The sequence below is a fragment of the Burkholderia sp. MBR-1 genome, assembly GCF_013822785.1.
GTDB lineage: Bacteria > Pseudomonadota > Gammaproteobacteria > Burkholderiales > Burkholderiaceae > Burkholderia > Burkholderia vietnamiensis.
Map to the genome: position 1 here is coordinate 511,312 of NZ_CP053609.1, position 112,108 is coordinate 623,419.

A 112,108-nucleotide genomic window follows, 5' to 3' on the forward strand; every position below is an offset into this window, starting at 1 on the left:
AACCTGCTCGATCTTCCCCGATGAAGGCGAGCTGCAGGCGCGCTGGTTTGAAGCCGCCTGTGAAGATGCGGTACGATTGGACGCGCCCGGCCAACTGCTGCCGGGCGGCGTGCGCGGCGCGACGGCCGGCGCACTCGACCCGACCACCGATCACGACGGATTCTTCTACGCGCGGTTTCAGAAACGGTGACGATCAAACACCCTTTTCCACTTCGGCTCGCGGCCGTCCTGTTGGTGGCGCTGGCGCTGTGCCTGACCGTCGTGCGGCCGGCGCGCGCCGAGTCGATCGCCGTGCAGCGTGCGTCGCTGCAGGCTGACGGAAGCGGCTGGAGCCTCGATGCCCGCTTCGACTTCGAGCTGAATCCGAACCTCGAGGATGCGGTGAACAAAGGCATCCCGCTTTACTTCACGACCGACTTCGAACTGAGCCGCGCCCGCTGGTACTGGTTCGACGAGCAACCGGTGTCGGTGGCGCAGACGATCCGCCTGTCGTTCCAGCCGCTCACGCGCGAGTACCGCGTGTCGACCGGCGGCCTGCAGCTCGGCTTCCCGTCGTTGAAGGACGCGCTCGCGGTCGTGCGCCACATCACGTCGTGGCACGTGATCGAGCGCAACCAGGTGCGCGCCGGCGAAACCTACACGGCCTCGGTGCGCATGCAGCTCGACACGGCGCTGATGCCGAAGCCGTTCCAGGTCGACGCGGTGAACAACCGCGACTGGACGCTCGTGTCCGACTGGAAGCGCTTCAACTTCACGGTGACCGAACGTGCTAAATAAAGTGCGCCGCGCGGCCAGCGGGAAGAGCCTGCTCATTCGCGTGATCGTGTCGACCGTCGCGCTCACCGCGCTGCTGCTGCTCGTGCTGCTCGCCGCGGCGAGCGCGAACACCGAGTTCTTCGACCGCTACTACTCGTGGCTGTACGCGATGAACATCATCGTCGCGATCGTGTTCCTGCTGGTCGTGCTCGGGCTGATCGGGATGATCGTCGTGCGGCTGAGGAAGGGCAAGTTCGGCACGCGGCTGCTCGCGAAGCTCGCGGTGTTCTTCGCGCTCGTCGGCGTGGTGCCGGGCGGCATCATCTACATCGTGTCGTACCAGTTCGTGTCGCGCAGCATCGAGTCGTGGTTCGACGTGAACGTCGAAACCGCGCTCACCGCCGGCCTGAATCTCGGCCGCGGGATGCTCGACGCGTCGCTGTCCGATCTGCAGACGAAGGCGCGCCTGATGTCCGATCAGCTCGCGAGCGTCGATGCGAACACGAACGGCACGACGCTCACGCTGCTGCGCCTGCGCGACCAGTTCGGCGTGCAGGACGCGACGATCGTCGAGCCGAGCCGCGCCGGCTCGGGCGCGGCGCCCGACCTGCACATCGTCGCGCAGGCGTCGGGCAATTTCGCCGCGCTGATTCCCGACGACCTGCCGACGCCGCTGATGCTGAGTCAGGCGCGCGAGCACGGCGCGTACGCGGCGATCGAAGGCGAAGTCGACGGCGACCCGCGCGCGCACGGCGCGAAGGGCGCGCTGCGGCTGCGCGTCGTGCGGCCTATCCCCGACGCGTCGACGTCGCTGCTGCAACCGGCGGAGCGCTTCCTGCAGCTGACGCAGCCGGTGCCGCCGACGCTCGCGCACAACGCCGACGCGGTGCAGCGCGCCTATCGCGAATATCAGGAAAAGTCGCTGGGCCGCACCGGCCTGCGCAAGATGTACATCGGCACGCTGACGCTCGCGCTGTTCCTCGCGACCTTCATCGCGATGATGCTCGCGCTCGCGCTCGGCCAGCAGCTCGCGCGGCCGCTGTTCCTGCTCGCGCAGGGCACGAAGGAGATCACGGAAGGCGACTACACGCCGAAGCGCGAGATCAAGTCGCGCGACGAGCTCGGCTTCCTCACGCAGTCGTTCAACGCGATGACGCGCCAGCTGTCCGAGGCGCGGCTGGCGGTCGAGAAGAACCGCATCGCGCTCGAGCATTCGAAGACGTATCTCGAAAGCATTCTCGCGAACCTGACGGCCGGCGTGTTCGTGCTCGATCGCCAGTTCCGGCTGACGACCGCGAACCGCGGCGCGGAGCGGATCTTCCGGCAGCCGTTCGGCTCGATGATCGGCACCGCGCTCGACCGGATCGGCGTCGTCGCGGAATTCGGCGCGATGGTGCGCAAGGCGTTCGCCGATCGCGAGGCGGCGTCCGACGGCGCGAGCGGCGATCGCGGCCATTGGCAGCAACAGTTCGCGGTCGTCGTGCCGGGCGAAGCCGATCCGCTCACGCTGCTCGTGCGCGGCACGCGCCTCGTCTCGACGGTCGAGGGCGAGGCGGACGATCCGCAGACCTCCGGCTACGTGGTCGTGTTCGACGACATCTCCGACGTGATTTCCGCGCAGCGCTCGGTTGCATGGGGCGAAGTCGCGCGACGGCTCGCGCACGAGATCAAGAACCCGCTCACGCCGATCCAGCTGTCGGCCGAACGGCTGCAGATGAAGCTGTCCGACAAGCTCGAGCCGCACGATGCCGACGTGCTCAAGCGCGGCGCGACGATGATCGTCAATCAGGTGGCGGCGATGAAGCGGATGGTCGACGACTTCCGCGAATACGCCCGCACGCCGCCCGCGGTGCTCGCGAGCCTGCAGCTGAACGAGCTGGCGAGCGAGGTGCTCGGGCTGTATGGCGTCGGCGAAGGCAAGAGTGCGATCGTCGCGGAGCTGGCGCCGTCGCTGCCGGTGATCCGCGGCGACGCGACGCAATTGCGTCAGGTGATTCACAACCTGCTGCAGAACGCGCAGGATTCGGTCGCGGAGGTCGCGCATCCGCGTGTGTTGATCGAAACCAAGACAGTAGAATATGGCGATCCCGACGCCGAGGGCAAAACGCGCGTCGCGGTACGTCTGACCGTGTCCGACAACGGGCCCGGTTTTCCGGCACGCATCCTGACCCGTGCGTTCGAGCCTTACGTTACGACGAAGGCGAAGGGCACGGGGCTCGGACTGGCCATGGTCAAGAAAATCGTGGACGAGCACGGCGCACGGATCGATCTGCGCAATCGCATGCACGGTGAGATCGTCGAGGGTGCGCAGGTGTCGATCCTGTTCCTGCAGATGGCGAGCGATGCGCCAGGCGCCGAACCCGGCGCGCAGGGCGGGACGGCACCCGCCAACACAAAAGCAAGTGTGCAGACAAAGGCAGCGTAAATGGCAACCATCCTGGTGGTAGATGATGAAATGGGCATCCGGGAATTGCTCTCGGAGATCCTCAGCGACGAAGGACATGTCGTCGAGGCGGCGGAGAACGCGCAGGCTGCGCGGGAATACCGGCTGAATCAGGCGCCCGATCTCGTGCTGCTCGATATCTGGATGCCCGATACCGACGGCGTCACGCTGCTCAAGGAATGGGCGGCGCAAGGGCTGTTGACGATGCCGGTGATCATGATGTCCGGGCACGCGACGATCGACACCGCCGTGGAGGCGACGAAGATCGGCGCACTCGATTTCCTCGAGAAGCCGATCGCGTTGCAGAAGCTGCTGAAGTCGGTCGAGCACGGGCTCGCGCGCGGCGCGGCGCCGGTGTCCGTGAATGCGGCGGTGAAGGCGGGCGCTGGCCAGGCCGCGGGCCCTGCGGCGATCGCATCGGCGGCCGCGCTGCCGACGCTCGGCGACGAGATGGCGTCGGCGCTCGGTCTCGCGGGCCAGATGGCCGCGATCCCGTTCGACATCCCGTTGCGCGAAGCGCGCGACGCGTTCGAGCGCGCGTACTTCGAATATCATCTGGCGCGCGAGAACGGCAGCATGACGCGCGTCGCCGAGAAGACGGGCCTCGAGCGCACGCACCTGTATCGCAAGCTCAAGCAGCTCGGCGTCGAGCTCGGCAAGAAGCAGTCGGAAGGCGCGGCATAAAAATATTTCACGAAAACCCTTGTGCAAGTATCGGGGGCTCGATATACTTTCATTCTTCGTTGGCCCGGTAGCTCAGTTGGTAGAGCAGCGGATTGAAAATCCGCGTGTCGATGGTTCGATTCCGTCCCAGGCCACCAGCAGTTCCAACCCCAAGAATCGGAAGATTCTTGGGGTTTTTCGTTTGTGGTGGGGTTTCGCAGGCACCGCGGCCGGCCCGGCAGTGTTCGTCGGCACGTGATAAAATCCGTGCCCGCTCAATGACTTAGCGCATCGCTAACCGATGCGCGTCCGGGCTGTCGCAACGTGCGGCCGTGGCGCGCGGCAACGCTGCCGCGCGATGGGCGGTATAAGCGCACGGCCGCGTTTGCGGCCGACCGCGCTGCCTATACTGGTCGAGCCGGCAAGGGCCGGCACGCGTCGGGCCGCCCGGCGGCAGCCGGCCCCGCGGCGCAGCGCGACGCGAGCCTACACATTCACGGAGTATCACGGTGATTCGGACAGACGCTAAAGACGGCGCGCTCGTGTTGTTTTCCGGCGGCCAGGATTCGGCCACGTGCGTGGCCTGGGCCCTCGAACGCTACCAGACGGTCGAGACGCTCGGCTTCGATTACGGCCAGCGCCACCGCGTCGAGCTCGAATGCCGGGAAGGCGTGCGCGACGCACTGAAGCACCGCTTCCCCGCGTGGGCGGGCCGCCTCGGCGACGATCACATGATCGACCTGTCGGTGCTCGGCGCGATCAGCGACACCGCGATGACGCGCACGATCGAGATCGAGACCGCGGCGAACGGCCTGCCGAACACGTTCGTGCCCGGCCGCAACCTGTTGTTCATGACGATCGCGGCCGCGATTGCGTATCGCCGCGGCTTGCGCGTGCTGGTCGGCGGGATGTGCGAGACCGATTTCTCGGGCTACCCCGACTGCCGCGACGACACGATGAAGGCGCTGCAGGTCGCGCTGAACCTCGGCATGGACACGCGCGTCGTGCTGGAGACGCCGCTGATGTGGCTCGACAAGGCGCAGACGTGGCAACTCGCCGAACAGCTCGGCGGCGCCGCGCTGGTCGAGCTGATTCGCGTCGAGACGCACACGTGCTACGTGGGCGAGCGCGCCGAACTGCACGACTGGGGCTTCGGCTGCGGCGAATGCCCGGCCTGCAAGCTGCGCAAGCGCGGCTACGAGGCCTACCTGAAGGGCGAGCGGGTGACCGAAGCGCCGCTGTGAGGCGGCAGCGCCGGCAGCGCTTGATGGACAACCGATTCTGATCGACAACGAGCGGCGCGAGCCGGACGAAGCACGATGACTTACGCGGTCAAGGAAATTTTCTACACGTTGCAGGGCGAGGGCGCGAACGCGGGCCGTCCGGCCGTGTTCTGCCGGTTCGCCGGCTGCAATCTGTGGTCCGGCCGCGAAGAGGATCGTGCGGACGCCGTGTGCCGCTTCTGCGATACGGATTTCGTCGGCACCGACGGCGAGAACGGCGGCAAGTTCAAGGACGCCGCCGCGCTCGTCGCGACGATCGCCGGCCTGTGGCCGCACGGCGAAGCGCACCGCTTCGTCGTCTGCACCGGCGGCGAGCCGATGCTGCAGATCGATCAGCCGCTCGTCGACGCGCTGCACGCGGCCGGCTTCGAGATCGCGATCGAGACCAACGGCTCGCTGCCGGTGCTCGACACGATCGACTGGATCTGCGTGAGCCCGAAGGCCGACGCGCCGCTCGTCGTCACGAAGGGCAACGAGCTGAAGGTCGTGATTCCGCAGGACAACCAGCGGCTCGCCGACTACGCGAAGCTCGATTTCGAGTACTTTCTCGTGCAGCCGATGGACGGTCCGTCGCGCGACATCAACACGAAGCTCGCGATCGACTGGTGCAAGCGGCATCCGCAGTGGCGGCTGTCGATGCAGACCCACAAATATCTGAACATTCCCTGAGCGACGGCTTTTGACATCGTGCTGATTACCCGAAAACTCGAATTCGACGCGGGCCACCGCATTCCCGATCACCGCAGCCAGTGCAGGAACCTGCACGGTCATCGCTACGTGCTCGAAGTCACGCTGCGCGGCGATCTCGTCGATACCGAGGGCGCGCCCGACCGCGGCATGGTGATGGATTTCGCCGACGTGAAGGCGCTCGCGGTCGAGCATCTCGTCGACAAGTGGGATCACGCGTTCCTGGTCTACGCGCGCGACGAGGTCGTGCGCTCGTTCCTCGAGCAGATGGCCGACCACAAGACCGTCGTGCTCGACCGGATTCCGACCGTCGAGAACCTCGCCGCGATCGCGTTCGACATCCTCGCGCACGTGTACGACGCGCACTACGGCGTGAACCTGCGCCTCGAGCGCGTGCGCCTGTACGAAACGCCGAACTGCTGGGCCGACGTCGAGCGGGAGCCGTCGCGCTGACGGTGGGTCGGCGGCGCGGGTGGGTCGCTGGCTCGTTTGATTTTATTGATTGGTCGATTCGCAGGCGCGCCGAACTGCTAGCCTGCTGATTCTCTAGCTCGATGACTCGCTGACCCGCCAACGTGGTCGACCCGCTGACCCACCGCCCCCTCGCACCTCCCTCCGCACCCGCATCACCACGCTTCGCCGCACATCCCACATTTCGCCCGACGGCGCGCTATGATCGACGCGTGGCGCCGCCTGCGCGTCCGCTCGGGCGCTGCCGTCCGGCCGTTCCCCAGTGCTGTTCCGTTCGACTGCCTGTCCGCCGGGAGGCCGTATCGATGAGCACGCTCACCAACACCATCAAGCAACGTCTACACGACGGCGACGAGCCGTTGTACGGCCTGTGGCTGTCGCTCGGCTGCGACTCGGTCGCGGAAGCGCTCGCACACGCCGGCTACGACTGGCTCTGCATCGACATGGAGCATGCGCCGAACGACAGCCGCGACGTCGCATCGCAGTTGCGGGCGCTCGCTGCCGCGCATCTGCCGACCGAGCCGGTCGTGCGCGTGCCGGGGCGCGAGCCGTGGCTCGTGAAGCGCGCGCTCGACGCCGGCGCGCGCACGCTGATGTTTCCCTGTATCGAAACGCCCGAAGAAGCCGCGCACGCCGTGCGGCTCACGCGCTTTCCGTCGCCGGAATCTCCCGATGGCCTGCGCGGCGTGGCCGGCATGGTGCGCGCGGCGGCGTTCGGCATGCGCCGCGATTATCTGCAGACGGCGAACGCGCAAGTCGCGGTGATCGTGCAGATCGAATCGGCGCGCGGCATCGACGAGGTCGAGCGGATCGCCGCGACGCCCGGCGTCGACTGCCTGTTCGTCGGCCCGGCCGATCTGGCGGCGAGCATCGGGCATCTGGGCGACAGCCGCCACCCGGACGTCGCCGCCGCGATGGCGCGCGTGCTGGCGGCGGGCAAGCAGGCCGGCGTCGCGGTCGGCATCTTCGCGAACGATGTGGCGGGCGCGCGCCAGTACCGCGACGCCGGCTACCGGATGATCGCGCTGTCGGCCGACGTGAGCTGGCTGCTGCGCGCAACACGCCAGGCGCTGCAGGAGGTGCGGTCATGAACGACGTCGATCGAAACGGAGCAGGAGCCGGCGCCCCGACTGACGCAGGACCAGGCACGACCCCAGAACCAAGCACCGATGCCCGCGCCCGATCCGCATGCCACGCGGTCGGTCCGCGCGAGCGGCTCGGCGCGATGCTCGGCCTGTGCGTACTCTGCGCGGCAACCGCCGCCGCAGCCACCGCCCAAACCACCCCGCACCCGAAACCCGATCCCGCGCACGAGACGCAATCCGCGGTAGCCGACTACAACGCCGGCGACTATCGCGCCGCGCTCGTGCAGTTCCACGACGCGGCCGAGCGCGGCGACCGGCTCGCGCAGTTCAATTACGCGATGATGCTGCTCACCGGCGTCGGCGTGAGCGCGAACGTCGACGAGGGGCTGCGCTGGCTCAAGCGGGCGGCCGACGCCAACATGTCGCACGCGCAGTACGTGTACGGGCGCATGTTCGACGACGGCGAGTTCGTCGCGCGCAACCCGGCCGAAGCGCACCGCTGGTTCCTGCGCGCGGCGAAGCAGGGGCACGTGCAGGCCGAGCTGTCGCTCGCGAACCAGTTTCTCGACGGGCGCGGCACGCCGCGCGACAACCGGCAGGCGTTCGTCTGGTACAAGCAGGCGGCCGATTCGGGCGAGCCGACGGCGCAGTACGTGACCGCATCGTTCTACGAGCGCGGCGGCGACGGCGTCGTGCAGAACCTGAACATCGCGCGTGCCTACTACGCGGCGGCCGCCGCGCAGGGCGACGAGACGGCCGGGCTGAAATTCAAGGAGCTGAGTGCGCGGCTGAAGGCGCAGGAACCCGCGGCGGGCGGCGGCGCGGACCATGCGAGCCCGCGCGCGGCGCCGCAGTGAGCGCGCGACCGGCCGCGACCGCTCGTCGATACGAAAAACGGCGCCGAGGCGCCGTTTTCGCTTGCCGCGGCCGCATGCGGCCACCCGTCGTGCGGGCGCTCAGCTCTTCATCAGCCGCCGCTGCCGCGCGACGCTCATGATCATCCCGATCGCGATGCCGAGCGTCGTGAGCGCGGTGCCGCCGTAGCTCATGAACGGCAGCGGCACGCCGACGACCGGCAGCACGCCGCTCACCATGCCGATGTTCACGAACGCATAGACGAAGAACGCGAGCGTGAGCGAGCCGGCGAGCAGCCGGCCGAACAGCGTCGCGCCCTGCGCGGCGATGTAGAGTCCGCGCGCGATCAGCGCCATGTACAGCGTCAGCAGCACGAGCCCGCCCGCGAGCCCCCATTCTTCGGAGAACACCGCGAAGATGAAGTCGGTGTGCTTCTCCGGAATGAATTCGAGGTGCGCCTGCGTACCCTTCAGATAACCCTTGCCGAGCACCCCGCCCGAACCGATCGCGATCACCGCCTGGATGGTGTGGAAGCCCTTGCCGAGCGGGTCGGAGGTCGGGTCGAGCAGCGTGCACACGCGGTGCTTCTGATAATCGTGCATCAGCGGCCATTGCACTTCCGGCTGGCAGATGCGCTCCTCGAACACCGCGATCGAGCCGATTGCGATCACGCCCGCGACCAGCACCGGCACGATCAGCTTGAACGACAGGCCGGCCAGATAGATCACGAAGAAGCCGGCCGCGAACACCAGCAGGCCGGTGCCGAGGTCGGGCTGCTTCGCGATCAGCCCGACGGGCACCAGCAGAATGCCGAACGCGGCGAGGAAGTCGTACCAGCGCAGCCCGCCTTCGCGGCGCTGGTAGTACCACGCGAGCATCAGCGGCGTCGCGATCTTGAGGATCTCGGACGGCTGGATCACGACGCCGACGTTCAGCCAGCGCTTCGCGCCCTTCTTGGTCATGCCGAACAGCGCGACCGCGACCAGCAGCGCGACCCCGACCGTATAGAGCGGGACCGCGAAGCGCATCAGCGTCGTCGGCGGGATATTGGCGATCACCCACATCAGCACGAACGTCAGCAGGATGTTGCGCAGTTGATCCTCGACGCGGCCCGGCATGTCGATGCTCGCGCTGTACAGCGTGACGATGCCGACGCACATCAGCAGGAACACGATGAGGGCGAGCGGGCGGTCGAAGCCCGCGAACATCTGCTTGATCTTGTCGAGCCAGGCGCGCTTGTCGAATTGCATGCCTTTCTCCGTTAATGAGCGGTGCCGGCGTTCGCCGCCTTCGCGGCGGCTGCGGCTCGGGAATTGTCGTCGCGCGGCGCGGCCGCGAGCGGCTGCGCATCGCTGGCCGGCCGGCGCGGCCGGTGCGGGCGCCGGATCGGCGGCAGGCTCGCGGGCCGCGGCGCCGCAGCGCTCGCCTCGGTTGCCTCGGTCGCCGGCGCCGCGCTGGCGGCCGCCGCAGCACCCGGTGCCGACGCGGCCTGCGCCGCGCTCGCCGCGCTCGGCACCACCGGTGGCGGCAGCGCCGTGAAGCCGGCCGCCACGGTGACGGGCTTCGTCGCGTCGCCGATCACGGGCGCGCTCACCGGCTCGGTCGCCGATGCGGCGGCGGCCACGGCCGCGGCCTCGTTCTTCGGGTTCTGGCGCTCGACCAGGTAGTAGTCGAGCACGCGGCGTGCGATCGGGCCGGCGGACTGCGCGCCCCAGCCGCCGTTCTCGACGACCAGCGCGAGCGCGATCTGCGGATGGTCGACCGGCGCGTACGCGATGAACAGCGCGTGGTCGCGCAGATGCTCGGCGAGCAGGTGGCCCTTGTAGTTCGAGCCCTGCAGCGAGAACACCTGCGCGGTGCCGGTCTTGCCCGCCGCGACGTACTGCGCGCCGCGGAACACCTTGTACGCGGTGCCCGACGGGTTGTCGATGACGTTCTCCATCCCGCGCTTCACGACGTCGAGGTCGGCGGCCTTGAGCGGGATGACCTCGCTTTCCTTCGGCACCGTCAGGTGGCGCGCGCGCGTGATCGGATCCTCGACTTCCTTCACCAGGTGCGGCTTCATCACGACGCCGTTGTTCGCGAGCGTCGCGGTCGCATGCGCGAGCTGCAGGATCGTGAACGAGTTGTAGCCCTGGCCGATCCCGAGGCTGATCGTCTCGCCGTCGTACCACTTCTGCTGCGCAGGCTTCTTGAACGCCTTCTTCTTCCATTCGGTCGACGGCAGGATCCCGCGCGCCTCGCCCTGGATGTCGATGCCGGTGATCTGGCCGAACCCGAACGGCTTCATGAAGTTCGCGATCGCATTGACGCCGAGGTCGCGCGCGAGCATGTAGAAGTAGGTGTCGTTCGACACCATGATCGCCTTGTTCATGTCGACCCAGCCCTGGCCCGAGCGCACGTCGTTGCGGAACGTGTGGCCGCCGAACGTGAAGTAGCCGGGATCCTGGAAGCCCCAGCCCGGCGTGCGCTTGCCGAGCGTCAGGCCGGCCAGCGCCATGAACGGCTTGTACGTCGAGCCGGGCGGGTAGGTGCCGTGCAGCGGGCGGTTCAGGAGCGGCTTGTCGGGCGAGTTGTTCAGCTCGTCCCAGGTCTGCTGGTCGATGCCGTCGACGAACGAGTTCGGGTCGAAGCTCGGCGACGACACGAACGCGAGCACGTCGCCCGTCTTCGGTTCGATCGCGACGAGCGCGCCGCGCTTGCCGGCGAACGCCTGCTCGGCAACCTGCTGCAGCGCGATGTCGAGCGACAGCACGAGGTTGTCGCCGGGCGTCGCCTGCGTGCGCGACAGCGTGCGCACGGGCCGGCCGCCGGCCGTCACCTCGACTTCCTCGAAGCCCGTCAGGCCGTGCAGCTCGGTCTCGTAGCTCTGCTCGACGCCGATCTTGCCGATGTAGTCGGTGCCCTTGTAGTTGTTCGCGTCGCGGCGCGGATCGTAGTGTTCCGGATCGCTGTCGTTGTCGTCGCTCATCGCGTCGATGCGATCCTGGTCGCGCTTCGAGATCCGGCCGATATAGCCGATCACGTGCGCGGCCGTCATGCCGAGCGGGTACTGGCGGAACAGCCGCGCGCGCACGTCGACGCCGGGGAAGCGGAAGCGCTGCGCGGTGAAGCGGGCGACTTCGGCGTCGGTCAGGCGCGTGCGGATCGGCAGGCTCTCGAAATTCTTCGAGTCTTCCTGCAGCTTCTTGAAGCGGCGGCGGTCGCGCGCGTCGATCGGAACGATCTCGGACAGCTTGTCGATCGTGTTGTCGAGCGTGTCGTCGAGCTTCGACGGCGTGATCTCGAGCGTGTACGCCGAGTAGTTCTTCGCGAGCACCACGCCGTTGCGGTCGGTGATGATGCCGCGGTTCGGCACGATCGGCGCGACCGAGATGCGGTTTTCCTCGGCCTGCAGCGCGTATTTGCCGTGCTGCAGCAGCTGCAGGTAGAAGAAGCGGCTCGCGAGCAGCCCGAAGCAGACGAACACGAACACGCCCGCCGCCGCGACGCGCAGGCGGAACTTCGAGAGCTGCTGTTGGGTGTCGTTGAATTCGGTCATGCGCTTACAGTCGATCCGGCCCGCGCACGTCGAGCGCGCGGGCGAGGGGCCGCCTCGGGGCGCTTGGGGCGTGGGGGCGGCAGGTCATCAAGGGGCGGTTCCGGTGCGGCTCAGATCGGGCGCGTGTCGTCCGGGTCGACCGGGCGGCGTTGCGGCATCAGCAGCAGATGGCTCGCGATCGGCCACAGCGCGGCCTCGACGAAGCCGTCCACCAGATAGCGCCAGCCGGGGAACGCGGCGCCCATCATCAGCCGGATCACGAACGGCACCAGTTGCGCGCCGACCAGCAGCGGCGTCACGTACAGCACCTGCACGCCGATCGGCATCCACAGCACGCGCCGGTGGATCGTGATCGCACCGTACGACAGCAGCGTATAGGCGAGCGCATGCTCGCCGAGCAGCCCCGCGTCGTGCACGTCCATCAGGATGCCGAGCGCGAACGCGACGCCCATCCCGACCTTGCGCGGCTGATGGATGTTCCAGAACAGCAGCACGAGCGCGACGAAGTCGGGCACGCCGGGCAGGCGGCCCCACGGCATCAGGTTCAGCAGGAACGCGGCGGCGAGGCTGAAGACGATGAAGTACGGGTTGACCGGCTGCAGGATGTATTGCGGGCGATTCATCGCTGGGCTCCTGGTTGCCCGGCCGCGGGCTGCGCGGGCGCCGCCGGAGCCGCTGCCGCGGGCGTCGCGCCCGGTGCGGCGGCCGGCTTCGCGTTCGCGTCGGCCTTCTCCTTGTCGACCTTCGCCGCGCCCTTCGCGCCTTTCTTGCCCTTCGCGTTCTTGTCGGTCGGCTCGGGCTCGGCCGGGCGCGGCGGGACGTCGCTGCGGTAATGCAGCACCAGCATCTCGCGCGCGCCGCGCACCGCGGCGATCGGCGCGCAGGTCACGCGCGCGAACGCAGTATCGGCGAGCTTGTCGACGCGCACGACCTTCGCGACCGGCAGGCCGGGCGGATAGACGCCGTCGAGGCCGCTCGTGACGAGCTCGTCGCCCGCGACGAGGTCCGAGCTGGTCGGCACGAAGCGCAGATCCAGCGCATCGCCCTTCGGCGTGCCGTAGATCACGCTGCGCAGGCCGGTGCGCAGCACCTGCACCGGAATCGCGAGATCGCGGTCGGTGATCAGCGTGACTTCCGCCTGCAGCGGGAACACGCGCGTGACCTGGCCGACCACGCCGTCCTCGCTGACGACCGGCGCGCCGTGCTGGATGCCCTGTTGCGAGCCTTGCCCGATGACGATCTTCTGCGTGAACGGGTCGCTCGTGTCGTACTGGATCTCGACCGGCGTCGATTGCGTCGCGATGTGCTGGCGCAGCTCGAGCACCGCGCGCAGATGGATGTTTTCCTGCGCCAGCACCGCGGCCTGGTTGGCCTGGGTGGACAGCTGCAGGTTGCGCTTGCGCAGCGCGTCGTTCTCGTGGCGCAGCGACGCGCCGGTGACCGCGATGTCGGCCGCGCCCATGAACAGGTCGCGCGGCACGAGCGCCGCGCGCTGCAACGGGTACAGCACGGTGCCGAGCACGCCGCGGACGATTTCGAGCGTGCTGAAGCGCGCGTCCGACACGAGGAGCGCGATGGCGAGGGCGACGAAGAAGATGAGCCGCGCGAGCGCAGGCGGACCTTGCTTGAAGAGAGGCGGCGGACTGTATTCCATGGTCGGCGCCGGGCGCGTGGTGATCGGTTAAATAATGCTCAGACGCGCAAACGGCGTGGCGGTTCGTTCTGAGCGAGCGATCCGGCCACGCCGCGCGTGCGTCATGTCAAACGGGACTGCCTAGGCGATCACGCGGCGATCACTCGTACGAGAAGATGCTGCCCAGCTTGTCCATGCGCTCGAGCGCCATGCCCGAGCCGCGCACGACGCAGGTGAGCGGATCTTCGGCGACGAGCACCGGCAGGCCGGTTTCTTCCGCGAGCAGGCGGTCGAGGTCGCGCAGCAGCGCGCCGCCGCCCGTCAGCATCATCCCGCGCTCGGCGATGTCGGCGCCGAGTTCCGGCGGCGTCTGCTCGAGCGCGATCTTCACCGACGACACGATCTGGTTCAGCGGGTCGGTCAGCGCTTCGAGGATTTCGTTGCTGGAGATCGTGAAGCTGCGCGGAATGCCTTCCGACAGGTTGCGGCCCTTCACTTCCATTTCCTTGACTTCGGAGCCCGGGAACGCGGAGCCGATTTCCTTCTTGATCGCCTCGGCCGTCTGCTCGCCGATCAACATCCCGTAGTTGCGGCGGATGTAGTTGACGATCGCTTCGTCGAATTTGTCGCCGCCGACGCGCACCGAGCCCTTGTAGACGATGCCGCCGAGCGAGATCACGCCGACTTCGGTCGTGCCGCCGCCGATGTCGACGACCATCGAGCCGGTGGCTTCCGACACCGGCAGGCCCGCGCCGATCGCGGCCGCCATCGGCTCCTCGATCAGGTAGACCTGCGACGCGCCCGCGCCGTGCGCGGCTTCCTTGATCGCGCGGCGCTCGACCTGGGTCGAGCCGCACGGCACGCAGATGATGATGCGCGGCGACGGCGAGAACATGCGAGACTCGTGCGCCGTCTTGATGAACTGCTTGATCATCTGCTCGGTGACGGTGAAGTCGGCGATCACGCCGTCCTTCATCGGGCGGATCGCCTCGATGTTGCCCGGCACCTTGCCGAGCATCTGCTTGGCTTCCTTGCCGACTGCCTGGATCGTCTTCTTGCCGTTGGGGCCGCCTTCCTGGCGGATCGACACCACCGACGGCTCATCGAGCACGATGCCCTTGCCGCGCATGTAGATCAGGGTGTTTGCGGTGCCGAGGTCGATCGCGAGATCGTTGGAGAAATAGCTGCGCAAAAAACCGAACATTCAGAATCCTGTTTCGCTCTGAGCCGGCCCTGGATAGCGAGCGCTGAGGGCGGCAGCGGAAAAAATAACAGCCTCGGGAAGCGTGGCGGAAGCGGCCGCCGCGGCGCACGAAGCTGCGAGTGATGTCTACCGGGAACCGCACGAAGCACGCACGGCTTGCCGAAGCGGCGAAACGGTGCGGGAAAAGGCTGGCCGGGTTTGGGTCGAACGCGTAATGATACCTTATAATTTCGCGGTATTTGAACCGAAACGGACGGTATTTTTGCCGCTTCGGTCCCGATTTTTGAGGGTGGGATCGCACCCTCCAACCCCCCGCCGCAGCGCGGTTTCAGATTGCGCTGCGCAGTCTTGTTTTTCCGGTGATCGCATGGCCCTGACCCTGACCGATGTGAAACGCATCGCGCACCTGGCGCGACTCGAAATGGCCGACGCCGACGCCGAGCACACGCTCGGCCAGCTCAATGAGTTCTTCGGCCTCGTCGAGCAGATGCAGGCGGTCGACACCGCCGGCATCGCGCCGCTCGCCCACCCGATCGAACAGATCCAGGAAGTCGCGCAGCGCCTGCGCGACGACGCCGTGACGGAAGTCGTCAATCGCGACGACAACCAGCGTCCGGCGCCGGCCGTCCAGGACGGCCTCTATCTCGTGCCGAAGGTGATCGAGTAAGCCTTCGACGACACGCGCGCCGGCGCCACGCCGCGCGCGCGACCCAGAATTCCCAGGAAAACCATTCAATGCACGCAAAAAGCCTGACCGAACTGCGCGCCGCGCTCGCCGCCAAGGAATGCTCGGCCGTCGAGCTCGCGCAGCTGTACCTGAAACGGATCGACGCGGCACGCGACCTGAACGCGTTCGTCCACGTCGACGCCGACCTCACCCTCGCGCAGGCGAAGGCCGCCGACGCCGAGCTCGCGCGCGGCGCGGGCGGCCCGCTGACCGGCGTGCCGATCGCGCACAAGGACGTGTTCGTCACGCGCGGCTGGCGCTCGACCGCCGGCTCGAAGATGCTCGAAAACTACCAGAGCCCGTTCGATGCGACCGTCGTCGCCCGCCTGCAGGCGGCCGGCATGGTCACGCTCGGCAAGACCAACATGGACGAGTTCGCGATGGGCTCGTCGAACGAAAACTCCGCGTTCGGCGCGGTGAAGAACCCGTGGGACACCCACGCGGTGCCGGGCGGCAGCTCGGGCGGCAGCTCGGCCGCCGTCGCCGCGCGCCTCGCGCCGGCCGCCACCGGCACCGACACCGGCGGCTCGATTCGCCAGCCCGCGTCGTTCGCGGGCGTGACGGGCATCAAGCCGACCTACGGCCGCGTGTCGCGTTACGGGATGATCGCGTTCGCGTCGTCGCTCGACCAGGGCGGCCCGATGGCGCAGAGCGCGTCCGACTGCGCGCTGCTGCTGAACGCGATGGCCGGCTTCGACGAGCGCGACTCGACGAGCCTCGAGCGCGACGACGAAGACTTCACGCGCCACCTCGGCCAGCCGTGGACGGCCGGCAGCGATGCGGCCAGGCCGCTCGCCGGGCTGCGCATCGGCCTGCCGAACGAGTATTTCGGCGCGGGCCTCGCCGACGACGTGCGCGCGACGATCGACGCGGCGCTCAAGCAATATGAAGCGCTCGGCGCGACGCTCGTGCCGGTGTCGCTGCCGAAGACGGAGCTGTCGATTCCCGTCTACTACGTGATCGCGCCGGCGGAAGCGTCGTCGAACCTGTCGCGGTTCGACGGCGTGCGCTTCGGCCACCGCGCCGCGCAGTACGGCGATCTGCTCGACATGTACAAGAAGTCGCGCGCCGAAGGCTTCGGCCCCGAGGTGAAGCGCCGGATCCTGGTCGGCACCTACGTGCTGTCGCACGGCTACTACGACGCCTACTACCTGCAGGCGCAGAAGATCCGCCGCATCATCGCGCAGGATTTCCAGGAAGCGTTCAAGTCCTGCGACGTGATCATGGGCCCGGCGTCGCCGACGGTCGCATGGGATCTCGGCGCGAAGGGCGACGATCCGGTGCAGATGTATCTCGCCGACATCTACACGCTGTCCGTGAGCCTCGCCGGCCTGCCCGGCATGAGCGTGCCGTGCGGCTTCGGCGCCGGCGCGAACGCGAAGCGCCCGGTCGGTCTGCAGATCATCGGCAACTATTTCAACGAAGCCCGGATGCTGCAGGTCGCCGATGCGTTCCAGCGCGCGACCGACTGGCACAAGCAAGTACCGGCAGGGGTGTAAGCATATGACTCAATGGGAAGTCGTCATCGGTCTCGAGACGCACGCGCAACTGTCGACCGTCTCGAAGATTTTCTCCGGCGCGCCGACGCAGTTCGGCGCCGAGCCGAACACGCAGGCCTGCCCGGTCGATCTGGCGCTGCCGGGCGTGCTGCCGGTGCTGAACCGCGGCGCGGTCGAGCGGGCGATCCGCTTCGGCCTCGCGATCGGCTCGACCATCGCGCCGCGCAGCATCTTCGCGCGCAAGAATTATTTCTACCCCGATCTGCCGAAGGGCTATCAGATCAGCCAGTACGAGATCCCGGTCGTCCAGGGCGGCCAGATCACGATCCAGGTGCCGGCCAATGAAAAGGCCGGCAAGCCGGCATACGAGAAGACGGTCAACCTGACCCGCGCGCATCTCGAGGAAGATGCGGGCAAGTCGCTGCATGAAGACTTCGCCGGGATGACCGGGATCGACCTGAACCGCGCGGGCACGCCGCTGCTCGAGATCGTCACCGAGCCGGAAATGCGCAGCGCGGCCGAGGCCGTCGCCTATGCGAAGGCGCTGCACGCGCTCGTCGTGTGGCTCGGCATCTGCGACGGCAACATGCAGGAAGGCTCGTTCCGCTGCGACGCGAACGTGTCGGTGCGCCCGGTCGGCCAGGAGAAGTTCGGCACGCGCGCCGAGATCAAGAACCTGAACTCGTTCCGCTTCCTCGAGGAGGCGATCAACTACGAAGTGCGACGCCAGATCGAGCTGATCGAGGACGGCGGCGAAGTCGTGCAGGAAACGCGCCTGTACGATCCGGACAAGCGCGAGACGCGCTCGATGCGCAGCAAGGAAGACGCGCACGACTACCGCTACTTCCCCGATCCCGACCTGATGCCGCTCGTGATCGGCCAGGACTGGATCGAGCGCGTGCAGGCCGGGATGCCCGAGCTGCCGGCCGCGATCCAGCAGCGCTTCGTCGACCAGTACGGCGTGTCCGCGTACGACGCCGGCGTGCTGACGTCGAGCAAGGCGATGGCCGCGTACTTCGAGGCGGTGGTCGCGAAGGCCGGCGCGGCGAACGCGAAGATCGCCGCGAACTGGCTGATGGGCGACGTATCGTCGCAGCTGAACCGCGACGGCATCGAGATCGACGCGATTCCGGTGTCGGCCGCGCAGCTCGCGCTGGTGCTGCAGCGCATCGCCGACGGCACGATCTCGAACAAGATCGCGAAGGAAATCTTCGCGACGATCTGGGACGAGAAGGCAACCGATGAAGGTGCGGCCGACCGCATCATCGACGCGAAGGGCCTCAAGCAGATCTCCGACACCGGCGCGCTGGAGGCGATCATCGACGAGGTGCTCGCGGCGAACGCGAAATCGGTCGAGGAATTCCGCGCGGGCAAGGAGAAGGCGTTCAACGCGCTGATCGGCCAGGCGATGAAGGCGACCAAGGGCAAGGCCAATCCGCAGCAGGTCAACGAGCTGTTGAAGAAGAAGCTCGGCTGAACGTGGCCGCGCACCTGAGCCGCGTGTGACGACGGGCCGCCGCCGAACCTGTTCGGGGCGGCCCGTCGCTTTGGCGGATGCGCTATCGTGTGCGACTGACCGCGCACCGTCCAACGGAGGAACGAATGGCGAAACAACCGTCGCTCGACGATTTCCGCGTGCCGTACGGCACGCGCGACAAGGCAGCTGCCGCATTCACGCTCGACGCGTTCGATCCGGCGGCGAAGCCGTTCTCGTCGGGCTCGAAGGACACCGACCGCGAACGGCTGTCGGCCGTGTCGACCGAACTCGACACGCATCAGGAACGCCTGCACGCGCAGCACAAGAAGCGCGTGCTGCTGGTGTTGCAGGGCATGGACACCAGCGGCAAGGACGGCACCGTGCGCGCGGTGTTCCGCGAAGTCGATCCGCTCGGCCTGCGCGTCGTGCCGTTCAAGGCGCCGACGCCGATCGAGGCCGCGCACGACTTCCTGTGGCGCGTGCATGCGCAGGTGCCGGCCGCGGGCGAGCTCGCGATCTTCAATCGCAGCCACTATGAAGACGTGCTGGTGCCGCGCGTGCTCGGCATGATCGACGCGAAGGAATGCGAGCGCCGCTACCGGCAGATCCGCGATTTCGAGACGATGCTGGTCGAGAGCGGCACGACGATCGTCAAGTGCTTCCTGCACATCTCGAAGGACGAGCAGCGCGCGCGGCTGCAGGCGCGCATCGACGATCCGACCAAGCACTGGAAGTTCGACATCGCCGATCTCGACGCGCGCAAGCACTGGGATGCGTATCAGTCGGCATACCGCGATGCGCTCGCCGCGACGTCGGTCGAGCATGCGCCGTGGTACGTGATTCCGGCGAACTCGAAGACGCACCGCAACGTGATGATCGCCGAGCTGCTGCTGCGCACGCTGACCGACATGAAGCTCGAATTCCCGCCGCCGAAGCCGGAGCTCGAAGGCGTGAAGATCAGCTAGCGATCCCGTCAAACCCATCGAAACGAACAGAACCACGGAACCCGACATGATGCGAGTGATTACCGCCAACCTGAACGGCATCCGCTCCGCCGCGAAGAAGGGCTTCTTCGACTGGCTCGGCGAACAGAACGCCGACTGCGTGTGCGTGCAGGAAATCAAGGTGTCGGCCGACGACCTGCCGGCCGAATTCGTCGAGCCGCACGGCTTCAAGAGCTATTTCCATCACGCGGCGAAGAAGGGCTACAGCGGTGCGGGCGTGTACAGCCGCCGTGAGCCCGACGACGTGATCATCGGCTTCGGCAGCAGCGAATTCGATCCCGAGGGGCGCTACGTCGAGGCGCGTTACGGCAAGCTGTCGGTCGTGTCGGTGTACGTGCCGTCCGGCTCGAGCGGCGAAGAGCGCCAGCAGGCGAAGTACCGCTTCATGGACGAATTCATGCCGCATCTCGCCGAGCTGAAGCAGCAGCGTGAGGTGATCCTGTGCGGCGACGTGAACATCGTCCACAAGGAAATCGACATCAAGAACTGGAAGAGCAACCAGAAGAACTCGGGCTGCCTGCCCGAGGAGCGCGCGTGGCTCACGCAGCTGTTCGACGAGGTCGGCTACGTCGACGTGTTCCGCACGCTGGACCCGCGCCCCGAGCAGTACACGTGGTGGAGCAACCGCGGCCAGGCGTACGCGAAGAACGTCGGGTGGCGCATCGACTACCAGATCGCGACGCCGGGCGTCGCGGGCACCGCGAAAAGCACGTCGATCTTCAAGGACATCAAGTTCAGCGATCACGCGCCGCTGACGGTCGATTACGACTACAAGAAGTGAGCGGCGGCATCGCCGCGATGCGTGTAGCGCGATGCGCATGGCGCATGGCGCGGCCGTCGGGCCGTTCCGACGGTCGATGAAAAACGGGCCGCATGTCGTTCGACATGCGGCCCGTTTCCGTTGCGACGCCGGTTACTGCGCGAGCGACGCCATGTCGACCACGAACCGGTACTTCACGTCGCTCTTGAGCATCCGTTCGTACGCGGCATTGATCTGCTGCATCGGGATGACCTCGATGTCCGACGTGATCCCATGCTGCGCGCAGAAATCGAGCATCTCCTGCGTTTCGGCGATCCCGCCGATCAGCGAGCCCGCGAGACGGCGGCGCTTGAAGATCAGGTTGAACACCTGCGGCGACGGATGGTCGTGCTCGGGCGCGCCGACGAGCGTCATCGTGCCGTCGCGCTTCAGCAGGTTCAGGAACGGGTTCAGGTCGTGCTGCGCGGCGACCGTGTTGAGGATGAAGTCGAAGCTGTTCAGGTGCGCGTTCATCTGCGCTTCGTCCTTCGAGACCACCACTTCGTGCGCGCCGAGCCGCTTGCCGTCTTCGATCTTCGACGGCGACGTCGTGAACAGCACGACGTGCGCGCCCATCGCGCGGGCGAGCTTCACGCCCATGTGGCCGAGGCCGCCCAGGCCGACGATCCCGACCTTCTTGCCGGGGCCGGCGTTCCACTGGCGCAGCGGCGAATAGGTCGTGATCCCCGCGCACAGCAGCGGCGCGGCGCCGGCCGGATCGAGCGACTCGGGCACGCGCAGCACGAACGCCTCGTCGACGACGATCCGCGTCGAATAGCCGCCGTACGTGACCTCGCCCGTCACGCGGTCCTGGCCGTTGTAGGTGCCGACGAAGCCGTTCTCGCAATACTGCTCGAGGCCTTCCGCGCAACTCGGGCAGGTGCGGCACGAATCGACGAGACAGCCGACGCCGACCAGCTCGCCGACCTTGAAGCGCGAGACCTGCGGGCCGGTCGCGCTGACGCGGCCGACGATTTCATGGCCCGGCACGACCGGGTAGATCGTGTTGCGCCACTCGTTGCGGGCCTGATGAAGGTCCGAGTGGCAGACGCCGCAGTACAGCACCTCGATCTGCACGTCGAGGTCGCGCAGCGCGCGGCGCTGGAGTTCGAAAGGGGCGAGCGGCGAGCGCGCGTCGGTCGCCGCGTAAGCGTAGGTTGTGCTCATGCAATGGGCTCCTGATCCGGAAATCCGGCAAAACGGGCTGCCGCCGCGTCATGTGGCGGCGCGGCGAGACAGGCTCCCATCCTAAGGAGCGCGCCGCGCCGGCGAAATACACGAAGGTCTGGAAGATTTGCCTATTCCTCTCGAATTTGGCGCGGGCGGCCGCCGGGACGCTTTCCCGGTGCTACATTGCGAGCCTGATTCTCTTGCCGGACAGGACGACGCCGATGAGCTTCCAGCCCCTTTTCGACGACTCGGGCGAGCGCGTTCGGCGCCGCATGATCGAGCTGCATGCGCGCCTCGCGCCGCACGAAGGCGACACGCTCGCGGCGCTCGACGGCGTGCGCTTCATTCGCGTGAGCCGGCCCGTGCCGCGCATGCCGGTGTTGTACGAGCCGAGCATCGTGGTCGTGTGCCAGGGCCGCAAGCTCGGCTATCTCGGCGACCGCTCGTTCGTCTACGACGCGCAGCAGTATCTGGTGCTGTCGGTGCCACTGCCGTTCGAATGCGAGACTTTCGCGAGCCCGGACGAGCCGTTTCTCGCGATCTCGATCCGCATCGATCTGGCCGTGATCGCCGAACTGGCGATCCTGCTCGACGAGACGCTCGGCGCGGCGGCGAGCGAGCCGCATGGCGTGTATTCGACCTCGCTCGACGCGCCGCTCGCCGACGCGGTGCTGCGGCTGCTCGAAGCGCTCGCGTCGCCGCACGACACGCGCGTGCTCGGGCCGGCCATCATGCGCGAGATCGCGTATCGCGTGCTGACCGGCGCGCAGGGCGACGCGATTCGCGCGGCGCTGGTCCAGCAGCATCATTTCGGACGCGTCGCGAAGGCGCTGCGGCGCATTCACGCAGACCTGAAAGCCGATCTCAACGTCGACACGCTCGCGCGCGAGGCCGGCATGAGCGTCGCGGTGTTCCACGCGCAGTTCAAGCACGTGACGGCGACTTCCCCGATGCAGTACGTGAAGGCCGCGCGCCTGCACCAGGCGCGGCTGATGATGATCCAGGACGGTTTGGGGGCAGGCGCCGCCGCCGCGCGGGTCGGCTATGCGAGCGCGTCGCAGTTCAGCCGCGAGTTCAAGCGGCTGTTCGGCCGCAGCCCCGGCGACGAGGTGCGCTCGATGCGCGACAGCGGCAGCCGGCCGGTCGAGTCGGAACTCGACGCGTAGCGCGCGGCCGGCCCGACGGATCAGCCGCCGCCGCCGCCGCTGGCGCTCAGCGCCGCGCGACCTTGCGCCGCTGCGCGCTGATGCCCGCGTAGTCGGGCAGCGCGTCGACGCGTGTGCCGATCGCCTTCGCATACAGCGGCATCAGGTCGGGCAAGCGGTTCAGCAGGTCCTGCCGGCGCGCGGCGCTGTACGGGTGCAGGTAGATGAAGCCCGACGTGCGGTTCGCGCGGGTCGCCGCGGCGAGCTTGTCCCACAGCGTGATCGCCGCGCGCGGATCGAAGCCCGCGCGGGCGGCGATGTCGCCGCCGATCACGTCGGCTTCGGTTTCGTCGGTCGGGTCGTAGCGCAGCGTCTGCAGACGCGCGCCCAGGTTCAGCGCCTGCGGCAGCGGATCGCCGACGCCGAACAGCGGCGGCAGCGTGGCCGCGCGCAGCGACGTCTGCGTCGTCGCGCCGAAATTGCTGCGCGCATGTTCGCGCAGCGCATGCGCGATGCCGTGCGCGAGCAGCACGCCGAGCTCGTCGTCGTTCAGCCGGATGCGATCGAGCAGCCCGCCGTACACCAGCACCTTGCCGCCCGGCAGGCACATGACGCGAATCTCGCGCGAGCGGATCGCGTTGACGTCCCATTGCCAGCTCTTCACGCGATCGTTCCACTTCACCGAATACGGCGCGAGCTTGTCGACGATCGCGCGCAGGCGCTTCACGCCCGGCTGCGTCGCGGGCAGCAGGCGGTTGCCGTCGGCGGCGGTCTGGACGATCTGCGCGTATTCGCTCGCGGTGAGTTGCTCGAGCAGCGGCGACGGAATCAGCGTGCGGAACGCGATCGCGTTGCCGTAGCGCACCTGCTGCGCCGCCGGTGTGTAGGCTTTCGCATGTGCGGCCGCGCCGCTCGGCTGTGCGGCTTCCGCGCCGGACGGTGCGACCGGCGGCGCGGCGGCGGACACGGCCGCGGGCGTCGTGGCGGGTGGGGGGCTGGCCGATGGCGCGCTGGCGTCGGCAGCATGGGCGCTGCCAGCGCCGCCCAACAGCACGAGGCCGGCGCTCAGTGCGGCGGCGACCCGATGCCGACGCTCACTGCGCACGGCTCGCCTCGCCGTTGCGCGCGACGCCGTTCCACGGCGCGATCTTGAACAGCAGCAGCATGCCGGGAATCGCGAGCGCGGTGCAGACGAGGAAGTAGTCGAACCAGCCGATCTTCGCGACGATGAAGCCGCTCGCGGCCGACGCGAGCGTGCGCGGCACCGATGCGAGGCTCGTGAACAGCGCGAACTGCGTGGCCGTGTAGCGCGGATCGGTCGTGCTGGCGATGTAGGCGACGAACGCGGCCATCGTCAGGCCGGTCGCGAAGGTCTCGACGCCGTAGACGATCGCGAGCGCGACCGTCATCGGGCTGAATTGCGGCGTGGCCGCGATGCCGAACGTCGACAGCGCCGCGGCGATCGCGTGGCTCGTGGACAGCGTGACGTCGTACAGCGCCGCGAGCACCGGCGAGCCGGGGCCGAGCTGCGCGAGCCATGCGAAGCCGAGCGTCGACACCATCTGCAGCGCGCCGAAGATCCACAGCCCGCGGCCGATGCCGATCTTCACGAGCCAGACGCCGCCGACGATGCCGCCGGCGACGCTCGCGACCAGCGCGGTGGTTTTCGCGACGATGCCGATCTCGGTGCGCGTGAAGCCGATGTCGAGGAAGAACGACGTCGACAGCGTGGTGGCCATCGTGTCGCCGATCTTGAACAGGAAGATGAACGCGATGACGAGCAGCGCGCCGGACCAGCCGTCGCGCTGGATGAATTCGCGAAACGGCAGCACGATCGCGTCGCGCAGATTGCGCGGCGGCGTGCCGGCCACTTCGGGCTCGCGCACGACCAGCGTCATCAGGATGCCCGGCAGCATGAACGCGCCGGTGATCGCGAACACCGCATCCCACGGCAGGTGGTCGGACAGGATCAGTGCAAGCGAGCCGGGGATCAGCGCGGCGAGCTTGTATGCGTTCACGTGCACCGCGTTGCCGAGGCCCTGTTCGGTGTCGCGCAGCAGCTCGCGGCGATACGCGTCGATCACGATGTCGGCGCTCGCGCCGAAGAATGCGACGAGTGTCGTGAGCGCCGCGACCGTCCAGATCGAGTCGCGCGGCGACACCAAGCCGAGCGTGGCGATCGCGCCGGCGACCAGCAGCTGCGTGAGCAGCAGCCAGCCGCGCCGGCGGCCCGGCCGCCAGCCGGGCAGGCGCGGCACGTAGCGATCCATCAGCGGCGCCCACAGGAACTTCCACGTATAGGGGAACTGGATCAGCGCGAACAGGCCGATCTCCTTCAGGTTCACGCCCTCGGAGCGCAGCCATGCCTGCACGAGGTAGACGAGCGTGAAGAGCGGCAGCCCGGACGTGAAGCCGAGGAACACGCAGATCAGCATGTGCGTGTTCAGATAGGCGCGCCAGCCGGGATGATCCTCGTGAGCGGTAAGGGCGGGCGCCTCGTGTGGCGTTTTCGACATGGACTGGGACTGGGTAGCGTTGACTGATTGCGGCCGCGGCGCAGGCGGCGCGGGCGGTGCAGAACGGACGGCCGCTCGCGCGGGCGGGCCGGAGCGTCCGTCGACGGCCCGCCGCTCAGCTGCGCTTCACGCGGTAGACAGCAAGACTACCACGCCAGTTCGCTCCCCACCGAATCAGCTGGCCTTCGTGCAGCACGATGCGATCGAGGATCGTCACGCCGACTTCCGGCGCGAGCGCCTCGAAGTCCTTGATCGTCAGCACCCGCACGTTCGGCGTGTTGTGCCATTGGTAAGGCAGCGATTTCGACACCGGCATCCGGCCGCGCAGCACCGACAGCCGATGCGCCCAGTAGCCGAAGTTCGGGAACGACACGATGCATTCGCGCCCGACGCGCGCGGTCTCGCGCAGGATTGCGGCCGTCTGGTGAATCGTCTGCAGCGTCTGCGACAGGATCGCGATGTCGAAGCTGTGATCCTCGAACAGGCGCAGGCCGTCTTCCAGATTCTGCTGGATCACGTTGATGCCGTTCTTCGTGCTCGCGAGCACGCCGGCGTCGTTCAGCTCGATCCCGTAGCCGGTGACGTCCAGTTCTTCCATCAGCAGCGACAGCAGCGAGCCGTCGCCGCAGCCGAGATCGAGCACCGTCGCGCGCGGCTCGACCCAGCGCGCGATCGCACGGAAGTCCGCGCGTGCGGACAGGGAATTCAGCGCTTGCTGGTTCATGCTCCCACCTCGTTGGCGATGCGTTCGTAATACGCGCGGATCAGGTTGTGATAGCGCGCGTCGTCGAGCAGGAACGCGTCGTGGCCGTGCGGCGCGTCGATTTCCGCGTAGCTGACGGTGCGCTTGTTGTCGAGCAGCGCCTTCACGATCTCGCGCGAACGCGCGGGCGCGAAACGCCAGTCGGTCGAGAAGCTCGCGATCAGGTATTTCGCCTGCGTGTGCGCGAGCGCGGCGGTCAGGTTGCCGTCGAACGCCTTGGCCGGATCGAAGTAGTCGAGCGCGCGCGTGATCAGCAGGTAGGTGTTCGCGTCGAAATAATCGGCGAACTTGTCGCCCTGGTAGCGCAGATACGACTCGACCTCGAACTCGACGTCGAAGCTGAAGTTGTAGGCATCGAGCGCGCCGTCCGCGCGGCGCAGCGCACGGCCGAATTTCTCGGCCATGTCGTCGTCGGACAGATAGGTAATGTGGCCGATCATCCGCGCGACGCGCAGCCCGCGCTTCGGTTTCACGCCGTGCGCGTAGTAGTTGCCGCCGTGGAAGTCGGGATCGGACAGGATCGCCGAGCGCGCCACTTCGTTGAACGCGATGTTCTGCGCGGACAGCTTCGGCGTCGATGCGATGTCGATGCAATGCGCGACGCGATCGGGATACATCAGGCTCCACGCGAGCGCCTGCATCCCGCCGAGGCTGCCGCCCATCACGGCGGCGAAGCGGTCGATGCCGAACGCGTCGGCGACGCGCGCCTGCGCATGCACCCAGTCCTCGACGGTCACCACCGGGAAGCGCGCGCCGTAGGGCTGGCCGGTCGACGGATCGTCGCTCATCGGGCCGGTCGAGCCGAAGCACGAGCCGAGGTTGTTCACGCCGATCACGAAGAAGCGGTTGGTGTCGAGCGGCTTGCCCGGGCCGACCATGTTGTCCCACCAGCCGGTGCTGCGCGGATCGTCCGCGTAGATGCCGGCGACGTGGTGCGACGCGTTGAGCGCGTGACAGACGAGCACCGCGTTCGAACGCGCGGCGTTGAGCTCGCCGTAGGTCTCGACGACGAGCTGATAGTTGCCGATCACGCTGCCGCTTTGCAAGCGCAGCGGTTCGGCGAAGTGCATGGTCTGTGGAGCGACGATGCCGATCGATTCCATTCGTTCCGCCTTATGACTGGGGCGGCTAAACGGTGTCGGCGATGCGCGGAGGCGAAATTGCGCGGCTGACGACCTCTTTAGCCGCATTTGTAGTGAACCGCCGGGTCGCTCGTACTTCGCGCCCCGGCCGGTTCGCGCGCCCGCAATCGAGTCAGCAAATCGGCGCGCTTCCGACCTGCCGCCAGTGGCGGCAGTCGGCAGAGTATAGCGGAATTCGCCGGCCCACGGATTTCGTGGGCCGCTGGGCGCCGGCTCGGCTCACCAGCGATATTTTGCCGACAGTTGCCCGCGAACCAGCGCGTAGTCGGACAGATTGCCTTCGACGCCGACACTCGCCGAGACCGAGAAGCGCCGGCTCAACTGGCCGGTCGCGCCGATCCGGAGCGCCGCCCGATCGCGCGGGACGTTGAATGAGAACGCATTGCCGTCGAGCGTCAACGCACGCGAGCCGGGGCCGTGCCACCAGTTCGCCTCGAAGAACGGCCGCAGCTCGCGTCCTGCGGCGATCGCGGTGACGCCGTGCACGCGCACGCCGACGCGGGTCAGCAGGTCGGTCGAGCGTTGGCCGTCGATGCGGCCGCCGGGCGTCGCATGTGCGTCCGCGCCGTAGTCCGAGACGACGAACTGCACTTCGGGCTCGACGAAGAAGCGCGAGTCGCCGCGCTCGTAGAACGGCAGCGAATAGCCGGCTTCGAGCGAGCCCGTGACGGTGCGCGACCGGTACGAATCGGCGGCGAGGCTGCCGCCGACGCTGTTCGCATAGGCGCCGTACATGAACCACGCATCGGCGTACGGGCCGGACAGGATGTCGCGGCTGCCGTACCACGTGCCGTACACGCCGACGTTGTAGCCGGACACGCTGCCGCGCGCGGTCGCGTCCATCGTCCGGCGCTCGAGGGCGTTCCACAGCGGGCGCGTCGACCAGTTCGTCTGGCTGCCGTACATGCCCATCGCGCCGATGCGGACGCTGCCGCCGCGACCGTCGTCGAAGCGCAGCAGGTCGGCGCCCGCGTGCAGCAGGCGGCCGTTGCCCGACACGCTGCGGCCGCCGCCCGACATCGAGGTCATCTGGCCTTCGGCGCGCAGCCACACTGCGCCGTCGAGCGGGCCGGCGGCTGCGGTGCGCAGCGAGCGATCGTCGCGCTGATGCAGCGTGTGGACCGCCATCCACGACGCCGCATCCGCATTCGCGAGATAGGCGTCGGGCTCCGGAGCGGTCGAGTGCGCAGGTGGTACGGCTTCGGGTTCGATCGGCGCGGCGGGGGGCACCGGGGCCGGCGGTTGCGATGGTGGCGGCGGTTGCTGCGGCTCGGGTTCCGGCTGCGCTTGGGGCTGCGCCGCGGATACGAGATACCAGTCGTCGGTCCGGCCACCGCGGCCGCCGCGCTCGAGCATGTAGTCGTAGCCGCCAGCGGACAACGTGCCGAAGCCTGCGCGGTAGCCGTCCGATCCTGCATCGAGCGTGAATGCCGACACGTCGGTGGTGCCGCCGTTGCGCGTTTCGACGATCGGGATGCCGACGGTCGTTTGCGCACCGGTGCCGCCCGCGCGCTTGACGACGATGCCGGTGTCGCCCGCTGCATGGCCGCCGTCGATCACGAGGCGGTCGGTCGGAGATGCGTCGTCCTGCAGCGTCGTATGGATCACCAGCTTGCCGTTGTGCGCCGCGTAGTCGCCCGTCACGACGAGCGTACGCGGTGTCGCCAATGCGCGGGCGGTCGGCTCTGCGAACGCGATCGTCGAGTCGTTCAGCGCGACGGAGCCGACCGACGAATCCGCGGTGACGGTCCAGCGGCTGTCCGAGTCGAGCGACAGCGTGCGCACCGCATCGGTCGCGCCGGTCCACGTGGACGCGTTCGACAGCGCGACGTCCGTCAATGCCGGCGTCGGGCTGCCGTCGTCGGCCGGATGGTTCACGATGTCGCCGTACGCATGCGAGCCGGTGTCGAGCGTCAGCCGCACGGGCGCATCGTATTGCGCATGGACGGCCAGCAGCGTGCCGTCGCCGCCGGTCGCGCGCGCGCCGTTGCGCAGCGCGATGCTGCCGCCGGCCGCGTCGAGCGCGCCGTATCGGTCGCTGACGAGCGAGCCGCCATCGACGTTCAGCGCGCCGCCGTAGACGCTGGCCGCATAAGCGCCGTCGCCGCGCGTGCGTGCGTCGCTGCGCAACAGGTCGATTCGGCCGCCGGTGCTGGCGTGGAGCGCGACGGCGCCGTCGCCGTACGTGTCGACGCTCATGTCGGTGGCGGTGACGACGGAGCCGCTGTCGGACGACATCGCACCGGGCGAGCCTGCGCCGCGCGTGTCGATGCCGCCGCGCGTCATCGCGATCTTGCCGCCGCGCCGCGCAATCGCGCCGGCCGCGCGCGCGCCGGTGGTCGTCACGCGCGTATCGGTCGCGTCGATGACGGGCGTGTCGGCGTATTCCTTCGATGCGTACAGCCCGTGCGCGCTGGTGCCTTCCGTGATCACGCGCGTGCGTGCGAGTGCGACGTCGCCCGCGCGCATATCGACGCCGAGCGAGCCTACGCCGCTGGCGTGCAGATACGAGTCGCTGAACGCGACCGTGGACGTGCTCGGCAGGAACAGCACCGGCGCGTAGTTGCCGTCCGTCCGGATCTCGGTGCGATCGAGCGTCGCGTGTGCGCCGTCGTAGCTGATCGACAGGCCGGAGGCGTACAGGCCGCTGGTCCGGATCGACGTAGTGGCGACATCGATCGTGCCGCCCGGCGTCCCGATCACGTTGATGCCGGCGCTTTCCTTGCCGCGCGTGACGATTGCGCTGTCCGCGATGCGGAACTCGCCGTTCGCGCCGTAGAGGTATGCACCGTGCGCGTAGTCGCCGTCGGTATCGATCGACACGCGTTCCGCCGACGCGCTCGCGCCGCCGCGCACGTCGATGCCGACGCTGTTGCCGCCGCGCGTGCGGATTTCCGTATCGCGCAGTTCCACGCGCGAGCCCGCTCCCGATGCGGCGGCGCCGGCGGCGACGGGGCCCGTCGAAAACGCGCGGGTTTTGGCCGTCGTCGTCAGATGTCCGCCGTTGATCGCGGACAGCACCGCGCGGCCGACCTGGGTCGTCGAATAGTCGCCCGGCGCGACCTCGAGCGCGACGCCGTTGGCCTGCTGCGGGCCGCCGGCGATTTGCGCACTGGACGCCCACGGCATCACGGCACCGGCGATCAGCGCCGAATGGGCGAGACGGCGGCCGGTGCGGGTTCGAGAAAGTGGAAAGCTGCGATGGTTCACCCGTTCACCTCTGTTTGGTAACGGGCTAAAAGTAGTTAGTATGGGAGAGATTGGAAATTGGACGAGTTCGAATTTTGCCGCGCTGACGGGCAAAAGGGGCGAGGTTGGCCATTCGGTGGGTGGAGCGACCGGGGCGTTCGACGTGCTGCGTGCGTCGAACCGTCGATAGCCGTCGATGGCCGGCGACGATGCCGGTGAGCGGCTCCGCATCGCGCAGGTTCGAGCGGATGCGCCGCACGAGATGCGGCGCATCGATCCGTCTATCGCCGGCGCGCGCCGGCATTGCCTACTGCAGAATCAGCCGCAGTTGCGCATCCGCATATTCGGTCGGCGATTTGCCGAAGCCGCTTTTCGCGTAGCGATGCCAGCGGCCGAGCACGTAGCTGACGATCAGGCTCGCGCGCATCGTCGGGTCGTAATCGCCCGGCAGCGGCGTCGTCACGGCCGATCCGCCGTCCGCGCCCGCGCCCGCGCCCGCGTCGGCGCGTGCCAGCCGCAGCGATTGCCTGAGCGACGCTTCGACTCGTTCGAGCATCTGCTCGACGCGCTCGGCCAGCCGCCCGTCTTCGCCGACCAGCGCTTCGCCGGTCAGCACGCGCGTCATTCCGGGGTTCTTCACCGCGAAATTGAGCAGCATCATCGCGATCGCGCGCGCCTGCAGCACGCCGTCGGGCTCTTTAGCGGAGATCTGATTGACGAGGCCGAAGAAGGTCGTCTCGATGAACTCGATCAGTCCTTCGTACATCTTCGCCTTGCTGGAGAAATGCCGGTACAGCGCGGCTTCCGACACGTCGAGGCGGGCGGCCAGCGCGGCCGTCGTGATTTTCTCCGGCTTCGGCGCCTCGAGCATCGCGGCGAGCGTCTGCAGGATCATCACGCGCCGCTCGCCCGGCTTCGGGCGCGGGCGGGACGGCGTGGCCTGGTGTTCCGTTACGGCAGGGTCCTGCGGATAAGTCGGCTGCATTTCTGTCGCCCCGATCGTGTGCCCAGTCGCAGCGATTTTAACGAACGAATGCGCTGGTCGACATAATGCGGACGGCCGGTGCTCGGCAGATGGCCGGGCAGGTGGCCGGTGATCCATACGGTACCGACGCCGAGGCGCTTGTAGCGCTTCAGATGGCTGCGCGTGTCTTCGACGAGGATCGCGTCGGCCAGCCGCGCATGCGCGGCCCGCATGGTCCGGCGCAGCATCGTGTGGTCGGGCTTCGCGCGCCACGCGCGGCGGTCGCGCATGTGCTCGATCGCGATCACGCGCTCGAACAGCCGCTCGATGCGCAGCGCGCGCAGCACCGCGCGCGCGTAGTTTTCCGGCGCGTTGGTCAGCACGAACTTGCGGCCCGGCAGCGCGGCGACGAGGCGTGCGAGGCCGCGCTCGGCGCGCAGCATCGCCGGCAGATCGGCAAACGTGTGGACGACCTTCAGGAAGTCGTGCGGGTCGATCGGATGATGGCGCGTGAGGCCGAGCAGCGCGGCGCCGTAGCGCTGCGTGTAGCCGGTGCGCAGGCGGTCGGCCTCGGCGCGCTCGACGTTCAGCGTGTCGATGATGTACTGCGTCATCGCGCGGTTGATCTCCGGGAAGATCGCATGCGATGCGTGGTGCAGCGTGTTGTCGAGGTCGAACAGCCAGACGGGCGCGCCGGCTTGCGGCCGGCTACGGGAGACGCGCCGGCGTCGCAGCGACGCCGGCAGTTCGACAGCGGGGGGCGGGCGGCGCGCGCTCAATGCGAGCGGATCATCGTGCCGAACGGCTGGTCGGTCAGGATTTCGAGCAGCACCGAGTGCTCGATGCGGCCGTCGACGATGTGCACCGACTTCACGCCGCTCTTCGCCGCGTCGAGCGCCGACGAAATCTTCGGCAGCATGCCGCCCGAGATCGTGCCGTCTTCGAACAGCGCGTCGATCTCGCGCGCCGACAGGTCGGTCAGCAGGTTGCCGTCCTTGTCCATCACGCCGGGAATGTTGGTCATCATCAGCAGCTTCTCGGCGTTCAGCACCGTGGCCAGCTTGCCGGCGACGAGGTCGGCGTTGATGTTGTACGACAGGCCGTCTTCGCCGAAGCCGATCGGCGAGATCACCGGAATGAACGCGTCGTCCTGCAGCGCCTTCACGACCGCCGGGTTGATCGCCTCGACTTCGCCGACCTGGCCGATGTCGATGTACTGGCCCGGATTGTCGCGGTCCGGCATCAGCAGCTTGCGCGCGTGGATCAGGCCGCCGTCCTTGCCCGTCAGGCCCACCGCATGGCCGCCGAAGTGGTTGATCAGCATCACGATGTCCTGCTGCACTTCGCCGCCCAGCACCCATTCGACGACTTCCATCGTCTCTTCGTCGGTCACGCGCATGCCCTGGATGAAGGTGCCGGCCTTGCCGATCTTCTTCAGCGCATGATCGATCTGCGGGCCGCCGCCGTGGACGATCACCGGATTGATGCCGACCAGTTTCAGCAGGATCACGTCGCGCGCGAAGCCTTGCTTGAGCCGCTCTTCCGTCATCGCGTTGCCGCCGTATTTGATCACCACGGTCTTGCCGTGGTAGCGGCGGATGTACGGCAGCGCTTCGGCAAGGATTTCTGCCTTCAGCGTGGGGGCGATCTGCGAGAGGTCGATGGGCTCGGACATGGCGGCAGCTCTGGCTGGGAACGGTTGAAACAGGCCGAATTGTACAGGAGTGGCGCAGCGCAGCATCGGGTTTTTGGGCCGGCCGGACGGCCGATGAAACGCGCCGGGCGGCCCGCCGGCCATGGCGCCGCGCATGGCCGGGGCGATCCGCGCGCGGTGTCGCGCGACGCATCCGGCACGATGCGCCGCGCACGTTGGCCGGGTGGCCGACGTGCAAAATCCGGGCGCCGCGCTATGCTTGTCCGGTAGGGCGACGTTCGTGCCCGCTTCTGCGCTCCGCCGATGACCGATACTGCCGCCGACGCCCGTTCGACCCCGCACCGCGCGCGCTGCCCGCAGTGCGGGCGCAGCTTCGACTGCGGCGCCGGCACGCAGCCGTTCGAGTGCTGGTGCACGGCGATGCCGGCCGTGCCGGGCGCCGCGCCACCGGCGGCCGGTGCGCAGTGCCGCTGCCCCGAGTGCCTCGCCGACGAGATCGCGAAGCGCGTCGCCGGTGCGGCCGGATGAGCGGGGGAGCGCGGTCGCGGCCCGTCGGGCAGCGCGGGCGCCGGCGCCGATCCGGCCCCTGGTGGAGCCGCCGCCCGCTAAACGGGTAAACTGCTCGGATGCAAAGAATCACCACCACCGGGCGCGTCAACCTCAGTCACCTGTTCTGGCTGCGCAATCTGGCGATCATCGGCCAGCTCGTGACGATCGGCGTCGTTCAGACCTATTTCGGCGTGCATCTGCCGTTGCCGGCGATGCTGATGGTCATCGCGCTCGAGATCGTCTTCAATGCGCTGACGTGGCTGCGCGTGCTGCGCGCGCGGCCCGAGACCAATTTCGAGCTGCTCGGCCAGCTATGGGTCGATCTCGGCGCGCTGTCGGCGCTGCTGTTCCTGTCTGGCGGCACGACCAATCCGTTCGTGTCGCTGTATCTGCCATCGCTGGCGATCGCGGCGGCCGTGCTGCCGTGGACGCTGATGGTCTGGCTCGCGGCGTTCGCGGTCGCGTGCTACGCGGCGCTCGGCTTCGACTCGGTGCCGCTGAACATGGACAACCCGGCGAACCTGTTCGACTACTACCGCACCGGGATGTGGGTGAACTTCATGGTGAGCGTCGGGCTGATCGCGTGGTTCGTCGCCCGGATGTCGAACGCGCTGCGCCAGCGCGACGCGGCGCTCGGCGAAGCGCAGACGCACCTGCTGCGCGACGAGCGCGCGGTCGCGCTCGGCGTGCAGGCCGCCACCGTCGCGCACGAGATGGGCACGCCGCTGTCGACCATCGCGATGCTGACCGAGGAGCTGCGCGACGCGGCGCGTGCCGACCCGGGGCTCGCGCGCTACGAGGCCGACCTGAAGGTGCTGGAAGAACAGATGACGCTCTGCACGTCGGCGCTCGCGCGGCTGCGCAGTCGGGCGAGCGCGCCGGCGAGCCGTCAGCCGGTCGACGACTGGCTCGACACGTTCGTCGAGCACTGGCGCCTGCGGCATCCGCACGTGCAGTTCGAGCTGCTCGGCGCGCGCCCGTCGGGCGTCGCGCTCGACGACACGGTCGCGGCCGGCCAGATCCTGACGATCCTGCTCGACAACGCGGCGCGGGCGAGCCCGCAGCGCGTGACGCTGGCCGCGAAGCTCACGCATCACGACCGCGTGGCCGACCAGATCGAATTCGAAGTATGCGACGATGGCCCCGGCATTCCGGCCGCGTTGCGCGAATCGCTCGGCTCGATGCCGGTCGACAGCACGCAAGGCGGCCACGGCGTCGGCCTGTATCTCGCGTTCAGCGCGGCGGCGCGTCTGGGCGGCGACATCGAGCTGTCCGACGTCACGCCGCGCGCCGCGGGCAACGGTCGCGCGGGCGGCGCCCATCCGCAGGCCGCTGCCGCGGCGGGCCAGCGCCCCGACGAGCGCGCGCTCGAACGCATGGCGGCGGCCGGCCGCGGCACGCGTGCCGTGCTGCGGCTGCCGGTCGCGCGCATCACGGCGCCGGCCGCCTCAAACCAACACGTAGACGGAGAAACGACATGAGCGAGAACAATTTCCTGGTGATCGACGACAACGAGGTGTTCGCGGGCACGCTCGCGCGCGGTCTCGAACGACGCGGCTATGCGGTCCAGCAGGCGCACGACAAGGACACGGCGCTGCGGCTCGCGGCCGGCGGCAAGTTCCAGTTCATCACCGTCGATCTGCATCTGGGCGAAGATTCGGGCCTGAGCCTGATCGCGCCGCTGTGCGACCTGCAACCCGACGCGCGAATCCTCGTGCTGACCGGCTACGCGAGCATCGCGACCGCCGTGCAGGCCGTGAAGGAGGGCGCCGACAACTATCTGGCGAAACCCGCGAACGTCGAGTCGATCCTCGCCGCGCTGCAGACCAACGCGAGCGAAGTGCAGGCCGACGAGGCGCTGGAGAATCCGGTCGTGCTGTCGGTCGACCGGCTCGAATGGGAGCACATCCAGCGCGTGCTCGCGGAGAACAACAACAACATCTCGGCCACCGCGCGCGCGCTGAACATGCATCGCCGCACGCTGCAGCGCAAGCTCGCGAAGAAGCCGGTGCGGCAGTAAGCCGCGGGGCACAGGTCGCGAGGCATCGGCCGCCAAGCACCTGCCGCTAGGCACCGGCCCCCCGGCCCCAAACGAAAACGGGCGGCCCATCGGGCCGCCCGTTTTCAAGTCGCTGCCGCCCCGCGCGTTACAGCACGTAGCGCGACAGGTCCTCGTCCTGCGACACTTCGCCGAGCGCGCGGTCGACATACTGCGCGTCGATCGTCACGCGCTCGCCGGCGTGGTTGCCGGCCGAGAACGACACTTCCTCGAGCAGCTTCTCGATCACCGTGTACAGCCGGCGCGCGCCGATGTTCTCGGTCTTCTCGTTGACCGCGTACGCGATCTCGGCGAGGCGGCGAATGCCGTCCGCGGCGAAGTCGAGCTGCACGTCCTCGGTGGCGAGCAGCGCCTGGTATTGCTTGACTAGGCTCGCGTCGGTCGCGACGAGGATCGATTCGAAATCCTCGACCGACAGCGAATCGAGCTCGACGCGGATCGGGAAGCGGCCCTGCAGCTCCGGAATCAGGTCGCTCGGCTTCGCGAGGTGGAACGCGCCGCTCGCGATGAACAGGATGTGATCGGTCTTCACCATCCCGTACTTCGTGTTGACGGTCGTGCCTTCGACGAGCGGCAGCAGGTCGCGCTGCACGCCCTGGCGCGACACTTCGCCGCCGCTGCCTTCGTTGTTGCGCGACGTGATCTTGTCGATCTCGTCGAGGAACACGATGCCGTTCTGCTCGACGTTCTGCACGGCCTTCGTCTTCACTTCCTCGTCGTTGAGCATCTTCGCCGCTTCCTCGTCGGTCAGCAGCTTCAGCGCTTCCTGGATCTTCACCTTGCGGCGCTGCTTCTTGCCGCTGCCGAGGTTCGAGAACATCGAGCGGATCTGCTCGGTCATCTCTTCCATGCCCGGCGGCGCCATGATGTCCATGCCGGCCGACGGCTGCTCCAGGTCGAGCTCGATTTCCTTGTCGTCGAGCTGGCCTTCGCGCAGACGCTTGCGAAACGTCTGGCGCGTCGCGTTGTTGTCGTCGTTCGCGTGGTCGGCGTTGCCGCCGAAGCCCACCGCACGCGGTTGCGGCAGCAGGATGTCGAGGATGCGGTCTTCCGCCTGGTCGGTCGCTTTGCTGCGCACCTTGCGCATCTCGGATTCGCGCGTCTGCTTGACCGAGATCTCGATCAGGTCGCGCACGATGCTGTCGACGTCGCGGCCGACGTAGCCCACTTCGGTGAACTTGGTCGCTTCGATCTTGATGAACGGCGCATCGGCGAGCTTCGCGAGGCGGCGCGCGATTTCGGTCTTGCCGACGCCCGTCGGCCCGATCATCAGGATGTTCTTCGGCGTGATTTCCTGGCGCAGCGGCTCGGTGACCTGCTGACGGCGCCAGCGGTTGCGCAGCGCGACCGCGACGGCCTTCTTCGCCTTCGACTGGCCGATGATGTGCTTGTCGAGTTCCGAGACGATCTCGGCAGGGGTCATGGTGCTCATGGGGCGGTCCTTACTCGATCGTTTCGATGATGCGGTTGTGGTTCGTGTAGATGCACATGTCGCCGGCGATCTCGAGCGACTTCTCGACGATCTCGCGCGGCGACATGTCGGTATTCTCGGCCAGCGCGCGGGCCGCGGCCTGCGCGTAGGCGCCGCCCGAGCCGATCGCGCAGATGCCGCCTTCCGGGTCGAGCACGTCGCCGTTGCCGGTGATGACGAGCGTGGTGGTCGCATCGGCGGTGATCAGCATCGCCTCGAGACGGCGCAGCATCCGGTCGGTGCGCCAGTCCTTCGCGAGCTCGACGGCCGCGCGGGTCAGGTTGCCCTGGTGCTTCTCGAGCTTCGCCTCGAAGCGATCGAGCAGCGAGAACGCATCGGCGGTGCCGCCTGCGAATCCGACCAGAACCTGGTTGTTGTAGATCCGCCGCACTTTCCGCGCGCCACCCTTCATGACGATGTTGCCGAGGGTTACCTGGCCGTCGCCGCCGAGCGCGACCTTGTCGCCGCGCCGGACCGAAACGATGGTCGTGCCGTGAAATTGCTCCATCTGCGTTCCTTGAGAAAAACGGGGAAGAGTCGGGCGGCGCGGGACGCGCCGCCGCATGAATCGCAGTGCGCCGGGAGCGGCCCGGCGCGCGTCCGATTCATTTTAGGGCGCGCGCCGGGATATCAAGAGGGGACGCAAATCGCCGGCAGCCGGGAACCGGTGCCGGAAAACAAAAAGCGCGCGGCAGGCCGCGCGCTTTCGGGAAGCAGCGTGTGGGGGCGGAACGCCGCCGATCAGTCGCCGAACAGCTTCTGGCGCAGCTCGCGGCGCTCTTGCGCCTCGAGCGACAGCGTCGCGGTCGGGCGCGCGAGCAGGCGCGGGATGCCGATCGGTTCGCCGGTTTCCTCGCACCAGCCGTAATCGCCGGAATCGATGCGGGCGAGCGACTGCTGAACCTTCTTGAGGAGCTTGCGTTCGCGATCGCGCGTGCGCAGCTCGAGCGCGTGCTCTTCCTCGATCGTCGCGCGATCGGCGGGATCGGGCACGATCACCGTCTCGCGCAGGTTCTCGGTCGTCTGGCCAGCGTTCTTGAGGATGTCCGCCTGCAACTGTTCGAGCCGATTTTTGAAGAAGGCGAGCTGATCCTCATTCATGTAATCCTTGTCGCTCATCTTCAGGATTTCGGCTTCGGTCAAGAGTTTCTTCGTCATCTGCTTGCTTCTTCAATGTGCGGCAAATCCGGAGATATTGCCTGCACTTTGGGATTACCCGCAACTGCGCTAGCAATCATTTGCGATTAGCCGCCGCGGGGCCGAAAGCCTCTGGAAAACCGGTTCTCAAATACCAGGACGGGCCTGGCGCGGATCTGCGCGCGGCGAACCGGTGTGCTGCGCGGCAGATCGCATCGGCCGCAGCCGGTGGCGGATGGGCGATCCGGCGCGGTTGCGATGCCCGGGTAATGGTTCTGCAAGAACCGGGCCTGTTATTGCCGTACTCCAGCGGGCACGTATTGTAACTGAATCGCAAGCGGCCGCCGTATCGGGTCGATCCCCGTCGGCCGCGCCAATATCTAGAAAATATAACGCGCAAATCGCGAAAAAGCGATGACGGCGAAACCCTGCCCGGCAAAGGCGCGCCGCCAGCGTCACGGCCGCCCGCCGGGCGGCCTGCGAGTTCACGCGAGACAGGCGTCGAGGCCGTCGGTGATCAGGTCCTGCGGCAAGTCGACGCCGATGAACACCATCTTGTTGGTCTTCTTCTCGGCCGGCAGCCACTTCGCCGCCAGGTCGCTGCCCATCATCTGGTGCACGCCCTGGAACACGACCTTGCGATCGACGCCCTTCATGTACAGCACGCCCTTGTAGCGCAGCATCCGCTCGCCGTAGATCTGCAGGATGCCGCCGAGGAAATCCTCGAGCTTGTTCGGATCGAACGGGCGGTCGTTGCGGTACACGAACGACTTGATCTTGTCGTCGTGGTGCGCGTGGTGGTGGTGACCGTGGCCGTGATCGTGCGTGCATTCGCCATGATCGTGGTCGCAATGCGCGTGATCGTGATCATGGTCATGATCGTGGTGATGGTGCGCGTGGTCGTCTTCCGCGAGGAAATCCGGATCGATCTCGAGCTTCGCGTTCAGGTTGAAGCCGCGCAGGTCGAAGATTTCCTTGATGTCGGCTTCGCCGAAGTTCACGACCTTGACGGTCGCCTTCGGGTTCATGTGCAGCAGGCGGTGCTTGAGCGCCGCGACGGTTTCGTCGTCGACCAGATCCGACTTCGTGATGAACAGGCGATCGGCGAAGCCGACCTGGCGCTGCACCACCTCGTGTTCGTCCAGCTGCGCGTTCGCATGCTTCGCGTCGACCAGCGTGATGATCGCGTCGAGCAGGAAGTCGTCGGCGATCTCGCTGTCGATGAAGAACGTCTGCGCGACCGGGCCCGGGTTCGCGAGGCCGGTCGTCTCGATCACGATGCGATCGAAGTCGAGCTTGCCGTCGCGCTTCTTCGCGGCCAGATCGCCGAGCGCGCGCGCGAGGTCGCCGCGGATCGTGCAGCAGATGCAGCCGTTGCTCATCTGGATGATCTGCTCGTTGGTGTCCTGAACGAGGATCTCGTTGTCGATGTTCTCTTCGCCGAATTCGTTCTCGATCACGGCGATCTTCATGCCGTGTTGTTCGTTCAGGATGCGCTTGAGCAGCGTCGTCTTGCCGCTGCCGAGGAAGCCGGTGAGGATGGTGACGGGAGTGGCCATGTCGATCGCCTGTGGTTCGTGAATCGGGGTCAAAACCAGGATGGGTACGTCGCGCCGCGAGCCGGCTGGGCCGGGCGCACAACCATCCATTGAAACATACCTGTCAAGCCTTCGCCCGTCGTCCGGACGACGGGTTGCAGCGCGCGTCGGCCGGCGCCCGACGAGCGGGCCGGCGACGAGTGGGCCGATAGATCGGGGCGATCAGACGATTTGCAACAGCAGCCCCTTGAGATATTCGCCTTCCGGGAACGCGGCGAGCAGCGGATGATCGACGCCCGCGCCGAGGCGCTTCAGGATCCGCGCGTCGACCTTCGCGTCGGCCGCGGCGCCCGCGACGATCTTCTGGAACAGCTCCGCGTCGATCGCGCCCGAGCACGAATACGTGAACAGCAGGCCGCCCGGACGCAGCAGCTTGAAGCCGCTCAGGTTGATGTCCTTGTACGCGCGTGCGGCGCGCTCGACGCTGTCGCGGTTCGGCGCGAACTTCGGCGGATCGAGCACGATCAGGTCGAACCGCTCGCCTTCGTCGACGAGCCGGCGCAGCGTCTTGAATGCGTCCGCGTCGAGCCAGCTCGCGCGCGCGGCGTCGAAGCCGTTCGCCGCGACGTTCTGCTGCGCGAGCGCGAGCGCATCGCCCGACGAATCGATCGACACGACCCGTTGCGCGCCGCCCTTGAGCGCCGCCAGCGAGAAGCCGCCGGTGTAGCAGAAGCAGTTGAGCACGTCGCGGCCGGCCGCGTATTGCGCGACGAGCGCGCGGTTGTCGCGCTGGTCGACGTAGAAGCCCGTCTTGTGGCCGTGCGGCACGTCGACGTGATAGCGCACGCCGTTCTCGTCGACGATCAGCGTCGCGGGCGGCGCGTCGCCCGCGAGCACGCCGGTGGTCTGCGCGAGCCCTTCCTTGTCGCGGATCGACACGTCGGAGCGCTCGTACACGTTCGGGCAGCCGGTCGCGCCGATCAGCGCCTTCACGATCGCGTCCTTCCACGCTTCGACGCCCGCGGCCATGAACTGGCACACGAGCTGGCCGCGCGGCGCGGCGTCAGGTTCGGCGTCAGGTTCGGCGGTATCGGCGACGTAGTAGTCGACGATCAGCCCCGGCAAGCCGTCGGCTTCGCCGAACACGAGGCGCACCGCGCCCGTGCCCGACACCATCGCGTTGCGGTGCGCGACCGCGCGCTGCACGCGGCGCTTGAAGAACGCGTGGTCGATCGGCTCGGTCTCGTCGAAGCTCCACACGCGCACGCGGATCTGCGACTGCGGGCTGTACGCGCCGCGCGCGAGGAAGCGGCCGTCGTGTGCGCGCACGACCACGGTGGCGCCCGGCGCGGGCTGGCCGTCGACGCGGTCGATCGCATTCGCGTAGATCCACGGATGCCGGCGTTGCAGCGATTTGTCCTTGGACGGTTTGAGGGTGACGGTGTGCATGATGGAGTCTGAATGAGTCGTGCGGCGGCGGCCGTTGGCGGCCGCGCGCGGGGCGCATCGAACGGTACGCGCGTCAGTCGCGCTTCTTCGCGCGCGGATGCGCGCTGTCGTAAATCTTCGCGAGATGCTGGAAGTCGAGCGACGTGTAGATCTGCGTGGCCGCGACGCTCGCGTGGCCCAGCAGCTCCTGCACCGCGCGCAGGTCGCCGCTCGATTGCAGCACGTGCGTCGCGAACGAGTGGCGCAGCACGTGCGGATGCACGTTGGCCGGGATGCCGGCGGAGAGCGCCGCGCGCTTCACGCGCTCGCGCACGACGCCCGGCGCCATCCGGTTGCCGCGCACCGACAGGAACAGCGGATGCGGATCGTGCTTCACGAATTCGCCGCGCACCGCGAGCCATGCGTTGAGCGCGGCGATCGCCTTGCGGCCGACCGGCACCTTGCGCTCCTTGTTGCCCTTGCCGCGCACCGTGACTTCCGCTTCGGCGAGATCGAGCCAGCCGGCCGAGCGGTAGCCGTCCGCCTGCGTGTACATGGCGTCGAGCCCGACCAGTTCGGCGAGGCGCAGCCCCGACGAATAGAACAGCTCGAGGATCGCGTGATCGCGGATGCCTTCGGTCGTGTCGGGCAGCGGCGCGTCCATCAGCGCCGATGCGTCGTCGACCGACAGCGCCTTCGGCAGCGTCTTCGGGCGCTTCGGCGCGCGCACCGCGGCCACCGGGTTGGCGGGCATCTCGATGCGCAGCGCGAGCCATCGGTAGAACGCGCGCCACGCGGAAAGCCGGTGCGAGATCGAGCGCGCCGACAGCCCGCCCGCGTGTGCGCGCGCGACCGCGCCGCGCACGTCGGTGGCCGTCAGCGTTTCCAGCGGGCGGCCGGCCGCGAGCTTCTTCAGTTCGTCGAGCTCGTGCGTGTATCCGCGCAGCGTGTGCTCCGACAGCTGCCTGACGTGTTTCAGGTTCGACAGGTAGGCGGCGATCGGATCGTCGAGCATGGGCGCGGTGTCAGTGCGGCAGCAGGCGCGTGAGCGCGGCGCTCGCGAGCGTCGCGATCTGCGCGAGGAAGTCGGTGGCCATGCCGTCGTGGAAGCGGCGCGGATCGGGCGAGCCGAGCACGAGCAGCCCGAACGCGGGCGCATCGACGCCGGCGAGCGGCGCACGCAGCGCGAGCAGCGCGACCGACTTGGGCGAACCGTCGCCGGCCGGCGCGGTTTCGGCGGTGTCGGCCGAGGCCGCGGCGTTGGCGGCCGGCGCCGCGACGGCCGGTGCGAGCCACTGGGCCGCTTCGAAACCGGTGTTCGCGCCGCAGTACGGCGTCGCCAGCCCGTTCGTGAACAGGCGCACTTCCTCGCCGACCTGGCGCGCGAAATCGGCTTGCGCGTAGGTGTCGGCGACGTCCCAGACGCGCAGCGCCGTTTGCGGCACGTCGAACACGTCGGCGATGCCGTCGGCGATCGTGCGCGGCAGCGCGTACGGGTCACGTTCGGCGATGACGCGGGCGGTCCAGCGGCTGAACTTCGCGGACAGGCTGTCGTTCTCGTGGCCGTAGCGCACCAGCTCGGCGAGCCGGCGCTCGAGATGCTTGTTCTTGTCGCGCAGCATTTCCATCTGCCGCTCCTGCAGCGAGATCGCGGCCTTGCCGTGCGGGTTGGCGAGACGGATCGTCGCGAGCAGTTCCGCGTGTTGCGCGAAGAATTCGGGATTGGCGAGCAGGTAGTCGGCGACGTCGCGTTCGTTCATGTGGCAGGAGCGTTCAGTGGTTCAGGACGTTGAAGGGTCAGACGTTCAGCTCGATCTCGCCTTCGAACACGGTCGTGGCCGGGCCGGCCATCGTCAGCGCGGCGCGTTCGTCGTGCGCGCCGTCCCAGCTGATCGTCAGCGTGCCGCCGTGCGTGTGGACGGTGACCGGCGTGTCGAGCAGGCCGCGCCGGATGCCGGCCGCGACCGCCGCGCACGCGCCGGTGCCGCAGGCGAGCGTCTCGCCCGCGCCGCGCTCGTAGACGCGCAGCTTCACCTCGTGGCGCGACACGATCTGCATGAAGCCGGCATTCACGCGCTTCGGGAAGCGCGCGTGGCGCTCGATCAGCGGGCCTTCGGCGAGCACCGGATACGCTTCGGCGTCGTCGACGACCTGCACCGCATGCGGATTGCCCATCGAGACCGTCGACACCCAGCGCGTCGCGCCGCCGACGTCGAGCGGCCACAGCGTGTCGTTGCCGTCCGTGCGGCCGTCGAGGCCGCTGGCGTCGAACGGCACCTGGGCCGGCTCGAACACGGGCGCGCCCATGTCGACGACCACTTCGCCGTTGTCCTGCATCGTCAGCGTAATCAGGCCCTTCATCACCTGCACGCGCACGCTGCGCTTGTCGGTCAGGCCGCGATCGGTGACGAACTTCACGAAGCAGCGCGCGCCGTTGCCGCAGTGCTCGACCTCGCCGCCGTCGCAATTGAAGATCCGGTATTTGAAATCGGCGCCGTCGACGGTCGGTTTCTCGACGACCAGCAGCTGGTCGGCGCCGATGCCGAAGTGGCGGTCGGCGAGCGCGCGCACCTGCACGTCGGTGAGCGGGGGCAGCGTGTGCGAATAGCCGTCGAGCACGACGAAGTCGTTGCCCGCGCCGTGCATCTTGGTGAACGAGAGTTTCACTGGGTCCGGAATTCCATGGCGAACGAGGCGGCCGGCACGATCGATGTGGCGACGGTCGCCCGCGCGGGCAGCGTCGTTCGTCGTGCCGATCTCAGCCGTAAATGATACATGCAGCGGGCAGGGGCGTCCCGCGCTGGCCGGCGGCGCAGCGCCCGCGGCGCATGCGCAGCGGATGTTGGACGGCGCGCGTTCGGCGGCGCGCCGGCGGATGGCGTTCAGTAGAGGCTCGGCTCGCCGGGCGGGCGCGTCTTGAAGCGCTTGTGAACCCAGTAGTACTGCTCGGGCATCAGCGGGATCTGCTCTTCGAGGAATTCGTTCATGCGCCGCGCGTCGAGGTCGTCGTCGCCGGTCGGGTAGTGATCCCACGGCTTGAACACCTTCAGCCGGTAACCCTTGTAGTTCGGCAGCACTTCGCCGATGAACGGCACGACCTGCGCGCGGCCCGTCTTCGCGAGCCGGCCGACGGCCGTCAGCGTGCAGGCGGGCACGCCGAAGAACGGCACGAACGTCGAATTGCGCAGCCCGTAGTCCATGTCGGCGCCGAGCATCACCGGCTTGCGGTCGCGCAGCCAGCGCAGCACGACGCGCGCGCTGTCCGCGCGGCCGACCATCTCGGCGTCGAAACGCCCGCGCGCCTTCTTCGCTTCCGCTTCGAGCACTTCGTTCGAGAACGGCTGGTACAGCGACCCGCAGCGGCGGTGCAGCGACCGGTTCAGCCAGATCGAGCCGGCCTCGATGCCGACGAAATGCAGGCCGAGGAACAGCGTCGGGGGCAGATCGGGATCGGTGAGGTCGACCGCGCTGTCGACCTGGATCAGCTTCGCGAGCTTGCGCTCGGAGCCGAACCACTGGACGCTGCGCTCGACGTAGCTGCGGATCGCATGGCGGAAATGCAGGCCGGCCACTTCCTCGCGCCGCGCGTCGCTCCAGTCGGGAAAGCAGAGTTTCAGATTGATATGTACGATGCGCTTGCGCCGGCTGGGGATCTGGTACAGCAGCCAGCCGAGGCCGTCGCCGAACCGCGCGGTCAGGCCGTACGGCAGCAGGGCGAGCAGCTTCAGGAAGCCGATGGCGAGGTGCGTGCCGAGGCGGCCTAGCATGCGGAATCTCCGTTGGGCCGGCTGGCCGGCGCGTGGCAGACAGGGGGGGAGGACAGCGGACGATACGGCACGGGCGGCGCTCTGTGACAATTCACGAAAGCCGCTATAATACGGGCTTCGCCGAGTTAACTGACAACTTGCGGGGCGAAGCCGGCTGGCGCGAAGCGCGCTGCCCGGTCCTGGTAATCCGCTAAAGCGTCGCCGCTTCAGGCCCAACGAAGCTGGCTACGTGAAACCGACCGTAACCACACAGGAGCCTGAAAAAGTGGCAAACGATTATTTCTTCACGTCCGAATCCGTCTCCGAAGGCCATCCGGACAAAGTCGCGGACCAAATCTCGGACGCGATTCTCGACGCCATCCTCGAGCAGGACAAATATTCCCGCGTTGCCGCAGAAACGCTGTGCAACACGGGTCTCGTCGTCCTGGCCGGTGAAATCACCACGACGGCCAACATCGATTACATCCAGATCGCGCGCGACACGATCAAGCGCATCGGTTACGACAACACCGACTACGGCATCGACTACAAAGGTTGCGCGGTGCTGGTCGCGTACGACAAGCAGTCGCCGGACATCGCGCAGGGCGTCGACCGCGCGCATGACGACAACCTCGATCAGGGCGCGGGCGACCAGGGCCTGATGTTCGGCTACGCATGCGACGAAACGCCGGAACTGATGCCGCTGCCGATCTACCTGTCGCACCGTCTGGTCGAGCGCCAGGCGAGCCTGCGCCGCGACGGCCGCCTGCCGTGGCTGCGTCCGGACGCGAAGTCGCAGGTCACGATCCGCTACGTCGACGGCAAGCCCGATTCGATCGACACCGTCGTGCTGTCGACGCAGCACGCACCGGACATCGAGCTGCCGGCGCTGCGCGAAGCCGTGATCGAGGAAATCATCAAGCCGACGTTGCCGGCCGACCTGATCAAGGGCGACATCAAGTTCCTCGTGAACCCGACCGGCCGGTTCGTGATCGGCGGCCCGCAGGGCGACTGCGGCCTGACCGGCCGCAAGATCATCGTCGACACCTACGGCGGTGCCGCACCGCACGGCGGCGGCGCGTTCTCGGGCAAGGATCCGTCGAAGGTCGACCGCTCGGCCGCCTATGCGGGCCGCTATGTCGCGAAGAACATCGTCGCCGCGGGCCTCGCTTCGCGCGCGCTGATCCAGGTGTCGTATGCGATCGGCGTGGCCGAGCCGACCTCGGTGATGGTCAACACGTTCGGCACGGGCCGCGTGTCGGATGCGGTGATCACGAAGCTCGTGCGCGAGCACTTCGACCTGCGCCCGAAGGGCATCATCAAGATGCTCGACCTGCTGCGCCCGATCTACGAGAAGACGGCCGCTTACGGTCACTTCGGCCGCGAAGAGCCGGAATTCTCGTGGGAAGCGACCGACAAGGCGCTGGCGCTGGCCGAAGCAGCCGGCGTCGAGCCGACCGCACGCGTCGCATAAGCGCTCCGCTGCAAACGAAAAACCCCGGCATGCCGGGGTTTTTTTATGCGCGTCGTTCGCAGTCGAACCGACGCCGCATCGTGGCGATGCCGGCCGGCGCGGCGGCGTCAGCGTGCGCCGAAGCCGAACCAGCCGTGGCTCGCCGCCAGCCGCCGCGGACGATTGACGCGGCGCTGCGGGCCGAGCGTGCGGCGCAGCGCGAGCGCGCGCAGCGACGACGGCTTTTGCAGCAGCGAGCGCAGCCCGGCGCGGCGTGCGAACGCTTGCGCGTTCATCATCGAGAAGAACGCGTGGAACCACGCGCGGATGCCGTCCAGCCGGCTGTGCGCGTGCGTGTGCCCGGCGAGCGCGCGAGCCCGCGCGCGATGATGGCGCAGCGAGCGGGCGGGAGCGGACGGCACGACGCGCTTGGCAGCGCGGTTGAAACGGGAAGTCAGACGGAATGGCATGTGAACGATGCTTCGCTTGTATGGGTGGCGCCTTGCAGAGCGCACTGGTATCGACGGCCTCGGATGGCGCAACGGATCTTACCCAAACCCGCTGCGCGTCGCGCCCGCCAGAATTGACAGGCCGCGACAGGCTACCGGGCTTTCGTGACGCGCAAAAGTCGCGATAAACCCTCGTGCCGCAAGCGAATTGCCGCGTGCAGCCTGTCGCTGAGGCTCGCGCCGCGCCACACAGTTCCCTTGATCCGAATCAAATCAGCGATTGGCATGCCCATGCGCACGGCAATGGCGCTGTTCGCGGTCTTCGGCGCCGATTTACAATCGTCACATTCACACAATAAACGTCTGGCATCCCATGTCGTCACCATTGCAGTCGGAATCGATCCGCGCGCAGGTCGCGGAATTGCGCGAACACGGCTTCGTCGTTGCGCGCGGCCTCGTCGGCGAAGCGCAGTGCGCGACGCTCAAGCGGATCGCGCAGCGGCAGTTGCAGGAAGCGGCCGAGCCGATCGAATTCGAGGCCGATCTGCGCTATCCGGGCGCGCCGGACTCCCGGCACGCGCCGGGCGGCCATACGGTGCGGCGGTTGCTGGATGCGTACTCGCGCGACCCGGCGTTCGCCCAGCGCGCGATCGCGCCCGAGATCGGCGCATGGATGCGCGAGTACTTCGGCGAGCAGCCGGTGCTGTCGCGCGCGCATCACAACTGCATGATGACGAAGCATCCAGCGTACGGCAGCCTCACCGGCTGGCATCGCGACTTCCGCTACTGGTCGTTCGAACGCGCGGACATGGTGTCGGTGTGGCTCGCGCTCGGCACGGAAACGAACGAGAACGGCGCGCTGTGGCTGGTGCCGGGTTCGCACACGGCCGAATTCGGGCCGGAAGCATTCGACGACGCGAAGTTCTTCCGCAGCGACCTGCCCGCCAACCGCGTGATGATCGACGCGGCGATTTGTCCGCCGCTGCAGACCGGCGACGTCGTGTTCTTTCACTGCAACACGCTGCATTCGGCCGGCCAGAACCGCTCCGACGACGTGAAGTTCTCGCTGGTTTACACCTATCACGGGATCAGCAACCGGCCGCTGCCGGGCACGCGCTCGGCGGCGAAGCCGGAAGTGCAGTTCTAGCGGTGCGTCGGTCCGGCGCGCCCGTCGTGGTGCCGGGCCGTCGGGCTACCGGCCCCGGCGCGGCGCTTCGGCCGCGCGGGCACAATGACGAACGGGCGGCCTGGCCGCCCGTTTCGTTTGGTCGACCCGCTCGAGCGAATCGCGCCGGCGTGCTCAGCGCTTGTTGCCCGGCATCGCGAGGCCGATCAGACCGATCAGCATCGCGACGGCGCCGCCGGCGATCAGCAGGATCGTCTTCGTCGCGGGCGAGCCGGTGAAGAAGCGCGACACGTTGTCGTTGATCGAATGGAACGACTGGCCGCCGAAATAGAGCAGCACGACGCCGCCGACCAGCAGCGCAACCGAGATGACGCGGGACATACCAACCTCGCTGTAACGGTGATTCGAGACGCCGCAGTGTAGGCGACGCGCGCGGGCGCGTCCATGGCCGTGCGCGCTTCGGCCACGTTCGCTACCATGAACGCCGTACGTGTCCTTCGCCGCCGTCGCGCGATGTCTGCGCGCGGCGCGCGTCCCTTCCCCGACGTCCAGACGGAACCGACTCATGGCCTACGAAGCAGCTACCGAACGTTATGCCGACATGCAATACCGCACCTGCGGCAAATCCGGGCTCAAATTGCCCGCCCTGTCGCTCGGCCTGTGGCACAACTTCGGCGACACGACGCCGATCGCGACGCAGCGCGAGATTCTGCGCACCGCGTTCGACCTCGGCATCAATCACTTCGATCTCGCAAACAACTACGGGCCGCCGTACGGCAGCGCCGAAATCAACTTCGGCCGGCTGCTGAAGGAGGATTTCCGGCCCTACCGCGACGAACTGCTGATCTCGACCAAGGCCGGCTGGGACATGTGGCCGGGGCCGTACGGCAGCGGCGGCGGCTCGCGCAAGTACGTGCTCGCGAGCCTCGACCAGAGCCTGCAGCGCATGGGCCTCGACTACGTCGACATCTTCTATTCGCACCGCTTCGACGCGCATACGCCGCTCGAGGAAACCGCCGGCGCGCTCGCATCGGCGGTTCAGCAGGGCAAGGCGCTGTATATCGGCATCTCGTCGTACTCGGCCGCGAAGACGCGCGAGATGGCCGAACTGCTCGCCCAGTACAAGGTGCCGCTGCTGATCCATCAGCCGTCGTACAACCTGCTCAACCGCTGGGTCGAGCACGAACTGCTCGGCACGCTCGATGCGCTCGGCACGGGCAGCATCGCGTTCACGCCGCTCGCGCAGGGGCTGCTGACGTCGAAATACCTGAACGGCGTGCCGGCCGATGCGCGCGTGAACAAGCCGGGCGGCGGTTCGCTGAAGCAGGATCACCTGAGCGCGGCGAACCTCGAGCACGTGCGCAAGCTCGATGCGATCGCGCAGCGGCGCGGCCAGAGCCTCGCGCAGATGGCGCTTGCATGGGTGCTGCGCGGCGAGCGCGTGACGTCGGCGTTGATCGGTGCGAGCCGTGCGGAGCAGGTGCGTGAAAACGTCGGCGCGCTAAAGAACCTCGAATTTTCGGCCGACGAACTCGCTGAAATCGATCGCTACGCGACCGAAGGCGGGATCAATCTGTGGGAAAAGCCGTCCACCGATCAGGCGATCTGACCGGTTGCATCGGCACGCGATACGGGCTCCGAAACATCGGGCGCCGTATCGCGATAACTGCGCGGCAACTGCGCGCGAGCCGCTGCGTCGCTGCGATGCAGCGACGTGAACCACGCATGGGCGTGTCGCTACAGCAGCGCAGGCAGCCCTTCGACCAGCAATACCGCGACGCCGACGCCGAGGATCACGCCCAGCACGCGCAGCAGGTTGTGGCGGAACTGCGTGGCGCACGGCACCGCGCCGAGAAACAGCGCGCCGGCCAGCGCCATCGGAATCAACAGGATGAAGTCGCCGATCGTGAAATAGGTGGTCATGCGTGTCTCCGTAGTCGGCCGGCGTAGGCACGCGCCTGCACCGGCCCCATGCCCGGTATTTCTAATGTGGGGCCGACCCGCTCGCAAGCGGGCCGGACAATTCGAGTATAGGCAACCGCGCCGCGTTTTTCGCTATCCGAACCATTAAAAGCAGCGGGAAAACGCCTGAATGTCGCCCGTTTCGCCGCGAATCGGACGAATGCCTTGCGCCAGTCTTTCCCGTTGCTTTCGGTTTGCGCGAAAGCGCAGTCCGGGACCGGCGATGTCGACCCGGTAAGCGGCCCGTGTCGGCTATGCGCGGCCGCGGCGCGGCCGACGTGCCGACGGGCGAAACACGAGCACGAGCCCCGCGACGATGGAGCCCATGCCGGCGAGCGCGAGCGGCGCGGGGCGGTGGCCGAGCCACAACGCGTCCATCAGCGTGGTGACGACGGGCACGAGATAGAACAGGCTCGTCACGTCGACGAGATCGCCGCGCTGCATCAACCGATAGAACAGCAGCTGCGCGATCACCGAGATCACGATGCCCAGCCACAGCAACGGTACGACGAATGCCCAACCCGGCTCGAGCGACACGCGCTGGAACGGCAGGATCGCGACGCACAGCGCGAGGCCGATCGCGTTCTGCAACGGCAGCACGTCGGCGGGCGCCGCGCGCGTGCGTTTTTGCAGCAATGCGCCGACGGTCAGCGCGACGAGCGCGGCGAGTGCGCACGCGACGCCCGTCAGCGGCATGCCCGCGTCGCCGACGCCGCGGCATACGACCAGCGCGAGCCCGGCCAGCGACAGCCCGAGCCCCGCGACGCGCATCGGCTGCCAGCGCCGCTCGACGATCGCGAGCGTGACGATCGGCTGCACGCCGAGGATCGTCGCGAGCACGCCGGGCGCGATCCCGCGCTCGAGCGCGAGCAGATAGAAGATCGAATAGCCGCCCATCATCAGCAAGCCGGTGAGCGCGGCCATGCGCCGCTCGCCGCGCGGCGGCAGCCAGCGTCCGCGCACGCAGGCCAGCACGACGAGCACGAGCGATGCGAGCGCGAAGCGCGCGGCGAGGAAAACGAACGCGGACGCGTGACGCAGCCCCAGTTCGGCGAAGATCGCGCCGCTGCTCCACAGCAGGACGAACAGCGACGTTGCGCCATGCGCGGCGAGCGCGCGTTTGAACGAAATCATGTGAATTCACCTGTCGAACGGATCGAGACGTTCCATGCCGCGCGCAGACGTGCGATACGCGAGCGTGTACCGCATGCGTCATGCGGGCGGATGGAAAACGGAATACCGGTGTCAGCCGGCGCGCGTCGCCGGTGGCGGCGGCGCGGCGCCGACGAGCGGCGTTGCGACAGGCGGAGGGGGAGCCGACGAATGCGCGCACGCTTGCGGCCGCGAGTCGAGCTGCGGCCAGGATTCTGCAGGTGTGGACGTGAGCGAATGCATCGTGTCGAAATGCGTTCGAATGCGAATGAACGTGAAAGGTACCGCGAGGCGGCCGTCCAGCGCAACGGGGTATGAGAACACCCCGCACACCCGCGAGCCAGCCGTACGCGATCCGACGACGGTCGCGATCGTCGTGCACGCGGCCGCGCAACCATCGCAGGCACGTCGCGCATCGCACGGTTCCCCGGCGCGACACGCGTGACGCACGCGCCGGGCGCTTTCCGCGGACGGTCACGTGCGACAGGGTATGATGGGGTTGATCGGGCGTGCAAGCGCGCGCACGACGCAGTGGTTGATTGGAGACATTCGACGAATTCGCGGCACTTCACCCGCTTCTTCTTCTTTTCGCGCTTCGATAAACCGTGAACAATGGGATCACGCGCAACATCCCCGGCGAGGGCGGCGCGGATCGTGCATTTGCCGGCTCGTCCGCGAGCCGGGTTTCAAGTTTCAAGAGTGGGGAACCATCATGCATGTCGGGTCGATTGTCTGCACTACCCATATCGCAGTGCCGAAGGGCGCGCGCGGCATCGTTCAGCGCGTTCTGGGCGACATGGCCATGGTGACCTGGTACGCGGGCGTACCGGGCGAGTCGAAGGAACTCAACACCGAGCCGTTCTTTCTCGAGGACCTGATCGACACCGGCGAATCCGTGCTGCCGGCCGGCGCCGCGATCCACTGAGTCCACGCATCGCAGCCAACGCTCGTGTTTCGGCGCGGCTGACGGCACAATGCGGGGCATGACAGACGTTACTTCCGCCTCCGCTGCTCCCGCCGGCCCGCCGTTCGCCGGCCTCACGCCCGAGTGCGTGCTCGACGCGCTCGACAGCGTGCTGATGCCGGCCGGGCTGCGCACCGACGGGCGCCTGCTCGCGCTCAACAGCTACGAGAACCGCGTCTACCAGGTCGGCATCGAGGACGGCCCGCCCGTCGTCGCGAAGTTCTACCGGCCCGCGCGCTGGTCGGACGACGCAATCCTCGAAGAACACGCGTTCGTCGCCGAACTCGCCGCGCGCGAGATTCCGGCGGTGCCTGCCCGCGTCTTCGACGGTCGCACGCTGCACGCGTTCGGCGGCTTTCGCTTCTCGATCTTCGAACGTCGCGGCGGCCGCGCGCCGGACCTCGACCGCAGCGACACGCTCGAATGGCTCGGCCGCTTCATCGGCCGCATTCATGCGGTCGGGGCGACGCAGCCGTACGTCGCGCGTCCGGCGCTCGACATCGGCACGTTCGGCTACGAGCCGCGCGACTACCTCCTCGCGCACGATTTCATTCCCCACGATGTGCGGCCGGCGTACGAGACGGCGGTCGCGCTCGCACTCGAAGGCGTCGAGGCCGCGTTCGACCGCGCGGGCGACGTGCGCATGCTGCGCACGCACGGCGACTGCCATCCGAGCAACGTGCTGTGGACCGATGCCGGCCCGCATTTCGTCGACTTCGACGACAGCCGGATGGCGCCGGCCGTACAGGATCTCTGGCTGCTGCTGCCGGGCGATCGCGAAGGCGCGTCGCGCGCGCTCGCGGACCTGCTCGCCGGCTATGAGGATTTCTGCGAATTCGAGCCGCGCGAGCTGCATCTGATCGAGGCGCTGCGCACGCTGCGCCTGATCCATTACGCGGCGTGGCTCGCGCGTCGCTGGGACGATCCGGCGTTTCCCGCGGCGTTTCCGTGGTTCAACACGCATCGCTACTGGGAAGCGCGCGTACTCGAGCTGCGCGAGCAGATCGGCGCGATGCAGGAAGGGCCGCTCTGGCCCGTGTGACCGCGCGGGTGGCCAACCGCGCCGCGCTCCGGCGCGAGCGCCGCGCCGCCCCCGCCGCTCAGAACTTCAGCATCATCCGGATCACCGCGGCGAAGCGCTTGCCGTACGGCGGCGCGATCAGCCCGCGCGTGTTCAGCCGCGACTGCGTGAGCACGGGCTTCATCTTCGAGAACGTCACGAAGCCGTCGTAGCCGTGATATGCGCCCATCCCGCTCGCACCGACACCGCCGAACGGCAGGCTGCCGCACGCGATGTGCATCAGCGTTTCATTGACGGTCACGCCGCCTGAAATCGTTTCGCGCAGCACGCGGTCGATCGTGCCGCGATCCTCGTCGAACAGGTACAGCGCGAGCGGCCGCGGCCGCGCGTTCACGTAGCCGATCGCCTCGTCGAGCCGTTCGTACGGCACGAGCGGCAGCAGCGGCCCGAAGATTTCCTCCTGCATCACTTGCGACGCGTCCGGCACGTGCGTGAGTGCGCACGGCACGAAGCGGCGCGACGCGGGATCGGATGGCGCATCCGACAGCGGGTGCAGTTGCGCGCCGGCCGCCTGCGCGTCGCTCGCGAGCTGCTGCAGCCGCGCGTAGTGGCGCGGCGACACGATCGTCGTGTAGTCGCCGTTGTTCGACAGGTCCGGATACAGCTTCGCGAAGCGCGCCCGCGCGCGCTCGATGAACGCGCCTTCCATCCCGCGCGGCAGCAGCACGTAGTCGGGGGCGATGCAGGTCTGCCCCGCGTTCAGCGTCTTGCCGCCGATGATCGCGTCGACCGCCGCATCGAAGCGCGCATTCGGGCCGATGATCGCCGGCGACTTGCCGCCGAGTTCCAGCGTCACGGGCGTCAGGTTGTCGGCGGCGGCGCGCATCACGTGGCGGCCGACGTGCGTCGAGCCGGTGAACAGCAGATGGTCGAACGGCAGCGCGCTGAAGGCGGCGCCGAGCTCCGCATCGCCGTTCACGACCGCAACGTGGTCGCGCGAGAAGGTCTTCGCGATCAGCTGCTCGAACAGCGCCGACGTGCGCGGGGTCAGCTCGGACATCTTGACGATTGCGCGGTTGCCGGCGGCCAGCGCGCAGATCAGCGGGCCGGCGGCGAGCAGCACCGGATAGTTCCACGGCACGACGATGCCGACCACGCCGAGCGGCTGCGGCACGACCTTGGCGCGCGCCGGCCGCAGCCACTTGTTCATCCGCTTCGCCATCGGCTTCATCCAGCGCTTGCCGTGCTTCAGCGCATCGTCGATCTCTTCCTTCGCCATCCAGATTTCCGACAGCAGCACCTCCTGTTTCGCGCGATGCCCGAAGTCGGCGCTGATCGCATCGGCGAGCGCATCGGCGTGCTCGATCAGCATCGTGCGCAGCGCGCGCAGGTGCTGCGCGCGCGTGTCCCATTCCGGGTACGGGGCGCGCAGGTAAGCCGCGCGCTGATCGCGCAGCAGCGACGTGAGCGCATCGAGCGACGGCAGCGCTTGCGGGGCCAGTTCGGGCAGGTCGTTCTTCATCGCATGTTCTCCAGGTGAGCGTGGCGCGTCGGCCAGCAGTCAGGCCGCACGTGTGCGCTCGGCGAGCGTGGCGGGTCGGGTCGGGGCCGCATGCGCGACGCGGCGTGGGGCCGGATGCGTCGGGTGAGCGAAAACGGCATGAAGCGGCAGGCAAGCGTCGCGTCCGCGCGACGGTATCCGGATGCGGAACCGGGGCGACGCGGTGCGCGCAGGCGGCGCGAGCCGATCGTCGTCGCACGTGTGCACGGCCGCGTCGGGCGCTCGCCGGTGCGGCGAAGCGCAGTCGCGCAGCATGGGCAGATGCGTGTGTGCACGCGCGACCCGCCGCTCGCTCGACGGGCCGTCCAAACGGTCGGCCGTGTGCGACGTCGTTCGATTTCGGCTGCTGCTGCATCGGCTGCAGCACGTCGCCGTGGTGGCGTCCGTTTGAATTGAAATGCGGGCGGCGCGCGGCGCGATCGGATCATCCGGTCGGCACGCGGCTCGCAGAGCTTCGCGCTGCATCGTCGTCTCCCCAGTTTTGCGACGGCGCGGCGTCTGGCGGCCGTTGCATCGCGTCGCATCGATCGACACATCTTAAATTTAGTTCACGCGTGCGTTTAGAGGAATCGCTCTTTAACGGACCTGCCGCGCGCGCGATGGCCGTTCCTACAATGCCCGAACATTACAAGCGGGAGCCGGCCGAACCGGGCGCCGTTCATGACACGAAGGAGACGTGACGTGCAATACGACTACATCATCGTCGGCGCGGGCTCGGGCGGCTCGAGCCTCGCCGGTCGCCTCGCCGACGCCTGCCCCGATGCGACGATCGCGCTGATCGAAGCCGGTTCGCACACGGAGCGCAATCTGCTCGTCAACATGCCGGTCGGCATCGCGGCGCTCGTGCCGTTCAAGCTCGGCACCAACTACGGTTACGAGACGGTGCCGCAGCCGGGCCTCGGCGGCCGCCGAGGCTATCAGCCGCGCGGCCGCGGGATGGGCGGCTCGAGCGCGATCAACGCGATGATCTACACGCGCGGCCATCCGGGCGACTACGACGAGTGGGCGGCGCTCGGCGCGACGGGCTGGGGCTGGCAGGAGGTGCTGCCGTATTTCCGCCGCGCGGAAGGCAACCAGCGCGGCGCCGACGCATGGCACGGCGCGGACGGTCCGCTCACGGTTTCGGATCTGCGCTTCCGCAATCCGTTCTCCGAACGATTCGTGCAGGCCGCGCATGCGGCCGGCTATCCGCTGAACGACGACTTCAACGGCGCGACGCAGGAAGGCGTCGGCTTCTACCAGGTCACGCATCGCGACGGCTCGCGCTGCAGCGTCGCGCGCGCGTACATCTACGGCCGCAACCGGCCGAACCTGCACGTGATCACCGATGCGACGGTGCTGCGCGTCGGCTTCGACGGCAAGCGCGCGGTCGGCGTCGTGGTGTCGCGCGACGGGCGCGTCGAGACGCTCGGCGCGCGGGCTGAGGTGATCCTGTCGGCCGGCGCGTTCAATTCGCCGCAACTGTTGATGTGCTCGGGGATCGGTCCGGTCGAACAGCTGCGCCGGCACGGCATCGCGGTCGTGCACGATGCGCCGGAGGTCGGCACGAACCTGAGCGACCACATCGACTTCATCGTCAATACGCGCGTGAATTCGTCCGAACTGGTCGGCATCTGTCTGCGCGGCATCGCGAAGATGACGCCCGCGCTCGCGCGCTACCTGTCGAGCCGCACGGGGATCATGACGAGCAACGTCGCGGAGGCCGGCGGCTTCATCAAGAGCGATCCGTCGCTCGATCGTCCCGACCTGCAGCTGCATTTCTGCGCGGCGCTGGTCGACGATCACAACCGCAAGATGCACTGGGGGTTCGGTTATTCGCTGCACGTGTGCGCGCTGCGTCCGTTCAGCCGCGGCACGGTCGCGCTCGCGAGCGGCGATGCGCGCGACGCGCCGCTGATCGATCCGCGCTTCTTCAGCGATACGCGCGATCTCGACCTGCTGGTGCGCGGCGCGCACGCGATGCGGCGGATCCTGTCGCAGGCGCCGCTCGCGTCGCAAGGCGGCCGCGAGCTGTACACGCGGCCAGACCAGAGCGACGCCGAGCTGCGCGCGACGATCGTCGCGCACGCCGACACGATCTACCATCCGGTCGGCACCTGCCGGATGGGCTCCGATGCGCGGGCGGTCGTCGATCCGCAACTGCGCGTGCGCGGCGTCGACGGGTTGCGGGTCGTGGATGCGTCGGTGATGCCGACGCTGATCGGCGGCAACACGAATGCGCCGTCGGTGATGATCGGCGAGCGCGCGGCGGACTTCATCGTCGCGGCGCGCAACGGCAGCGCGTCGCGCAGCGCGGCGGCCGCGGCCGTGCACGGCCGCTGAGCGCCGGTCAGCGCACGCGATGCTCAGGCAAACGTATCGACGAGGCCGGCGCGGCTCACGGTTGCGGCGGCCGCTGCGGATGGCGCGGCGTCGAGCGGTGCGTCGGCGCCTGACGATCCGGCGCGTGCGCGCGACGACGGTCGTCCGCCGGCGAAGGCCTGTTGCTGCGCGTTCTGCTGCGAGCCGAAGCCGCCGTCGCTGACCGTCGCGCTGCCCAGCCCGAGACCGCCCGCTTCCATCGCTTCGCGCAGCTTCGGCAGCGCCGCCTCGACGGCATCGCGCACCTGCGGGTGCTGCGACACGAACAGCGCGTGCGCATGATTGTCTGCCACGCGCAGCACGACCTGCAGCGGCCCGAGATCCGGCGGGTTCAGCGTGAGCTCGGCGCTCTGCTGATGCGCATTCGACAGGAACACGACCTTCTGGCTCAGCGCATCGGTCCAGTCCGCGGTGCCGACGTGCGGCGCGAGCACGTGCGCATTGGCCGCGGCGATCGAGCCGGCGACCGGAGACGCCTGCACGTTCGCCTGTGCCGCAGCCGCGGCCGTGGCCGCTGCGGTGGCGGCGGCCGCCGTCGCATCGGCTGCCGGGCTGGCGGCCTGTTCGCCGGACCCGAATCCATGCTGCGCGGCCGACTGGCCGCCCGCGCCGGCCTGCAGCGCCGAGGCGGCCGCTTGCGCGGGCGTCTGTTGGGTTGCGAGCGCACCCTTCGCGTCCGCGAGCGTGCGATCGAAGGTCGGGACGGTCGGCGTGGACTGCGCGCCTGCGGCCGTCGGCGCAGCCGCCGACGACGTGCCCGCGGCGCCGGCGGGCAGCGCGATCGCGCCCGCGTCGCCGCTCAGCTTCGCGAGCGCGGCCTGCAGCGCATCGCGGGCCGCGGCGGGCGCGACCGGCGTGGCGGCGGCATCGGTGCCGGCCTGATGTGCGAGCGCGGCCGTCGCGTCGGGCTGGCCCGCTGCGACCGCCGTGCCGGCGAGCGCGGCGGCGCCGGCAGCCGTCGCCGCGGCATCCGCGGCGGCCGGCGCCGGATTGTCCACGCGCGCCTGCAACTGCGCCTGCATGGCGACGGCCGCGGCCAGCGCGGCCGCATCCGGGTTCGGCGTCGCGTTCGCGTCGTCGGTGGACTTGTCGTCGTGGTTGCCGGACGGCTTCGACGGGTTCGTGCCGGCGGCCGAGGTCGACGAATTCGGCGCCGACGTCGACGCGGCCGATGAAGTCGCGCCATCCGACGTGTCGCCGCTGGCGGCGTCGTGGCGGCTGGCGACGCTTTGCTTGAGCGTCTGCGCGAACGGCACGGCGGCCGGGCCGCTGGCGGAATCGTTGCCGGCCGACGCGGCCGGCGTGGCGGATGCGGCCGACGAGCCCGAGTTGCGAACGGCCTTGATGGCGGCGCCGGCGGTGTCGATCAGGGCGCCGAGCAGGGGAAGAGGGAGCATGACGATTCTCTGGTTCGAAAGCGTTGAGCGGTTAGGCCGAACGGGCCGCGTCGGCCCGCATGCGCAGAATCTTCGCGGCGTGTTCGTCGGCGTCGCGCTGTTCGCGCTTCGCGGCGCGCTGCGCGTCCTGCGCGACGCCGCGCGCCTGCAGGATCTCGTACGAGCCGACGGTGCGCTTCTTCTGCTGCCAGTTCGGGCGTGCCTCGTCGATGCGCACTTCGGCCGCGGCCAGCACGCCGCGCTGCTGCGCGATCGCCGCGTCGAGCGTATCGATGAACGCCTGGAAATTGCGCCAGTTGCCGGCCGGCATGCCGTGCTGCGCCGACTGCGAGAAGCGCGCGTGGTATTCGTCCCGATAGCGCAGCAGCGCGTCGAGCTGTTCGGCGGCCGCGCTGCGATCGCGCTGCGCGGTGCCGAGCTGCTTGGCCGCGGCGTCGAGGTCTTCCTGCGCGCGGTCGAGCAGCAGTTGCAACGGAAATCCATGTGCCATCGGCGTCAGCCTCCGTATTCGTCGAACAGCGCATCGAGCGCGGCGAGGCTCGATGCGAACGGCGCGCATTCGCGAAAGCCCTGCTGCAGGAACGCTTCGATGCGCGGGTAGAGCGCGATCGCGCGGTCGAGCTGCGCGTCGCGGCCCGGTGCATAGGCGCCCACCGCGATCAGGTCGCGATTGCGCTGGTAGCGCGACAGCATCTGCTTGAACTGCCGCACGCGGTCGAGATGCCCTTCGTCGATCAGCGCGGTCATCGCGCGGCTGATCGACGCCTCGATGTCGATCGCCGGATAGTGGCCGGCCTCGGCGAGCGAGCGCGACAGCACGATATGGCCGTCGAGGATCGCGCGCGCGGAGTCGGCGATCGGGTCCTGCTGGTCGTCGCCTTCGGTCAGCACCGTGTAGAACGCGGTGATCGAGCCGCCGCCTTCCGGCCCGTTGCCGGTGCGCTCGACGAGCGCGGGCAGCTTCGCGAACACCGACGGCGGATAGCCCTTGGTCGCGGGCGGCTCGCCGATCGCCAGCGCGATCTCGCGCTGCGCCATCGCGTAGCGCGTCAGCGAATCCATCAGCAGCAGCACGTGCTTGCCCTGGTCGCGGAAATATTCGGCGAGCGAGGTCGCATAGGCGGCGCCCTGCATCCGCAGCAGCGGCGACACGTCGGCCGGCGCCGCGACGACGACCGAGCGCGCGAGGCCGTCCTCGCCGAGGATCTGCTCGATGAATTCCTTCACTTCGCGGCCGCGTTCGCCGATCAGCCCGATCACGATCACTTCCGCGCTCGTGTAGCGCGCCATCGTGCCGAGCAGCACCGACTTGCCGACGCCGGAACCCGCGAACAGGCCCATGCGCTGCCCGCGGCCGACGGTGAGCAGGCCGTTGATCGCGCGTACGCCGACGTCGAGCACGTGATGAATCGGTTCGCGATCGAGCGGGTTGATCGACGGCGCGGACAGCGGCGCGTCGACCTTCGCCGCGAGCGGGCCGAGGCCGTCGAGCGGGCGGCCCGACGCGTCGACGACGCGCCCGAGCATTTCCCAGCCGACCGGCAGCCGTTTCGCGCCCGCGAGCGGATCGGCAACGGGGGCGGCTTCGAGCGGCCACACGCGCGCGCCGGGCAACACGCCGGCCACGTCGGTGGTCGGCATCAGGAACAGGCGCTCGCCGGAGAAGCCGACGACTTCCGCTTGCGCGTACGGCAGCGTGCTGCCGGGGGGCAGCTCGATCGTGCATTCGGCGCCGACCGACAGCCGCAGGCCGATCGCTTCGAGCACGAGCCCCGCCGCGCGCGTGAGGCGCCCGCAGGGCCGCAGCGGCAGCGCGCGCTGGCTGCGCGTCGCGAGCGTGTGCAGATGCGTGCGCCAATGTTCGAGGTGCGGATTGTGCGGCGCGTGCCGCGTGTCGGCCGGCGCGCTCGCGGCGGCGGGCTCTGCGCCCGGCGCGCCCTCGGGCCCGAACGACGCGAGCGCGAGTTCGCGCTCGAGCGGCGTCAAGCCGTCGTGCGCGAGCTGCTCGGGCGAGCGCGTCACCACGTGCTCACCTTGCCGATCGCGGCGGCGACGCGCTGCCAGCGGGTGGGCAGCGTCGCGTCGACCTCGCCGGTGGCGGCGTGCGCGCGGCAGCCGCCGCGTTCGATCGATGCGTCGGTGCGCACGCTCCAGCCGAGCGTGTCGAGATCGTCCTGCAGATAGGCTTCGACGACGGGCAGGTCGGCCGGATTCACGACGAGATGCGGGGCGCCGGACAGCGCCGGTTCGGCGGCGAGCACGTCGCGCACGGCCGCGACCAGCGCGGCGGGATCGTGCTTCACGTGCTGACGCACGACCTGCTGCGCGATGTCGAGCGCGAGCTGCGCGAGATCGGACGCGAGATCGTGCTCGGCCTGCGACACGGCCTCGCGAAACGATACGGCCAGCGCGGCAAGCTGCGCGGCCTGCTCGCGGGCTTCGGCCTGGCCGGCCGCATAGCCCTGCTCGCGGCCCTGCTCGAAGCCGGCCTGGTAGCCGCGCGCCTGGCCGTCGACGTGGCCGGCCGCGTGGCCTTCCGCATGGGCGGCGTCGCGCACGCGCTGCAGTTCCTCGGCGAGCGCGGCGGCCGCGGCGGCCGCGTCGTCGGGCGGCGGAGGCGGCGGGGGCGGGTCGAACGACGCCATCTCCCACCGCTGGTACGCGGTGAGCGTGGCGCGATCGCGCGCGGCATCAGACATATGCGTCTTCCGCCTTGCCGCCTAGCACGATCTGGCCGCTCTCGGCGAGATTGCGCACGATCTGCAGGATGCGGCGCTGCTGCGTCTCGACTTCGGACACGCGCACCGGGCCGCGCGCGTCGAGATCCTCGGCGAGCAGCTCGGCTGCGCGCTGCGACATGTTCGCGAGGAACTTCTGGCGCAGCGCGGGCGGCGCGCCCTTCAGCGCGATGATCAGCGTCTCGGATTCGACTTCCTTCAGCACCATCTGGATCGCGCGATCCTCGAGGTCGAGCAGGTTCTCGAACACGAACATCTGGTCGACGATCTTCTGCGCGAGATCGGCGTCGTACTGGCGCACGTTTTCGAGCACGCCTTCCTCATGATGGCTCGTCATGAAGTTCAGGATCTCGGCCGCGGTGCGGATGCCGCCCATCGGGCTGCGCTTCAGGTTGTCGCTGCCGGACAGCAGGCCGGTCAGCACGTCGTCGAGCTCGCGCAGCGCGGCCGGCTGGATGCCGTCGAGCGTCGCGATCCGCAGCAGCACGTCGTTGCGCAGCCGTTCGGTGAAGCACGACGCGATTTCCGACGCCTGGTCGCGATCGAGGTGCACGAGGATCGTCGCGATGATCTGCGGATGCTCGTTCTTGATCAGCTCGGCGACGGCGGCCGAATCCATCCACTTCAGGCCTTCGATGCCGCTCGTGTCGCTGCCCTGCAGGATCCGGTCGATCAGCACGCCGGCCTTGTCCTCGCCGAGCGCCTTGGTCAGCACCGAGCGGATGTAGTCGCCGGAATCGAGCGACAGCGCGGTGTGCTGCTCCGCTTCGCGCGCGAACTCCTGCAGCACTTCCTCGACCTGCTCGCGCGTGACGTTCTTCAGCGCGGCCATCGCGGCGCCGATCTTCTGCACCTCGCGCGGCGCGAGGAACTTGAATACTTCAGCGGCCTCTTCCTCGCCGATCGACATCAGCAGGAGCGCGCTCTTGTTCAGGCCTTCAGCGTTCATCGGACACCCAGTTCTTCACGACGGTGGCGACGATCTTCGGATCCTGGCGGGCGATCGTGCGCGCGTAGTCGAGGTTGCGTTCGTAGCGGTTCTTCTCGTTCTCGAAGCCGAGCAGCATCGGATCGGGCTCGGCGGCCGCCTCCGGCGCGGGCAGGCCGTCGAGCACGACCGTGTCCTCCGGCGCCGCGAGCGCCGGCGCGGGCGGCTCGGGCGGCGGGAACGCGCGGCGCATCGCCGGGCGCACGAACATGAAGTAGAGCGCCGCCGCGGCCGCCGCGATGCCGAGCCACTTCGCGGCTTCCTTCGCCATCTCGATCATGTCCGGCTGGCGCCACCACGGCAGGTCGGCGTACGGGTCGTTCGCGGTCGAGAACGCGCTGTTCACGACGTTCACCGAGTCGCCGCGCTTCTCGTCGTAGCCCATCGCGTCCTTCACGAGCTGCTCGATCTGCGCGAGCTTCGCGGGCGGCAGCGGCTGCATCGTCACGTGGCCCTTCGCGTCGGCCACCGGCTGATAGTTGACCACCACCGCGACCGACAGCCGCTTCACGTTGCCCATCGGCTGCTCGACGTGGCGGATCGTCTTGTCGAGCTCGTAGTTGGTCGTCTGGTCCTTGCGGTCGCTCACCGGCGTCGACTGCGGCCCGCTCTGGCCGTTGCCCGCGACGATCGGCGCGGACGCCGGCTGCGGCGGCGTGTTCGACAGCGCGCCCGGCACGCCCGACGCGCCGCCCTGCGCGAGTTCGGTCGCGCTGCTGGTCTGCTGGCTGCGGATCGCGGCCTGCTGCGGCGTGCCGTTCGGGCCGTAGCTTTCCGAGGTCTGTTCGAGCTTCGAGAAATCGATGTCCGCGCTGACCTGCGAGCGCGCGTTGCCGGTGCCGAAGATCGGCGCGAGGATCGAATCGATGCGCTTCTGCGTATTGCGCTCGACCTGCTGCACGTACTTGAGCTGGCTCGCGTCGAGGCCGGACGCCGAGGCCGGCTGCGTCAGCAGGTTGCCGTCCTGGTCGACGATCGTCACGTTCTTCGCCGGCATGTCGGGCACGCCCGACGACACCATTCGCGTGATCGCCTGCACCTGGCCCTCGTCGAGCACGCGGCCGGGGTAGAGGTCGATGAACACCGACGCGCTCGGTGCTTCCTTGTCGCGCACGAACACCGACGGCTTCGGGATCGCGAGATGCACGCGCGCGCCGCGCACGGCGTTGATCGATTCGATCGTGCGCTGCAGCTCGCCTTCGAGCGCGCGCTGGTAGTTCACCTGCTCGGCGAACTGGCTGATGCCGAATTTCTGGTTGTCCATCAGCTCGAAGCCGACCGAGCCGCCCTTCGGCAGGCCCATCGCCGCGAGCTTCAGCCGCGTTTCGTGCACCTGGTTCGACGGCACCAGGATCGCGCCGCCGGCGTCGGCGAACTTGTAGGGAACGTTTGCCTGCTGGAGCGCGGCGATGATCGCGCCGCCGTCACGGTCGGACAGGTTGCTGTAGAGCACGCGATAGTCGGGCGTGCGGCTCCACAGCACGAGGGCGGTAATCGCGGCGATCGCAAACGCGACGGCGATCAGGAACGGCAGCTTCGGGTTGCCCTTCATCCGTGCGATGCCCGGAATCCGTTCCGCGAAGCCGCCGAACCCGAAGTCAGCGCCGGCAGCGCCCGCGCCCGGCAACGCGGCGGCCGCGGTTGCGCCTGGCACCGGGCCGGCGAGGCCCGTGCGAGCGTCGGGGTTGATCAGCGAGTTGGCCTGCGAATCCATGCGAGGAGTTTCTCCGGAGCGGGACGACTGAGCCGCTCAGGCGAGCGGACGGACAATGACACGATGCGATTATCGGGACCGGAGCGCGACTCCGATCGCCCGAAAAGAGCCGGGTTTCCCCCGTACTTTCTCGGCTTTGGCGCGGGCCGCGCTGCTATCCTTTTTCGCTATCCGGCATGGTGCGCATGGTGCGGCGCCGGCGGATCGCCCGGGACGTCCGGGTCTCTTCTCTTGTGTCTGGGGACAGCATGGTTGCCAACGTCAGCGGAATCGGGTCGGTATTGCAACAAATGCAGGCGATGGCCGCGCAGGCGAACGGCGGCGTGGCCAGCCCGGCGGCGGCGCTCGCCGGCTCGGGCGCGGCCACGGCGGGGACCTTCGCGAGCGCGATGAAGGCGTCGCTCGACAAGATCAGCGGCGACCAGCAACATGCGCTCGGCGAGGCCCGCGCGTTCGAGGTCGGCGCGGCGAACGTGTCGCTGAACGACGTGATGGTCGACATGCAGAAGGCCAACATCGGCTTCCAGTTCGGCCTCCAGGTCCGCAACAAGCTGGTGAGCGCTTACAACGAGGTCATGCAGATGTCGGTGTGACGTCCCGCGGGCGGGGCGGCCGCGTGCGCGCCTAAAGGTTTTCAATTCCCTTCCGATAACTCCGGAACAGGGCCGCGTCGTGCGATGCAGGGCGGCGGCTACCGCATAGCCAACGCATCACAAGGAGAAGCGCATGTTTTCGCCAGGGCACGCTGGAGCCAGCGCATACGCGCGCGTCGGCGTCGAGACGGGCGTGATGGGCGCGTCGCCGCACCGGCTGATCGCGATGCTGTACCAGGGCGCCCGCCAGGCGATCGCACTGGGGCGCATGCATTTGCAGCAGGGCAACGTGGCCGCTCGCGGCGAAGCGATCGGCAAAGCCATCTCGATCGTCGAGAGCGGGCTGCAGGCGTCGCTGAACCGCGACGTCGGCGGCGAGATCGCCGCGCGGCTCGACGCGCTGTACACCTACATGGGCCGCCGGCTGCTGCAGGCCAACGCGCAGGGCAGCGACGCGATGCTGGTCGAGGTCGACGGGCTGCTCGCCACGCTCGAGGAAGCGTGGACGGGCATTGCGCCCGAAGTCGCCCGGATGGCCGCGCAGCAGGCTGCGGATGCGGCCAGATGAACGGCAAGGCCCAATACTTCGCTAGCTACGAGGCGCTCGCGGCCGTGTCCGGCCAGATGCTGAGCGCTGCGCGCGCTGCCGACTGGAGCGTGTTGCCGGCGCTGCAGGTGGAGTTCCTGCGCCTCGTCGACGAGTTGAAGGAGGCCGCACCGGGCGTTGCGCTCGACGAGCCCGAGCGGGGCCGCAAGCTCGAATTGATTCGCCGGATCCTGGCCGACGACGCCGCGATCCGCGATCTCGCCAGCCCGGACATGGCCCGGCTGTCGGGGCTGTTCGAGGCGCGCCGCTCGAGCCGCGTATTGACCGATCTGTATCGCGCGCGCGGGTAAGGCCCGTTTGCCGGGGCGGCGCTTGCCGCGGGCCCCGATTCCGGATTTGCAACGAAGTGGCTGAGGTGAGCAGGCTCCGATCATGACCGGTATCGACCCCGTTGCGGCCGCCTTGCTGACGAGCCGCATCGACAGCCTGCTGACCACCGTGACGGCGCCCGCCGGCAGCGGCGCCGCGCAGGTCGGCACGCCGGGCGCCGGCGTGGCGTCGGCGGCGCCTGCGCTCGCGCAGCCGGCCGCGCCGCCCGCTTCGGCCCAGACCGCGCTGTCCGACGTCGCGCTGGTGCTCGATGCGATCTCGCGTTCGGGCGGCGTCGCGACGCCCGCGATCGCCGGGCGCGCACCGCTGCTGGCCGATCCGACCGTGCTGCTGAATGCGCTGACTGCGTCGCCCGACGGCGCGCAGCCGGGCGTGGCCGCTGCGGCGGCGTCTGCGCCTGCTTCGTCTTCTTCTCCTTCTTCTTCAACGCCATCGGCCGCGACCGCCGCGAACGCCGCCGCGGCCGTGCGCGATACGCCCGCCGCGCCGCCCACGGCGGCGCTGCGCGCGGCGCTCGCGCAGGCCGTGAGCGAAAGCGGCCTGTTCTACGAATCGCATCTCGCGCAGTGGCTTGCCGGCCAGCGTCCGCTCGCCGCGCTGATGCGCGAACCGCAGGCGCGGCTCGCGACGGTGCCGGTGCAGACGGCCGCCGACGCCGCGCAGCACGACGCACCCGACCCGCTCGACGAACTGCTCGCGCAGCGCGCGCCGCTGCCGGCTGCGCGCGCCGCCGTGTCGTCCGGTGCGTCGGCAGCGGGCAGCGCCGCGCCGCATGCATCGATGCCGAACGCGTCGGCGGCCGCGCGCGGTGGTGCGCCGGGCGCGGCCGGCATGGCCGATCCGCTCGGCGAACTGCCCGACGCGCACTGGGCGACGCCCGCGCGCGCCGCGCTGGCCGCCGCGTCGGCCGATCCGCAGGCGCAGCCGCAGTCGTCGGCGGCCGTGCATCCGGCGGCCGTCGCGATCGTGCGGCAGCAACTCGATGCCCTCGCGACCGACCAGTTCCGCTGGACCGGCGAAGCATGGCCGGGCGCGCGGCTCGACTGGACGATCGAGCCGAACGACCCGGGCGGCCGTGCGCCGCGCGGCGGCGACGGCGACGCGGGCGACGGCATCGCGTGGCGCACGCGGCTCACGTTGACGCTGCCGTCGCTCGGCACCGTCGACGCCGAACTGGTGCTGAACGGCGCGCAACTCGTCGCGCGCCTGCGCGCGAATTCGGCCGGTGCGGGCCGGCTGACGCGTAACGAGGCCGCGCTGCGGCAGCGCTTCGAAGGCTCGGGGCTGCGGCTCGGCGGCCTGTCGATCCGCGCGGTCGGCGACGCGCCGGACGGCTTCGACGCGTTCGTCGCGCAGGCCGCCGCCGCCGCGTATGCGCGGGGCGGCGCGGGCGGCACGCCGGACGTCGACGAAACGGTGCCGCGATGAGCATGGGTTCCCGCAAGCGCGCGGCCGCGCTGGTCTACGATCCGAAGGGCGGGGACGCCGCGCCGCGCGTCGTCGCGAAGGGCTACGGGCTGGTCGCCGACATGATCGTCGAGCGCGCGCGCGATGCCGGCCTGTACGTGCATACCGCGCCGGAGATGGTGTCGCTGCTGATGCAGGTCGACCTCGACGACCGGATTCCGCCGCAGCTTTACCAGGCCGTCGCCGATCTGCTTGCCTGGCTGTACGCGCTCGATCGCGCCGAGCCGGAGCGTGAGCCGGACGGCGCCGCGCACTTTCCGCTGCCGGCACTGCGACGCTGAGCGTCGCGCGGGTTCGCTCGTTCGTTTCGTTGCTTGCCTGCGCTGTTGCGTCGGTGTCGGCTGGCGCGGGCTTTCTTCCCGTATCTCGCCGTAAATCTGCCCGATCAGCCGCCGATCGGTGGGCATTCCCGTCTATTCGCTCCTCGTTCCGCGCGCGCCGTGCGATGCAGACGGATTGAGCTGCATCCCGCTTTATGTAATGATATCCATTCTCATTATCATATTGACCGGGCGGCGCACGTTCCACGTGGCGCCGCTCGTCGTGTCGAACGAATGGAAGCTATTGCGTGAACGCGCCTGAAACGATCGCCCCGCCGCGGGCCGACCAGCCCGCCGCGGGCGTCACCGTGCTGCGACCGGCCGTGCGTCCGGCGAGCGACGCCGAGCTGGCGGCGCGCCGCCGCCGTTCGCGCCGCGCGACCTTCATCAAGTGGCTGCGCAAGGTGCACGGCTGGGTCGGACTGTGGGGCGCGGTGCTCGGCCTGCTGTTCGGCGTGACGGGCGTGCTGCTCAACCATCGCGCGGCGCCGTTGAAGATTTCCACCGGCGAGCCGCAGGTCGAGCAGCTGCAGCTCGCGCTGCCGGATCCGGCGCCGCGCTCGCCCGCGGCGATGACCCGCTGGCTGCAGCAGGAACTGCACTTCGAAGGCCGGCCGGGCCGTGTACGCAAGGAGCCGGCGCAGGCGGTCGCGTGGGGCGACCGGCGCGTGATGCAGCCGGAGCACTGGCAGATCGGCGTGTTCGGACCGCACCAGAACGTGCAGGCCGACTACTGGGTCGGCAACGGCTACGTGTCGGTGAAGCGCACCGCCAATACGTTCGCCGGCACGTTGAGCAGCCTGCATCGCGGCGTCGGCATGGGCATCGGCTGGGTGTTGCTGATGGATACGATCGCGGGGTCGCTGATCCTGTTGTCGCTGACGGGCGTGTTGCTGTGGACCGAGCTGAACAAGCGTCGCACGGTCGGCGTCGTGCTGGTGGCCGGCTCGGTTGCCGCGGCGCTTGCCGCGGGATTCGCGTAAGGCGACCGGATCGACGCTGCGGCGACCCCGCACACACCGCTCATCGCGCCCGCCAGCGTCACGACCCGCAGGTCGCGCCGCTGCTCGCCGCGAGTTCGCGCGCGGCCTTCGCGCCTTCCACCTGCAGGATCGTCGGCAGCGACACGTTGTTCTTCGCGGCCGTCACCTCGGCGAGGATCGAGATCGCAATTTCCGGCGGCGTGCGGCTGCCGATGTAGATGCCGGCCGGCCCGTGCAGCCGCGCCAGCTCGGCCTCGCTCAGATCGAATTCGCGCAGCCGCTCGCGCCGCGCCGCATTGTTGCGGCGCGAGCCGAGCGCGCCTACGTAGAACGCGGGCGTCTTCAGCGCCTCCATCAGCGCGAGATCGTCGAGCTTCGGGTCGTGCGTGAGCGCGATCACGGCGGAGCGCGCGTCGAGCTTCATGTCGAGCACCGTGTCGTCTGGCATCGTCCGCACGACCCGCGTGCCCGGCACGTCCCATCCATCCGTGTATTCGTCGCGCGGATCGCAGACCGTCACCTGATAGTCGAGCCCCGCCGCGATCTGGCACAGGTAGCGCGACAACTGCCCCGCGCCGATCACGAGGATCCGGTAGCGCGGCCCGTGGATCGTCACGAGCCGTTCGCCGTCGAACGCGAGCGCGTCGGCGGCCTGTGCCGGCGACAGCGACGCGTGGCCGGTCGCGAGCGTCATCGTGCGCGTGACGAGGCGGCCGGCCTCGACCTGTGCGCACAGCTCGGCGATCCCGCTGTCGCGCGTGAGCGGCTCGAGCACCAGCTGGATCGTGCCGCCGCACGGCAAGCCGAAGCGATGCGCTTCTTCGGCGGTGACGCCGTACTTCACCGCCTCCGGCCGCGCGTCGGCCGCGATGCCCGCGGCATGAACGCGCGCGATCAGATCGTCCTCGATGCATCCGCCGGACACCGAGCCGACCACCAGCCCGTCTTCGCGCACCGCGAGCATCGCCCCCTCGGGGCGGGGCGACGAGCCCCAGGTCTTCACGACCGTCACGAGCAGCACGCGGCGCCCGTCGGCGAGCCAGCGCGCGCTGGATTTCAGTACATCGAGATCGACGCTGTCCATGATGTTTTCCCGTTGCCGGACGGTCTGCGGCTCCCGACCGTCGTTCGATGGCGGGATTATGAACCGCACCGCGCGCGCGTGCTGCCAGCGTGCGCGTGTGGGGCGCAAATGGCGAGGATCGGGCAAGAGATCGGGACGATCAGGCAGCGCCCGCGCGCGGCAATGGCGCGGCGCGGTTGTGGCGGAGGAGGAAGGCGGAGGCGGAGGCGCTGCGCGCCGCACGGGGCCGGGCGGCCCGGTGCGACGTTGCAGCCGCACGCGCTGCGTGGGTGCGCGGCTGCATCTGCCATTTCACGTGCGAACGCACGTGCGCGTGGCGTCAGTGCGCGTCGTGCTGGCCGCGCGCCAGCTTCGAGTGGTGGCGCGAGTACAGGAAGTAGATCACGAGGCCGATCACGAGCCAGATGCCGAACGCGGCCCACGTGATGGGCTGCAGGTTCAGCATCAGGAACAGGCACGCGCCGACCGCGAGGATCGGCACCACCGGCACGCCGGGGCAGCGGAACGCGCGCGGCAGCTCGGGGTGCGTGCGGCGCAGCACCAGCACCGCGATCGACACCATCGAGAACGCCGCGAGCGTGCCGATGTTGATCAGCTCGGCGAGCACGTTCAGCGGCACGAGCGCCGCGATCAGCCCGAAGAACAGGCCGACCAGCCAGGTCGTCAGGAACGGCGTCGCGTAGCGCGGATGCACGTGCGACAGCATCGCCGGCAGCAGCCCGTCGCGCGACATCGCGAAGATGATCCGCGTCTGGCCGTAGCTCATCACGAGGATCACGGTCAGCATGCCGAGCACCGCGCCGAGGTCGATGAAGCCGGCCACCCACTTCTCGCCGGCGATCTGCAGCGCATACGAGATCGGGTGCGACACGTTCGCGTACTGCGCCGACGGCACGATGCCGGTCGCGACGGCCGCGACCGTCACGTACAGCACCGCGCACACGGCCAGCGACGCGATGATGCCGATCGGCAGGTCGCGCTTCGGATTCTTCACTTCCTCGGCCGCCGACGACACCGCGTCGAAGCCGATGAACGCGAAGAACATCACGGCCGCCGCGCCGAACACGCCGTTCCAGCCGTGCGGCATGAACGGCTTCCAGTTCGCGGGCGTCACGTGGAACAGGCCGACGGCGATCACGAGCAGCACCACCGACACCTTGATGAACACCATGACGTTGTTGATGCGGGTCGATTCGCGGATGCCGATCGACAGCAGCGTCGTGATCACCAGCATCACCAGGAACGCGGGCAGGTTGAACCACGTGACGGTGCCGGGGATCGCGCCTGGCGCGGCGGTCAGCACGGTCGGCAGCGACAGCCCGAAGCCCTGCAGCAGCGACTGCAGGTAGCCCGACCAGCCGACCGACACGGCCGATGCCGCGAGGCCGTATTCGAGCATCAGGTCCCAGCCGATGATCCACGCGACCAGCTCGCCGAGCGTCGCGTACGAATAGGTGTAGATCGAGCCGGCGACCGGAATGGTCGACGCGAACTCGGCATACGACAGCGCCGCGAGGCCGCACGCGATCGCGGCGATCACGAACGACAGCATCAGCGCGGGGCCGGCCTGCACGGCGCCGGTGCCGGTCAGCACGAAGATGCCGGTGCCGATGATCGCGCCGATGCCGAGGAAGGTGAGATCGATGGCGCCGAGCGCTTTCTTGAGCCCGGCGGCGTGCGCGCCGGCGATCATGCGATCGACGTTTTTCTTGCGGAAGAGGGACATTGCGGGGTAGGTCTCCAGCGCGCGCGAACACGGCCGCGCCGACTGAGTGAAAAACCCGGAATTTTAGCCGATTTGGCGCAGAAGACCCGTTGCGGCGCAGCGGCGCGCTGCGAAATCGTCCGATAAAACAAGCGCTTGCGCGCTGCGCGGGCGGCGCGTCGCCGGTGTGGGGAAGGCCGCGGCGCGGGTCGAACCTGCGCCGAACGGGTGAAGCGGGTGAAACGTGCGGCGAGCATGAGATCCCGCCGAACGAAGCGAAGCGCCCGATGAAGCGCCCGCCAAGCGGCAGTCGCTCAGCTGCTCAGCCGCCCGACGCGGGCGCCATGTCGACGAGCCGGTTGCTCATCACGTAGAACGTCAGCTCCGCGTTGTTCGACAGCCGCATCTTCTCGAGCAGCCGCGAGCGGTACACGCTCACCGTCTTCACCGACAGCGACAGCGTGTTCGCGATGTCGGTGAGGCGCTTGCCCGACGCGAGCATGCAGAGCGTCTGGTATTCGCGGTCGGACAGCTTCTCGTGCGGCAGCGGCTCGTTCTCGAACGACACGTATTCGGCGAGCGCCTCGGCCATCGCCGGGCTCACGTACTTGCGGCCGGCGGCGACCTGCTGGATCGCGCCGATCATCTGCGCGGCGTTCACCGTCTTCGACAGATAGCCGGCCGCGCCGGCTTTGAGCGCGCGCACCGCGTACTGATCCTCGCGGTACATCGAGAACATCAGCACGGGCGCGTTCGGCAGCTTGCGCTTGATGCGCTTGAGCACCTCGATGCCGTTCGTATCGGGCAACGAAATGTCGAGCAGGATCACGTCGAAGGTCTGGCGGTCGACGGCGGCCATCGCGTCGCTGCCGGTCTCGGCTTCGGTGACCTCGCGCGCGATGCCGCGATCGATCAGCAGGTGGCGGATCCCTTGCCGGACGATCGCATGATCGTCGACGAGCAGGATGTTCAAGCTCATGTCGACCTCACGAACGCGACGCGCGGCGCGCGACGGCGGGCACCGCGAACAGCGAATCCCATGCGAAGCGCGCGACCACGCGCGTGCCGCGGCCCGACGCCGGCTTGCCGGCGTCGAAGCTGCCGCCGAACGCTTCGCAGCGCGCGCGCATGCCGGCGAGGCCGTAGCCGACGCGCCGGCCGCGCGCGAAACCGCGGCCGTCGTCGCTGACGATCAGGGCCAGATGGGTGGCGTCGGTGTCGATGCGCACGTCGGCGGACGTCGCGCGCGCATGCTTGGCGACGTTCGACAGCGCTTCCTGCGCGACGCGGAAGATCGCCAGCGCGCTCGCGCCCGCGAGCTGGGTGAGGCGGGCGTCGGCCGCGCACACGAAGCTGGTGCGCAGCCCGGTGCGCGCCGCATGGCTGTCGACCCACGTCGACAGCGCGCCGACCACGCCGCCATCGAGCGGCGGCGTGTCGCGTTCGTCGATCAGCCGGCGATTCGCGTCGGTCGCGGCGTCGAGCGCGCGCTGCGCGAGTTCGACCGCGCGCACGCAGCCTTCCGGCGCATCGGCCGGCAGCCAGGTCAGAACGTTGGCGAGCGCGAAACGCGCGGCGGTGAGTTCGGCGCCGAGCCCGTCGTGCAGCTCGCCGGCCAGATAGCGGCGGGCGGCTTCGTCGGCGGCCATCAATTGCGTGGACAGCGCCGCGATCCGTGCAGCAGATGCGTCGCGTTCGGGGAGAGTGTCAATCATCGGATCGGCAGCGGCGTCGCGGGGCGCGAACGGCTGCGACTGGAACGGGGCGTGAGCGCCGGAGGGCGCATTGAGCAACGTATCCATGATTCTCCCTGCTGTCAGAAGCGGTTCAGACACCGGCTGGCTGAGTGGCCCGATTGCCGTTTCCATGACGGTCGCCGCCAGAGAATCGCCCATCGCCGAAGTAACAAAAGTTACAACTCGTAACGTTTTTGTCCGACCCTTTCATGACCCTCCGAACAGCAACCGCTCGGGCCGCATCATATCTCAAAATTTTCGAAAAATTCATGACAGGCGGACATTTAAGGGTAAATGTGCACAATCGGCTTGAAGGTGTTGTAGGAAAAACACCGACGGGAAAATACCGGTTCCACCCGTATCGAAATGTAACTATTTCGGGATGAATAGTCTCAGTTTGTTACGAATTCGCCAAGTGGGGACAAAAAAAAACCGGAGCCAAAGCTCCGGTTTGTTGACCGCGGACAATTTCCGGGGACCGATCAGTCCACGAAGGCGCGCTCGATCACGTAGTGTCCGGGCGCGCTGTTCTTGCCCTCGACCAGGCCGGCCTGCTTCAGCAGGTCGGTGGTGTCCTTCAGCATCGCGGTGCTGCCGCACAGCATCACGCGGTCGTGTTCCGGCGAGAACGGCGCCACGCCGAGATCGGTGAACAGCTTGCCGGTCGCGATCAGATCGGTGATCCGGCCTTCGTTGTCGAACGCTTCGCGGGTGACCGTCGGGTAGTAGACGAGCTTTTCCTTGATGATGTCGCCCAGGTACTCGTGGCCCGGCAGGTCGTGCTTGATGTAGTCCATGTACGCCAGCTCGCCCTTCAGGCGGCAGGTGTGCGTCAGGATGACCTTGTCGAAGCGTTCGTAGATGTCCGGATCGCGAATGATCGACATGAACGGCGCGAGGCCCGTGCCCGTCGACAGCATCCACAGCGTCTTGCCCGGCAGCAGGTTGTCGGCGACCAGCGTGCCGGTCGGCTTCTTGCCGATCAGCACCGTGTCGCCCACCTTCAGATGCTGCAGGCGCGACGTCAGCGGGCCGTCCTGGACCTTGATGCTGAAGAATTCGAGGTGATCCTCGTAGTTCGGGCTGACGATCGAGTAAGCGCGCGCGAGCGGCTTGCCGTCGACCTCGAGGCCGACCATCGTGAATTCGCCGTTGTTGAAGCGCAGGCTCGGTTCGCGGCTGCAGGTGAAGCTGAAAAGCGTGTCGGTCCAGTGGTGGACGGATTGGACGGTGGCGGTGTCGTATTTGCTCATGGCTTTGAAAGCGGACGCGCGTCGCTAACGCGTGTAACGAGCCCAAAAACGGGCAAAAAAACCGAGTGCAGCGGCCCGATCGCGGATCGGCCGGCCGGCGCGTCGGACACGCGCCTTCTCGATGACAGACGTTTGAGTAACTCGGTATTTTACCCTGCTTGGGGCAGATGCGGGCTTGACCCGCGCGGCTGCGCGGATTTGGCGCAACGAATCATTTCATCCGGCTTGCGCCGGGCGGCCCCGCGCGCGGCGCTGCGCGCGGGCGCGCGCGTCACCGCGGTTACTGCGGATCGAGCCGCAGCCGCGCGATGTAGGGCAGGTGGTCGGACAGCCAGGCCGTCTCGCCGGACGGCGCCTGCCATTCGAGCGGCGTCAGCCCGCGCACGAACATCTTGTCGAGCGCGAGCGCCGGCGAGAACGCCGGGAACGTGCGGCCCGACTCGCCGAGCAGCGTCGCGACCTCGGACAGCCCGATCTCGCCGAACAGCGCCACCGAATCGTTGCGCCAGTCGTTGAAGTCGCCGGCCAGCACGAGCGGATCGTCGCCCGCGTTGCGCACGATCCAGTGCGCGATCCAGTGCATCTGGCGCAGCCGCGCGGCGCGCGTGAGCGCGAGGTGCGCGCACAGCAGCGTGACGGGCCGCGCGCCGGCGAGCGTCGCGCGCGCCACCAGCAGCCCGCGGCGCTCGAAGCGGTGCGCGGAGATGTCCCAGCGGCCGCCGAGATCGAGCGGATGCGGCGACAGGATCGCGTTGCCGTGCCGCCACGACGGTTTGAACACGTTCGGCCCGAGCGCGATCTGCCAGTCGAGCGCCTGCGCGATCTCGGTGGCCTGGCAGTGCCAGACGTCGTCGCCGGCCTCTTCCATCGGCGCGCCGAAGCCCGGTGCGAGCATCGGGCGCGGCATGCGGCGGGCCATCGCTTCCTGCAGGAAGTACACGTCGGCGTGCGTCGACTGCATCCAGTTGCGCATCGCGTTCCACGCGGTGAAGCCGAGCGGCGAGCGGCCCTTGTGCAGGTTCCAGCTGACCGCGGTGATTTCGTCGGGCGCCGCGTGCGGTTCGGCGAACGGCAGGGATAGTGCGTCTGCGGACATGGCGTTCAGTCCCTGGCGACGTGCGCACGCACGCGATAGACGAGATGCGGATGCTGGTCGACGAGCGTCCAGTCGGTCCATGCCTCGCCGCCGACCGCGAGCCCCGGATGACTCGCGGCGATCTGCCGCGGCGACGCGGGCACGCACGGATCGCCGCGCGGCGTGTCGTCGTCGTCGAGGGTTTCCTGCACGTCGAGCGCGAGCGAGACGGTGTGCGCGGCGTCGTCGACGGACAGCGGCGCGACCGTGACCGCGCGCGAGCGCTCGGTCGGCACGACGCGCGCGGCATTGCCGCAGCCGACGGGCACGGCGGACGGATAGCGATGGGTATCGGTGCGGGTTTGACCGACGGTGGTGCGCTGCTGGAACGTGTCGATGGTCTGACCGTCGCGCACCACCTGGATCTCCCATGCGACGACGGCCGGTGCGGGGCTTTGCGCATGGGCCGCGAGCGCGCAGCTCGCGAGCAGGACGGCCAGGCCGTGCTTCAGCATGAAACTTCTCCGGAAAACGCGGGTAGCGTGGAACGGACGCACATCTTACGCCCGATCGATCGGCGCGGTCGCGCGAGCGAATGCACCGTCCGGGGGCGCAGCACGATCCGGTCCTGATCGAAAGGTAGGTGCGGGCCGCGTGTTTTCAAGCGAAAAAGCGGGTGAACTCGGCGACGCTCGCACGCTCGGTGACGAGACGGTTCTCGATCGCGTGCGGGTCCGCGTGGCCGAGCGACATTCCGCAGACGAGCTGCTCGTTGGCCGGTATCCCGAGGTGCTCGGCGACGATCCGGTGAAACGGCACGAACGCGGCCTGCGGGCAGGTGTCGAGACCGCGTGCGCGCGCGGCCGTCATCACGGCCTGCACGAACATCCCGCAGTCGAGCCACGCGCCGAGCGCCATCACGCGATCGAGCGTGAAGAACAGCGCGACCGGCGCATCGAAGAAGCGGAAATTGCGCGCGTGCTGCGCATGCATGCGCGCCTTGTCGTCGCGGCCGATGTTCAACAGGCCGTACAGGTCCCAGCCGACCTTGCGGCGCCGGTCGACGTACGGCGACACCCATTCGCGCGGGTAGTAGTCGTACTCGGCGACGTATTTCTCGTCGCGCGCGGGATCGTCGTACGCGGCGGTGAGCGCCGCCGCGAGCGCGTCGCGCGTCGCGCCGGTAGCGACGTACACGCGCCACGGCTGGATGTTGGTGCCGGACGGCGCGCGGCTCGCGGCTTCGAGGATCGCCTCGAGCGTGTCGCGCGGCACCGGGGTCGGCAGGAACGCGCGTATCGCGCGGCGTGACTTGAGCGCGGCATCGACCGCGTCCACAGTGCGGAGCGCGTCGGCGTCGACGCGCGAGGCGGCATCGGGAAAGGACATCGGCAACCCTTCGGAACGAAGCGCGCCGCGTCGTGCGGGCGCAGTGCGCGAGGACGGCGAGGCCGGCGAGGCGGCCCGTGAACCGTCGATCATACGCCGCGGCGCGCGCCGCTGCAGCGTGCGCGCGTGTTAGCAGCAGAGCGCGGCGGCTGCTTGCTTGCGCGCCGACGCGGGATCGTTACACTGAAATCGTCGGGGTCCGATGGCCGGGCGACGGCAGCACGAGCGAGGTTGGTATGACGACGGCGATGGTGAAACAGGAACTGGCGGTGGCGTCCTTCAGCACGGTGTACGACCTCGAGCAGGTCGAGACCGCGCTGAACGATCTGAACGAGAGCGCGAGCGATGCGCTGCGCGCGACCTACGAGCGGATGCTCAAGACCGGCAATCTGCGCTTTTGCGTTAAGCCGAACCGGATGCCGTCGTTCGACGCGCTCGGCGAAGCGCTGCCCAATTTCACCGAGCCGCTCGACGACATGCGCAAGCAGGTCGCGCTGTGTCTCGAGACGGACGACCGGCTCGAGCTGATGCCGATCCTGCTGCTCGGCCCGCCGGGGATCGGCAAGACCCATTTCGCGAAGGCGCTCGCGCAGCTGCTCGGCACCGCGTATCACTACGTGCCGATGAGTTCGCTGACGGCCGGGTGGATTCTGTCGGGCGCGTCGTCGCAATGGAAGAACGCGAAGCCGGGGAAGGTGTTCGATGCGCTCGTCAACGGCAGCTACGCGAACCCGGTGATCGCCGTCGACGAGATCGACAAGGCCGGCAGCGACGCGCAGTACGATCCGCTCGGCGCGCTGTACGCCTTGCTCGAGCACGACACCGCGCGCGCGTTCGTCGACGAATTCGCCGAGGTGCCGATCAATGCGGGCAACGTGATCTGGATCGCGACCGCGAACGACGCGCATGCGATTCCCGAGCCGCTGCTGAACCGGATGAACGTGTACGAGATCGCGCCGCCCGACGCGGCCGGCGCGCGCCGCATCGCGCAGACGATCTACGACGAGATCCGCACGTCGCATGGATGGGGACGGCGCTTTCCCGAGACGCTCGATGCCGACGCGCTCGACGTGCTCGCGGCGACGCCGCCGCGCACGATGCGCCGCGCGCTGCTGCATGCGTTCGGCGCCGCGCGGCTCGACGGGCGCGACGTGATCGCGCCGGCGGACATCCGCGCCGACGAGGGCGCCGCGAAGCGCAGGCCGATCGGCTTCTGAGTCGGCGGCGGCGCGCGGCCGGCCACGACGTGTGCGTGGCCGGCACGCGCGCGAACCGGGACGTACAATCGCCGTGTGTTCCCTCGACGCGTGAGCGACGCGAAACGCCATGGAGCAGACGGATTGTGTGGTGATCGGCGCGGGTGTCGTCGGTCTGGCGATCGCGCGCGAGCTTGCCGCGCGCGATCGCGAGACGATCGTGCTCGAAGCGGCCGATGCGATCGGCACGGGCATCAGTTCGCGCAACAGCGAGGTGATTCACGCGGGGCTCTACTATCCGCGCGGCTCGCTGAAGGCGACCTCGTGCGTGCACGGGCGCGATCTCCTGTATCGATTCTGCGAGACGCATCACGTGCCGCACCGGCGCGTGGGCAAGCTGCTGGTCGCGACGAGCGCCGCGCAGGTGAAGCAGCTGAAGGCGATCGCGGCCCGCGCGGCGGAAAACGGCGTGCTCGACCTGTTGCCGCTCACGCGCGCCGAAGCGCAGACGCTCGAACCGGCGCTCGAATGCGTGGAAGCGCTGTTCTCGCCCGAGACCGGCATCGTCGACAGCCATCAGCTGATGCTCGCGCTGCTCGGCGACGCGCAGCGCGACGCCGCGACGTGCGCGTTGCAATCGCCGGTCGAGTCGATCGACGTGTTGCGCGGCGGGCGCTTCGTCGTTCGCACCGGCGGCGCTGCGCCGACCGAAATCGAGGCCGCGTGCGTCGTCAACAGCGCGGGGCTCGGCGCGCAGGCGCTCGCGCGCCGCACGCGCGGGCTCGACCCGCGCTGGGTGCCGCCGCTCTACCTCGCGCGCGGCCACTACTTCAGCCTCGCCGCGCGCGCGCCGTTCTCGCACCTCGTCTATCCGATGCCCGATCGCGCCGGGCTCGGCATCCACTTGACGCTCGACCTGGCCGGACAGGCGCGTTTCGGCCCCGACGTCGAATGGGTCGACGCATTGCGCTACGACGTCGATCCGGCGCGCGCGCAGGGGTTCTACGCATCGATCCGCGCATACTGGCCCGGCCTGCCCGACGGCGCGCTGCAGCCCGCGTACGCCGGAATCCGGCCGAAGCTCGCCGGGCCCGGCGAGCCGCCGGCCGACTTCGTCGTGCAGGGGCCGGCGCAGCATGGCGTGCGCGGGCTCGTCAATCTGTTCGGCATCGAGTCGCCGGGGCTGACCGCGGCGCTCGCGCTCGCGCAGCGCGTCGGCGACATCGCGTCGCGCACCTGACGCGCACCTCACGCGCACCTCACGCGTAGCGTCCGCGCGCGGGCCGCCCGACGCGGCTTCGCTGCGCCTGCGAAATCCGTTATCTCCGGCATTTCGGCGCGCACATTTGTTCGCCGCGCGGTTATTCTGTCGAGCGGCCGTCGCCAGAACGGCTTTCAAACCGATAACGTTGGAGCGAGTCCCCATGAAAGCAACCCGTCGGAGTTTCCTGATCGCGAGCATCGGCGCCGTGTCCGCGCTTGCGCTGTCGCGCGAAGCGCTGGCCGATGCGCCGATGCTGTCGGAAACCGATCCGACCGCGGTGGCGCTCGGCTACAAGTCCGATGCCACCAAGGTCGACAAGGCGAAGTATCCGAAATACGCGGCGGGCCAGGATTGCGCGGCCTGCATGCTGTATCAGGGCAAGAAGGGCTCCGCGTCGGGCCCGTGCGGTGCGTTCCCCGGCAAGCAGGTGTCGGCGAAGGGCTGGTGCAGCGCATTCTCGAAGATGGGCTGACGTCGGTGGCGGCATCGTGCGATGCCGCAATGTGGCGAAAACCGCAAAACGCCCGCCATCGGACGATGGCGGGCTTTTTTATGCTTGAAATCGGTTTCTTCGCTTTCTACACTCGCTGCACACCAGCGCGCCGCGAACGCTCCCGTGCGATCCGCGACCGCCCGACACGGCGAATTCACGAGGACGAGGCACGCATGGCGACGATTGCGAATTCAACCAAGACGGTCCGGCCCGAGCGTGCGCTGAACCGGCGCGCGGTCGCGGCGGCCGTGATCGGCAACGCGCTCGAGTGGTACGACTTCACCGTGTTCGGCCTGATGACGGTCGTGATCGCCGAGCTGTTCTTCCCGACTTCCAGTGAATACGCGTCGCTGCTGCTGACGACCGCGACGTTCGGCGTCGCATTCTTCATGCGCCCGGTCGGCGGCATCGTGCTCGGGCTGTACGCGGACCGCGCGGGCCGCAAGGCCGCGCTGTCGCTGGTGATGCTGCTGATGACGGCCGGCATCTTCCTGCTCGCCGCCGCGCCGCCGTATGCGGCGATCGGCATCGGCGGCCCGCTGCTGATCGTGCTCGGCCGTCTGTTGCAGGGCTTCTCGGCCGGCGGCGAATTCGGCAGCGCGACCGCGCTGCTGATCGAAGCCGCGCCGTTCTCGAAACGCGGCTTCTACGGCAGCTGGCAGATGGCGAGCCAGGCGGCCGCGCTGCTGATCGGCGCGCTGGTGGGCGCGGCCGTCACGCGCGGGCTGTCGCACGACGCGCTGCACAGCTGGGGCTGGCGCGTGCCGTTCGTCCTCGGGCTCGTGATCGGGCCGATCGGTTTCTACATCCGTCGTCATCTCGACGATTCCGAAGCATTCCTGCATGCCCAGCAGAGCGCGCGCCGCGCGACGCTCGGCGAAGTCTTCACGCGCCATCCGCGCGAGGTGCTGTGCGGGCTCGGCTCGGTGATCGCGCTCACCGTGACCATCTACGTGCTGATCATCTATCTGCCGACCTTCGCGGTGAAGCAGCTGAAGCTGCCCTATGCTCAGTCGTTCTACGCAGTGATCATCGGCAACCTGCTGCTGATGGTGCTGTCGCCGATCGCCGGCGCATGGTCCGATCGCATCGGTCGCAAAGGGCTTTCGCTGTGGTCGCTCGTGCTGACGCTCGCGTTGATGTATCCGCTGTTCGTGTGGCTCGACGGGGCGCCGAGCATCGGCCGGCTGATCGTCGTGCACGCGGTGCTGGCGGTCACGCTCGCGGGCTACTACGGGCCGTTCGGCGCGATGATCGCCGAACTGTTTCCCGCCAACGTGCGCTCGACCGGGCTGTCGATCGCATACAACATCGCGGTGATGATGTTCGGCGGCTTCGGCCAGTTCATCGTCACGTGGCTCATCAAGACGACCGGCTCGCCGCTCGCGCCGACCTACTACGTGATGGCCGGGCTCGCGCTGTCGATCGTCGCGGTCGCATTCGTCCCCGCGCGCAGCGCCGACCTCGACGCACCCGCCTGACGATGCGCTGCAACACGCGCACCGGCGCCGTTCCGGGCGTGCAGCCATGCGCGCGCGGAGCGCAACGAGCGCGATGAGCATGACTTCGACGTGACGGCCCGTCCGCGCACGCAGCCGAATTGTTTAGTTGTAGAAGGAAACAGGCGCACGATTGGCGCATCCGCCGCTCGCGCATGCGGCGCGACCGTTCCGCGCCCGCGCTACCCCGGCAAAAAGCCGCGCGCACGCAACTAAAAGAGTTTTTTCTCCAGCTTGTTGCGCAATCCATAGCTCAAGTAATATCCGCGTACCCGGCCCATGGGGACCGGTTCCGATCTGGAGACCTGGAGGAAACATGGAATACAACCGTCTGTTGCACAGCCTGCGTGTTACCGCCATTGCAGGCGTGGCAGCAGCATCGCTCGGCGTCGCGGGTTCTGCCTTCGCGCAGATTCCGAACAAGACGCTCGTCTACTGCTCAGAAGGCAGCCCGGCGGGTTTCGATTCCGCGCAATTCACCACCGGCGTCGATTTCACCGCCGCCACGTTCACCGTGTACAACCGTCTCGTCGAATTCGAGCGCGGCGGCACCAAGGTCGAGCCGGGCCTCGCGGAGAAGTGGGACGTGTCGTCCGACGGCAAGGTGTACACGTTCCACCTGCGTCACGGCGTGAAGTTCCACACGACCGACTTCTTCAAGCCCACGCGCGAGTTCAACGCGGACGACGTCGTGTTCACGTTCGAGCGCATGCTCGATCCGAACCAGCCGTTCCGCAAGGCGTACCCGGTGTCGTTCCCGTACTTCACCGACATGGGCCTCGACAAGCTCGTCACGAAGGTCGAGAAGGTCGATCCGTACACCGTGAAGTTCACGCTCGCCGAGCCGAACGCGCCGTTCATCCAGAACATGGCGATGGAATTCGCGTCGATCCTGTCGGCCGAATACGCGGATCAGCTGATGAAGGCCGGCCGCGCCGCCGACATCAACCAGAAGCCGATCGGCACCGGCCCGTTCATCTTCCGCAGCTACACGAAGGACGCGACGATCCGTTTCGATGGCAATCCAGACTATTGGAAGAAGGGCGCGGTGAAGCTGTCGAAGCTGATCTTCTCGATCACGCCGGATCCGGGCGTGCGCGTGCAGAAGATCAAGCGCAACGAATGCCAGGTGATGAGCTATCCGCGTCCGGCCGACATCGCGACGCTGAAGGCCGACTCGGGCATCGACATGCCGTCGCAGCCGGGCTTCAACCTCGGCTACCTGGCATACAACGTCGAGCACAAGCCGGTCGACAAGCTCGAAGTGCGTCAGGCGCTCGACATGGCGATCAACAAGAAGGCGATCCTCGAATCGGTCTACCAGGGCGCCGGCCAGGCCGCGTCCGCACCGGTGCCGCCGACCCAATGGTCGTATGACAAGAACCTGAAGATGGCCGCCTACGACACCGCGAAGGCGAAGGCGCTGCTCGCCAAGGCAGGCTTCCCGAACGGTTTCGAGATCACGCTGTGGGCGATGCCGGTGCAGCGCGCGTACAACCCGAACGCGCGGCTGATGGCCGAGATGATCCAGGCCGACTGGGCGAAGATCGGCGTGAAGGCGAAGATCGTCACCTACGAATGGGGCGAGTACATCAAGCGCGCGCACGCGGGTGAGCAGGACACGATGCTGATCGGCTGGACCGGCGACAACGGCGACCCGGACAACTGGCTCGGCACGCTGCTCGGCTGCGAGGCGATCAAGGGCAACAACTTCTCGCACTGGTGCTACAAGCCGTTCGACGAGCTGGTGCAGAAGGGCCGCACGACGACGGGCCAGGACGCGCGCACGAAGATCTACATGCAGGCGCAGCAGATCTTCGCGCAACAGCTGCCGTTCTCGCCGATCGCGAACTCGACGGTCTACCAGCCGGTCCGCAAGAACGTGGTCGACATGCGGATCGAACCGCTCGGCTACGCGCGCTTCGACGGAGTCGGCGTGAAGTAATACGGCCCGTATAAGCTGTCCAGAAGACCGAGACCGGCTCATACCTCATCCGGCGGCGGGAAGCCAAAAGCTTCCCGTCGCCGGTCGCACATTTCCCACAAGAAAATACGAGACGCATCATGTTCACATTCGTGTTGCGCCGCGTGGGGATGGTGATCCCGACCTTCATCGGCATCACCATCCTGGCGTTTGCGCTGATTCACCTGATACCGGGCGACCCCATCGAAGTGATGATGGGCGAGCGCGGCGTCGATCCCGCGATGCATGCAGAGGCGATGAAGCGCCTCGGGCTCGACCAGCCGTTGCCCATGCAATATCTGCACTACATCGGCCGGGCGCTGCATGGCGACCTCGGCACGTCGATCATCACCAACACCAGCGTCGCGGGCGAATTCTTCGCGCGCTTTCCGGCGACCGTCGAACTGTCGCTGTGCGCGCTCGTGTTCGCGCTCGTGGTCGGGCTGCCGGCCGGCGTGATCGCCGCGCTGCGGCGCGGCTCGGTCGTCGATCACGGCGTGATGGGCACCGCGCTCACCGGCTACTCGATGCCGATCTTCTGGTGGGGGCTGATCCTCATCATGGTGTTTTCGTCGTATCTCGGCTGGACGCCCGTGTCGGGCCGCATCGCGGTCGAATACGACTTCCCGCATCCGACCGGCTTCATGCTGATCGACGCGCTGCTCGCGCCGGACGAAGGCTCGTTCAAGTCGGCGGTCAGCCACCTGATCCTGCCCGCGATCGTGCTCGGCACGATCCCGCTCGCGGTGATCGCGCGGATGACGCGCTCGTCGATGCTCGAAGTGCTGCGCGAGGATTACATCCGCACGGCGCGCGCGAAAGGGCTGTCGCCGGCGCGCGTGGTGGTCGTGCATGCGCTGCGCAACGCGCTGATCCCGGTCGTCACCGTGATCGGCCTGCAGATCGGCACGCTGCTTGCTGGCGCCGTGCTGACCGAGACGCTGTTTTCGTGGCCCGGCGTCGGCAAGTGGCTGATCGATGCGATCGGCCGCCGCGACTATCCGGTCGTGCAGGGCGGCATTCTGCTGATCGCGACGCTCGTGATCGTCGTGAACCTGGTCGTCGACCTGCTGTACGGCGTGCTGAATCCGCGCATCCGCCACACGAGGTAACTCCATGAGCAATCTGCAAAATACCCTGCCGACCGAATCCGCGCCGGCCGGCGGCCGCGCGCTCGCGCTGCGCGAGTTCTGGGCCAACTTCTCGCGCAATCGCGGCGCGGTCGGCGCCGGCCTCGTCGTGCTCGTGCTGATCCTGGTCGCGCTCCTCGCGCCGCTGATCGCGCCGCACAGCCCCGTCGAGCAATACCGCGACTACGTGAAGATTCCGCCCGCGTGGCTCGCCGGCGGCAACTGGCAGTTCATCCTCGGCACCGACGAAGCCGGGCGCGACATCCTTTCGCGCCTGATGTTCGGCGCGCGCATGTCGTTCTGGATCGGCTTCGTGTCGGTCGTGCTCGCGCTGATCCCCGGCATCGTGCTGGGCCTCGTCGCCGCGTTCTTCCAGAAATGGGCCGACACGCCCGTGATGCGCATCATGGACGTGCTGCTCGCGCTGCCGTCGCTGCTGCTCGCGGTCGCCGTCGTCGCGATCATCGGGCCGGGCCTCACCAACACGATGTTCGCGATCGCGATCGTCGCGCTGCCGGCCTACGTGCGCCTCACGCGCGCGTCGGCGCTCGGCGAGCTGCAGAAGGAGTACGTGACGGCGTCGCGCGTGGCCGGCGCCGGCACGCTGCGCCTGATGTTCTCGCAGGTGCTGCCGAACTGCACGGCGCCGCTGATCGTGCAGGCGACGCTCGGCTTCTCGTCGGCGATCCTCGACGCGGCCGCGCTCGGCTTCCTCGGCCTCGGCGTGCAACCGCCGACCGCCGAGTGGGGCGCCATGCTCGCGTCCGCGCGCGACTACATCGACAACGCATGGTGGATCGTGACGATGCCGGGCCTGTCGATCCTGATTTCGGTGCTCGCGATCAACCTGCTCGGCGACGGGCTGCGCGACGCGCTCGATCCCAAACTGAAACGGATGGCCTAAGATGAAACGAACCCCACGCTTGCTTCGTTCGCTGCCGAGCGGAGTTGGCGCTTCGGCGCTTACTCCGCTCCCATGCACGGCGCCCCCCAAGGGGGCGGTCATCCTCTTTGGGACGGCCCGGCGGAGGACGACATGAGCAACCCACTCCTGACCATCCGCAATCTCGCGGTGAATTTCAACGGCCTGCCCGCCGTCGACCGGATCAACCTGTCGATCGCGCCGGGCGAGGTGGTGGGCGTCGTCGGCGAATCGGGCTCGGGCAAGAGCGTGACGATGATGGCGCTGATGGGCCTGATCGACGCGCCCGGCAAGGTGACGGCCGACGAGGTCACGTTCAACGGCGTGGATCTCTTGAAGGCGTCGCCGAAGGCGCGCCGCAAGATCGTCGGCAAGGACATCGCGATGGTGTTCCAGGACGCGCTGACGAGCCTGAACCCGAGCTACACGGTCGGCTACCAGATCAAGGAGGTGCTGAAGCTGCACGAAGGGCTGCGCGGCGACGCTCTGCACCGGCGCGCGCTCGAGCTGCTCGACCAGGTCGGCATTCCCGATGCGAAGAACCGGATCGCGGCGTTTCCGCACCAGATGTCGGGCGGCATGAATCAGCGCGTGATGATCGCGATGGCCGTCGCGTGCAATCCGAAGCTGCTGATCGCCGACGAGCCGACCACCGCGCTCGACGTGACGATCCAGGCGCAGATCATGGATCTGCTCGTGAAGCTGCAGAAGGAGCGCGGGATGGCGCTGGTGCTGATCTCGCACGATCTGGCCGTGGTGTCGGAGGTCGCGCAGCGCGTGGCGGTGATGTACGCGGGCGAGATCATCGAGACCAACCGCGTGCCCGACATCTTCCGCGCGCCGCATCACCCGTACACCGAAGCGCTGCTCGCGGCGATTCCCGAGCACAATCAGGGGGCGCGTCGCCTTGCCGCATTGCCCGGCATGGTGCCGGGCCGCGATGATCGCCCGTCCGGATGCCTGTTCGCGCCGCGCTGCAAGTACGTCGTCGACGATTGCCGCAAGGCGCGCCCGGCGCTCGATCCGCTCGTGGCCGGCAACGATGCGATGCGCGCGCGCTGCATCAAGCCGCTCAATGTTTCCAGCTTCGACCTGACGGGAGGCGCACGATGAATGCTGTCAACGAAACGCGCCGCGCGTCGCCCGACGGGCAGGCCGTGCTGGTTGCCGACCAGCTCGCGAAGCACTACACGGTCAGGCGCGGGATGTTCGGGCAGGGCACCGTGAAGGCGCTGAACGGCGTGTCGTTCACGCTCGAGCGCGGCAAGACGCTCGCGGTGGTCGGCGAGTCGGGCTGCGGAAAATCGACGCTCGCGCGCCAGCTCACGATGATCGAGACGCCCACCTCGGGCAGCCTGATGATCGACGGCAACGACGTGGCCGGCGCCGGCCGCCACACCGTCGCCGACCTGCGCCGCCGCGTGCAGATGGTGTTCCAGAACCCGTTCGCGTCGCTGAATCCGCGCAAGACCGTCGAGCAGACGCTCGCCGAGCCGCTCGAGATCAACGCGAACCTGTCGGCGGCCGAACGCGCAGCGCGCATCGCGCAGATGATGCGCACCGTCGGCCTGCGCCCCGAGCACGCGAAGCGCTATCCGCACATGTTCTCGGGCGGCCAGCGCCAGCGCGTCGCGATCGCGCGCGCGATGATCCTCGAGCCGCGCATCGTCGTCGCCGACGAGCCGGTGTCCGCGCTCGACGTGTCGATCCAGGCGCAGATCCTGAACCTGTTCATGGATCTGCAGGAGCAGTTCAACACGAGCTACGTGTTCATCTCGCACAACCTGTCGGTGGTCGAGCACGTCGCGGACGACGTGATGGTGATGTACTTCGGCAGCGTCGCCGAACTCGGCGACAAGGCGACGATCTACGCGCGGCCGCGTCATCCGTACACGCGTGCGCTGATGTCGGCGACGCCGGCGATCTTCGAGGAAGACCGCCGCGTGCAGATCAAGCTGCAGGGCGAACTGCCGTCGCCGCTCAATCCGCCGTCGGGCTGCGCGTTTCACCAGCGCTGCCCGTATGCGGTCGAGCGCTGCCGTGTCGAGGAACCGCAGCTGCGCGACGTCGACGGACGTCGCGTGGCCTGCCATCGCGCCGAGGAGGTGGGGGAGGCGAATGCCTGACGGGTTGGCGGCGCGCGCGCCTCGCGTGCGCCGGTCGGGAGCCGGCCGCGCGCGCATGCTGCGCGCGTGCCGCAACGCAAGACGCTGGAGCGTGCGCACGGTGACGGGCGCGGCGCTGGCCGGCGCCTGCGTGGCCGCGAGCGTGCTGGTGCCGGCCGCGGCCGCGCGCGCGCAGGAGCGCATGCCGAGCAGTTCGCCGATTCATCGGGCGCAGGCGCCGTCGCCGGGCATGACGCTGCCGGGCTTCCACGCGCCGTCCGTGTCGAGCGGCACGGTCGCGCGCGGTACGGTGCGCGTGCAGCCGGCCCGCATGCCGTTCTACGTCGCGACGCGCGGCAAGGTCACGCTGTACGTGCTCGGCACGCTGCATACGGGCGACCCGTCCGACTACCCGAGCGCGCAGCCGTTCCGGCCCACCATCCTCGCGGCGCTCGCCGCCTCGCCGACGCTCGCGCTAGAGCTGTCGCCGGACGATCTGCTGGAATCGCAGGACGACGTGTCGAAGTACGGCGTCTGCCGCTACCCGTGCCTGCAGCGCCTGCTTCCCGAGCCGTTGTGGCAGCAGCTCGCCGCGCGGCTGCGCGGCAACCCGGCCGCGCTCGCCGAAATCCGCCGGATGCGGCCGTGGCTCGCCGCGCTGGTGGTCGAGACGTACGACTCGTTGTCGGCCGGCCTGCAGACCGAGTACGGCACCGAGGCGCAGCTGCAGAACGTATTTCTGAAGAAGAAGGGCGGCCGCGTGATCGGCCTGGAGACGCTCGCCGAGCAGATGCGCGCGTTCACCGGCCTCACGCTCGCCGAGCAGCGCGAGATGCTCGCGCAGGACATGGTGCAGACGCCCGCGCAGAACGCCGCCGACATCGGCGCGCTGCACCGGCTGTGGCGTATTGGCGACGCCGACGCGATCTCCGCATGGGCGGTCGCGAAGAGCGAGCGGCTCGCACGGTCGAAGGCGCTGTCGGCGTCGATCGACAACAAGATCCTGTACGAGCGCAACCGGCGCTTCGTTGCACGGATGACGGCAATCGCGGCGCCGAACCGGCCGGTGTTCGTCGCGATCGGCGCGCTGCACCTGGGTGGCCAGCGCGGCGTGCTCGAATTGTTGCGCCAGCAGGGGTACCGGGTCGACGCGAACTGAGCGCGCCCGACGCCGCTCGCCGGTCCTCCGCCATTCGATCGGCTGCGCGCTTGCGTGTCGATGCGCGTAAGCGGCCGCGCGAGCCGATAAGGAAAACCCTCGAACCGTCTGGAAATAGCGTTTAAAGCCATTGACATCCGGTTCTGCCAATCTCTATTCTTCACCCCACAAGTTGAAAAAATGCAAAGAATAGAAAAGTTCTACGGGGTAGCAGAAAACAAAGCGCGGGGTTGGCGTAGCCGGCACGTAATCAGCGTGCCGGCCGCGGAGTGTCTGCATGCACGGCGGGGCCAAACATCGTCGTACAGCACATGCATGTGGCAGACTTAGCGGTATAAGCGACGTTCCGTCGTCCGACCGGGGGAAGCAGCAATCGGGCGGCGGCGGACGTTTTTTCATCCGGAGCAGCGTTCCGGTCACCGTCGCAAGACGGTTTCGGGAGGCGAATCGACAGACGGCGAAGCCGCGGCGATTGCGCCAACAGTGAAGCGCCACGAGGGCGCTTTTTTCTTTGGTGCGGCCGATCGGATGCGGCACGCGATGCGTGCGCGAGGGCGTGCCGCGTTACGCGTCTTCGCCGGCCTGCAGCGCGCCGGGCGCGATCACGTCGATGCCGGCCGTCTCGAGCGCCGCGCGAATCCGCTTCGCGAAGGCGAGCGCATGCGGGCCGTCGCCGTGCAGGCAGACGGTCTGCGCATTGAGCGGCACCCACTCGCCCGTCACCGCGCGCACCTGCCGCTCGCGCACCATGTCGAGCGTGCGCGCGAGCACCGCGTCTTCGTCGTCGATCAGCGCGCCGGGCTGGCTGCGCGGCACCAGCGAGCCGTCCGCGCGGTAGCCGCGATCGGCGAACACCTCTTCGATGGCGACGAGGCCCGCATGCCGCGCGGCCGCGACGAACACGCTGTTGGCGAGCCCGAACACCGACAGCGACGGATCGAAATCGTGGATGGCCGACACGACCGCGTCCGCGATCGTCGGATCGCGCGCGGCCTGGTTGTACAGCGCGCCGTGCGGCTTGACGTGCGCGATGCGGCCGCCTTCGGCCTGCGCGATCGCCGACAGCGCGCCCAGCTGGTACAGCACGCCGGCATAGATGTCGCCGGGCGGCAGCTGCATTTCCTTGCGGCCGAAATTCTCCGGATCGTGAAAGCTCGGATGCGCGCCGATCGACACGCCCTTCTGCACGGCCCAGCGCACGCAGTCGCGCATCGCATTGGCGCCGCCTGCATGCCAGCCGCATGCGATGTTCGCCGACGTGACGAGGTCGAGCAGCGCCTCGTCCGATCCGCATCCTTCGCCGAGATCGGCGTTCAGATCGATTTCCATGATGTTCCTCGCCCGCGGGCTGCGCGGGCCGTGTTGCGTACTGCTTGCGCCATTGTCACGCTGCGCGCGATTGCGCGCGGCGACGCGTCTCCTCGCGCATCTCGATCGCGACGTCGATCTGTCTCAGATATGCGCGTTCCGCGTTCAGCGCGGCGCGCGCGGCCTCGGGCGTCGTGCGCACGAAGCGGATCGGCAGGTTGAGCCGCGCCTGCGCGAGTTTCCACAGGTCGGCGCGAATCACCGTGCCGATCTTCGGGTAGCCGCCGGTGGTCTGCGCGTCGTGCATCAGCACGATCGGCTGGCCGTTCGGCGGCACCTGGATCGTGCCGGGCAGCACCGCGTGCGACAGCAGCTCGACCGGCCGCTCGCGCACGAGCTCGGCGCCGGCGAGCCGATAGCCCATCCGGTTGCTGTTGGCGGTGACGAGCCATTCCTCGTCCCAGAGCGCCTGCTGCGACTCGGCCGAGAACGACGCGTAATCGGGGCCCGGCAGCACGCGCACGGGCATCGCCCACGGCGCATGCGCGGGACGGTGGCGGCGCGGCGGTTCGTCGACGCGCACGAACGCGCACCACGCCGGCGCCTTCACGCCGAACTCGGGCGCATCGGACGCGAGGCAGCCGGCGCCGGCCGGCGGCACGCCGACCGGCAGCCGGTCGCCGTCGCGCAGCGCGCGGCCGCCGAGGCCGCCGAAGCGCGCCGCGAGATCGGTGCTGCGCGAGCCGAGCACCGGCAGCACGTCGATGCCGCCCGCGATGCACAGGTAGCCGCGCATCCCGCGTTTCGCGGCCGGCAGCACGAGCGTCTGTCCGGCGTCGACCGGCAGGCTCCACCACGAATACACCGGCTTGCCGTCGAGCGTCGCGCCGAATTCGGTGCCGGTGATCGCGATGCGCGTGGCGCGCGTGAAGCGGAACGCGGCCGGGCCGATCGTGATTTCGACGGCCGCCGCATCGGGACGGTTGCCGACCAGCCGGTTGCCGACTTCGAGCGCGAGGCCGTCGAGCGCGCCGCCTTGCGCGACGCCCAGATGGCGCATCCCGCGGCGGCCGAGATCCTGCACGGTGGACAGCGGGCCGGCGCGCACGACCTCGATCGTGCCGGGGGCGGTTTTCTGGGTCATGTCGCGTCGACTCCGGCAATGGTGAAGCGCACGCGGTCGCCGGGCAGCAGCAGCGTCGGCTGCGGCCGGGCCGGATCGAACAGCACCTGCGAAGTACGGCCGATCAACTGCCAGCCGCCCGGCGCCGTGGCCGGATAGATGCCGGTTTGCGCGCCGCCGATGCCGACCGAGCCGGCCGGCACCTCGAGCCGCGGCGCGGCGCGGCGCGGCGTGTGCAGCGCCGGGTCGAGGCCGCCGAGATACGCGAACCCCGGCTGGAATCCTACGAAGAACACGACGTATTCGCCGCCCGCGTGGCGCGCGACCACTTCGTCGGCCGACAGCCCGGTGTGCGCGGCGACGGCCGCCAGATCGGGGCCGGCGGCACCGCCGTACTCGACCGGGATCTCGACGTCGCGGCCCGGCACGGGCGCGACGTCGGCGCTGTCCCACGCGTCGCGCAGCGCCGGGGTGAGCGACTCGGCGGTTGAGGCGAGCGCGTCGAACACGATCGTCAGATTGTTCATGCCCGGCACGACGTCGATCACGTCGGGCCACGCGCGCGCGGCTTCGGCGACGGCCCACACGCGGCGCTGGCAATCGAGCGTGGCGGGCGCCGGCATCTCGCAGACGAGGGCGGCATCGCCGAGTGGATAAATGCGGGGTTGCGTCATCGGACTGGCACGGTTCGGACGGCAATGTTAGCGTACATTCTCAATAAAATATCGAGAATTTCCCAATAAGCGTTTTCGCCTAGCTCTTATACAGAGGCTTCTGTCGTACACTCGGCTCACCCTGACATCCTGCTTGCGCCGCCCTTCCATGAAGCGTTCTCCGACCAAGATCGTGTCATCCGAACACCTCGTTTCCGAGTCGAGCGTGGAGCTGTCGGAGCTCGAATACGGGCTCATCATGGCCGGCAACGCGTTCAACCGCTGGATGGTGCGCTGCATGTCGGCCGCCGGCGCGAAGGACATGACGGCCGTCGAGGTGTCGCTGCTGCATCACGTGAGCCACCGTGAGCGCAAGAAGAAGCTCGCCGACATCTGCTTCGTGCTCAATATCGAGGATACGCACGTCGCGACCTATGCGCTGAAAAAACTGATCGCGCGCGGCTATGTGAAAAGCGAGAAGAGCGGCAAGGAAGTGTTCTTCTTCGCGACCGATGCGGGCCGCGCGCTGTGCATGAAGTATCGCGAGGTGCGCGAGCACTGTCTGATCGAGACGCTGAAGGACAGCGGCCTCACCAACGAGCAGATCGGCGACGCCGCGCAACTGCTGCGCAACGCATCGGGCCTGTACGACACCGCCGCGCGCGCGGCCGCCTCGTTGTAAACGATTGCGGCTCGGACGCCGAGCGCGGCGACGCGCGGGATGCCGGCGCGGCGTCGCGCGTCGCGTCATCCGGCGTCCGGGTAGAGCGCGCGGTCGGTGACGATCCAGCCCATCGCCAGATCGTGCGCCTCGGCCGGCAGCGCGTCGACGCGGCACGCGTCGTACGCGATGCCGACCGTCACCGGCAGCGTGTCGCCCGGCCATGCCGCGAGCGTGCGGTCGTAATAGCCGCCGCCGTAGCCGAGCCGGTAGCGCTGCAGATCGAATCCCACACACGGAATCAGCAACAGGTCGGGCACGACCGCGATGCCCGACGCGGGCTCCGGAATCCGGTGATGCCCTTCGCGCATCGGCGTGTGCGCATCCCATGCATGGAACGCGAGCGGCGTGTGCTTCTCGCCGATCACCGGCAGCGCGGCGCGGCGGCCGGGGCCGGCGGCGGCCCACGCGAGCACGGCGTCGCGCGCGTCGAATTCGCCGGGCAGCGGCCAGTAGAAGCCGACCGTGCGCGGCGCGAGCCGTTCGAGCAAGCCGCGCAGCCGGGCCTCGAGCGCGGCGTTCGCGGCCGGCTGCGACGCGGCGTCGCGACGCGCGCCGGACAGCGTTCTGCGCAGTGCAACCTTCGGGTTCGGCACAGGGTTGCATGCTATGCTTTCGCTCACTTCGTGCTCCATTCAAAACGATGTCGAACAGCCTTTTCCGAGTATATCGCGCGGTCGCGCTCACGCTTTCGGCCGCCGCGCTCGTGGCGGGCACGAGCGCGTGCGCTGCACCGGGCGACGACACGCTCGCCGGGGACGATCAGATCTTCGTGCAGCTGCGCGAAGCCGCGCGCCGCAACGATGCCGCGAAGGCCGCGCAGCTCGCGTCGATGATCCCGAACTATCCGGTGCCGTCCTACGTCGAGTATTTCCAGATCAAACCGCAGCTGTTCGATTCGACCGGACGCGCGCGCGTCGATGCGCCGGACGCGCCGGTGCAGTCGTTCCTGCAGCGCTACGACGGCCAGGCGATCGCCGATCGCCTGCGCAACGACTACCTGCTCGTGCTCGGCGCGCGCCACGACTGGCGCGGCTTCGACGATCAGTACAAGCGCTTCGTGCTCGACGACGACACGCAGGTCAAATGCTATGCGCTCGAATCGCGCGCGGCGCGCGGCGAGAACGTCGCCGATGCCGCCCGCGCGCTGCTCGTCGAGCCGAAATACTACGGCGACGCCTGCGTCGACCTGATCACGGCGCTCACCGTCAACCAGCAGTTCACGAGCGACGACGTGTGGCAGCAGGCGCGCCTCGCTTTCGAGCAGAACTACACGACGCTCGGCGGCAAGATCGTCGACGCGCTCGGCCCGCGCCCGGCCGGTTTCGACCAGGCGACGAGCGCGCCGCCGCTGTACCTCGCGCGCGGCGTCGGCGCGGACGCCGCATCGCACCAGCTCGCGCTGATCGCGCTCGGCCGGATGGCGCGCAACGATCCCGATGCGGCCGCCGGAATGCTCACCTCGCTCGCCGGTTCGCTGACGAAGCGGGAGCAGGCGATCGCGTGGGGCGCGATCGGCTACCAGGCCGCCATCAAGCGCTCGGCGCTCGCGTCCGACTGGTATGCGAAATCCGCCAACGCGCCGCTGTCGAACCCCGGCTACGAATGGCGCACGCGCGCCGCGCTGCTGGCCGGCAACTGGCCGATGGTGCGCTGGTCGATCGAGCAGATGCCGCCGTCGCTGCGCAGCGATCCCGCATGGATCTACTGGCACGCGCGCGCGCTGAAGCAAAGCGGCGACACGCTGCAGGCGAACCAGGAATTCGAGCAGGTGGCCGGGCAGTACAACTTCTACGGGCAGCTCGCCGGCGAGGAGCTGGGCCAGCGCACGTCGGTGCCGCCGCGCACGAAGGTGAGCGACGCCGAGATCGACGCGATGAGCAAGATTCCGGGCTTCGCGCTCGCGCAGCGCTTCTACGGCCTGAACCTGCGCCTCGAGGGCAACCGCGAATGGAACTGGCCGCTGCGCGGGATGACCGATCGCCAGCTGCTCGCGGCCGCCGCGTACGGCAAGCGCATCGAGCTGCTCGACCGCACGGTGAATACGGCCGACCGCACGAAGGCCGAGCACGACTTCACGCTGCGCTATCCGTCGCCGTACCGCGACATCGTCGAGCGCTATGCGCAATCGACCGGGCTCGACGTCGAATGGGCGTACGGGCTGATCCGCCAGGAGTCGCGCTTCATCACGAACGCGCGTTCGTCGGTCGGCGCGGGCGGGCTGATGCAGCTGATGCCGGCCACCGCGCAGCTCGTCGCGAAGAAGCTCGGGATGGGCACGATCACGCGTGCGCAGATGCACGACATCGACACCAACATCCAGCTCGGCACCTGGTATCTGGCCGACATCTACAACAACTTCGACAGCTCGCCGGTGCTGGCGACCGCCGGCTACAACGCCGGGCCGGGACGGCCGCGCCAGTGGCGCCAGGTGCTGACGCGGCCGGTCGAAGGCGCGATCTTCGCCGAGACGATTCCGTTCAACGAGACGCGCGAGTACGTGAAGAACGTGCTGTCGAACACGGTCTACTACGCGGCGCTCTTCGAGGGCAAACCGCAGTCGTTGAAGAAGCGCCTGGGCACGATCTCGCCCTGATCCGCAACCTTCGTGCTGCACGCGCGCCGCGCGGCAGCGTGAAGGGGCCGTTCACGCGAATGGCCGGCTCGCGAACGCCCGGTGCACGCCGTTTCGTGCGCGCGCGTGCCACGCGCCACGCACGCCGTCATCGGCGTGAACCGTCCATCGGAGGACCGAACATGGAACGCCAGACCGTCGCGCTGCTGGGCGGCACCGGCTTCATCGGCAGCCGGCTCGTCAATGCGCTGATCGAAGCCGGCAAGCATGTGCGGGTCGCCACGCGGCGGCGCGAGCATGCGCGCCACCTGCAGATGCTGCCGATCGAGATCGTCGAGCTCGACGCGCTCGATGCGCGCACGTTGACCGGCTTCGTCGCCGGCGCGCATGCGGCCGTCAATCTGATCGGCGTGCTGCACGGCGGGCGCGGCTCGCCGTACGGGCCGGGCTTCGAGCGCGCGCACGTCGCCGTGCCGGCCGCGCTCGGCGCCGCGTGCGCGCAGGCCGGCGTGCGGCGCGTGCTGCACATGAGCGCACTCGGCGCCGATTCGAACGGCCCGAGCATGTACCAGCGCTCGAAGGGCGACGGCGAAGCCGCGCTGCGGGCGGCCGCGGCGGCCGGCCCGCTCGCGCTGACGATCTTCCGCCCGTCGGTCGTCTTCGGCCCCGGCGATGCGTTCCTCAATACGTTCGCGAACCTGCAGCGCACGCTGCCGGTGCTGCCGCTCGCGATGCCGGACGCGCGCTTCCAGCCGGTGTTCGTCGGCGACGTCGTGCGCGCGTTCGTCAACACGCTCGATCTGGCGGCCGCGCACGGCAAGACCTACGAGCTCGGCGGCCCGACGGTGTACACGCTCGAGCAGCTGGTGCGCTATTGCGGCACGCTGGTCGGCCGGCACGCACGCATCGTGCGGCTGCCCGATGCGCTCGCGCAGCTGCAGGCGCGCGTGTTCGAATGTCTGCCGGGCGAGCCGGTCATCACGCGCGACAATCTCGCGTCGATGTCGCAGCCCAACGTGCTGTCCGGGCCGCTCGCGCCGGAACTCGGGCTCACGCCCGCGAGTCTCGAAAGCATCGCGCCCGCGTACCTCGGCGCCGCCGCGCAGCGCTCACGCTTCGACTGGTTCCGCGCGCGCCGCTAGGCGCCGCCGGCCGTCGCTTTCCGTCGTCCAACCTCGCGCTAATCGGAACACCGCCATGAAACTCGTCATTGGAGACAAGAACTACTCGTCGTGGTCGATGCGGCCCTGGCTGCTGCTCGCGCATTTCGGCATCCCGTTCGACGAGATCGCGATCGAACTGCGCCGCGACGACACGGCCGCGCGGATCCGCGAGTATTCGCCGACCGGCAAGGTGCCGTGCCTGATCGACGATCACGGCTTCGCGATCTGGGATTCGCTCGCGATCGCCGAGACGCTCGCCGAGCGCTATCCGCAGTTTCCGATGTGGCCGGCCGATCCGCTCGATCGCGCGCACGCGCGCTGCATTTCGGCGGAGATGCACGCCGGTTTCACCGCGTTGCGCACGGAAATGGTGATGAACGTGCACGCGTCGGCGCCCGGCCGCGGCGCGACGCCCGACGCGCTCGCCGACGTCGCGCGCATCGACACGCTGTGGGGCGCCTGCCTGGCGGCGTCGGGCGGCCCGTTCCTGTTCGGCGAATTCGGGATTGCCGATGCGATGTATGCGCCCGTCGTGATGCGCTTCAACACCTATGCGCCGGAGCTGTCGCCGGAGGCGGCCGGGTATGCCGCGCGCGTGACGGCGCTGCCGGCGGTGCAGCGCTGGATCGAAGGCGCGCGGCGCGAAACCAACGTGATCGCCGAGTACGAATCGACGCCATGAACATTTACGCAGTAGGCGGAGCGATCCGCGACGCATTGCTCGGCGTGCCGGTGCAGGACCGCGACTACGTGGTGGTGGGCGCGACGCCCGAGCAGATGGCCGCGCAGGGCTTCCGGCCGGTCGGCAAGGATTTCCCGGTGTTCCTGCATCCGGACACGCAGGAGGAGTACGCGCTCGCGCGCACCGAGCGCAAGACGGCCGCGGGCTATCACGGCTTCCAGTTCTATTACGCGCCCGACGTGACGCTCGACGAGGACCTCGCGCGGCGCGACCTGACGATCAACGCGATGGCGCGCGAAGTGAGCCCGGACGGCACGCTGGTCGGGCCGGTGATCGACCCGTTCGACGGGCAGGCCGATCTGCGCGCGCGGGTGTTCCGGCACGTGAGCGACGCGTTCGTCGAGGATCCGGTGCGGATTCTGCGGATCGCGCGCTTCGCCGCGCGCTTCGCGGATTTCACGGTGGCCGACGAGACGCTCGCGCTGATGCGGCGCATGGTCGACGCGGGCGAGGCGGACGCGCTGGTGCCCGAGCGCGTATGGCAGGAAATCGCGCGCGGGCTGATGGAGGCGACGCCGTCGCGGATGTTCGACGTGCTGCGCGAATGCGGCGCGCTCGCGCGCGTGCTGCCCGAGGTCGATGCGCTGTGGGGCGTGCCGCAGCGCGCCGACTACCACCCGGAAGTCGACACGGGCGTGCACGTGATGATGGTCGTCGACTACGCGGCGAAGCAGGGCTATTCGCTGCCGGTGCGCTTCGCGGCGCTCACGCACGATCTCGGCAAGGCGACGACGCCGGCCGACGTGCTGCCGCGTCATGTCGGCCACGAAGGCCGCAGCGTCGAGCTGATCAAGCCGTTGTGCGAGCGGCTGCGGGTGCCGAACGAATGCCGCGACCTCGCGCTGGTGGTCGCGCGCGAGCACGGCAACCTGCATCGCGTGATGGAGATGGGCGCGGCCGCGCTGGTGCGGCTGTTCGAGCGCAGCGACGCGCTGCGCAAGCCGGCGCGCTTCGCCGAGATGCTGCAGGCGTGCGAATCGGATGCGCGCGGCCGCCTCGGGCTCGACACGCAGCCGTATCCGCAGGCCGAGCGGCTGCGCGTGGCGCTGGTCGCGGCGCGCAGCGTCGATGCCGGCGCGATCGCGCGCGGTATCGGCAACGATGCGATGCAGATCAAGGACGCCGTGCATCGCGCACGGATCGACGCGGTCAAGCAGGCGCTGGCGATCGCGGAATAGGCGAGGGGCGGTTGGTGGGGTGGGGGCCGCGTGGCTTGTCGCGGCGGGGATCGCGGCCGGGCCGATTACGGCGCGGCCGATTACGCCCGGATGAGCGCGGCGCGGCTTGTTGAGGCCCGGCCCGTCTGGGTCATGCGTGTCTGGGCCCGACGAATCGCAGCCCTGCCAATCGTGGCCCATCCAGTCACGGCCGGCTTGTCGCGTCTCGTCCCGTCAATCCCAGCCCGGTCGATTCATTGCTTCGTCCGCGCGCGCGCCGCGGCAACCCGGCCCTTGCCCGCAGTCGCGCGCGGTTTCCCGCCGCCCGGCTGTGGTGCGCCACGCGCCGGCGTGCCAGCGGCTGAGGCGGCCGGCTCGTCCTCGGCCCGCACGCCATTCGACACCGATTCGCGCCGGCTCACGCGCGGCTCGCCGGGCGTCGCGCCGGCCTCGCGCGCGAGCAGCCTGATCTTCATGGCCGCCGAGCCCAATTCCGCACCGTCGTCGAACAGCGGCAGCGTGCCGACCGCGATCAGCTCGGCCGGCCCGTCGCCGACATTGGCGACGCGATGGCGCTTCCTCGCATCGAAATGCAGCGAATCGCCGGCCGACAGCGGGTAATCGCGCTTGCCGATCGTGTAGCACACGCGGCCGGCGAGCACGTACACGAACTCGTCGCCGCCGTGCGCGACCCACTCCGACCGGTAGCCCTCCATCATCCGCACCTTCAGCGCATTGATCTGGCTGCCGTCGAAGGTCGTCGACAGCCGCTCGTACCACTGCGACGCCGCGTCGAGCGCATAAGGCTCGCGGCGGCCCGCGTGCGAATCGGGCTGCGCCTGGCGCGGCTGGTCGATCAGCGTGCCGAGCGGCACCTTCAGCGCGTTCGCGACGTTGACCAGCGACGACAGCGAGATGCCGGTCAGATTGCGCTCGACCTGCGACAGGAAGCCGACCGACAGGTGCGCTTCGGTCGCGACTTCCAGCAGCGTCTTCTTCGCTTCCCGGCGCAGGCGCCGAATGCGCTGGCCGATACGCATGATGTCTGAATCCATGAATCTCTTTCGTGGCAACTCGTGGCAACGAACCGGAAAGCGCGCAACACGCGGCGCGGCGGCCGCGCCCCAGCATGCCGCGCATCGCCCGCGGCACGGCCGTCGGGCGGCGATGCCGGCGCATTGTACCCGTGGCACCGTGACGCCGCCCGTAGCCGTCGGTGGTCGCCGAGCGGGCCGCCGCGTCACGATCGGTAATTTTAGCCCTACGAAAATTTGCGCTTGACCGCCCTGTATGCGTGCTCTAGATTTTGTCCCTCATCAAACAAAGTTAAGTGGGACAAAAATTGAGCCGCAGCGTCGGGGCGTTCGCCGCCACGCCGCCGCCGGCCGTCGACAACAATCAATGACGGGTATCCGATGATCGATCGACTCCAATTCAGCTTCTCCGGCCTTGCCGCGTACGATGCGCGCGTCGCCGACACGCAGGCCGGCCTGTCGCGCCTGCTCGACGCCGCGCGGCTCGATGCGGTCGTGGTCACGTCGCAGGACGAGTACATCACCGAATACCTGCCGCGCTGCAACAACCCGCGCTATGCGCTGTCGGGCTTCGACGGCTCGGCCGGCTGCGGAATCTTCCTGAGCGCGGCGACGGCGCACGCGCTCGGCATCCCGCCGTTCGTGCTGTTCGTCGACGGCCGCTATCACCTGCAGGCCGAACGGCAGTGCGACCCGGCGCGCGTGCAGGTCGTGAAGCTCGGCATCGACGTGACGATCTGGCAGGCGCTCGCCGGCTGGCTGGTCACGCACGCGGCGCGGCTCGCGCGGGTCGGCTACGACGCGTGGCGGATCAGCATCGCGCAGCGCGACCGGCTGCTCGCGCAGACGCAGCCCGCGTCGCTCGACTGGGTGAGCCTCACGTCGCGCGAAATCGATCGCGCGATCGCGCTGCCGGGCTGGGTCGTCGAACGGCCGATCTTCGGGTTGCCGGAGGCGACGACCGGCGTGAGCGTCGCGCAGAACCTCGACGCGCTGAACGGCCGGCTCGCCGCGCACACCGACACGGCGAGCGACACGGCGAGCGACACGGCGACCGCCACGGCGACCGCCACGACGACCGCCACGACGACCGACACGACGCCCCCCACGACCGCCTTCGTCACCTGCGCGTCCGACGATCTCGCCTATCTGCTGAACAGCCGCGGCTATCACATCCCGAATGCGTCGTCGCATCTCGGCTTCCTGTTCGTGCTCGGCGAGCAGGTCGCGCTGTTCCTGCCCGAAGGCTGCGACCGCTGTGCGGTCGACCTGCCGTCGTACCCGGCGTTGCACGTGATCCGGCGCGACTTCGCCGAACTGGAGCGCTTCCTCGCCCGCTTCGCCGTCGAGCACGTCTGCTACGGCTTCGAATCGGTCAACTGCGCGCTCGTCGAATCGGTGCGGCGCGTCTGGCCGCATGCGCGCCACGCCGATTTCAACCCGGTCGAGGCGCTGCGGGCGAGCAAGACGCCGGCGGCGCTCGAGCGCTTTCGCGATGCGTTCGCGCGCAGCTCGGCGGCGATCGCCGAGACGATGCGCTGGGCCAAGACCGGCGAGCCGGGACGGCGCCACACCGAATACGACCTGGCGCGCAAGATCAACGACGCGTACGGCGCGCGCTCGGCCGTCGCGCTGACGTTCCCGTCGATCGCCGCGAACGGCGCGAACAGCGCGTTCGCGCATTACACGGAGGCGAGCGCCGACGTCGAACTGACCGAGGGCGAACTCGTGCTGCTCGACAGCGGCGCGTACTACGACGCCGGCTTCGCGACCGACTGCACGCGCGTGGTGCTGCGTCGCACGCGAGCGGAGACGGTCGCGCAGCCGTGGCAGCGCGAAATCTACACGGTCGCGCTGAAGGCCTGCATCAAGGGGCTCGTCACGCGCTTCCCGAATACGGCGACGGGCGGCGACGTCGATGCGACGGTGCGCCAGGTGTGCCGCGACCACGGCTACGATTACGGCCACGGCACCGGTCACGGCGTCGGCATCCACGTGCACGAGGGCGGCGTGCGCTTCGCGCCCGGCGCGTCGTACGGGCTGGTGCCGAATGCGGTGATTTCGGTCGAACCGGGCATCTACCTGCCGGGCAAGGGCGGCGTGCGGATCGAGAACATCGTGATCGTCCATGCGGACGACGCCGAAGCGGGCACCGTCGCGTTCGAAAACCTCGTCACCGTGGGCTACGACTGGGACCTGATCGACGTCGCGCTGCTCGACGACGACGAGCGCGCGTATCTGCGCGACTACGAACGGCTTTGCGCGCAACGCGGCACGCAGGTCACCGCGTGTCCGTTGCTGTAAAGGAAGGGTAGTGCGGCGCGGCCGCGCATGGTGCGACGGGGCGCCGGCGCTGCGGCGCGCGCGGCGTTCAGCGCATCAGCGCCGACACGCGTCCGTCCGGCCCGTAGACGCCGGCCGGCGCGGACGCCGAGCGCAGCACCGCGAGCGCGCGATCGTTGTAGTCCATCCGGATCCGGATCAGCATCCCGTTGGTCGCATTGGCCTGGCGCGCGCGTTCGGTGGCCTGCAGCAGCAGTTGCCAGCGGCCGGCGAGACGCGCGTCGCGCTCGGCGGCCTGATCCATGCCTTTCTTGCCGGCCGGAAAGCCGAGCGCCGACAGCTGCGCGTCGCGCGTGCGCTCGAGCTGCGCGAGCCGATCGATCAGCTCGCTCTTCTTTTCGACGATACCGGGCAGCATGTCGAGCGGCTGCGGCGTCGTCAGCGCCTTTTCTTCATACGCGAGCAGCGACGCGAACGCTTCGACCGTCGCGTGTTCGTCGTTGACCGTGGCCAGCAGCTCTTCTCTCATCGCGTCATGCTCGTCGCGCCGGCACGCGTTCCCGCATGCCGGCCATCCAGGGGACCGGTCAGGGCGTGACGGGCCCCGGGCCGGCTCAGTTGCTCTGCGAGCGCTGCCGTTGCAGCAGGTCGCGGGCGGTATTCAGTACGCCGTCGGCGATCTTGTTCACGTCGATCGTCAACGAGCCGTCCTTCAATGCGTCCTTGATCGACTGGACCAGCGCCGTGTTGATGTCGGCGCTGCCGGAGGCCGACAGCGAACGCAGCTGTCCCGACAGACCCGACAGGTTCACGCTCGTGTCGCCGCCGGTCGATCCAGCGTCGCCGGCCTGCGCGGACGACGACGAAGCCGCGCCGGATTGCGCGCGGGTCGCGCCGTTGCCGGTGGGCGCGAGTGGGCTCGGGTTCGGAGTGGAATCGATTTTCACGATGGTTTTCCTGTTCGGTTTGACCCAGATAACGGCCGGGCCGGCCCGAACTTTAGCATCGCGGGTGCGAAATTCTCCGAATAAACAATTCTTTGCAATGTTGCGGCGGGTTCGGTCCCTATAGCGGAATTTCCACCGTGCCGGCGTCCTTGACGATCGCCGTGACGATCTGGCCGGCCGCCATCCTGACCCGCACCGACTGGCCCGGCGCCGCGTTCGCGAGCGCGTTGCCCTCGGCCGAGATCGTGAAACCGGGGCCGGCCGCGACCACCCGCACCGTCTGGCCGGCCGACACCGACGCGGCGCTCTTGAGCATGTCCTGGCGCAACGGCAGCCCGGCCGCGATCCGCGCGAGCGAGGTCGCGCCGATCGCCTGCGCCGGATCGGTGATCACCGCGAGCGGCAGCACCGTCAGGTCGCCGTTGCGGGCGATCAGGTCGGCTGCGGTGAGCGGCTCGCCCGGCGCGATCTGCCGCGCGGCGACGTAATAGGTGGCCTGCACGGTGACCTTCGCCTGCAGATAGACCGTCCACGGCCGCGCGCCCGCGCAGCGCACGCCGACCGTCGTGCGGCCCCACAGGCGCGCGCCGGTCGGCAGGAACGGCTCGAGCGTCGTGCATTCGGCGAGCCCGCGCGGAAACGCGGCGGCGACCGTCGTGGTGGTCTTGCCGGGCAGCCCCGCGATCTGCTGCTGCAGGAACGCGAGCGCGCTGCGCCGGATCGATTCGGGGTCTTGCTGGCCGGGCGGGGTCGCAGGCTGTGCCGCGGCGGCCGGCTGGGGCGCGGGCGCGGCGTACGCGGTGCGCACGGCGGCCGCGCGCGCGGCGAAGGCCGGCCGCGGCGCGTTCGACGCCGGTTCGGGCGCGCCGGCGACGACGGTCGCGACGGCGCCCGGATCGGCAGCGCGCGGTGCCGCGTAGCGGGGAGCGGCGTAACTGGAGGCGGTAGCGGCAGTAGCGGCGTGCGCGGCATAGGCGCTGCTGACGGAATTGGCGCGCGCGTCCGCGTAGGCGGCGCGCGGGGCGGCGCTCGGCACCGCAGCCGGCGCCGGGACGTCGACCACGACCATCGTGCCGGCCGGCTGCGCGGCAGGTGCAACCGTGCCCGCGCCGACCATGCCGGCGCCTGCGATCGCGCCCACGCCGGCATTCCCGACCGGCGCCGCGCCGCCGCTGCCCGCGACCGTCGCAACGCCCGCGCCGCCGCGGCCCGGTTGTCCCACGCCCGCCGCGCCCGCCACGCCCGCCACGCCCGCCACGCCCGCCGCGCTCGCCGCGCTCGCATGGGCGAGCGCGGTCTCGACCGTCTCGCCGCGCCCCGGGATCACGATCATCGCGTCGTCCGCGTGCGCGCCCGGCGCCGCGAGCCACAACGCCGCGGCGAGCGCGAACGCACGCCGCACGCGCTTGCCGCGTGCGCCGTCGTTGCGAAGTGCGCTGCCTGTCATCGCCGTGTCCTCGAAACCGTTGATCCGATTCGCATTCTAGGCAGCGGGGCCGTCGCGCAAACGATGAATAGAGGGGGCCTTTGGCGCGTTATTCGTCCGATTGCGGGTTGTGCCGCACCCCTACCATCGGTGTCATGGAAAAAAGCCCCTTGGGTCGCCATCCGGCGCGGGGGGGCGTGCAGCGCTTCATCTGGAGAGACGCACACATGCTGGACAAACTCGATGCCGAATTCGCGTTCGGCCGACAGGCGCTCGACGTGCGCGCCTATCGGCAGGAACTGTTGTCGTCGAACATCGCGAACGCCGACACGCCGGGCTATCAGGCGCGCGACGTCGATTTCGCGTCGGCGCTCGCGCGCTCGCTGAAGCAGACGGACGGCGGCCTCGCGCCGAGCAACGCCGCGCAACTGCCGATGGCGCAGCCGGCCGGCGTGACGAGCGGGATGACGATGGTGTCCACCGCGCCCGGCCACATGGCCGGCGCCGCGAAGCTGATCCCGACCGGCGGCCCGGCCGACGACTACGGTCGCGCGCAGTACCGGATGCCGCTGCAGCCGTCGCTCGACGGCAACACGGTCGACCTCGACGTCGAGCGCGTGCAATTCGCGAACAACGCGCTGCACTACGAGAGCGGCATGACCGTGATGACCCAGCAGATCAAGACGATGATCGCCGCGATCACGAGCAACCAGTAACGGCGCGCCCCGCCATCGAATCCGAGCACCAGGAGCCACCATGCCCTCGTTGATGAACATTTTCGGCGTCGCCGGTTCGGCGCTGTCCGCGCAATCGCAGCGCCTGAACGTCACCGCGTCGAACCTCGCGAACGCCGACAGCGCGACCGGCCCCGACGGCAAGCCGTACAAGGCCAAGCAGGTCGTGTTCGCGACCGACCCGCTCGGCGGCGCGCGCACCGCGTCCGGCCAGGGCGTGGGCGGCGTGCGCGTGACCAAGGTCGTCGACGACCCGTCGCCGATGAAGTCGACCTACGACCCCGCGAACCCCGCCGCCGACGCGAACGGCTACGTGCAGATGCCGAACGTCGACCCGGTGCAGGAGATGGTGAACATGATCTCGGCGTCGCGCTCGTACCAGGCCAACGTCGAGACGCTGAACACCGCGAAGACGCTGATGCTCAAGACGCTGACGATCGGCACGTAAGCCGCGCGCCGCGCCAGATTCGACAGTTCCGACAGTTCCGACCCAAGGCCACCAGGATGACATCCTCCAACACGACGATCGGCAGCAACGGCACCAACGTGTCGACGTTGCCGACCGACACGATGAACACCAACAAAGTGTCGACGACCGGCACGTCGGCGAGCGACCTGCAGGCGACGTTCCTGAAGCTGCTCGTCACGCAGTTGCAGAACCAGGACCCGACCAGCCCGGTCGACAGCTCGCAGATGACGTCGCAGCTCGCGCAGATCAACACGGTCAGCGGCATCGCGCAGCTGAACTCGTCGCTGTCGTCGCTGTCGACGCAGCTCGCGGCCGGCCAGCAGACGCAGGCCGCGCTGCTGATCGGCACCAACGTGCTCGCGCCGGGCAACGACGTCTCGGTGAAGAGCGGCGCGGCGTCGCCGTTCGGCGTGTCGCTCGCGAACGACGTGTCGAACCTGACCATCACCGTGAAGAACAGCGCGGGCGTCGTCGTCAACACGATCGACGCGGGCAAGCAGTCGGCCGGCACGGTGCCGTTCAACTGGACGCCGACCGATGCAGCCGGCAATGCGCTGCCGGACGGCAAGTACACGGTGAGCGCGCAGTACACGGGCAGCGACGGCAAGACCTATGCGCCGACCGTGCTCGCGGCCGCGCAGGTACAGAGCGTCATCAAGCAGGCCGACGGCACCGCGGGGCTGGTGCTGTCGAACGGCACGACGGTGGGCTTGACCCAGGTCGCGTCGATTTTCCCGAACACCGCGTCGTCGTCGTCCGGCGGCACGACCACCACCAACTGATCCAGCTTTCTCGCAAACGGAGACCGAAATGGGTTATCAACAGGGTCTGAGCGGCCTCGCCGGCGCATCGAACGCGCTCGACGTGATCGGCAACAACATCGCGAACGCGAACACGGTCGGCTTCAAGTCGAGCACCGCGCAGTTCTCCGACATGTACGCGAACTCGATCGCGACGTCGGTCAACACGCAGATCGGGATCGGCACGACGCTCGGGTCGGTGCAGAAGCAGTTCGGCCAGGGCACGATCAACACGACGAATTCGTCGCTCGACGTCGCGATCAACGGCAACGGCTTCTTCCAGATGTCGAACAACGGCGTGACGACCTACTCGCGCGACGGCACGTTCCAGCGCGACAAGAACGGCTACATCGTCAACGCGCAGGGCATGAACCTGATGGGCTACGCGGCCGACAAGAACGGCGTGGTCAGCACCGCGCAGACCGTGCCGCTGCAGGCGCCGACGTCCAACATCGCGCCGACGCCGACCACCAAGATCGTCGGCCAGTTCAACCTGAACTCGCAGGACGTGGTGCCGACCAAGACGCCGTTCAACGCGACCGACAGCGCGACCTACAACTACTCGACCGCGATCCAGGTGTACGACTCGCTCGGCGGCTCGCAGGCGGTCAACATGTACTTCGTGAAGTCGGCGGCCGGTGCGTGGGAAGCGTACGCGGGCGTGCAGGGCGGCACGATGACCGATCTCGGCACGGTCAAGTTCGATTCGTCGGGCGCGATCACGAGCACGACGCTGCCCGCGTCGGCCACGCCGACCGCATCGCTCGGCCAGTTCCAGTTCAGCGTGCCGACCACCGACGGCTCGTCGACGCCGCAGGCGCTGACGCTCGACCTGACCGGCACCACGCAGTACGGCGGCAAGGACGGCGTGAACAACCTCGCGCAGGACGGCTACGCGAGCGGCACGCTGACGACCTTCTCGATCGGCGCGGACGGCAAGCTGACCGGCAACTATTCGAACGGTCAGACGGCGGTGCTCGGCCAGATCGCGATCGCGAACTTCAACAACCCGAACGGCCTGATCAACCTCGGCGGCAACCAGTACGCCGAGACGGCCGCGTCGGGCGTGCCGCAGATCTCCGCGCCGGGCAGCACCAACCACGGCACGCTGCAGGGCAGCGCGCTGGAGAACTCGAACGTCGACCTCACGTCGCAGCTCGTGAACCTGATCACCGCGCAGCGCAACTACCAGGCGAACGCGCAGACGATCAAGACGCAGCAGACCGTCGACCAGACGCTCATCAACCTGTAAAGCGCGGATAACCGGCAGCCATGGACCGACTGATCTACACGGCGATGACGGGCGCGTCGCAGTCGCTCGACCAGCAGGCGATCGTCGCGAACAACCTCGCGAACACGTCGACGACGGGCTTTCGCGCGCAGCTCGCGAACTACCGCGCGGTGCCGATGAATTTCGGCGACGGCAGCACGATCGACCCGACGACGACGCGTACCTACGTGCTCGCGTCGACGCCCGGCGCGGACTACGCGCCGGGTCCGATCACGCGCACCGGCAACCCGCTCGACGTGGCCGTGCAGGGCGCCGGCTGGCTGTCGGTGCAGACCGCCGACGGCGGCGAGGCTTACACGCGCGCCGGCAACCTGCACGTCGACGAGAACGGCCAGCTCGTCAACGCGAGCAACCTGCCGGTGATCGGCAACGGCGGCCCGATCTCGGTGCCGCCGAACGCGGAAGTCACGATCGGCAAGGACGGCACGGTGTCCGCGCTGATGCCGGGCGACCCGCCGACCGCCGTTGCGATGGTCGATCAGATGAAGCTCGTGAACCCCGACCCGACCACGCTCACGCGCGGCAACGACGGGCTGTTCCGCACCGCCGACGGCAATCCGGCCGACGCCGACCCGAACGTCGTCGTCACGCCGAATTCGCTCGAAGGCAGCAACGTGAACCCGGTGACCGCGATGGTCGCGATGATCGACAACGCGCGGGCGTTTCAGCTGCAGTCGAAGCTGATCCAGACGGCCGACCAGAACGAGCAGTCGGCGAACCAGCTGCTCAACTTCAGCTGAGCGGCACGGCCCTCGCTACCAGGAGAAGATTCAACATGAACCGATCGCTCTACATTGCCGCCACCGGCATGAACGCGCAGCAGGCGCAGATGGACGTGATCTCGAACAACCTCGCGAACACCAGCACCAACGGCTTCAAGGCGTCGCGCGCGGTGTTCGAGGATCTGCTGTACCAGACGATCCGCCAGCCGGGCGCGAACTCGACGCAGCAGACCGAGCTGCCGTCGGGCCTGCAGCTCGGCACCGGCGTGCAGCAGGTCGCGACCGAGCGCCTGTACACGCAGGGCGGCCTCACGCAGACCGGCAACTCGAAGGACGTCGCGATCAACGGCGCGGGCTTCTTCCAGGTGCTGATGCCGGACGGCACCAACGCCTACACGCGCGACGGTTCGTTCCAGACCAACGCGCAGGGCCAGCTCGTCACGTCGAGCGGCTATCAGATCCTGCCGGCGATCACCGTGCCGCAGAACGCGCAGTCGCTGACGATCGGCAAGGACGGCGTCGTGTCGGTCACGCAGCCGGGCTCGAACAACGCGGTGCAGATCGGCTCGCTGCAGATCGCGACCTTCATCAACCCGGCCGGCCTCGAGGCGAAGGGCGAGAACCTGTTCGCCGAGACCACCTCGTCGGGCGCGCCGAACGTGTCGCAGCCGGGCCTGAACGGCGCGGGCGTGCTCAACCAGGGCTACGTCGAGGCGTCGAACGTGAACGTCGTGCAGGAGCTCGTCAACATGATTCAGACGCAGCGCGCGTACGAGATCAACAGCAAGGCCGTGACGACGTCCGACCAGATGCTGCAGACCGTCACGCAGATGAAGACCTAACCGGAAGTCCCGCCGTCGCCATGAAGCAGGTCCGCCTCCTCCCGTCAGCCACCGTCCGCGCCGCGTGCGCGGTCGCGGTGGCCGCGCTCGCCGGTTGCGCGCAGATTCCGCGCGATCCGATCATCCAGCAGCCGATGACGGCGCAACCGCCGATGCCGATCGCGATGCAGGCGCCCGGCTCGATCTTCAATCCGGGCTTCGCGGGCCGGCCGCTGTTCGAGGATCAGCGGCCGCGCAACGTCGGCGACATCCTGACGATCGTGATCGCGGAGAACATCAACGCGACCAAGTCGTCGGGGGCGAACACCAACCGGCAGGGCAACACCGACTTCAACGTGCCGACGGCCGCGTTCCTCGGCGGGCTGTTCGCGAAGGCGAACCTGTCGGCGACCGGCGCGAACAAGTTCGCGGCGACCGGCGGCGCGAGCGCCGCGAACACGTTCAACGGCACGATCACCGTGACGGTGACCAACGTGCTGCCGAACGGCAACCTCGTCGTGAGCGGCGAGAAGCAGATGCTGATCAATCAGGGCAACGAGTTCGTGCGCTTCTCGGGGGTCGTCAACCCGAACACGATCTCGGGCGCGAACTCGGTCTACTCGACGCAGGTGGCCGACGCGCGGATCGAATACTCGGCGAAGGGCTACATCAACGAAGCCGAGACGATGGGCTGGCTGCAGCGCTTCTTCCTCAATCTGGCACCGTGGTGATCCCGATGCAGCAGCCTCTTTTCCACCGCCTGTCGCGGCGCGCAGCGCGTGCGCTGGCCGGCGCATTCATGCTGATCGCGTGCGCGTTCGGCGCCGCCGGCGCCCATGCGGAGCGCCTCAAGGATCTCGCGCAGATCCAGGGCGTGCGCGACAACCCGCTGATCGGCTACGGCCTCGTGGTCGGCCTCGACGGCACCGGCGACCAGACGATGCAGACGCCGTTCACGACGCAGACGCTCGCGAACATGCTCGCGAACCTCGGCATCTCGATCAACAACGGCTCGGCGAACGGCGGCTCGTCGTCGCTGAACAACATGCAGCTGAAGAACGTCGCGGCGGTGATGGTGACCGCCACGCTGCCGCCGTTCGCGCGGCCGGGCGAGGCGCTCGACGTGACGGTGTCGTCGCTCGGCAACGCGAAGAGCCTGCGCGGCGGCACGCTGCTGCTCACGCCGCTGAAGGGCGCGGACGGGCAGGTGTACGCGCTGGCGCAGGGCAACATGGCGGTCGGCGGCGCGGGCGCGAGCGCGAACGGCAGCCGCGTGCAGGTCAACCAGCTCGCGGCCGGCCGCATCGCCGGCGGCGCGATCGTCGAGCGCTCGGTGCCGAACGCGGTCGCGCAGATGAACGGCGTGCTGCAGCTGCAACTGAACGACATGGACTACGGCACCGCGCAGCGGATCGTGTCCGCGGTGAATTCGAGCTTCGGCCCGGGCACCGCGACGGCGCTCGACGGCCGCACGATCCAGCTCGCCGCGCCGGCCGACCCGTCGCAGCAGGTCGCGTTCATGGCGCGCCTGCAGAACCTCGACGTGAGCCCGGACAAGGCGGCCGCGAAGGTGATCCTCAACGCGCGCACCGGCTCGATCGTGATGAACCAGATGGTCACGCTGCAAAGCTGCGCGGTCGCGCACGGCAACCTGTCGGTGGTCGTCAACACGCAGCCGGTGGTGTCGCAGCCGGGGCCGTTCTCGAACGGGCAGACGGTGGTCGCGCAGCAGTCGCAGATCCAGCTGAAGCAGGACAACGGCTCGCTGAAGATGGTGACGGCCGGCGCGAACCTCGCCGACGTCGTGAAGGCACTGAATACGCTCGGCGCGACGCCGGCCGACCTGATGTCGATCCTGCAGGCGATGAAGGCGGCGGGTGCGCTGCGCGCCGATCTGGAGATCATCTGATGGCGAATCTTCCGAACGCAAACGACCTGACGCAGCGCTTCGCGCTCGACGTGCAGGGTTTCGACGCGCTGCGCGCGCAGGCGAAGGCGTCGCCGCAGGCCGGCGCGAAGGCGGTCGCGGGCCAGTTCGACGCGATGTTCACGGAAATGATGCTCAAGAGCATGCGCGACGCGACGCCCGACGGCGGGCTGCTCGACTCGCACACGTCGAAGATGTACACGTCGATGCTCGACCAGCAGCTCGCGCAGCAGATGTCGAAGCGCGGCATCGGCGTCGCCGATGCGCTGATGAAGCAGCTGCTGCGCAACGCGGGCCAGGGCGCCGACCCGGCGGGCGATGCCGGCGCGGCCGGCCTCGGTGCGACGGGCCTGGGCGCGGCCGGCGCCGGCACGTCGGGCAACGAAGGCAGCCTCGCCGCGATGAACGCGATGGCGCGGGCCTACGCGAATGCGGCGAACAACGGCGCGCTCGCCGGCACGCGCGGCTACTCGGCCGGCAGCGCGCTGACGCCGCCGCTGAAAGGCTCGAGCGGCGTGCAGGACGCGGACGCGTTCGTCGACCGGCTCGCCGCCCCCGCGCAGGCGGCGAGCGCGGCGACCGGCATTCCGGCGCGCTTCATCGTCGGCCAGGCTGCGCTCGAATCGGGCTGGGGCAAGCGCGAGATCCGCGCGAGCGACGGCTCGACCAGCTACAACGTGTTCGGCATCAAGGCGAACAAGGGCTGGACGGGCCGCACGGTGGCGGCGCTCACGACCGAATACGTGAACGGCACGCCGCGCCGCGTGGTCGCGAAGTTCCGCGCGTACGACTCGTACGAGCACGCGATGACCGACTATGCGAGCCTGCTGAAGAACAACCCGCGCTACGCGGGCGTGCTGAGCGCGAGCCGCAGCGTCGAGGGCTTCGCGCACGGCATGCAGAAGGCCGGTTACGCGACCGACCCGCACTACGCGAAGAAGCTGATCTCGATCATGCAGCAGATCGGCTGACGCGCCGCGCCGCCACGGCCGCGCGGCGTGATTTCCTGCCGTGTTCCCGACCGCGCCCGGCGTCCGCCGCGCGCGGTTTTATCGTTTGCGCGGAAAATAATCCGCGATTCGATCTAAACTTTCGGTCAGCACTGCCGCTAAGTGTGAGAGACCAGCAACCGGGCCATGTTCAGGCCCGGTTTTATTGCGTCCCGGTTGCCGGGGCGTCCATGACAAGAAACCGGCTAGCCATGAATATCGAAACGTCGACCGACCCGAGCCTGGATGCGGGCCATTCCGGACCCGACTACGCCCGCCGCAATCCGCTCGAGATCGGCGTGCAGTTGCGCAACCTCGTGAACCGGGGCGACTTCCTGACCGTCCAGTATCCCGGCGGGCAGCTCGTCACGCGCCTGCTCGACGTCGACGTCGGCGCGCGCACCTTCACGTTCGACTGGGGCGCGCTGGCCGAGCAGAACGCCGGCATCCTCGCCGCGTCGCATTGCACCTTCGCCGCCGCGCCGGACGGCGTGCGCGTCGAGTTCACCACCGGCACGCCGCGCGAGACGCGCTTCGAGGGGCTGCCCGCGTTCGTCGCCGAATTCCCCGAGGTGCTGATGTGCATCCAGCGGCGCGAGTACTTCCGCGTCGATGCGCCGGTCGTCGATCCGTTCCAGTGTCGCGGCAAGCTGCCGGACGGCGAGAGCTTCGTGTTCGAGGTGCAGAACCTGTCGCTCGGCGGCGTCGGGCTGCGCACGATCGACGAGCGCGTCGAGACGCTCGAAGTCGGCACGCTGCTGCCGGAGGTCGAGCTCGAACTGAACGGCCACGGCAAGCTGTCGCTCGACCTGCGCCTCGTGTCGCAGCGCTCGACGCAGCTGCCGAACGGCTCGCGCCGCTATCAGCTCGGGTTTCGCTTCATGTCGCTGCCGGGCAGCGCGGAGAACACGCTGCAGCGCCTGATCACGCAGCTCGAGATGAAGCGCCGCTCGCTCGCGCGGGCCTGACGCACCGCCTCGCGGCCGCCGCGCGCACGCGCGCGCCGCGTGCGCATTTTTCCCTCAATTTTTTCGATCCGCGGCCGTTATACCGGGAGTCACGCAACCCGGCGGCCGCAGCGCGGCCGGCTCATCAGGATCGCGCATGTCCAACACATTCATGAACCTCGGCGTCAGCGGCCTCAATGCCGCGCTCTGGGGCCTCACGACGACCGGTCAGAACATCAGCAACGCCGCGACGCCCGGCTATTCGGTCGAGCGTCCCGTCTATGCCGAAGAGAGCGGCCAGTACACCGCGAGCGGTTATCTGCCGCAGGGCGTGAACACCGTCACCGTGCAGCGGCAGTACAGCCAGTACCTGAGCGACCAGCTGAACGCCGCGCAGTCGCAAGGCGGCGCGCAATCGACGTGGTATTCGCTCGTCGCGCAGCTGAACAACTACGTCGGCAGCCCGACGGCCGGCATCTCGACCGCGATCACGAACTATTTCACCGGGCTGCAGAACGT

The 112,108-nt window shown here is 68.7% G+C and carries 108 protein-coding genes and 1 tRNA gene (2 of these 109 running past the window's edge); 59 read left to right on the forward strand and 50 right to left on the reverse strand.

Annotated elements, in window-relative coordinates:
• The 10 genes from rsmB to MBR110_RS02435 all read left to right on the forward strand — a co-directional run.
• On the forward strand, positions 1–190 hold the 3' portion of the coding sequence (gene rsmB / locus MBR110_RS02390; protein WP_034192454.1) for a 16S rRNA (cytosine(967)-C(5))-methyltransferase RsmB. Its footprint begins 1,199 nt before the window's first position; 190 of the gene's 1,389 nt are visible here — the last part of the coding sequence; its start codon lies off the left edge, out of view; the stop codon is at positions 188–190.
• Positions 187–777, forward strand: a complete 591-nt coding sequence (locus MBR110_RS02395; protein ID WP_011886428.1) for a DUF4390 domain-containing protein — start codon at positions 187–189, stop codon at positions 775–777. The genes rsmB and MBR110_RS02395 overlap by 4 nt, the downstream gene beginning before the upstream one ends.
• A complete protein-coding gene (gene esaS / locus MBR110_RS02400) occupies positions 767–3,181 on the forward strand; it encodes a sensor histidine kinase EsaS (RefSeq protein WP_059462195.1) in 2,415 nt (804 codons plus the stop codon). The genes MBR110_RS02395 and esaS overlap by 11 nt, the downstream gene beginning before the upstream one ends.
• Positions 3,182–3,883, forward strand: a complete 702-nt coding sequence (gene esaR, locus MBR110_RS02405; protein WP_011886426.1) for a response regulator transcription factor EsaR — start codon at positions 3,182–3,184, stop codon at positions 3,881–3,883.
• Positions 3,884–3,944: 61 nt separating this feature from the next.
• Positions 3,945–4,020, forward strand: a tRNA-Phe gene (locus MBR110_RS02410).
• 351 nt (positions 4,021–4,371) lie between these two features.
• Complete coding sequence (gene queC, locus MBR110_RS02415) at positions 4,372–5,106, forward strand: 7-cyano-7-deazaguanine synthase QueC (RefSeq protein WP_011886353.1); 735 nt, start codon at positions 4,372–4,374, stop codon at positions 5,104–5,106.
• Between the two features lie 75 nt (positions 5,107–5,181).
• Positions 5,182–5,814, forward strand: coding sequence for a 7-carboxy-7-deazaguanine synthase (gene queE, locus MBR110_RS02420; RefSeq protein ID WP_011886352.1), 633 nt, complete (start codon positions 5,182–5,184; stop codon positions 5,812–5,814).
• 18 nt (positions 5,815–5,832) lie between these two features.
• A complete protein-coding gene (queD, locus tag MBR110_RS02425) occupies positions 5,833–6,285 on the forward strand; it encodes a 6-carboxytetrahydropterin synthase QueD (RefSeq protein WP_011886351.1) in 453 nt (150 codons plus the stop codon).
• Positions 6,286–6,608: 323 nt separating this feature from the next.
• Positions 6,609–7,394 (forward strand): HpcH/HpaI aldolase family protein, encoded by a 786-nt coding sequence (locus MBR110_RS02430; protein ID WP_011886350.1) that lies wholly within the window; start codon positions 6,609–6,611, stop codon positions 7,392–7,394.
• Positions 7,395–7,528: 134 nt separating this feature from the next.
• On the forward strand, positions 7,529–8,245 hold the full coding sequence (locus MBR110_RS02435; RefSeq protein WP_045578683.1) for a tetratricopeptide repeat protein: 717 nt from the start codon (positions 7,529–7,531) through the stop codon (positions 8,243–8,245).
• Between the two features lie 99 nt (positions 8,246–8,344).
• On the opposite strand, the gene rodA is transcribed toward MBR110_RS02435, so the two are convergent.
• The 5 genes from rodA to MBR110_RS02460 form a co-directional block, all read right to left on the reverse strand.
• A complete protein-coding gene (gene rodA / locus MBR110_RS02440) occupies positions 8,345–9,493 on the reverse strand; it encodes a rod shape-determining protein RodA (protein ID WP_034192456.1) in 1,149 nt (382 codons plus the stop codon).
• 11 nt (positions 9,494–9,504) lie between these two features.
• On the reverse strand, positions 9,505–11,784 hold the full coding sequence (mrdA, locus tag MBR110_RS02445; RefSeq protein ID WP_181709153.1) for a penicillin-binding protein 2: 2,280 nt from the start codon (positions 11,782–11,784) through the stop codon (positions 9,505–9,507).
• 110 nt (positions 11,785–11,894) lie between these two features.
• On the reverse strand, positions 11,895–12,407 hold the full coding sequence (mreD, locus tag MBR110_RS02450) for a rod shape-determining protein MreD (RefSeq protein WP_011886346.1): 513 nt from the start codon (positions 12,405–12,407) through the stop codon (positions 11,895–11,897).
• Positions 12,404–13,438, reverse strand: a complete 1,035-nt coding sequence (gene mreC, locus MBR110_RS02455; RefSeq protein WP_034192458.1) for a rod shape-determining protein MreC — start codon at positions 13,436–13,438, stop codon at positions 12,404–12,406. The genes mreD and mreC overlap by 4 nt, the downstream gene beginning before the upstream one ends.
• A 139-nt stretch (positions 13,439–13,577) precedes the next feature.
• Positions 13,578–14,621 (reverse strand): rod shape-determining protein, encoded by a 1,044-nt coding sequence (locus MBR110_RS02460; RefSeq protein WP_004189550.1) that lies wholly within the window; start codon positions 14,619–14,621, stop codon positions 13,578–13,580.
• A gap of 367 nt (positions 14,622–14,988) precedes the next feature.
• On the opposite strand from MBR110_RS02460, the gene gatC reads away from it, so the two are divergent.
• From gatC to MBR110_RS02485, 5 genes are all read left to right on the forward strand, one after another.
• Positions 14,989–15,288, forward strand: coding sequence for an Asp-tRNA(Asn)/Glu-tRNA(Gln) amidotransferase subunit GatC (gene gatC / locus MBR110_RS02465; protein ID WP_006407213.1), 300 nt, complete (start codon positions 14,989–14,991; stop codon positions 15,286–15,288).
• Positions 15,289–15,356: 68 nt separating this feature from the next.
• Positions 15,357–16,847 (forward strand): Asp-tRNA(Asn)/Glu-tRNA(Gln) amidotransferase subunit GatA, encoded by a 1,491-nt coding sequence (gene gatA, locus MBR110_RS02470; protein WP_011886344.1) that lies wholly within the window; start codon positions 15,357–15,359, stop codon positions 16,845–16,847.
• Positions 16,848–16,851: 4 nt separating this feature from the next.
• Positions 16,852–18,324 carry an Asp-tRNA(Asn)/Glu-tRNA(Gln) amidotransferase subunit GatB gene (gene gatB, locus MBR110_RS02475; protein ID WP_011886343.1) on the forward strand — a complete coding sequence of 491 codons (1,473 nt, stop codon included), beginning with the start codon at positions 16,852–16,854 and terminating at the stop codon, positions 18,322–18,324.
• 125 nt (positions 18,325–18,449) lie between these two features.
• Positions 18,450–19,289, forward strand: coding sequence for a polyphosphate kinase 2 family protein (locus MBR110_RS02480; protein ID WP_045578687.1), 840 nt, complete (start codon positions 18,450–18,452; stop codon positions 19,287–19,289).
• 46 nt (positions 19,290–19,335) lie between these two features.
• Positions 19,336–20,109 carry an exodeoxyribonuclease III gene (locus MBR110_RS02485; RefSeq protein ID WP_011886341.1) on the forward strand — a complete coding sequence of 258 codons (774 nt, stop codon included), beginning with the start codon at positions 19,336–19,338 and terminating at the stop codon, positions 20,107–20,109.
• A gap of 132 nt (positions 20,110–20,241) precedes the next feature.
• Here the strand turns inward: MBR110_RS02485 and MBR110_RS02490 are convergent, their stop codons facing one another.
• On the reverse strand, positions 20,242–21,294 hold the full coding sequence (locus MBR110_RS02490; protein ID WP_011886340.1) for an NAD(P)-dependent alcohol dehydrogenase: 1,053 nt from the start codon (positions 21,292–21,294) through the stop codon (positions 20,242–20,244).
• A gap of 224 nt (positions 21,295–21,518) precedes the next feature.
• On the opposite strand from MBR110_RS02490, the gene MBR110_RS02495 reads away from it, so the two are divergent.
• Positions 21,519–22,463 carry an AraC family transcriptional regulator gene (locus tag MBR110_RS02495; protein ID WP_181709154.1) on the forward strand — a complete coding sequence of 315 codons (945 nt, stop codon included), beginning with the start codon at positions 21,519–21,521 and terminating at the stop codon, positions 22,461–22,463.
• A gap of 46 nt (positions 22,464–22,509) precedes the next feature.
• Here MBR110_RS02495 and MBR110_RS02500 read toward each other — a convergent pair whose 3' ends face one another.
• The 8 genes from MBR110_RS02500 to argB form a co-directional block, all read right to left on the reverse strand.
• Positions 22,510–23,547, reverse strand: a complete 1,038-nt coding sequence (locus tag MBR110_RS02500) for a M48 family metallopeptidase (RefSeq protein WP_011886338.1) — start codon at positions 23,545–23,547, stop codon at positions 22,510–22,512.
• Positions 23,537–24,958, reverse strand: a complete 1,422-nt coding sequence (locus MBR110_RS02505; protein WP_059558744.1) for an AmpG family muropeptide MFS transporter — start codon at positions 24,956–24,958, stop codon at positions 23,537–23,539. The genes MBR110_RS02500 and MBR110_RS02505 overlap by 11 nt, the downstream gene beginning before the upstream one ends.
• Before the next feature lie 115 nt (positions 24,959–25,073).
• Entirely contained in the window at positions 25,074–25,682 is a 609-nt protein-coding gene (metW, locus tag MBR110_RS02510; RefSeq protein WP_011886336.1) for a methionine biosynthesis protein MetW, read from the reverse strand.
• Positions 25,679–26,824 (reverse strand): homoserine O-succinyltransferase MetX, encoded by a 1,146-nt coding sequence (gene metX, locus MBR110_RS02515; RefSeq protein ID WP_011886335.1) that lies wholly within the window; start codon positions 26,822–26,824, stop codon positions 25,679–25,681. Before metX ends, metW begins: the two co-directional genes overlap by 4 nt.
• A gap of 258 nt (positions 26,825–27,082) precedes the next feature.
• Complete coding sequence (locus MBR110_RS02520; protein ID WP_181709247.1) at positions 27,083–30,073, reverse strand: autotransporter family protein; 2,991 nt, start codon at positions 30,071–30,073, stop codon at positions 27,083–27,085.
• A 286-nt stretch (positions 30,074–30,359) separates the two neighbouring features.
• Positions 30,360–31,037, reverse strand: a complete 678-nt coding sequence (gene slmA / locus MBR110_RS02525; protein WP_043291572.1) for a nucleoid occlusion factor SlmA — start codon at positions 31,035–31,037, stop codon at positions 30,360–30,362.
• Positions 31,004–31,795: a pyrimidine 5'-nucleotidase gene (locus MBR110_RS02530; RefSeq protein WP_011886332.1), complete on the reverse strand. Its 792-nt coding sequence runs from the start codon at positions 31,793–31,795 to the stop codon at positions 31,004–31,006. The genes slmA and MBR110_RS02530 overlap by 34 nt, the downstream gene beginning before the upstream one ends.
• Positions 31,792–32,691 carry an acetylglutamate kinase gene (gene argB, locus MBR110_RS02535; protein ID WP_011886331.1) on the reverse strand — a complete coding sequence of 300 codons (900 nt, stop codon included), beginning with the start codon at positions 32,689–32,691 and terminating at the stop codon, positions 31,792–31,794. The genes MBR110_RS02530 and argB overlap by 4 nt, the downstream gene beginning before the upstream one ends.
• A gap of 282 nt (positions 32,692–32,973) precedes the next feature.
• On the opposite strand from argB, the gene MBR110_RS02540 reads away from it, so the two are divergent.
• The 3 genes from MBR110_RS02540 to MBR110_RS02550 all read left to right on the forward strand — a co-directional run bounded on the left by MBR110_RS02540 (position 32,974) and on the right by MBR110_RS02550 (position 35,239).
• The gene (locus MBR110_RS02540) at positions 32,974–33,198 is read left to right on the forward strand and encodes a cysteine-rich CWC family protein (protein WP_011886330.1); all 225 of its coding nucleotides are present in this window, start codon (positions 32,974–32,976) and stop codon (positions 33,196–33,198) included.
• A 98-nt stretch (positions 33,199–33,296) separates the two neighbouring features.
• Positions 33,297–34,700, forward strand: coding sequence for an ATP-binding protein (locus MBR110_RS02545; RefSeq protein ID WP_011886329.1), 1,404 nt, complete (start codon positions 33,297–33,299; stop codon positions 34,698–34,700).
• Positions 34,697–35,239 carry a response regulator transcription factor gene (locus MBR110_RS02550; protein ID WP_011886328.1) on the forward strand — a complete coding sequence of 181 codons (543 nt, stop codon included), beginning with the start codon at positions 34,697–34,699 and terminating at the stop codon, positions 35,237–35,239. The genes MBR110_RS02545 and MBR110_RS02550 overlap by 4 nt, the downstream gene beginning before the upstream one ends.
• A 127-nt stretch (positions 35,240–35,366) precedes the next feature.
• Here MBR110_RS02550 and hslU read toward each other — a convergent pair whose 3' ends face one another.
• The 9 genes from hslU to lpxL all read right to left on the reverse strand — a co-directional run bounded on the left by hslU (position 35,367) and on the right by lpxL (position 44,658).
• The gene (hslU, locus tag MBR110_RS02555; RefSeq protein ID WP_011886327.1) at positions 35,367–36,710 is read right to left on the reverse strand and encodes an ATP-dependent protease ATPase subunit HslU; all 1,344 of its coding nucleotides are present in this window, start codon (positions 36,708–36,710) and stop codon (positions 35,367–35,369) included.
• Between the two features lie 10 nt (positions 36,711–36,720).
• On the reverse strand, positions 36,721–37,257 hold the full coding sequence (hslV, locus tag MBR110_RS02560) for an ATP-dependent protease subunit HslV (RefSeq protein WP_011886326.1): 537 nt from the start codon (positions 37,255–37,257) through the stop codon (positions 36,721–36,723).
• A 233-nt stretch (positions 37,258–37,490) separates the two neighbouring features.
• Positions 37,491–37,907 (reverse strand): RNA polymerase-binding protein DksA, encoded by a 417-nt coding sequence (dksA, locus tag MBR110_RS02565; RefSeq protein ID WP_006477498.1) that lies wholly within the window; start codon positions 37,905–37,907, stop codon positions 37,491–37,493.
• Between the two features lie 464 nt (positions 37,908–38,371).
• Entirely contained in the window at positions 38,372–39,445 is a 1,074-nt protein-coding gene (locus MBR110_RS02570) for a CobW family GTP-binding protein (protein ID WP_011886325.1), read from the reverse strand.
• 201 nt (positions 39,446–39,646) lie between these two features.
• A complete protein-coding gene (locus MBR110_RS02575; RefSeq protein WP_034192465.1) occupies positions 39,647–40,873 on the reverse strand; it encodes a class I SAM-dependent rRNA methyltransferase in 1,227 nt (408 codons plus the stop codon).
• Positions 40,874–40,946: 73 nt separating this feature from the next.
• A complete protein-coding gene (gene xerC / locus MBR110_RS02580; RefSeq protein ID WP_011886323.1) occupies positions 40,947–41,867 on the reverse strand; it encodes a tyrosine recombinase XerC in 921 nt (306 codons plus the stop codon).
• A 10-nt stretch (positions 41,868–41,877) separates the two neighbouring features.
• Positions 41,878–42,612 (reverse strand): DUF484 family protein, encoded by a 735-nt coding sequence (locus MBR110_RS02585; RefSeq protein ID WP_045578692.1) that lies wholly within the window; start codon positions 42,610–42,612, stop codon positions 41,878–41,880.
• 37 nt (positions 42,613–42,649) lie between these two features.
• A complete protein-coding gene (gene dapF / locus MBR110_RS02590; protein WP_011886321.1) occupies positions 42,650–43,519 on the reverse strand; it encodes a diaminopimelate epimerase in 870 nt (289 codons plus the stop codon).
• Positions 43,520–43,734: 215 nt separating this feature from the next.
• Positions 43,735–44,658, reverse strand: a complete 924-nt coding sequence (lpxL, locus tag MBR110_RS02595; RefSeq protein WP_258366898.1) for a lauroyl acyltransferase LpxL — start codon at positions 44,656–44,658, stop codon at positions 43,735–43,737.
• A 226-nt stretch (positions 44,659–44,884) separates the two neighbouring features.
• Here lpxL and metK point away from each other — a divergent pair, with 226 nt between their 5' ends.
• On the forward strand, positions 44,885–46,072 hold the full coding sequence (metK, locus tag MBR110_RS02600) for a methionine adenosyltransferase (RefSeq protein WP_011886319.1): 1,188 nt from the start codon (positions 44,885–44,887) through the stop codon (positions 46,070–46,072).
• A 107-nt stretch (positions 46,073–46,179) separates the two neighbouring features.
• Here the strand turns inward: metK and MBR110_RS02605 are convergent, their stop codons facing one another.
• Positions 46,180–46,521, reverse strand: coding sequence for a hypothetical protein (locus MBR110_RS02605; RefSeq protein ID WP_011886318.1), 342 nt, complete (start codon positions 46,519–46,521; stop codon positions 46,180–46,182).
• A 352-nt stretch (positions 46,522–46,873) separates the two neighbouring features.
• On the opposite strand from MBR110_RS02605, the gene MBR110_RS02610 reads away from it, so the two are divergent.
• Positions 46,874–47,647 carry a phytanoyl-CoA dioxygenase family protein gene (locus MBR110_RS02610; protein WP_011886317.1) on the forward strand — a complete coding sequence of 258 codons (774 nt, stop codon included), beginning with the start codon at positions 46,874–46,876 and terminating at the stop codon, positions 47,645–47,647.
• Positions 47,648–47,800: 153 nt separating this feature from the next.
• Here MBR110_RS02610 and MBR110_RS02615 read toward each other — a convergent pair whose 3' ends face one another.
• Positions 47,801–48,007 carry a DUF3185 family protein gene (locus MBR110_RS02615; protein ID WP_011886316.1) on the reverse strand — a complete coding sequence of 69 codons (207 nt, stop codon included), beginning with the start codon at positions 48,005–48,007 and terminating at the stop codon, positions 47,801–47,803.
• 184 nt (positions 48,008–48,191) lie between these two features.
• On the opposite strand from MBR110_RS02615, the gene mgrA reads away from it, so the two are divergent.
• Positions 48,192–49,235, forward strand: coding sequence for an L-glyceraldehyde 3-phosphate reductase (mgrA, locus tag MBR110_RS02620; protein WP_034192468.1), 1,044 nt, complete (start codon positions 48,192–48,194; stop codon positions 49,233–49,235).
• A 128-nt stretch (positions 49,236–49,363) separates the two neighbouring features.
• Here mgrA and MBR110_RS02625 read toward each other — a convergent pair whose 3' ends face one another.
• Positions 49,364–49,549, reverse strand: a complete 186-nt coding sequence (locus MBR110_RS02625) for a hypothetical protein (RefSeq protein ID WP_011886314.1) — start codon at positions 49,547–49,549, stop codon at positions 49,364–49,366.
• Between the two features lie 291 nt (positions 49,550–49,840).
• Positions 49,841–50,722, reverse strand: a complete 882-nt coding sequence (locus tag MBR110_RS02630; RefSeq protein WP_059735174.1) for a DMT family transporter — start codon at positions 50,720–50,722, stop codon at positions 49,841–49,843.
• 730 nt (positions 50,723–51,452) lie between these two features.
• Here MBR110_RS02630 and MBR110_RS02635 point away from each other — a divergent pair.
• Both MBR110_RS02635 and MBR110_RS02640 read left to right on the forward strand, forming a co-directional pair.
• Positions 51,453–51,665 (forward strand): hypothetical protein, encoded by a 213-nt coding sequence (locus tag MBR110_RS02635; RefSeq protein WP_011886311.1) that lies wholly within the window; start codon positions 51,453–51,455, stop codon positions 51,663–51,665.
• A gap of 49 nt (positions 51,666–51,714) precedes the next feature.
• Positions 51,715–52,746: a serine/threonine protein kinase gene (locus tag MBR110_RS02640; protein ID WP_011886310.1), complete on the forward strand. Its 1,032-nt coding sequence runs from the start codon at positions 51,715–51,717 to the stop codon at positions 52,744–52,746.
• A gap of 58 nt (positions 52,747–52,804) precedes the next feature.
• Here MBR110_RS02640 and MBR110_RS02645 read toward each other — a convergent pair whose 3' ends face one another.
• Positions 52,805–54,247: a coniferyl aldehyde dehydrogenase gene (locus MBR110_RS02645; protein WP_014723843.1), complete on the reverse strand. Its 1,443-nt coding sequence runs from the start codon at positions 54,245–54,247 to the stop codon at positions 52,805–52,807.
• A gap of 720 nt (positions 54,248–54,967) precedes the next feature.
• Between MBR110_RS02645 and MBR110_RS02650 the strand changes: the two genes are divergently transcribed.
• Entirely contained in the window at positions 54,968–56,608 is a 1,641-nt protein-coding gene (locus MBR110_RS02650) for a GMC family oxidoreductase (RefSeq protein WP_034192472.1), read from the forward strand.
• Between the two features lie 23 nt (positions 56,609–56,631).
• On the opposite strand, the gene MBR110_RS02655 is transcribed toward MBR110_RS02650, so the two are convergent.
• The 6 genes from MBR110_RS02655 to fliF are packed head-to-tail and all read right to left on the reverse strand — an operon-like array spanning position 56,632 to position 63,484.
• Positions 56,632–58,044, reverse strand: a complete 1,413-nt coding sequence (locus tag MBR110_RS02655; protein ID WP_059739021.1) for a flagellar hook-length control protein FliK — start codon at positions 58,042–58,044, stop codon at positions 56,632–56,634.
• Positions 58,045–58,075: 31 nt separating this feature from the next.
• Positions 58,076–58,534, reverse strand: coding sequence for a flagellar export protein FliJ (gene fliJ, locus MBR110_RS02660; protein WP_034192474.1), 459 nt, complete (start codon positions 58,532–58,534; stop codon positions 58,076–58,078).
• A 5-nt stretch (positions 58,535–58,539) separates the two neighbouring features.
• Complete coding sequence (fliI, locus tag MBR110_RS02665) at positions 58,540–60,069, reverse strand: flagellar protein export ATPase FliI (RefSeq protein ID WP_034192475.1); 1,530 nt, start codon at positions 60,067–60,069, stop codon at positions 58,540–58,542.
• Complete coding sequence (gene fliH / locus MBR110_RS02670) at positions 60,063–60,743, reverse strand: flagellar assembly protein FliH (RefSeq protein WP_011886304.1); 681 nt, start codon at positions 60,741–60,743, stop codon at positions 60,063–60,065. The genes fliI and fliH overlap by 7 nt, the downstream gene beginning before the upstream one ends.
• A complete protein-coding gene (fliG, locus tag MBR110_RS02675) occupies positions 60,736–61,731 on the reverse strand; it encodes a flagellar motor switch protein FliG (protein WP_011886303.1) in 996 nt (331 codons plus the stop codon). Before fliG ends, fliH begins: the two co-directional genes overlap by 8 nt.
• Positions 61,721–63,484, reverse strand: coding sequence for a flagellar basal-body MS-ring/collar protein FliF (fliF, locus tag MBR110_RS02680; protein ID WP_014723838.1), 1,764 nt, complete (start codon positions 63,482–63,484; stop codon positions 61,721–61,723). The genes fliG and fliF overlap by 11 nt, the downstream gene beginning before the upstream one ends.
• 248 nt (positions 63,485–63,732) lie before the next feature.
• Between fliF and fliE the strand changes: the two genes are divergently transcribed.
• The 6 genes from fliE to MBR110_RS02710 all read left to right on the forward strand — a co-directional run bounded on the left by fliE (position 63,733) and on the right by MBR110_RS02710 (position 67,784).
• Positions 63,733–64,077, forward strand: coding sequence for a flagellar hook-basal body complex protein FliE (gene fliE, locus MBR110_RS02685; protein ID WP_011886301.1), 345 nt, complete (start codon positions 63,733–63,735; stop codon positions 64,075–64,077).
• 133 nt (positions 64,078–64,210) lie between these two features.
• Entirely contained in the window at positions 64,211–64,645 is a 435-nt protein-coding gene (gene fliS / locus MBR110_RS02690) for a flagellar export chaperone FliS (RefSeq protein WP_011886300.1), read from the forward strand.
• Positions 64,642–64,974, forward strand: a complete 333-nt coding sequence (locus MBR110_RS02695; protein ID WP_011886299.1) for a flagellar protein FliT — start codon at positions 64,642–64,644, stop codon at positions 64,972–64,974. The genes fliS and MBR110_RS02695 overlap by 4 nt, the downstream gene beginning before the upstream one ends.
• Positions 64,975–65,056: 82 nt before the next feature.
• A complete protein-coding gene (gene fliK / locus MBR110_RS02700) occupies positions 65,057–66,442 on the forward strand; it encodes a flagellar hook-length control protein FliK (RefSeq protein ID WP_059462208.1) in 1,386 nt (461 codons plus the stop codon).
• The gene (locus tag MBR110_RS02705) at positions 66,439–66,762 is read left to right on the forward strand and encodes an EscU/YscU/HrcU family type III secretion system export apparatus switch protein (protein WP_014723834.1); all 324 of its coding nucleotides are present in this window, start codon (positions 66,439–66,441) and stop codon (positions 66,760–66,762) included. Before fliK ends, MBR110_RS02705 begins: the two co-directional genes overlap by 4 nt.
• A 287-nt stretch (positions 66,763–67,049) precedes the next feature.
• The gene (locus tag MBR110_RS02710; RefSeq protein ID WP_011886296.1) at positions 67,050–67,784 is read left to right on the forward strand and encodes a PepSY-associated TM helix domain-containing protein; all 735 of its coding nucleotides are present in this window, start codon (positions 67,050–67,052) and stop codon (positions 67,782–67,784) included.
• Between the two features lie 58 nt (positions 67,785–67,842).
• Here MBR110_RS02710 and MBR110_RS02715 read toward each other — a convergent pair whose 3' ends face one another.
• The 4 genes from MBR110_RS02715 to rqpS all read right to left on the reverse strand — a co-directional run bounded on the left by MBR110_RS02715 (position 67,843) and on the right by rqpS (position 72,375).
• Positions 67,843–68,868: an XdhC family protein gene (locus tag MBR110_RS02715; RefSeq protein WP_014723832.1), complete on the reverse strand. Its 1,026-nt coding sequence runs from the start codon at positions 68,866–68,868 to the stop codon at positions 67,843–67,845.
• A gap of 319 nt (positions 68,869–69,187) precedes the next feature.
• Entirely contained in the window at positions 69,188–70,594 is a 1,407-nt protein-coding gene (locus tag MBR110_RS02720; protein WP_045578699.1) for an amino acid permease, read from the reverse strand.
• Between the two features lie 301 nt (positions 70,595–70,895).
• Positions 70,896–71,552 carry a response regulator transcription factor RqpR gene (gene rqpR / locus MBR110_RS02725; RefSeq protein WP_011886293.1) on the reverse strand — a complete coding sequence of 219 codons (657 nt, stop codon included), beginning with the start codon at positions 71,550–71,552 and terminating at the stop codon, positions 70,896–70,898.
• A gap of 7 nt (positions 71,553–71,559) precedes the next feature.
• Positions 71,560–72,375: a quorum system sensor histidine kinase RqpS gene (gene rqpS / locus MBR110_RS02730; RefSeq protein ID WP_175983891.1), complete on the reverse strand. Its 816-nt coding sequence runs from the start codon at positions 72,373–72,375 to the stop codon at positions 71,560–71,562.
• Between rqpS and MBR110_RS02735 the strand changes: the two genes are divergently transcribed.
• Positions 72,359–72,622: a hypothetical protein gene (locus tag MBR110_RS02735; protein ID WP_131753889.1), complete on the forward strand. Its 264-nt coding sequence runs from the start codon at positions 72,359–72,361 to the stop codon at positions 72,620–72,622. The two genes, rqpS and MBR110_RS02735, sit on opposite strands and share 17 nt — an antisense overlap.
• A 169-nt stretch (positions 72,623–72,791) precedes the next feature.
• On the opposite strand, the gene MBR110_RS02740 is transcribed toward MBR110_RS02735, so the two are convergent.
• The 4 genes from MBR110_RS02740 to MBR110_RS02755 all read right to left on the reverse strand — a co-directional run bounded on the left by MBR110_RS02740 (position 72,792) and on the right by MBR110_RS02755 (position 76,026).
• A complete protein-coding gene (locus tag MBR110_RS02740) occupies positions 72,792–73,562 on the reverse strand; it encodes a ferredoxin--NADP reductase (protein ID WP_011886291.1) in 771 nt (256 codons plus the stop codon).
• 280 nt (positions 73,563–73,842) lie between these two features.
• Complete coding sequence (locus MBR110_RS02745) at positions 73,843–74,658, reverse strand: endonuclease/exonuclease/phosphatase family protein (RefSeq protein ID WP_011886290.1); 816 nt, start codon at positions 74,656–74,658, stop codon at positions 73,843–73,845.
• 5 nt (positions 74,659–74,663) lie between these two features.
• Positions 74,664–75,152, reverse strand: a complete 489-nt coding sequence (locus MBR110_RS02750) for a hypothetical protein (protein WP_014723829.1) — start codon at positions 75,150–75,152, stop codon at positions 74,664–74,666.
• A 145-nt stretch (positions 75,153–75,297) separates the two neighbouring features.
• Positions 75,298–76,026: a nitroreductase gene (locus tag MBR110_RS02755; RefSeq protein WP_011886288.1), complete on the reverse strand. Its 729-nt coding sequence runs from the start codon at positions 76,024–76,026 to the stop codon at positions 75,298–75,300.
• Positions 76,027–76,262: 236 nt separating this feature from the next.
• Between MBR110_RS02755 and MBR110_RS02760 the strand changes: the two genes are divergently transcribed.
• From MBR110_RS02760 to MBR110_RS02805, 10 genes are all read left to right on the forward strand, one after another.
• Positions 76,263–77,243: an AAA family ATPase gene (locus tag MBR110_RS02760; protein WP_011886287.1), complete on the forward strand. Its 981-nt coding sequence runs from the start codon at positions 76,263–76,265 to the stop codon at positions 77,241–77,243.
• A 109-nt stretch (positions 77,244–77,352) separates the two neighbouring features.
• On the forward strand, positions 77,353–78,462 hold the full coding sequence (locus MBR110_RS02765; protein WP_181709155.1) for an NAD(P)/FAD-dependent oxidoreductase: 1,110 nt from the start codon (positions 77,353–77,355) through the stop codon (positions 78,460–78,462).
• Positions 78,463–78,646: 184 nt separating this feature from the next.
• Positions 78,647–78,958, forward strand: a complete 312-nt coding sequence (locus MBR110_RS02770) for a high-potential iron-sulfur protein (RefSeq protein WP_181709156.1) — start codon at positions 78,647–78,649, stop codon at positions 78,956–78,958.
• A 194-nt stretch (positions 78,959–79,152) separates the two neighbouring features.
• Complete coding sequence (locus MBR110_RS02775; protein WP_011886284.1) at positions 79,153–80,460, forward strand: MFS transporter; 1,308 nt, start codon at positions 79,153–79,155, stop codon at positions 80,458–80,460.
• Positions 80,461–80,794: 334 nt separating this feature from the next.
• Complete coding sequence (locus MBR110_RS02780; RefSeq protein ID WP_034192483.1) at positions 80,795–82,423, forward strand: ABC transporter substrate-binding protein; 1,629 nt, start codon at positions 80,795–80,797, stop codon at positions 82,421–82,423.
• Positions 82,424–82,542: 119 nt separating this feature from the next.
• Positions 82,543–83,553: an ABC transporter permease subunit gene (locus tag MBR110_RS02785; protein WP_011886282.1), complete on the forward strand. Its 1,011-nt coding sequence runs from the start codon at positions 82,543–82,545 to the stop codon at positions 83,551–83,553.
• Positions 83,554–83,557: 4 nt separating this feature from the next.
• On the forward strand, positions 83,558–84,475 hold the full coding sequence (locus tag MBR110_RS02790) for an ABC transporter permease subunit (protein WP_011886281.1): 918 nt from the start codon (positions 83,558–83,560) through the stop codon (positions 84,473–84,475).
• 132 nt (positions 84,476–84,607) lie between these two features.
• Positions 84,608–85,606 (forward strand): ABC transporter ATP-binding protein, encoded by a 999-nt coding sequence (locus MBR110_RS02795; RefSeq protein ID WP_034192484.1) that lies wholly within the window; start codon positions 84,608–84,610, stop codon positions 85,604–85,606.
• Positions 85,603–86,619, forward strand: a complete 1,017-nt coding sequence (locus MBR110_RS02800; protein WP_011886279.1) for a peptide ABC transporter ATP-binding protein — start codon at positions 85,603–85,605, stop codon at positions 86,617–86,619. The genes MBR110_RS02795 and MBR110_RS02800 overlap by 4 nt, the downstream gene beginning before the upstream one ends.
• Entirely contained in the window at positions 86,612–87,757 is a 1,146-nt protein-coding gene (locus tag MBR110_RS02805; RefSeq protein ID WP_041493913.1) for a TraB/GumN family protein, read from the forward strand. The genes MBR110_RS02800 and MBR110_RS02805 overlap by 8 nt, the downstream gene beginning before the upstream one ends.
• A gap of 564 nt (positions 87,758–88,321) precedes the next feature.
• Here MBR110_RS02805 and pxpA read toward each other — a convergent pair.
• From pxpA to pxpB, 3 genes are read right to left on the reverse strand one after another with little or no spacing between them, the layout of a single operon-like run.
• Positions 88,322–89,086, reverse strand: coding sequence for a 5-oxoprolinase subunit PxpA (pxpA, locus tag MBR110_RS02810; protein WP_059462212.1), 765 nt, complete (start codon positions 89,084–89,086; stop codon positions 88,322–88,324).
• Positions 89,087–89,141: 55 nt separating this feature from the next.
• On the reverse strand, positions 89,142–90,209 hold the full coding sequence (locus MBR110_RS02815; protein ID WP_011886276.1) for a biotin-dependent carboxyltransferase family protein: 1,068 nt from the start codon (positions 90,207–90,209) through the stop codon (positions 89,142–89,144).
• Complete coding sequence (pxpB, locus tag MBR110_RS02820; protein WP_011886275.1) at positions 90,206–90,862, reverse strand: 5-oxoprolinase subunit PxpB; 657 nt, start codon at positions 90,860–90,862, stop codon at positions 90,206–90,208. The genes MBR110_RS02815 and pxpB overlap by 4 nt, the downstream gene beginning before the upstream one ends.
• 148 nt (positions 90,863–91,010) lie before the next feature.
• Here pxpB and MBR110_RS02825 point away from each other — a divergent pair, with 148 nt between their 5' ends.
• On the forward strand, positions 91,011–91,523 hold the full coding sequence (locus MBR110_RS02825) for a winged helix DNA-binding protein (RefSeq protein WP_014723821.1): 513 nt from the start codon (positions 91,011–91,013) through the stop codon (positions 91,521–91,523).
• Between the two features lie 65 nt (positions 91,524–91,588).
• Here the strand turns inward: MBR110_RS02825 and MBR110_RS02830 are convergent, their stop codons facing one another.
• A complete protein-coding gene (locus tag MBR110_RS02830) occupies positions 91,589–92,197 on the reverse strand; it encodes a 5-formyltetrahydrofolate cyclo-ligase (protein ID WP_046423598.1) in 609 nt (202 codons plus the stop codon).
• A gap of 8 nt (positions 92,198–92,205) precedes the next feature.
• On the opposite strand from MBR110_RS02830, the gene MBR110_RS02835 reads away from it, so the two are divergent.
• The 4 genes from MBR110_RS02835 (at position 92,206) to MBR110_RS02850 (ending at position 97,220) form a co-directional block, all read left to right on the forward strand.
• Entirely contained in the window at positions 92,206–94,158 is a 1,953-nt protein-coding gene (locus MBR110_RS02835) for a lytic transglycosylase domain-containing protein (protein ID WP_059474618.1), read from the forward strand.
• Positions 94,159–94,319: 161 nt separating this feature from the next.
• On the forward strand, positions 94,320–95,279 hold the full coding sequence (locus MBR110_RS02840; protein WP_034192488.1) for a complex I NDUFA9 subunit family protein: 960 nt from the start codon (positions 94,320–94,322) through the stop codon (positions 95,277–95,279).
• A gap of 55 nt (positions 95,280–95,334) precedes the next feature.
• Entirely contained in the window at positions 95,335–95,982 is a 648-nt protein-coding gene (locus tag MBR110_RS02845; protein WP_181709157.1) for a glutathione S-transferase family protein, read from the forward strand.
• Positions 95,979–97,220: a multifunctional CCA addition/repair protein gene (locus MBR110_RS02850; protein WP_034192489.1), complete on the forward strand. Its 1,242-nt coding sequence runs from the start codon at positions 95,979–95,981 to the stop codon at positions 97,218–97,220. The genes MBR110_RS02845 and MBR110_RS02850 overlap by 4 nt, the downstream gene beginning before the upstream one ends.
• Positions 97,221–97,453: 233 nt before the next feature.
• On the opposite strand, the gene MBR110_RS02855 is transcribed toward MBR110_RS02850, so the two are convergent.
• Complete coding sequence (locus tag MBR110_RS02855) at positions 97,454–98,254, reverse strand: helix-turn-helix domain-containing protein (RefSeq protein WP_059735158.1); 801 nt, start codon at positions 98,252–98,254, stop codon at positions 97,454–97,456.
• Positions 98,255–98,614: 360 nt separating this feature from the next.
• On the opposite strand from MBR110_RS02855, the gene MBR110_RS02860 reads away from it, so the two are divergent.
• A complete protein-coding gene (locus tag MBR110_RS02860) occupies positions 98,615–100,537 on the forward strand; it encodes a M24 family metallopeptidase (RefSeq protein ID WP_059735157.1) in 1,923 nt (640 codons plus the stop codon).
• 67 nt (positions 100,538–100,604) lie between these two features.
• On the opposite strand, the gene MBR110_RS02865 is transcribed toward MBR110_RS02860, so the two are convergent.
• The 3 genes from MBR110_RS02865 to flgA form a co-directional block, all read right to left on the reverse strand.
• The gene (locus MBR110_RS02865) at positions 100,605–101,045 is read right to left on the reverse strand and encodes a flagella synthesis protein FlgN (RefSeq protein ID WP_011886266.1); all 441 of its coding nucleotides are present in this window, start codon (positions 101,043–101,045) and stop codon (positions 100,605–100,607) included.
• 85 nt (positions 101,046–101,130) lie between these two features.
• A complete protein-coding gene (gene flgM / locus MBR110_RS02870; protein WP_011886265.1) occupies positions 101,131–101,463 on the reverse strand; it encodes a flagellar biosynthesis anti-sigma factor FlgM in 333 nt (110 codons plus the stop codon).
• A 118-nt stretch (positions 101,464–101,581) separates the two neighbouring features.
• Positions 101,582–102,910, reverse strand: a complete 1,329-nt coding sequence (gene flgA / locus MBR110_RS02875) for a flagellar basal body P-ring formation chaperone FlgA (protein ID WP_181709158.1) — start codon at positions 102,908–102,910, stop codon at positions 101,582–101,584.
• A 206-nt stretch (positions 102,911–103,116) separates the two neighbouring features.
• Between flgA and flgB the strand changes: the two genes are divergently transcribed.
• From flgB to flgK, 11 genes are all read left to right on the forward strand, one after another.
• Positions 103,117–103,605, forward strand: a complete 489-nt coding sequence (gene flgB / locus MBR110_RS02880) for a flagellar basal body rod protein FlgB (RefSeq protein ID WP_011886263.1) — start codon at positions 103,117–103,119, stop codon at positions 103,603–103,605.
• Between the two features lie 40 nt (positions 103,606–103,645).
• Positions 103,646–104,071 carry a flagellar basal body rod protein FlgC gene (gene flgC, locus MBR110_RS02885; protein ID WP_011886262.1) on the forward strand — a complete coding sequence of 142 codons (426 nt, stop codon included), beginning with the start codon at positions 103,646–103,648 and terminating at the stop codon, positions 104,069–104,071.
• A 56-nt stretch (positions 104,072–104,127) separates the two neighbouring features.
• Positions 104,128–104,874 carry a flagellar hook assembly protein FlgD gene (locus MBR110_RS02890; RefSeq protein WP_011886261.1) on the forward strand — a complete coding sequence of 249 codons (747 nt, stop codon included), beginning with the start codon at positions 104,128–104,130 and terminating at the stop codon, positions 104,872–104,874.
• A gap of 28 nt (positions 104,875–104,902) precedes the next feature.
• Positions 104,903–106,144, forward strand: coding sequence for a flagellar hook protein FlgE (flgE, locus tag MBR110_RS02895; RefSeq protein WP_045578706.1), 1,242 nt, complete (start codon positions 104,903–104,905; stop codon positions 106,142–106,144).
• A gap of 20 nt (positions 106,145–106,164) precedes the next feature.
• Complete coding sequence (gene flgF, locus MBR110_RS02900; protein WP_011886259.1) at positions 106,165–106,923, forward strand: flagellar basal-body rod protein FlgF; 759 nt, start codon at positions 106,165–106,167, stop codon at positions 106,921–106,923.
• Between the two features lie 35 nt (positions 106,924–106,958).
• Positions 106,959–107,747 carry a flagellar basal-body rod protein FlgG gene (gene flgG, locus MBR110_RS02905; protein ID WP_011886258.1) on the forward strand — a complete coding sequence of 263 codons (789 nt, stop codon included), beginning with the start codon at positions 106,959–106,961 and terminating at the stop codon, positions 107,745–107,747.
• A 20-nt stretch (positions 107,748–107,767) separates the two neighbouring features.
• Positions 107,768–108,457, forward strand: a complete 690-nt coding sequence (flgH, locus tag MBR110_RS02910; RefSeq protein ID WP_011886257.1) for a flagellar basal body L-ring protein FlgH — start codon at positions 107,768–107,770, stop codon at positions 108,455–108,457.
• A gap of 5 nt (positions 108,458–108,462) precedes the next feature.
• On the forward strand, positions 108,463–109,635 hold the full coding sequence (locus tag MBR110_RS02915; protein WP_034192572.1) for a flagellar basal body P-ring protein FlgI: 1,173 nt from the start codon (positions 108,463–108,465) through the stop codon (positions 109,633–109,635).
• On the forward strand, positions 109,635–110,624 hold the full coding sequence (gene flgJ, locus MBR110_RS02920; RefSeq protein ID WP_014723811.1) for a flagellar assembly peptidoglycan hydrolase FlgJ: 990 nt from the start codon (positions 109,635–109,637) through the stop codon (positions 110,622–110,624). The genes MBR110_RS02915 and flgJ overlap by 1 nt, the downstream gene beginning before the upstream one ends.
• A gap of 230 nt (positions 110,625–110,854) precedes the next feature.
• Positions 110,855–111,610: a flagellar brake protein gene (locus tag MBR110_RS02925; RefSeq protein ID WP_043291559.1), complete on the forward strand. Its 756-nt coding sequence runs from the start codon at positions 110,855–110,857 to the stop codon at positions 111,608–111,610.
• Positions 111,611–111,746: 136 nt separating this feature from the next.
• Positions 111,747–112,108, forward strand: the 5' portion of a protein-coding gene (gene flgK / locus MBR110_RS02930; RefSeq protein WP_011886253.1) for a flagellar hook-associated protein FlgK. 1,606 nt of this gene lie beyond the right edge of the window; only the first 362 of its 1,968 coding nucleotides appear in the window; its start codon is at positions 111,747–111,749; its stop codon lies beyond the right edge, outside the window.

Excerpts from the sequence above, each read along its gene's own strand:
- MBR110_RS02825 (WP_014723821.1), top strand. The coding sequence starts at position 91,011 with ATGAAGCGTTCTCCGACCAAGATCGTGTCATCCGAACACCTCGTTTCC.
- MBR110_RS02855 (WP_059735158.1), bottom strand. The coding sequence starts at position 98,254 with ATGGATTCAGACATCATGCGTATCGGCCAGCGCATTCGGCGCCTGCGC.
- fliS (WP_011886300.1), top strand. The coding sequence starts at position 64,211 with ATGTTTTCGCCAGGGCACGCTGGAGCCAGCGCATACGCGCGCGTCGGC.
- mreC (WP_034192458.1), bottom strand. The coding sequence starts at position 13,438 with ATGGAATACAGTCCGCCGCCTCTCTTCAAGCAAGGTCCGCCTGCGCTC.
- MBR110_RS02835 (WP_059474618.1), top strand. The coding sequence starts at position 92,206 with ATGTCGAACAGCCTTTTCCGAGTATATCGCGCGGTCGCGCTCACGCTT.
- MBR110_RS02790 (WP_011886281.1), top strand. The coding sequence starts at position 83,558 with ATGAGCAATCTGCAAAATACCCTGCCGACCGAATCCGCGCCGGCCGGC.
- MBR110_RS02890 (WP_011886261.1), top strand. The coding sequence starts at position 104,128 with ATGACATCCTCCAACACGACGATCGGCAGCAACGGCACCAACGTGTCG.
- flgB (WP_011886263.1), top strand. The coding sequence starts at position 103,117 with ATGCTGGACAAACTCGATGCCGAATTCGCGTTCGGCCGACAGGCGCTC.
- dksA (WP_006477498.1), bottom strand. The coding sequence starts at position 37,907 with ATGACGAAGAAACTCTTGACCGAAGCCGAAATCCTGAAGATGAGCGAC.
- MBR110_RS02845 (WP_181709157.1), top strand. The coding sequence starts at position 95,335 with ATGAAACTCGTCATTGGAGACAAGAACTACTCGTCGTGGTCGATGCGG.
- MBR110_RS02635 (WP_011886311.1), top strand. The coding sequence starts at position 51,453 with ATGCATGTCGGGTCGATTGTCTGCACTACCCATATCGCAGTGCCGAAG.
- MBR110_RS02720 (WP_045578699.1), bottom strand. The coding sequence starts at position 70,594 with ATGTCCCTCTTCCGCAAGAAAAACGTCGATCGCATGATCGCCGGCGCG.
- pxpB (WP_011886275.1), bottom strand. The coding sequence starts at position 90,862 with ATGACGCAACCCCGCATTTATCCACTCGGCGATGCCGCCCTCGTCTGC.
- metX (WP_011886335.1), bottom strand. The coding sequence starts at position 26,824 with ATGGAATCGATCGGCATCGTCGCTCCACAGACCATGCACTTCGCCGAA.
- MBR110_RS02740 (WP_011886291.1), bottom strand. The coding sequence starts at position 73,562 with ATGAGCAAATACGACACCGCCACCGTCCAATCCGTCCACCACTGGACC.
- MBR110_RS02705 (WP_014723834.1), top strand. The coding sequence starts at position 66,439 with ATGAGCATGGGTTCCCGCAAGCGCGCGGCCGCGCTGGTCTACGATCCG.
- gatB (WP_011886343.1), top strand. The coding sequence starts at position 16,852 with ATGACTCAATGGGAAGTCGTCATCGGTCTCGAGACGCACGCGCAACTG.
- gatA (WP_011886344.1), top strand. The coding sequence starts at position 15,357 with ATGCACGCAAAAAGCCTGACCGAACTGCGCGCCGCGCTCGCCGCCAAG.
- MBR110_RS02745 (WP_011886290.1), bottom strand. The coding sequence starts at position 74,658 with ATGTCCGCAGACGCACTATCCCTGCCGTTCGCCGAACCGCACGCGGCG.
- fliJ (WP_034192474.1), bottom strand. The coding sequence starts at position 58,534 with ATGGCACATGGATTTCCGTTGCAACTGCTGCTCGACCGCGCGCAGGAA.
- MBR110_RS02800 (WP_011886279.1), top strand. The coding sequence starts at position 85,603 with ATGAATGCTGTCAACGAAACGCGCCGCGCGTCGCCCGACGGGCAGGCC.
- MBR110_RS02505 (WP_059558744.1), bottom strand. The coding sequence starts at position 24,958 with ATGTCGAAAACGCCACACGAGGCGCCCGCCCTTACCGCTCACGAGGAT.
- MBR110_RS02610 (WP_011886317.1), top strand. The coding sequence starts at position 46,874 with ATGTCGTCACCATTGCAGTCGGAATCGATCCGCGCGCAGGTCGCGGAA.
- MBR110_RS02575 (WP_034192465.1), bottom strand. The coding sequence starts at position 40,873 with ATGCACACCGTCACCCTCAAACCGTCCAAGGACAAATCGCTGCAACGC.
- fliH (WP_011886304.1), bottom strand. The coding sequence starts at position 60,743 with ATGTCTGATGCCGCGCGCGATCGCGCCACGCTCACCGCGTACCAGCGG.
- MBR110_RS02770 (WP_181709156.1), top strand. The coding sequence starts at position 78,647 with ATGAAAGCAACCCGTCGGAGTTTCCTGATCGCGAGCATCGGCGCCGTG.
- MBR110_RS02780 (WP_034192483.1), top strand. The coding sequence starts at position 80,795 with ATGGAATACAACCGTCTGTTGCACAGCCTGCGTGTTACCGCCATTGCA.
- flgG (WP_011886258.1), top strand. The coding sequence starts at position 106,959 with ATGAACCGATCGCTCTACATTGCCGCCACCGGCATGAACGCGCAGCAG.
- hslU (WP_011886327.1), bottom strand. The coding sequence starts at position 36,710 with ATGAGCACCATGACCCCTGCCGAGATCGTCTCGGAACTCGACAAGCAC.
- MBR110_RS02805 (WP_041493913.1), top strand. The coding sequence starts at position 86,612 with ATGCCTGACGGGTTGGCGGCGCGCGCGCCTCGCGTGCGCCGGTCGGGA.
- MBR110_RS02655 (WP_059739021.1), bottom strand. The coding sequence starts at position 58,044 with ATGCTCCCTCTTCCCCTGCTCGGCGCCCTGATCGACACCGCCGGCGCC.
- MBR110_RS02750 (WP_014723829.1), bottom strand. The coding sequence starts at position 75,152 with ATGCTGAAGCACGGCCTGGCCGTCCTGCTCGCGAGCTGCGCGCTCGCG.
- MBR110_RS02625 (WP_011886314.1), bottom strand. The coding sequence starts at position 49,549 with ATGACCACCTATTTCACGATCGGCGACTTCATCCTGTTGATTCCGATG.
- fliG (WP_011886303.1), bottom strand. The coding sequence starts at position 61,731 with ATGAACGCTGAAGGCCTGAACAAGAGCGCGCTCCTGCTGATGTCGATC.
- MBR110_RS02840 (WP_034192488.1), top strand. The coding sequence starts at position 94,320 with ATGGAACGCCAGACCGTCGCGCTGCTGGGCGGCACCGGCTTCATCGGC.
- MBR110_RS02830 (WP_046423598.1), bottom strand. The coding sequence starts at position 92,197 with ATGGAGCACGAAGTGAGCGAAAGCATAGCATGCAACCCTGTGCCGAAC.
- queE (WP_011886352.1), top strand. The coding sequence starts at position 5,182 with ATGACTTACGCGGTCAAGGAAATTTTCTACACGTTGCAGGGCGAGGGC.
- hslV (WP_011886326.1), bottom strand. The coding sequence starts at position 37,257 with ATGGAGCAATTTCACGGCACGACCATCGTTTCGGTCCGGCGCGGCGAC.
- MBR110_RS02605 (WP_011886318.1), bottom strand. The coding sequence starts at position 46,521 with ATGCCATTCCGTCTGACTTCCCGTTTCAACCGCGCTGCCAAGCGCGTC.
- fliK (WP_059462208.1), top strand. The coding sequence starts at position 65,057 with ATGACCGGTATCGACCCCGTTGCGGCCGCCTTGCTGACGAGCCGCATC.
- MBR110_RS02645 (WP_014723843.1), bottom strand. The coding sequence starts at position 54,247 with ATGAAGAACGACCTGCCCGAACTGGCCCCGCAAGCGCTGCCGTCGCTC.
- MBR110_RS02715 (WP_014723832.1), bottom strand. The coding sequence starts at position 68,868 with ATGGACAGCGTCGATCTCGATGTACTGAAATCCAGCGCGCGCTGGCTC.
- fliE (WP_011886301.1), top strand. The coding sequence starts at position 63,733 with ATGGTTGCCAACGTCAGCGGAATCGGGTCGGTATTGCAACAAATGCAG.
- MBR110_RS02570 (WP_011886325.1), bottom strand. The coding sequence starts at position 39,445 with ATGGCCACTCCCGTCACCATCCTCACCGGCTTCCTCGGCAGCGGCAAG.
- MBR110_RS02695 (WP_011886299.1), top strand. The coding sequence starts at position 64,642 with ATGAACGGCAAGGCCCAATACTTCGCTAGCTACGAGGCGCTCGCGGCC.
- MBR110_RS02925 (WP_043291559.1), top strand. The coding sequence starts at position 110,855 with ATGAATATCGAAACGTCGACCGACCCGAGCCTGGATGCGGGCCATTCC.
- flgJ (WP_014723811.1), top strand. The coding sequence starts at position 109,635 with ATGGCGAATCTTCCGAACGCAAACGACCTGACGCAGCGCTTCGCGCTC.
- MBR110_RS02540 (WP_011886330.1), top strand. The coding sequence starts at position 32,974 with ATGACCGATACTGCCGCCGACGCCCGTTCGACCCCGCACCGCGCGCGC.
- MBR110_RS02545 (WP_011886329.1), top strand. The coding sequence starts at position 33,297 with ATGCAAAGAATCACCACCACCGGGCGCGTCAACCTCAGTCACCTGTTC.
- MBR110_RS02495 (WP_181709154.1), top strand. The coding sequence starts at position 21,519 with ATGAGCTTCCAGCCCCTTTTCGACGACTCGGGCGAGCGCGTTCGGCGC.
- MBR110_RS02480 (WP_045578687.1), top strand. The coding sequence starts at position 18,450 with ATGGCGAAACAACCGTCGCTCGACGATTTCCGCGTGCCGTACGGCACG.
- rqpR (WP_011886293.1), bottom strand. The coding sequence starts at position 71,552 with ATGAGCTTGAACATCCTGCTCGTCGACGATCATGCGATCGTCCGGCAA.
- MBR110_RS02915 (WP_034192572.1), top strand. The coding sequence starts at position 108,463 with ATGCAGCAGCCTCTTTTCCACCGCCTGTCGCGGCGCGCAGCGCGTGCG.
- MBR110_RS02865 (WP_011886266.1), bottom strand. The coding sequence starts at position 101,045 with ATGAGAGAAGAGCTGCTGGCCACGGTCAACGACGAACACGCGACGGTC.
- MBR110_RS02815 (WP_011886276.1), bottom strand. The coding sequence starts at position 90,209 with ATGACCCAGAAAACCGCCCCCGGCACGATCGAGGTCGTGCGCGCCGGC.
- argB (WP_011886331.1), bottom strand. The coding sequence starts at position 32,691 with ATGTCCGAGCCCATCGACCTCTCGCAGATCGCCCCCACGCTGAAGGCA.
- MBR110_RS02485 (WP_011886341.1), top strand. The coding sequence starts at position 19,336 with ATGATGCGAGTGATTACCGCCAACCTGAACGGCATCCGCTCCGCCGCG.
- mrdA (WP_181709153.1), bottom strand. The coding sequence starts at position 11,784 with ATGACCGAATTCAACGACACCCAACAGCAGCTCTCGAAGTTCCGCCTG.
- MBR110_RS02765 (WP_181709155.1), top strand. The coding sequence starts at position 77,353 with ATGGAGCAGACGGATTGTGTGGTGATCGGCGCGGGTGTCGTCGGTCTG.
- pxpA (WP_059462212.1), bottom strand. The coding sequence starts at position 89,086 with ATGGAAATCGATCTGAACGCCGATCTCGGCGAAGGATGCGGATCGGAC.
- MBR110_RS02640 (WP_011886310.1), top strand. The coding sequence starts at position 51,715 with ATGCGGGGCATGACAGACGTTACTTCCGCCTCCGCTGCTCCCGCCGGC.
- metW (WP_011886336.1), bottom strand. The coding sequence starts at position 25,682 with ATGAACCAGCAAGCGCTGAATTCCCTGTCCGCACGCGCGGACTTCCGT.
- flgF (WP_011886259.1), top strand. The coding sequence starts at position 106,165 with ATGGACCGACTGATCTACACGGCGATGACGGGCGCGTCGCAGTCGCTC.
- mgrA (WP_034192468.1), top strand. The coding sequence starts at position 48,192 with ATGGCCTACGAAGCAGCTACCGAACGTTATGCCGACATGCAATACCGC.
- xerC (WP_011886323.1), bottom strand. The coding sequence starts at position 41,867 with ATGCTCGACGATCCGATCGCCGCCTACCTGTCGAACCTGAAACACGTC.
- flgC (WP_011886262.1), top strand. The coding sequence starts at position 103,646 with ATGCCCTCGTTGATGAACATTTTCGGCGTCGCCGGTTCGGCGCTGTCC.
- MBR110_RS02550 (WP_011886328.1), top strand. The coding sequence starts at position 34,697 with ATGAGCGAGAACAATTTCCTGGTGATCGACGACAACGAGGTGTTCGCG.
- MBR110_RS02490 (WP_011886340.1), bottom strand. The coding sequence starts at position 21,294 with ATGAGCACAACCTACGCTTACGCGGCGACCGACGCGCGCTCGCCGCTC.
- flgA (WP_181709158.1), bottom strand. The coding sequence starts at position 102,910 with ATGACAGGCAGCGCACTTCGCAACGACGGCGCACGCGGCAAGCGCGTG.
- MBR110_RS02760 (WP_011886287.1), top strand. The coding sequence starts at position 76,263 with ATGACGACGGCGATGGTGAAACAGGAACTGGCGGTGGCGTCCTTCAGC.
- MBR110_RS02585 (WP_045578692.1), bottom strand. The coding sequence starts at position 42,612 with ATGAACGAACGCGACGTCGCCGACTACCTGCTCGCCAATCCCGAATTC.
- gatC (WP_006407213.1), top strand. The coding sequence starts at position 14,989 with ATGGCCCTGACCCTGACCGATGTGAAACGCATCGCGCACCTGGCGCGA.
- mreD (WP_011886346.1), bottom strand. The coding sequence starts at position 12,407 with ATGAATCGCCCGCAATACATCCTGCAGCCGGTCAACCCGTACTTCATC.
- MBR110_RS02850 (WP_034192489.1), top strand. The coding sequence starts at position 95,979 with ATGAACATTTACGCAGTAGGCGGAGCGATCCGCGACGCATTGCTCGGC.
- MBR110_RS02630 (WP_059735174.1), bottom strand. The coding sequence starts at position 50,722 with ATGATTTCGTTCAAACGCGCGCTCGCCGCGCATGGCGCAACGTCGCTG.
- MBR110_RS02435 (WP_045578683.1), top strand. The coding sequence starts at position 7,529 with ATGCTCGGCCTGTGCGTACTCTGCGCGGCAACCGCCGCCGCAGCCACC.
- MBR110_RS02795 (WP_034192484.1), top strand. The coding sequence starts at position 84,608 with ATGAGCAACCCACTCCTGACCATCCGCAATCTCGCGGTGAATTTCAAC.
- MBR110_RS02775 (WP_011886284.1), top strand. The coding sequence starts at position 79,153 with ATGGCGACGATTGCGAATTCAACCAAGACGGTCCGGCCCGAGCGTGCG.
- MBR110_RS02460 (WP_004189550.1), bottom strand. The coding sequence starts at position 14,621 with ATGTTCGGTTTTTTGCGCAGCTATTTCTCCAACGATCTCGCGATCGAC.
- MBR110_RS02430 (WP_011886350.1), top strand. The coding sequence starts at position 6,609 with ATGAGCACGCTCACCAACACCATCAAGCAACGTCTACACGACGGCGAC.
- slmA (WP_043291572.1), bottom strand. The coding sequence starts at position 31,037 with ATGCAGCCGACTTATCCGCAGGACCCTGCCGTAACGGAACACCAGGCC.
- rqpS (WP_175983891.1), bottom strand. The coding sequence starts at position 72,375 with ATGGATACGTTGCTCAATGCGCCCTCCGGCGCTCACGCCCCGTTCCAG.
- MBR110_RS02860 (WP_059735157.1), top strand. The coding sequence starts at position 98,615 with ATGATCGATCGACTCCAATTCAGCTTCTCCGGCCTTGCCGCGTACGAT.
- fliF (WP_014723838.1), bottom strand. The coding sequence starts at position 63,484 with ATGGATTCGCAGGCCAACTCGCTGATCAACCCCGACGCTCGCACGGGC.
- esaR (WP_011886426.1), top strand. The coding sequence starts at position 3,182 with ATGGCAACCATCCTGGTGGTAGATGATGAAATGGGCATCCGGGAATTG.
- flgE (WP_045578706.1), top strand. The coding sequence starts at position 104,903 with ATGGGTTATCAACAGGGTCTGAGCGGCCTCGCCGGCGCATCGAACGCG.
- MBR110_RS02785 (WP_011886282.1), top strand. The coding sequence starts at position 82,543 with ATGTTCACATTCGTGTTGCGCCGCGTGGGGATGGTGATCCCGACCTTC.
- flgH (WP_011886257.1), top strand. The coding sequence starts at position 107,768 with ATGAAGCAGGTCCGCCTCCTCCCGTCAGCCACCGTCCGCGCCGCGTGC.
- MBR110_RS02615 (WP_011886316.1), bottom strand. The coding sequence starts at position 48,007 with ATGTCCCGCGTCATCTCGGTTGCGCTGCTGGTCGGCGGCGTCGTGCTG.
- rodA (WP_034192456.1), bottom strand. The coding sequence starts at position 9,493 with ATGCAATTCGACAAGCGCGCCTGGCTCGACAAGATCAAGCAGATGTTC.
- MBR110_RS02755 (WP_011886288.1), bottom strand. The coding sequence starts at position 76,026 with ATGTCCTTTCCCGATGCCGCCTCGCGCGTCGACGCCGACGCGCTCCGC.